Origin of the sequence: Bdellovibrio bacteriovorus str. Tiberius (assembly GCF_000317895.1) — a bacterium.
Taxonomy (GTDB): domain Bacteria; phylum Bdellovibrionota; class Bdellovibrionia; order Bdellovibrionales; family Bdellovibrionaceae; genus Bdellovibrio; species Bdellovibrio bacteriovorus_F.
On sequence record NC_019567.1, the window covers coordinates 2,294,770 to 2,410,112 of the forward strand.

General features: G+C 50.3%; 106 protein-coding genes and 2 tRNA genes (1 of these 108 running past the window's edge). 44 read left to right on the forward strand and 64 right to left on the reverse strand.

The window, feature by feature from the left end; genetic code table 11:
- Together tgt and queA are read right to left on the reverse strand one after the other, a co-directional pair.
- A protein-coding gene (tgt, locus tag BDT_RS10995) for a tRNA guanosine(34) transglycosylase Tgt (RefSeq protein ID WP_015091314.1) crosses the window boundary here: on the reverse strand, positions 1-543 show its beginning. It extends 633 nt beyond the left edge of the window; 543 of the gene's 1,176 nt are visible here — the first part of the coding sequence; its start codon is at positions 541-543; the stop codon falls past the left edge of the window.
- 4 nt (positions 544-547) lie between these two features.
- Positions 548-1,588 carry a tRNA preQ1(34) S-adenosylmethionine ribosyltransferase-isomerase QueA gene (gene queA / locus BDT_RS11000; RefSeq protein ID WP_015091315.1) on the reverse strand — a complete coding sequence of 347 codons (1,041 nt, stop codon included), beginning with the start codon at positions 1,586-1,588 and terminating at the stop codon, positions 548-550.
- A gap of 84 nt (positions 1,589-1,672) precedes the next feature.
- On the opposite strand from queA, the gene BDT_RS11005 reads away from it, so the two are divergent.
- A complete protein-coding gene (locus BDT_RS11005) occupies positions 1,673-2,521 on the forward strand; it encodes a DMT family transporter (protein WP_015091316.1) in 849 nt (282 codons plus the stop codon).
- Between the two features lie 71 nt (positions 2,522-2,592).
- Positions 2,593-3,015 carry a hypothetical protein gene (locus BDT_RS11010; protein ID WP_015091317.1) on the forward strand — a complete coding sequence of 141 codons (423 nt, stop codon included), beginning with the start codon at positions 2,593-2,595 and terminating at the stop codon, positions 3,013-3,015.
- Positions 3,016-3,544: 529 nt separating this feature from the next.
- On the opposite strand, the gene BDT_RS11015 is transcribed toward BDT_RS11010, so the two are convergent.
- The 4 genes from BDT_RS11015 to BDT_RS11030 all read right to left on the reverse strand — a co-directional run bounded on the left by BDT_RS11015 (position 3,545) and on the right by BDT_RS11030 (position 7,046).
- Positions 3,545-5,041 (reverse strand): FMN-binding glutamate synthase family protein, encoded by a 1,497-nt coding sequence (locus BDT_RS11015; protein WP_015091318.1) that lies wholly within the window; start codon positions 5,039-5,041, stop codon positions 3,545-3,547.
- Between the two features lie 147 nt (positions 5,042-5,188).
- On the reverse strand, positions 5,189-5,779 hold the full coding sequence (locus tag BDT_RS11020; RefSeq protein WP_041577696.1) for an outer membrane beta-barrel protein: 591 nt from the start codon (positions 5,777-5,779) through the stop codon (positions 5,189-5,191).
- Between the two features lie 25 nt (positions 5,780-5,804).
- On the reverse strand, positions 5,805-6,347 hold the full coding sequence (locus BDT_RS11025) for an OmpA family protein (RefSeq protein ID WP_015091320.1): 543 nt from the start codon (positions 6,345-6,347) through the stop codon (positions 5,805-5,807).
- A gap of 153 nt (positions 6,348-6,500) precedes the next feature.
- Positions 6,501-7,046, reverse strand: coding sequence for a hypothetical protein (locus BDT_RS11030; RefSeq protein WP_041577699.1), 546 nt, complete (start codon positions 7,044-7,046; stop codon positions 6,501-6,503).
- 419 nt (positions 7,047-7,465) lie between these two features.
- On the opposite strand from BDT_RS11030, the gene BDT_RS11035 reads away from it, so the two are divergent.
- The 9 genes from BDT_RS11035 (at position 7,466) to BDT_RS11075 (ending at position 14,300) form a co-directional block, all read left to right on the forward strand.
- Positions 7,466-8,320, forward strand: a complete 855-nt coding sequence (locus BDT_RS11035) for a YihY/virulence factor BrkB family protein (RefSeq protein WP_015091322.1) — start codon at positions 7,466-7,468, stop codon at positions 8,318-8,320.
- Complete coding sequence (locus tag BDT_RS11040) at positions 8,298-9,911, forward strand: FAD-dependent oxidoreductase (RefSeq protein ID WP_041577701.1); 1,614 nt, start codon at positions 8,298-8,300, stop codon at positions 9,909-9,911. The genes BDT_RS11035 and BDT_RS11040 overlap by 23 nt, the downstream gene beginning before the upstream one ends.
- The gene (locus BDT_RS11045) at positions 9,871-10,305 is read left to right on the forward strand and encodes a BON domain-containing protein (RefSeq protein WP_015091324.1); all 435 of its coding nucleotides are present in this window, start codon (positions 9,871-9,873) and stop codon (positions 10,303-10,305) included. The genes BDT_RS11040 and BDT_RS11045 overlap by 41 nt, the downstream gene beginning before the upstream one ends.
- A gap of 119 nt (positions 10,306-10,424) precedes the next feature.
- Positions 10,425-10,685 carry a hypothetical protein gene (locus tag BDT_RS11050; protein ID WP_041577703.1) on the forward strand — a complete coding sequence of 87 codons (261 nt, stop codon included), beginning with the start codon at positions 10,425-10,427 and terminating at the stop codon, positions 10,683-10,685.
- 30 nt (positions 10,686-10,715) lie between these two features.
- The gene (locus tag BDT_RS11055) at positions 10,716-11,009 is read left to right on the forward strand and encodes a hypothetical protein (protein WP_015091326.1); all 294 of its coding nucleotides are present in this window, start codon (positions 10,716-10,718) and stop codon (positions 11,007-11,009) included.
- A gap of 153 nt (positions 11,010-11,162) precedes the next feature.
- Positions 11,163-12,149, forward strand: a complete 987-nt coding sequence (locus tag BDT_RS11060) for a BON domain-containing protein (RefSeq protein ID WP_235046094.1) — start codon at positions 11,163-11,165, stop codon at positions 12,147-12,149.
- Between the two features lie 56 nt (positions 12,150-12,205).
- A complete protein-coding gene (locus BDT_RS11065) occupies positions 12,206-12,394 on the forward strand; it encodes a hypothetical protein (protein WP_015091328.1) in 189 nt (62 codons plus the stop codon).
- Between the two features lie 10 nt (positions 12,395-12,404).
- Positions 12,405-12,980, forward strand: coding sequence for a type 1 glutamine amidotransferase domain-containing protein (locus tag BDT_RS11070; RefSeq protein WP_015091329.1), 576 nt, complete (start codon positions 12,405-12,407; stop codon positions 12,978-12,980).
- 201 nt (positions 12,981-13,181) lie between these two features.
- Complete coding sequence (locus BDT_RS11075) at positions 13,182-14,300, forward strand: DegT/DnrJ/EryC1/StrS family aminotransferase (RefSeq protein WP_015091330.1); 1,119 nt, start codon at positions 13,182-13,184, stop codon at positions 14,298-14,300.
- On the opposite strand, the gene ligD is transcribed toward BDT_RS11075, so the two are convergent.
- The 4 genes from ligD to gntA form a co-directional block, all read right to left on the reverse strand.
- Positions 14,284-16,608 (reverse strand): DNA ligase D, encoded by a 2,325-nt coding sequence (ligD, locus tag BDT_RS11080; RefSeq protein ID WP_015091331.1) that lies wholly within the window; start codon positions 16,606-16,608, stop codon positions 14,284-14,286. The genes BDT_RS11075 and ligD overlap by 17 nt on opposite strands.
- Positions 16,609-16,611: 3 nt before the next feature.
- On the reverse strand, positions 16,612-17,442 hold the full coding sequence (gene ku, locus BDT_RS11085) for a non-homologous end joining protein Ku (RefSeq protein ID WP_015091332.1): 831 nt from the start codon (positions 17,440-17,442) through the stop codon (positions 16,612-16,614).
- A gap of 111 nt (positions 17,443-17,553) precedes the next feature.
- Positions 17,554-18,153, reverse strand: coding sequence for a DUF1989 domain-containing protein (locus BDT_RS11090; protein WP_419144686.1), 600 nt, complete (start codon positions 18,151-18,153; stop codon positions 17,554-17,556).
- Entirely contained in the window at positions 18,144-18,827 is a 684-nt protein-coding gene (gene gntA, locus BDT_RS11095) for a guanitoxin biosynthesis heme-dependent pre-guanitoxin N-hydroxylase GntA (protein ID WP_015091334.1), read from the reverse strand. The genes BDT_RS11090 and gntA overlap by 10 nt, the downstream gene beginning before the upstream one ends.
- Before the next feature lie 120 nt (positions 18,828-18,947).
- Between gntA and kdsA the strand changes: the two genes are divergently transcribed.
- The gene (gene kdsA / locus BDT_RS11100; RefSeq protein ID WP_015091335.1) at positions 18,948-19,802 is read left to right on the forward strand and encodes a 3-deoxy-8-phosphooctulonate synthase; all 855 of its coding nucleotides are present in this window, start codon (positions 18,948-18,950) and stop codon (positions 19,800-19,802) included.
- A gap of 84 nt (positions 19,803-19,886) precedes the next feature.
- On the opposite strand, the gene tsaA is transcribed toward kdsA, so the two are convergent.
- Both tsaA and ileS read right to left on the reverse strand, forming a co-directional pair.
- Entirely contained in the window at positions 19,887-20,636 is a 750-nt protein-coding gene (tsaA, locus tag BDT_RS11105) for a tRNA (N6-threonylcarbamoyladenosine(37)-N6)-methyltransferase TrmO (protein ID WP_041577706.1), read from the reverse strand.
- Entirely contained in the window at positions 20,636-23,806 is a 3,171-nt protein-coding gene (ileS, locus tag BDT_RS11110) for an isoleucine--tRNA ligase (RefSeq protein WP_015091337.1), read from the reverse strand. The genes tsaA and ileS overlap by 1 nt, the downstream gene beginning before the upstream one ends.
- A gap of 219 nt (positions 23,807-24,025) precedes the next feature.
- Between ileS and BDT_RS11115 the strand changes: the two genes are divergently transcribed.
- On the forward strand, positions 24,026-24,748 hold the full coding sequence (locus BDT_RS11115; protein ID WP_015091338.1) for a hypothetical protein: 723 nt from the start codon (positions 24,026-24,028) through the stop codon (positions 24,746-24,748).
- Positions 24,749-24,776: 28 nt separating this feature from the next.
- On the opposite strand, the gene BDT_RS11120 is transcribed toward BDT_RS11115, so the two are convergent.
- From BDT_RS11120 to BDT_RS11130, 3 genes are all read right to left on the reverse strand, one after another.
- Positions 24,777-25,466 carry a carbonic anhydrase gene (locus BDT_RS11120; protein ID WP_041577708.1) on the reverse strand — a complete coding sequence of 230 codons (690 nt, stop codon included), beginning with the start codon at positions 25,464-25,466 and terminating at the stop codon, positions 24,777-24,779.
- 111 nt (positions 25,467-25,577) lie between these two features.
- Positions 25,578-25,847, reverse strand: a complete 270-nt coding sequence (locus BDT_RS11125; protein WP_235046095.1) for a hypothetical protein — start codon at positions 25,845-25,847, stop codon at positions 25,578-25,580.
- A 433-nt stretch (positions 25,848-26,280) separates the two neighbouring features.
- Positions 26,281-26,363 (reverse strand) — tRNA-Leu (locus BDT_RS11130).
- Between the two features lie 566 nt (positions 26,364-26,929).
- Between BDT_RS11130 and BDT_RS11135 the strand changes: the two genes are divergently transcribed.
- The 5 genes from BDT_RS11135 (at position 26,930) to BDT_RS11155 (ending at position 33,238) form a co-directional block, all read left to right on the forward strand.
- Positions 26,930-28,066, forward strand: a complete 1,137-nt coding sequence (locus BDT_RS11135) for a carboxylate-amine ligase (protein WP_041577710.1) — start codon at positions 26,930-26,932, stop codon at positions 28,064-28,066.
- Positions 28,067-28,095: 29 nt separating this feature from the next.
- A complete protein-coding gene (locus tag BDT_RS11140; protein ID WP_015091342.1) occupies positions 28,096-29,286 on the forward strand; it encodes a hypothetical protein in 1,191 nt (396 codons plus the stop codon).
- Position 29,287: 1 nt separating this feature from the next.
- Positions 29,288-30,640 (forward strand): hypothetical protein, encoded by a 1,353-nt coding sequence (locus BDT_RS11145; protein ID WP_015091343.1) that lies wholly within the window; start codon positions 29,288-29,290, stop codon positions 30,638-30,640.
- Positions 30,641-30,666: 26 nt separating this feature from the next.
- Positions 30,667-31,773, forward strand: coding sequence for a gamma-glutamyl-gamma-aminobutyrate hydrolase family protein (locus tag BDT_RS11150; RefSeq protein ID WP_015091344.1), 1,107 nt, complete (start codon positions 30,667-30,669; stop codon positions 31,771-31,773).
- Positions 31,774-31,834: 61 nt separating this feature from the next.
- The gene (locus BDT_RS11155; protein ID WP_015091345.1) at positions 31,835-33,238 is read left to right on the forward strand and encodes an aldehyde dehydrogenase family protein; all 1,404 of its coding nucleotides are present in this window, start codon (positions 31,835-31,837) and stop codon (positions 33,236-33,238) included.
- On the opposite strand, the gene BDT_RS11160 is transcribed toward BDT_RS11155, so the two are convergent.
- The 4 genes from BDT_RS11160 to BDT_RS11175 all read right to left on the reverse strand — a co-directional run bounded on the left by BDT_RS11160 (position 33,235) and on the right by BDT_RS11175 (position 40,375).
- Positions 33,235-35,454 (reverse strand): cation:proton antiporter domain-containing protein, encoded by a 2,220-nt coding sequence (locus tag BDT_RS11160; RefSeq protein WP_015091346.1) that lies wholly within the window; start codon positions 35,452-35,454, stop codon positions 33,235-33,237. The two genes, BDT_RS11155 and BDT_RS11160, sit on opposite strands and share 4 nt — an antisense overlap.
- A 151-nt stretch (positions 35,455-35,605) precedes the next feature.
- Positions 35,606-37,225 carry a S8 family serine peptidase gene (locus BDT_RS11165; RefSeq protein WP_235046096.1) on the reverse strand — a complete coding sequence of 540 codons (1,620 nt, stop codon included), beginning with the start codon at positions 37,223-37,225 and terminating at the stop codon, positions 35,606-35,608.
- A 334-nt stretch (positions 37,226-37,559) separates the two neighbouring features.
- Positions 37,560-38,285 (reverse strand): dolichyl-phosphate beta-glucosyltransferase, encoded by a 726-nt coding sequence (locus BDT_RS11170; RefSeq protein ID WP_015091348.1) that lies wholly within the window; start codon positions 38,283-38,285, stop codon positions 37,560-37,562.
- A complete protein-coding gene (locus BDT_RS11175) occupies positions 38,285-40,375 on the reverse strand; it encodes a site-specific recombinase (protein ID WP_015091349.1) in 2,091 nt (696 codons plus the stop codon). Before BDT_RS11175 ends, BDT_RS11170 begins: the two co-directional genes overlap by 1 nt.
- A 117-nt stretch (positions 40,376-40,492) precedes the next feature.
- Between BDT_RS11175 and BDT_RS11180 the strand changes: the two genes are divergently transcribed.
- From BDT_RS11180 to BDT_RS11195, 4 genes are read left to right on the forward strand one after another with little or no spacing between them, the layout of a single operon-like run.
- On the forward strand, positions 40,493-41,050 hold the full coding sequence (locus BDT_RS11180; RefSeq protein WP_015091350.1) for a thioredoxin-like domain-containing protein: 558 nt from the start codon (positions 40,493-40,495) through the stop codon (positions 41,048-41,050).
- Positions 41,047-41,469, forward strand: coding sequence for a FixH family protein (locus BDT_RS11185; RefSeq protein WP_015091351.1), 423 nt, complete (start codon positions 41,047-41,049; stop codon positions 41,467-41,469). Before BDT_RS11180 ends, BDT_RS11185 begins: the two co-directional genes overlap by 4 nt.
- The gene (locus BDT_RS11190) at positions 41,470-42,363 is read left to right on the forward strand and encodes a hypothetical protein (protein ID WP_015091352.1); all 894 of its coding nucleotides are present in this window, start codon (positions 41,470-41,472) and stop codon (positions 42,361-42,363) included.
- An 8-nt stretch (positions 42,364-42,371) separates the two neighbouring features.
- Entirely contained in the window at positions 42,372-42,779 is a 408-nt protein-coding gene (locus tag BDT_RS11195) for a FixH family protein (RefSeq protein WP_015091353.1), read from the forward strand.
- Here the strand turns inward: BDT_RS11195 and BDT_RS11200 are convergent.
- Positions 42,776-43,099 carry a KH domain-containing protein gene (locus tag BDT_RS11200; protein WP_041577713.1) on the reverse strand — a complete coding sequence of 108 codons (324 nt, stop codon included), beginning with the start codon at positions 43,097-43,099 and terminating at the stop codon, positions 42,776-42,778. The genes BDT_RS11195 and BDT_RS11200 overlap by 4 nt on opposite strands.
- Positions 43,100-43,396: 297 nt before the next feature.
- Between BDT_RS11200 and BDT_RS11205 the strand changes: the two genes are divergently transcribed.
- Positions 43,397-43,960 (forward strand): HutD family protein, encoded by a 564-nt coding sequence (locus tag BDT_RS11205; protein ID WP_015091355.1) that lies wholly within the window; start codon positions 43,397-43,399, stop codon positions 43,958-43,960.
- Here BDT_RS11205 and BDT_RS11210 read toward each other — a convergent pair.
- The 7 genes from BDT_RS11210 to mbhE are packed head-to-tail and all read right to left on the reverse strand — an operon-like array spanning position 43,957 to position 50,857.
- Positions 43,957-45,630, reverse strand: a complete 1,674-nt coding sequence (locus BDT_RS11210; protein ID WP_015091356.1) for a glycoside hydrolase family 13 protein — start codon at positions 45,628-45,630, stop codon at positions 43,957-43,959. The two genes, BDT_RS11205 and BDT_RS11210, sit on opposite strands and share 4 nt — an antisense overlap.
- 27 nt (positions 45,631-45,657) lie before the next feature.
- On the reverse strand, positions 45,658-45,987 hold the full coding sequence (locus tag BDT_RS11215; RefSeq protein ID WP_051026302.1) for a cation:proton antiporter: 330 nt from the start codon (positions 45,985-45,987) through the stop codon (positions 45,658-45,660).
- On the reverse strand, positions 45,984-46,241 hold the full coding sequence (locus BDT_RS11220) for a monovalent cation/H+ antiporter complex subunit F (protein ID WP_041577715.1): 258 nt from the start codon (positions 46,239-46,241) through the stop codon (positions 45,984-45,986). The genes BDT_RS11215 and BDT_RS11220 overlap by 4 nt, the downstream gene beginning before the upstream one ends.
- Positions 46,238-46,576, reverse strand: coding sequence for a Na+/H+ antiporter subunit E (locus tag BDT_RS11225; protein WP_015091359.1), 339 nt, complete (start codon positions 46,574-46,576; stop codon positions 46,238-46,240). The genes BDT_RS11220 and BDT_RS11225 overlap by 4 nt, the downstream gene beginning before the upstream one ends.
- Complete coding sequence (locus BDT_RS11230; RefSeq protein ID WP_015091360.1) at positions 46,573-48,033, reverse strand: complex I subunit 5 family protein; 1,461 nt, start codon at positions 48,031-48,033, stop codon at positions 46,573-46,575. Before BDT_RS11230 ends, BDT_RS11225 begins: the two co-directional genes overlap by 4 nt.
- On the reverse strand, positions 48,030-48,326 hold the full coding sequence (locus tag BDT_RS11235) for a sodium:proton antiporter (protein WP_041577717.1): 297 nt from the start codon (positions 48,324-48,326) through the stop codon (positions 48,030-48,032). Before BDT_RS11235 ends, BDT_RS11230 begins: the two co-directional genes overlap by 4 nt.
- Positions 48,323-50,857: a hydrogen gas-evolving membrane-bound hydrogenase subunit E gene (mbhE, locus tag BDT_RS11240; RefSeq protein ID WP_015091362.1), complete on the reverse strand. Its 2,535-nt coding sequence runs from the start codon at positions 50,855-50,857 to the stop codon at positions 48,323-48,325. Before mbhE ends, BDT_RS11235 begins: the two co-directional genes overlap by 4 nt.
- A 280-nt stretch (positions 50,858-51,137) precedes the next feature.
- Between mbhE and BDT_RS11245 the strand changes: the two genes are divergently transcribed.
- Complete coding sequence (locus BDT_RS11245) at positions 51,138-52,217, forward strand: DUF3943 domain-containing protein (protein WP_015091364.1); 1,080 nt, start codon at positions 51,138-51,140, stop codon at positions 52,215-52,217.
- Here BDT_RS11245 and BDT_RS11250 read toward each other — a convergent pair.
- Positions 52,214-52,570: an HAD-IA family hydrolase gene (locus BDT_RS11250; RefSeq protein WP_080602387.1), complete on the reverse strand. Its 357-nt coding sequence runs from the start codon at positions 52,568-52,570 to the stop codon at positions 52,214-52,216. The two genes, BDT_RS11245 and BDT_RS11250, sit on opposite strands and share 4 nt — an antisense overlap.
- Positions 52,571-52,733: 163 nt before the next feature.
- On the opposite strand from BDT_RS11250, the gene BDT_RS11255 reads away from it, so the two are divergent.
- Positions 52,734-53,306 carry a class I SAM-dependent methyltransferase gene (locus BDT_RS11255; RefSeq protein ID WP_015091366.1) on the forward strand — a complete coding sequence of 191 codons (573 nt, stop codon included), beginning with the start codon at positions 52,734-52,736 and terminating at the stop codon, positions 53,304-53,306.
- Here the strand turns inward: BDT_RS11255 and BDT_RS11260 are convergent.
- From BDT_RS11260 to BDT_RS19300, 5 genes are all read right to left on the reverse strand, one after another.
- Positions 53,279-53,896: an isochorismatase family cysteine hydrolase gene (locus BDT_RS11260; protein ID WP_326929567.1), complete on the reverse strand. Its 618-nt coding sequence runs from the start codon at positions 53,894-53,896 to the stop codon at positions 53,279-53,281. The genes BDT_RS11255 and BDT_RS11260 overlap by 28 nt on opposite strands.
- On the reverse strand, positions 53,856-54,395 hold the full coding sequence (locus BDT_RS11265) for a hemerythrin domain-containing protein (RefSeq protein WP_015091368.1): 540 nt from the start codon (positions 54,393-54,395) through the stop codon (positions 53,856-53,858). The genes BDT_RS11260 and BDT_RS11265 overlap by 41 nt, the downstream gene beginning before the upstream one ends.
- 13 nt (positions 54,396-54,408) lie before the next feature.
- Positions 54,409-55,584, reverse strand: coding sequence for a zinc-dependent alcohol dehydrogenase (locus BDT_RS11270; protein WP_041577722.1), 1,176 nt, complete (start codon positions 55,582-55,584; stop codon positions 54,409-54,411).
- 14 nt (positions 55,585-55,598) lie between these two features.
- Entirely contained in the window at positions 55,599-56,192 is a 594-nt protein-coding gene (locus tag BDT_RS11275) for an SRPBCC family protein (RefSeq protein ID WP_015091370.1), read from the reverse strand.
- A 71-nt stretch (positions 56,193-56,263) separates the two neighbouring features.
- Positions 56,264-56,416: a hypothetical protein gene (locus BDT_RS19300; RefSeq protein WP_015091371.1), complete on the reverse strand. Its 153-nt coding sequence runs from the start codon at positions 56,414-56,416 to the stop codon at positions 56,264-56,266.
- Between the two features lie 221 nt (positions 56,417-56,637).
- Between BDT_RS19300 and BDT_RS11280 the strand changes: the two genes are divergently transcribed.
- From BDT_RS11280 to BDT_RS19090, 4 genes are all read left to right on the forward strand, one after another.
- Positions 56,638-60,246: a hypothetical protein gene (locus BDT_RS11280; RefSeq protein WP_015091372.1), complete on the forward strand. Its 3,609-nt coding sequence runs from the start codon at positions 56,638-56,640 to the stop codon at positions 60,244-60,246.
- Positions 60,247-60,327: 81 nt separating this feature from the next.
- The gene (locus BDT_RS11285) at positions 60,328-60,753 is read left to right on the forward strand and encodes a hypothetical protein (RefSeq protein ID WP_015091373.1); all 426 of its coding nucleotides are present in this window, start codon (positions 60,328-60,330) and stop codon (positions 60,751-60,753) included.
- A gap of 9 nt (positions 60,754-60,762) precedes the next feature.
- On the forward strand, positions 60,763-61,080 hold the full coding sequence (locus BDT_RS11290) for a hypothetical protein (RefSeq protein ID WP_015091374.1): 318 nt from the start codon (positions 60,763-60,765) through the stop codon (positions 61,078-61,080).
- A 40-nt stretch (positions 61,081-61,120) separates the two neighbouring features.
- The gene (locus tag BDT_RS19090; RefSeq protein ID WP_200859533.1) at positions 61,121-61,405 is read left to right on the forward strand and encodes a hypothetical protein; all 285 of its coding nucleotides are present in this window, start codon (positions 61,121-61,123) and stop codon (positions 61,403-61,405) included.
- A gap of 202 nt (positions 61,406-61,607) precedes the next feature.
- On the opposite strand, the gene BDT_RS11295 is transcribed toward BDT_RS19090, so the two are convergent.
- The 9 genes from BDT_RS11295 to BDT_RS11335 all read right to left on the reverse strand — a co-directional run bounded on the left by BDT_RS11295 (position 61,608) and on the right by BDT_RS11335 (position 69,942).
- Positions 61,608-61,681 (reverse strand) — tRNA-Cys (locus BDT_RS11295).
- Between the two features lie 62 nt (positions 61,682-61,743).
- Positions 61,744-63,195, reverse strand: coding sequence for an ATP-binding protein (locus BDT_RS11300; RefSeq protein ID WP_015091375.1), 1,452 nt, complete (start codon positions 63,193-63,195; stop codon positions 61,744-61,746).
- 82 nt (positions 63,196-63,277) lie between these two features.
- Positions 63,278-64,156 (reverse strand): site-specific tyrosine recombinase, encoded by an 879-nt coding sequence (locus tag BDT_RS11305; protein WP_015091376.1) that lies wholly within the window; start codon positions 64,154-64,156, stop codon positions 63,278-63,280.
- A gap of 93 nt (positions 64,157-64,249) precedes the next feature.
- Positions 64,250-64,873 carry a hypothetical protein gene (locus BDT_RS11310; protein WP_015091377.1) on the reverse strand — a complete coding sequence of 208 codons (624 nt, stop codon included), beginning with the start codon at positions 64,871-64,873 and terminating at the stop codon, positions 64,250-64,252.
- Between the two features lie 107 nt (positions 64,874-64,980).
- Entirely contained in the window at positions 64,981-65,754 is a 774-nt protein-coding gene (locus tag BDT_RS11315) for a hypothetical protein (RefSeq protein WP_015091378.1), read from the reverse strand.
- Positions 65,755-66,131: 377 nt separating this feature from the next.
- Positions 66,132-67,316 (reverse strand): SpoIID/LytB domain-containing protein, encoded by a 1,185-nt coding sequence (locus BDT_RS11320; protein WP_015091379.1) that lies wholly within the window; start codon positions 67,314-67,316, stop codon positions 66,132-66,134.
- A gap of 92 nt (positions 67,317-67,408) precedes the next feature.
- Positions 67,409-68,161 carry a slipin family protein gene (locus BDT_RS11325; protein ID WP_015091380.1) on the reverse strand — a complete coding sequence of 251 codons (753 nt, stop codon included), beginning with the start codon at positions 68,159-68,161 and terminating at the stop codon, positions 67,409-67,411.
- A 12-nt stretch (positions 68,162-68,173) separates the two neighbouring features.
- Positions 68,174-69,448, reverse strand: coding sequence for an NfeD family protein (locus BDT_RS11330; RefSeq protein WP_015091381.1), 1,275 nt, complete (start codon positions 69,446-69,448; stop codon positions 68,174-68,176).
- Complete coding sequence (locus BDT_RS11335; protein WP_015091382.1) at positions 69,445-69,942, reverse strand: hypothetical protein; 498 nt, start codon at positions 69,940-69,942, stop codon at positions 69,445-69,447. The genes BDT_RS11330 and BDT_RS11335 overlap by 4 nt, the downstream gene beginning before the upstream one ends.
- A 149-nt stretch (positions 69,943-70,091) precedes the next feature.
- Here BDT_RS11335 and BDT_RS11340 point away from each other — a divergent pair, with 149 nt between their 5' ends.
- Positions 70,092-70,295 (forward strand): hypothetical protein, encoded by a 204-nt coding sequence (locus BDT_RS11340; RefSeq protein WP_011164733.1) that lies wholly within the window; start codon positions 70,092-70,094, stop codon positions 70,293-70,295.
- On the opposite strand, the gene BDT_RS11345 is transcribed toward BDT_RS11340, so the two are convergent.
- The gene (locus BDT_RS11345; protein WP_015091383.1) at positions 70,292-71,488 is read right to left on the reverse strand and encodes an MFS transporter; all 1,197 of its coding nucleotides are present in this window, start codon (positions 71,486-71,488) and stop codon (positions 70,292-70,294) included. The genes BDT_RS11340 and BDT_RS11345 overlap by 4 nt on opposite strands.
- Before the next feature lie 77 nt (positions 71,489-71,565).
- Between BDT_RS11345 and BDT_RS11350 the strand changes: the two genes are divergently transcribed.
- On the forward strand, positions 71,566-71,970 hold the full coding sequence (locus BDT_RS11350) for a hypothetical protein (protein WP_041577728.1): 405 nt from the start codon (positions 71,566-71,568) through the stop codon (positions 71,968-71,970).
- Here BDT_RS11350 and murJ read toward each other — a convergent pair whose 3' ends face one another.
- From murJ to uvrB, 3 genes are read right to left on the reverse strand one after another with little or no spacing between them, the layout of a single operon-like run.
- Positions 71,971-73,512, reverse strand: coding sequence for a murein biosynthesis integral membrane protein MurJ (gene murJ, locus BDT_RS11355; RefSeq protein ID WP_015091385.1), 1,542 nt, complete (start codon positions 73,510-73,512; stop codon positions 71,971-71,973).
- A gap of 17 nt (positions 73,513-73,529) precedes the next feature.
- Positions 73,530-75,422 carry an excinuclease ABC subunit UvrC gene (gene uvrC / locus BDT_RS11360; RefSeq protein WP_015091386.1) on the reverse strand — a complete coding sequence of 631 codons (1,893 nt, stop codon included), beginning with the start codon at positions 75,420-75,422 and terminating at the stop codon, positions 73,530-73,532.
- Entirely contained in the window at positions 75,409-77,484 is a 2,076-nt protein-coding gene (gene uvrB / locus BDT_RS11365) for an excinuclease ABC subunit UvrB (RefSeq protein ID WP_015091387.1), read from the reverse strand. The genes uvrC and uvrB overlap by 14 nt, the downstream gene beginning before the upstream one ends.
- A 124-nt stretch (positions 77,485-77,608) precedes the next feature.
- Here uvrB and BDT_RS11370 point away from each other — a divergent pair, with 124 nt between their 5' ends.
- The 3 genes from BDT_RS11370 to BDT_RS11380 all read left to right on the forward strand — a co-directional run bounded on the left by BDT_RS11370 (position 77,609) and on the right by BDT_RS11380 (position 81,009).
- Positions 77,609-79,915 carry a penicillin acylase family protein gene (locus BDT_RS11370; RefSeq protein WP_235046097.1) on the forward strand — a complete coding sequence of 769 codons (2,307 nt, stop codon included), beginning with the start codon at positions 77,609-77,611 and terminating at the stop codon, positions 79,913-79,915.
- 11 nt (positions 79,916-79,926) lie between these two features.
- Complete coding sequence (locus tag BDT_RS11375) at positions 79,927-80,442, forward strand: DUF3617 domain-containing protein (protein ID WP_015091389.1); 516 nt, start codon at positions 79,927-79,929, stop codon at positions 80,440-80,442.
- A 75-nt stretch (positions 80,443-80,517) separates the two neighbouring features.
- Complete coding sequence (locus BDT_RS11380; RefSeq protein ID WP_148278808.1) at positions 80,518-81,009, forward strand: DUF333 domain-containing protein; 492 nt, start codon at positions 80,518-80,520, stop codon at positions 81,007-81,009.
- Positions 81,010-81,099: 90 nt separating this feature from the next.
- Here BDT_RS11380 and BDT_RS19485 read toward each other — a convergent pair whose 3' ends face one another.
- From BDT_RS19485 to recG, 8 genes are all read right to left on the reverse strand, one after another.
- Positions 81,100-81,222 (reverse strand): hypothetical protein, encoded by a 123-nt coding sequence (locus tag BDT_RS19485; protein WP_015091391.1) that lies wholly within the window; start codon positions 81,220-81,222, stop codon positions 81,100-81,102.
- Positions 81,222-82,670, reverse strand: a complete 1,449-nt coding sequence (gene cysS / locus BDT_RS11385; protein WP_015091392.1) for a cysteine--tRNA ligase — start codon at positions 82,668-82,670, stop codon at positions 81,222-81,224. Before cysS ends, BDT_RS19485 begins: the two co-directional genes overlap by 1 nt.
- Positions 82,671-82,681: 11 nt before the next feature.
- Positions 82,682-84,154: a glutamate--tRNA ligase gene (gltX, locus tag BDT_RS11390; RefSeq protein ID WP_015091393.1), complete on the reverse strand. Its 1,473-nt coding sequence runs from the start codon at positions 84,152-84,154 to the stop codon at positions 82,682-82,684.
- Between the two features lie 120 nt (positions 84,155-84,274).
- Positions 84,275-84,769 carry a CarD family transcriptional regulator gene (locus BDT_RS11395; RefSeq protein WP_011164744.1) on the reverse strand — a complete coding sequence of 165 codons (495 nt, stop codon included), beginning with the start codon at positions 84,767-84,769 and terminating at the stop codon, positions 84,275-84,277.
- Between the two features lie 213 nt (positions 84,770-84,982).
- On the reverse strand, positions 84,983-87,121 hold the full coding sequence (locus BDT_RS11400) for a S8 family serine peptidase (protein ID WP_015091394.1): 2,139 nt from the start codon (positions 87,119-87,121) through the stop codon (positions 84,983-84,985).
- Positions 87,122-87,206: 85 nt separating this feature from the next.
- Complete coding sequence (locus tag BDT_RS11405; protein WP_015091395.1) at positions 87,207-87,611, reverse strand: hypothetical protein; 405 nt, start codon at positions 87,609-87,611, stop codon at positions 87,207-87,209.
- Positions 87,612-87,692: 81 nt separating this feature from the next.
- On the reverse strand, positions 87,693-90,602 hold the full coding sequence (locus BDT_RS11410; RefSeq protein ID WP_015091396.1) for an RCC1 domain-containing protein: 2,910 nt from the start codon (positions 90,600-90,602) through the stop codon (positions 87,693-87,695).
- A gap of 117 nt (positions 90,603-90,719) precedes the next feature.
- Positions 90,720-92,807, reverse strand: a complete 2,088-nt coding sequence (gene recG, locus BDT_RS11415; protein WP_015091397.1) for an ATP-dependent DNA helicase RecG — start codon at positions 92,805-92,807, stop codon at positions 90,720-90,722.
- A 166-nt stretch (positions 92,808-92,973) separates the two neighbouring features.
- Here recG and BDT_RS11420 point away from each other — a divergent pair, with 166 nt between their 5' ends.
- The 5 genes from BDT_RS11420 to BDT_RS11440 all read left to right on the forward strand — a co-directional run bounded on the left by BDT_RS11420 (position 92,974) and on the right by BDT_RS11440 (position 97,093).
- Entirely contained in the window at positions 92,974-93,720 is a 747-nt protein-coding gene (locus BDT_RS11420) for a class I SAM-dependent methyltransferase (protein ID WP_015091398.1), read from the forward strand.
- Between the two features lie 19 nt (positions 93,721-93,739).
- Positions 93,740-94,804 carry a lactonase family protein gene (locus BDT_RS11425; RefSeq protein ID WP_015091399.1) on the forward strand — a complete coding sequence of 355 codons (1,065 nt, stop codon included), beginning with the start codon at positions 93,740-93,742 and terminating at the stop codon, positions 94,802-94,804.
- A gap of 123 nt (positions 94,805-94,927) precedes the next feature.
- Entirely contained in the window at positions 94,928-95,872 is a 945-nt protein-coding gene (locus tag BDT_RS11430) for an HD-GYP domain-containing protein (RefSeq protein ID WP_015091400.1), read from the forward strand.
- Entirely contained in the window at positions 95,873-96,250 is a 378-nt protein-coding gene (locus BDT_RS11435; RefSeq protein WP_015091401.1) for a hypothetical protein, read from the forward strand.
- A 111-nt stretch (positions 96,251-96,361) separates the two neighbouring features.
- On the forward strand, positions 96,362-97,093 hold the full coding sequence (locus BDT_RS11440; protein ID WP_041577735.1) for a hypothetical protein: 732 nt from the start codon (positions 96,362-96,364) through the stop codon (positions 97,091-97,093).
- Positions 97,094-97,107: 14 nt separating this feature from the next.
- Here the strand turns inward: BDT_RS11440 and BDT_RS11445 are convergent, their stop codons facing one another.
- The 3 genes from BDT_RS11445 to BDT_RS11455 form a co-directional block, all read right to left on the reverse strand.
- Positions 97,108-97,602, reverse strand: coding sequence for a hypothetical protein (locus BDT_RS11445; RefSeq protein ID WP_015091404.1), 495 nt, complete (start codon positions 97,600-97,602; stop codon positions 97,108-97,110).
- Complete coding sequence (locus BDT_RS11450; protein WP_015091405.1) at positions 97,593-98,342, reverse strand: ParA family protein; 750 nt, start codon at positions 98,340-98,342, stop codon at positions 97,593-97,595. The genes BDT_RS11445 and BDT_RS11450 overlap by 10 nt, the downstream gene beginning before the upstream one ends.
- Positions 98,343-98,439: 97 nt before the next feature.
- Complete coding sequence (locus BDT_RS11455) at positions 98,440-99,384, reverse strand: S1 family peptidase (RefSeq protein ID WP_015091406.1); 945 nt, start codon at positions 99,382-99,384, stop codon at positions 98,440-98,442.
- A 70-nt stretch (positions 99,385-99,454) separates the two neighbouring features.
- Here BDT_RS11455 and BDT_RS11460 point away from each other — a divergent pair, with 70 nt between their 5' ends.
- The 3 genes from BDT_RS11460 to BDT_RS11470 are packed head-to-tail and all read left to right on the forward strand — an operon-like array spanning position 99,455 to position 103,018.
- Positions 99,455-99,937, forward strand: a complete 483-nt coding sequence (locus BDT_RS11460) for a DUF3465 domain-containing protein (protein ID WP_235046098.1) — start codon at positions 99,455-99,457, stop codon at positions 99,935-99,937.
- Positions 99,934-100,821 (forward strand): trypsin-like serine peptidase, encoded by an 888-nt coding sequence (locus tag BDT_RS11465; protein ID WP_015091408.1) that lies wholly within the window; start codon positions 99,934-99,936, stop codon positions 100,819-100,821. The genes BDT_RS11460 and BDT_RS11465 overlap by 4 nt, the downstream gene beginning before the upstream one ends.
- A 55-nt stretch (positions 100,822-100,876) precedes the next feature.
- Entirely contained in the window at positions 100,877-103,018 is a 2,142-nt protein-coding gene (locus BDT_RS11470) for an ATP-binding protein (protein WP_015091409.1), read from the forward strand.
- Here the strand turns inward: BDT_RS11470 and BDT_RS11475 are convergent.
- The 4 genes from BDT_RS11475 to BDT_RS11490 are packed head-to-tail and all read right to left on the reverse strand — an operon-like array spanning position 102,952 to position 106,742.
- Positions 102,952-103,404: a YiiD C-terminal domain-containing protein gene (locus BDT_RS11475; RefSeq protein WP_041577737.1), complete on the reverse strand. Its 453-nt coding sequence runs from the start codon at positions 103,402-103,404 to the stop codon at positions 102,952-102,954. The two genes, BDT_RS11470 and BDT_RS11475, sit on opposite strands and share 67 nt — an antisense overlap.
- Positions 103,395-104,240 carry a sulfurtransferase gene (locus tag BDT_RS11480; protein WP_015091411.1) on the reverse strand — a complete coding sequence of 282 codons (846 nt, stop codon included), beginning with the start codon at positions 104,238-104,240 and terminating at the stop codon, positions 103,395-103,397. Before BDT_RS11480 ends, BDT_RS11475 begins: the two co-directional genes overlap by 10 nt.
- Before the next feature lie 48 nt (positions 104,241-104,288).
- Positions 104,289-105,767: a lysine--tRNA ligase gene (gene lysS / locus BDT_RS11485; RefSeq protein ID WP_015091412.1), complete on the reverse strand. Its 1,479-nt coding sequence runs from the start codon at positions 105,765-105,767 to the stop codon at positions 104,289-104,291.
- 51 nt (positions 105,768-105,818) lie between these two features.
- Positions 105,819-106,742, reverse strand: a complete 924-nt coding sequence (locus BDT_RS11490) for a class I fructose-bisphosphate aldolase (protein WP_041577739.1) — start codon at positions 106,740-106,742, stop codon at positions 105,819-105,821.
- Between the two features lie 178 nt (positions 106,743-106,920).
- On the opposite strand from BDT_RS11490, the gene BDT_RS11495 reads away from it, so the two are divergent.
- Together BDT_RS11495 and BDT_RS11500 are read left to right on the forward strand one after the other, a co-directional pair.
- Positions 106,921-107,481 carry a NifU family protein gene (locus BDT_RS11495; protein WP_015091415.1) on the forward strand — a complete coding sequence of 187 codons (561 nt, stop codon included), beginning with the start codon at positions 106,921-106,923 and terminating at the stop codon, positions 107,479-107,481.
- Positions 107,468-108,811 (forward strand): MATE family efflux transporter, encoded by a 1,344-nt coding sequence (locus BDT_RS11500; RefSeq protein ID WP_235046099.1) that lies wholly within the window; start codon positions 107,468-107,470, stop codon positions 108,809-108,811. The genes BDT_RS11495 and BDT_RS11500 overlap by 14 nt, the downstream gene beginning before the upstream one ends.
- Before the next feature lie 7 nt (positions 108,812-108,818).
- Here BDT_RS11500 and BDT_RS11505 read toward each other — a convergent pair whose 3' ends face one another.
- From BDT_RS11505 to BDT_RS11515, 3 genes are all read right to left on the reverse strand, one after another.
- Positions 108,819-111,599 carry a hypothetical protein gene (locus BDT_RS11505; RefSeq protein WP_041577742.1) on the reverse strand — a complete coding sequence of 927 codons (2,781 nt, stop codon included), beginning with the start codon at positions 111,597-111,599 and terminating at the stop codon, positions 108,819-108,821.
- A gap of 61 nt (positions 111,600-111,660) precedes the next feature.
- Positions 111,661-113,025, reverse strand: a complete 1,365-nt coding sequence (locus BDT_RS11510; RefSeq protein ID WP_015091418.1) for an MFS transporter — start codon at positions 113,023-113,025, stop codon at positions 111,661-111,663.
- Positions 113,026-113,136: 111 nt separating this feature from the next.
- Complete coding sequence (locus BDT_RS11515) at positions 113,137-115,224, reverse strand: AarF/ABC1/UbiB kinase family protein (protein WP_080602388.1); 2,088 nt, start codon at positions 115,222-115,224, stop codon at positions 113,137-113,139.
- Positions 115,225-115,343: the final 119 nt, after the last annotated feature.

Consider the following 115,343-nt stretch of genomic DNA (forward strand, 5'->3'; position numbering starts at 1 on the left):
GGACTTTTCGATTTCTTCATCCGTTGCCGGGTATTTCAAACACTCGTCAAAGGCCATGATAATATCAGAACCCAGGTCCATTTGGATTTCCATGGACTTTTCAGGGGAAATAAAGTGCTTCGCTCCATCCAAGTGAGAACGGAACTCCACCCCCTCTTCAGTCATGTTGCGAAGCTGGGACAACGAAAACACCTGGAAACCGCCAGAGTCCGTCAGGATCGGTCCGTGCCAGTTCATGAACTTGTGCAAGCCACCCATGCGCGCGATGGTTTTTTCACCAGGACGCAAATGCAGATGGTACGTATTCCCCAAAACAACCTGGGTGCCGCAGTCTTTCAGTTCTTCCGGAGTCATCGCTTTCACAGTGGCTTTCGTGCCCACCGCCATAAAGACAGGAGTTTGCACCGGACCGTGTGCCGTCATCAAAGTGGCGCGACGGGCATTGCCTTCGGTGGCGTGAACCTTAAATTCACCCAGTTTCATAGTTGCATCTGTTGCTGTGGAATTAGGACCCACGGCTGTGGAATTGTGACCGTCCAACATAACCTCACCCTTCGTGAACTGCCGACTTCGCGGCCGCGACCCAAACTGTCAGATCGCCATAAGAAAAGAGCCGGAACTTTCGCTCAATGGCCCATTGATAGCAAGCTTTTACTCGATTCAAGGAAGAAAATCCGGCGACCAAAGCCACCAAAGTCGACTGCGGCTGATGGAAATTCGTCATCAGACAATCCACCACTTTGTACTGATATCCCGGCTGAATCAGCAGCTTGGTAAAACCACTAAATCCCGTTTCAGACATCACACCCAACAGCCCTTGTGCCGCACTTTCCAGCGAACGACTGGTGGTGGTGCCCAGGGACCAAACGTTACGACCTTCCGCCTTGGCATTTTGCACCGCCGTCCATGTCGCGGCAGAGATTTCAACATACTCTTCGTGCATGTCGTGATCATTCAGATCTTCCGCCGTCACCGGCAGGAAAGTTCCCAAGCCCACGTGCAAAGTGACTTCCAGAACTTTTACTCCGCGGGATTTCAGACCTTCAATGTCATCCGCAGAAAAATGCAGGCTGGCCGTGGGAGCCGCGAAACTGCCAGGACTTTTATTCCAGGCCGTTTGATACCAGGATTCATCAGCATCCACAGTGTGACGCTGTTCCCGGGCTTTTTGAATGTACGGAGGCAATGGCAACTCAGCCACTTTTTGGAAATAGTCTTCGCTGACTTCCTGACTGAGTGAAACTGTTTGCGGGCGGCCTTTTTGCTGCAAGGTCATCTGCACGCCCAAAGGAAGCTCCAACACAGAACCGATTTTGAATTTCTTGGAAGGGAACAAAACCTCCCAGTCCGTGGCATTAATCTGTTTCAGGAAAAGGATTTCAACGTCGCCAGAAAAAACCCGGCGCTTCAAAACGCGGGTGTTATTCACGACCAGCACATCGCCTGCCGGAATACGCGACAACAGATCTTTAAGACTGATTTCCTGAGGCTCCAATTCGCCTTCCACCCACATCACGCGGGACGGCCGCACAGGGGACGTGGCAATAAGCTCTTCAGGGTAGGAAAAGTCCAAATCGGTCAGTTTCATAGGTGGGGTTCTGATATCATAAAACCCCAATACGAGGCAGTTTTTTGTGGCTTGGGCCCATGGAAAGGGTTTAAAACAACAGACATGACTTTAGGACCCCTGTTACTTTTACTCTCTGCCCTGCTTCACGCTGCCTGGAATGCCCTTGCCAAGGCCTCTAAAGACAAGGAAAGCTTCCTTTTTCTGACCATTTTACTAAGCGGTCTGATTACGGCCGCCAGCCTGCCGATCAGTGGAACGGGGTTGGTTTTTCCGGACAACCGCGCCTTTGCGATTGCCGTTCTTTCCGGCGTTTTTGAGGGGTTCTATTTCCTGACTTTGTCCAAAGCTTTGCGGGCTTCAAGCCTTGGAAAATCCTACGCCATCATGCGCGGAGGCGCGATGGTTCTGGTATGGATCTATTCCACCGTATTTTTGGGCGAGCGCGCTCACGGCTTGCAATTCCTGGGGGCCCTCTTTGTGCTATTGGGAATTCTAGCGATGAATTTCCAGGATCTGCTGAAAGGAAAAAGACAGAGCCTGAAAAACGACCTCTGGGCCTATATCAGCGCCGTCTTTATCGCCGGATATCATCTGGCCTATCACGAAGCCCTGACCGAAAACACCGACCCCAAGCCTTTATTCATGGTGGCGATGATCGTGTCTTTGCCGTTTTTACTTTACGGCATCCGCAGCGCCCCTTGGCTGCGCCTGAAAGCCACGATGACCTCGCACCCGGTGCGTGTTGTGCTGTGCGGAAGCTTCGCCACGGCTTCGTTCCTGATCTTTTTGTATGGCTTAAAGGTTTCAGCCCCGGGCTTTGCGATTTCACTTAGAAACTCTTCCATCTTTTTTGCGGTTATATTCTCGGTATTCCTAAAAGAGTCCCTGACCCGGACACAAATTCTGGGTGCGGCCACTATCGGACTTGGCGCTTTGTTGCTAAGCCTTTAAAAAAATCTGGACTGTTTGCATAGTTCAGCGTCTCCTATCATTGTTATTTCACAACAAAAGGAATGCTTAACATGAACAAGGTTTCTCTTCGCTTAGGTTTGATCACAGCCGCCACTCTTTTCACCGCAGCGTGCGCCCACCACCCGGATGTTCGCGCCGGAGCTGACGGCGTTCACCGCGTCGTTATCGCCAGCGAAGACACCGACCAAGGTTCCCGCGAAGCCATCCGCCAAGCCAACAGCTTCTGCAAAGAGCGCAACCAAACAGCAGCTTTCATCAACGAGTCCTCCAACTACAAAGGTGACTACGACGAAAAAACCTATAAAAACGCAAAAAAAGCCAGCAAAGCAGCCCAAGTCCTTGGCAGCGCTACGTACGTTTTGGGCGGCCAAACTGAATCCACGGCTGGCGGCATCGTAGGCTTAGGCGGCGCAGTAGCCGACGGAGTCCTAGGAAACGGCTACAACGTAGAAATGAAATTCAAATGCATGTAAGAATATGGGCGGGTTGTTGATCCGCCTTAGACACGACGATTTGGGGCCCGAGCAAGGCCCCTGTCGGCCCGCCGTTCGGCACGGCATCCTGCCTCGTCGCTTCCGCCTTCGGCGGAGGGCCATCCAGGCCCCGCGAAGGCCTCTCTCTGGCCGCCAGGGCCCTTCCTCGCTCCCCAAATTTTGCTATTTACGATTGATCAACGACCCTAATTTTCAGCGCCACAAACAAAGTTCAGTACAAAAACAAAAATATAAAACCGAGAGTCACGCGCGGGGGCACGTTTAAAAAAACGAAAGCCAAGCTGTATCTAGCAATGAGGGCCTTGAGCAGAGGCCTTTAAGCCTGCCCGAAAGCGGGCCTTCGGTGGCGCATGGGGGAGGTGGGCCCTCCTGTGGAGGGTGCCGACCTCGAACCGGGACGCAGTCCCGGCACCGACTGAGCACGGAGGCGTGCCCGCTGTAGCGGCGGGCTTCAAGGCCTCTGCTCAAGGCCCGCCCCCGCTCGATTTTTTTTGGCTGTCGATTTCTTTTAAACGCCTGGATGGATTTCGGCGTAGGTTTTGATGGTGTCGTCTTCGACACGTTTGTAAAGGTGGCTGCGGTTCAAATCCTGGTGACGAGCCACGCCCATAGCACCAATAACGTGGGCTACGGATTCCAAGGTTTCCTGATGGAAGTTCTTCACACGCACACGTTTAGTTGGGATGTGCAAACCGCGAACCAGGTTCGGATCCTGAGTTGCCACGCCGGTCGGGCATTTGTTGTTGTTACAACGAAGCGCCTGGATACAACCCAGCGCCAGCAGCATGGATCTTGCCGCGTAAGTCGCATCAGCGCCCAAGCACAACAACTTGATGATATCAAAAGCTGTGGTGATCTTGCCTGTGGCGATGACTTTGATTTTGTCTTTCAAACCGGCTTTTTTGAGTGTGTCGACCACAATCACCAAAGCATCCATTCCTGGCATACCGATGTAATTGGTAAACTCTAATGGAGCCGCCCCGGTCCCGCCTTCAGCGCCGTCCACGACGATAAAGTCCGGATAAACTTTTTCAACGGTCATCAGGCTGACCAGTTCTTCAAACTCATTGCGGTGACCCAGGCACAGTTTAATACCGATAGGCTTTCCGCCGGAAAGTTCACGCAGTTTGGTGATGAATGCCAGCATGCCGCGGCTGTCGCCGAATGCTTTATGCCCGGGAGGCGAAATCACATCCTTACCCATTGGCACGTTACGGATGTTGGCGATTTCCTGGGTGACCTTTTTCCCGGACAGCATACCACCGTGACCCGGTTTTGCCCCTTGGGAAAGCTTGATCTCAATCATCTTCACTTGCGGATGAGCCGCGTTTTTCTTGAACAATTCCGGATCGAAATCACCGTCATGAGTGCGGCAACCGAAATAGCCAGTACCGATTTGCCAGATCAGATCGCCACCTGGCTCCAGATGATAAGGGGAAATACCGCCCTCACCGGTGTTGTGCGCAAACCCACCGTCCTTAGCGCCACCATTCAAAGAAAGGATGCTGGCTGTGGATAAAGAACCAAAGCTCATCGCAGAAATATTCAAAAGTGACATGGAATAAGGCTGTTTACACAGATCCGTCCCGATCGTGACACGCAGATCTTTGCGATCAACATGTTTCGGGTACATGGAATGAGTCACGAACTCATACCCTTGCGCATACACGTTGTGCTGGGTTCCAAATGGAACAGTGTCCAACACTTTCTTCGCGCGCTGATAAACCACGGAACGCTGTTCACGATTGAACGGCTTTCCATCGGTGTTGGATTCGATAAAGTATTGATTTATTTCAGGTCGGATGGATTCCAGAATATAACGGAAGTGACCGAACACCGGAAAATTCGCCTTGATCGCGTGGCGATTTTGATGAATGTCGCGGAATCCCAGCAGGAAGAAAGGCACAAACAGAATCAGAGAATACAGTCCTGGCGTCCAATAAAGATAGAACAACACATTCAGACCCAATGCCACCGCAAACGCGATATAAAACTCTCTTCTCATTTCAGCCTCAAGACCCTCTCGCCTTAGAATAAACTGCGCTTTCCGACAAAGTATCGGACACAAAGCACAGCCAATCTAGTCCAACTGGACTGAAAAGGCAAAAGGGAAAGACCCGGTCAAAACCGGGCCTTTCTTTCGTCTTAAAACCTAGAATGTCAGAGGAAAGCTCACACTCAACAGGCCGACCTTGTTCTTGAACTTGCCAAGCTCCCCGGTCACCGGACCGGCTTCTTCCAGCTTGGAAGTGCCGTATTCAAGGTCCATATACTCAAGATTCACGCTGACGATCAGGATTTTGATACCAACGCCCACTTTGGGCCCCTTGGCACCTTCAAACTTTACATCAACGCCACCGTCTTCTTCGGGATCCAGATCACCACCAAAGATGTATCCGCCCCAGATACGAAGCCCCGCCACCGGCATCTGCGCCCCGATCACCGCACCGTAAAGTGTCGATGTCGCTTCGGCAGAATAATCCGTGGCCGCCGAGCTTTCAAATTTCGGTTTGGAATAAGACCCATCCAGACCGATAAAGAAGATGTCATTGGCGTGGTAACCCAGCTTCAGATTAAAACCCAGCCCTTGCCCCGTTCCGGTGGAGTTGCTCAAGGGTGCGGGCCATTCCAGCTCGTTGTCACCTTTTTCATAGGTGATTCCGGGCTCAATATAAAATCCTGCATAGGCCGGCACTGCTGCCATCAAGGCCCATCCCAGAAGTATCGTGCTGATTGCTTTCATAAAGCCTCCGTTGTGAGTCAATTGCTTACTTCATGTAAACCATGATGACGGCTTTGGATGATTTGGCTTTTTGATTGAAGAAGCCGGTTTCATCCTGAGTGCGTGGAGCCGCGCCACTGTCTTCCATCGCAGTTTTGGTTTTCGCGGTGTCGGTGTGCATGAACTTCTGAAGTGCATTCGGACGCTCGGTCATGTTGTAAGTGTTCACCGAACCCACTTTCAGTTCATCCTTGATGAAATTCTTCACCACACGAGCGCGGTCGTTGGCCAGATTCACATCCTGCTTGGAGGCTTTTGCACCTTCCGTCGGATATTCACGGTCCGCCCATACCGCGACCTTCAGCTCATCGATTTTGCCTTTTTGTTTGGCTTCGTTCACCATTTTGCGAATGTCGTCTTTGGCTGAATCCGTCAAAGAGGATTTCCCCTCGTCGAAGGAAATTTCTGAAACCATCTTCGCGCCCAGGGTTTTCCCGGCGGACTCGGTTGTATTATCCAGAGCAAAAGATGTGCTTGCAGACAAAGCCACTGCCAAAATCAAAGAGCCGATCACAGATTGAATGTTCATTTCATTCTCCTTAGTTGTTGTTAATATTGCGACTGTCAGCATTCACGGGTATTGCATCAACCGGACCGGGTCTGGGATCTCAATTATTTGCAGTTCACAGGCGCACGGTCCCGAAATGCCCGTCCCCCATGCGGAGTTTTGCCCCGCGGGGATTTATTGCATAATCACCATCACAATAGACTTGGAAGCTTTTGAAGGTGCCTTTGCCGTGGTATCCGTGTGAGGGATGCCGGCCGTTTCCAAATTCTTCTTGATACGGGCATCTGAAGTGTTCAGCATGTCCTGCAACAGATTTGGTCTTTCCGCCATGCTGTACAAATCCACATCCGGTGATCTGTCATAGGACTTAATATAGTTTTCGATGGCTTTGTTGCGCTCTTTGACCAGCTTCACTTCAGCCGAAGACAGCTTTTTGGTTTCCGTGGAAGGATAGTCCTTGTCACCCCAGGTGATCACTTTGATTTCTTTAATGGTGCCGGTCTTTTTTGCCTCATCAATCAGACGCTGCAAATCACCCTTCGCATCGCTGGTCAGGGCGCTGGAGCCTTTCTTAAAACCAAATTCGGTCACATGGGTCGCCTCTTCCTGAACCGCCACCGTTTTTGCTTCGGTGCTTGGAGTTGCCTCAACGGTCTTTTCTTTGTGCGAGCAAGACACCGTGGCGGCTGCGAACAATGCGATAACGAAATATGTTTTCATGGCTGATCCTTTCTTAAGGTTGTTGAACACCTGAACTATGATCTTTTTTTTTCACAAGGCCTATATCTTCGCGCATGTATATGAACAGACCTTCCTATATGTAATTAAAAATTCTTTGCCCGCATTTTCAGAATTCCGCCTAATGAAACAAAAACAGGAGGCCTGCATGACACCACCCCGACCCAATGAAATTCCCATCCCGCAAGATCCACCTTCCACACAACCGCGCCCGTCACCTGTGAAAGAACCGCCACGTCCCAAAGTCGTGCCCGAAATTGATCCAGGCATGCCACGGGAAAACCCTTCAAAAGATCCAGGCACACCTCCCCCTACCGAGGGATAATTTTGTGTGTATATTTGCAAAGACTTTTACCTTCCTCCCACCCCTTAAGGGTCCGATAATCGAGGGGTGAGGTTGCATGACGAAAGTGAAGAATTTCGTATTCACATTCGCAGACAGATTCAGTGACTGCCACACCATGACCTGGGCAGCCTCGGTGGCTTTTTATACCTGCTTTTCCTTGGCACCGCTGGTGATGATCTCGCTGGCGGTGGTGGCCAACCTGGGACTGGAACTGCAGCAGACGTTCATGAGCGAGGTTTCATCTCTGGTCGGCCCGACAGCCGCTGAAGCCGTGCAAGCCGTGGTGAAAAATGCCAACGACCGCGTGGACCTGATGTCCCTTGCCGGAATTCTGGGGGCCTGCACACTGGTCTTGTCTGCCGGCTTGATTTTCGGCGAAATGCGCGCGGCGCTGACCGAAATTCTGGGACACAAAGTGGAAGAAGAAGACCTGAGCATCCTGCATGCTTCCATCGCCTATGTGAAAAGCCGCCTGTTACAGATTGGTCTCGCCTTTGGGTTCATATTCGCGATGATGGTTTCGCTGATAGTTTCCACGGCTTTAAACACCATCATTCGCGTGGGCCTGCTGGACAACGGCGAAGGCGCTTTCGTAATAAATATTATTTTTTCTTTGCTGCTTTACGTTCTGCTTTTCACCGGCATCTTTCACTTTCTGCCTGTGCCCCGACTGGTCCTGCGGGATGCATTTCATGCAGGCATCATCACCGCCCTGCTTTTTGTGATCGGGAAGGAATTGGTGGGTTTGTATCTTGGCGGCAGCCCGATCACCTCGTCATACGGAGCTGCCGGGTCCATCGTTGTTTTGCTGGCCTGGGTTTACTATTCGACTTTGATTGTTTTTTTAGGTGCACATTCGATTTATGCCTGGAGAAAGGAGTTTTCCCATGCAGCCACATCAACAGAATAACGCCTCTTTCTGGCAGGATACTCATGTTCCCGAGTTTCCGCCACTTCACGAAGACGCCTCAACGGACATTTGCGTGGTCGGAGCCGGCATTGCCGGGCTTTTAAATACCTATGTTCTGTTGAAAAATGGTTTTCAGGTAACGGTGCTTGAACGGGACACGCTAGGACACAATGAAACCAGCCGCACCAGTGCGCATTTGTCGAATGTTCTGGACGAGGGCCTGGCACGACTGCTCGACAATCTGGGCGAAGACAATGCAAAAAAAGCCATTGCCAGCCACAGTGATGCCATTGATCTTATTGAAAAAATTGTGGCCGAGGAAAACATCGACTGCGACTTCCGTCGCCTGGATGGATATCTTTACCTCAGTCCCGAAACCAACAAGGACTTTCTGAAAGAAGAAGCCCAGGCTGCAGCGAAACTGGGATTCAAGGATGTTGAACTGCTGGCCTCCCCCCCGCATTTTGCCGAGTTTGGTCCGGCGCTGCGCTTTCCAAGACAAGCGCGCATTCACAGTCAGAAATTCATCAACGGACTGCTGAAGGCCATCGTGGGAATGGGCGGAAAAATCCACAGCAAGTCCCCCGCGGTGGATTTCAAGGACGGCGCCCTGCCTTCGGTAAAAACCGACAATGGTCATTATGTGTATGCCAAACACGTCGTCGTCTGCTCGAACGTGCCGGTGAATGACCGCGTGATGATTCACACAATGGAAGCGGCCTATCGCAGCTATATTATCGGAATTGAAGTGCCTCATGACGCCTTTCCCGACATTCTGATGTGGGACACGTCACATCCGTATCACTATGTGCGAAAAATTGAAAATCACGCTGAAGGAAAAGATCTGATGCTCATCGGCGGTGAAGATCACCGCGTGGGTCAGGAAGATCACCCCGAAAGCAAATTTGAAACTTTGCATGACTGGGCGCTGTTCAATCTGGGCATATCAGGACCGATTGCGTATCAATGGTCCGGACAGATCATCGAACCTGTAGACGGCCTGGCCCATATCGGGCGAAACCCCGGCAATCGCAACACCTATATTGTCAGTGGTGATTCAGGTCATGGACTGACTCATGCTGCGGTCGGGGCCATGGTCATTCGCGATTTGATCCAGCAACAACCCAATGAGTGGACTCACATCTATTCACCTTCACGCTTTAGAGTGAAGAATCTGGGAAAAGTCATTTCTGCCAACATGAACGCCCTGACCCAATACCGTGACCGCATTATGTTACGGGATGAATTAAAAAATGTTTCGGCCCACCCGGGTGAAGGACAGCTGGTGCATCAGGGGGCAAAAACTTTTGCCGTCTATACCAGTGAACAAAACGAAACAGTCACACTGAATGCCGTCTGCCCGCATCTGGGCGGCATCGTACACTGGAATGCTGCTGAAAAAACCTGGGATTGCCCCTGCCATGGATCGCGTTTTGCCTGCACCGGCGAAGTGATCAACGGACCGGCCATCTCCGGATTAAAACAAGCCGTCATGAAAAAACCACAGGATAAGGCAGACACCATCGCCATGCCTGATGAAAGGACTGAATATGAAAAAGCAAAACCACGCGACACCTCAGCGGAAAGATAAACGCCCCGCCCATGATGCCAGCGTTCACTGCTATCATGACCTGGATTCACAGAAAGAACTGCAATCCAGCAGACCTGATATCAACCGGCAGCGCCGGGGCACCACCGGCTGCACCCAAAGTTTCCGACCAGCCTTCGATGATGCCCGCTTTGGCTCCACCTCCAGCAAGGACATGGAACTTAGTGACAGCAACATCAGTGATGAAGTGGAACACACCCTGGCGCTGGAAGTGGACATTGACGTCGCCGACGTAGAGGTCATCGTCACTCAAGGGGAAGTCACTTTGCGCGGCATAGTTGCGGACCGCAAGATGAAAAGATTCGTGGAAGAGCAGGTTTCCCGCTGCTCAGGAGTGAAAGACATTCACAACGATCTGCACTTCAAACGAAAGTAGGTATCCGGGGACCCACCAAGGTCCCTGGTCCTGCATGGTCTCTGACAGAAACTGCGATGTTCTGTACTCTGCCCGCCCGCCCCGCGCGACAATAAAGAAAACCGAACAAGGAGGCCTTTATGGCAGCTCATCAACATGCAGGACACAATTCCACGCGTTATGGCAGCCCCAAGCAAAGAAAACCCACTTCGCCAACACACAAACCAACTGTGACCAATTCTTCACCGGTGAATTTCAACAGCCTTTATCAGCAGGCCGGTGAAATTTTGGAAAGCGGTCGCAAATACGCAGTGAAACACCCTTACCAGATTATTCTGGGAGCGGTGAGCGTCGCAGGTGTGGGTGCACTGGCTGCATACCTTTTAAAAAGAAGACACTGAACACTACAACTCATCATCAGGAGGCACTCTATGAAACTCGCAGCTCTCGTTATCCTGTCCCTGCTGCTGCCATCGGTTTACGCCCAGGCACAGTCCCGAACTTCCGAAACCCAGTATCAGTCACGCCCCATTCCAACCGGGCCTCAGGACAGACGTCCGCAACCCAATCCCCGCACGTCCCAGAACACTCTGGATCAAGACTGGGACCGACGTCAGGATGAGATGATCCGTCGTCAGGAACAACTGGATCGAAACATGCGGGATCGTCAGCTTCGCGACATCGATTCACAGAATCTGATGCCGGATGGAAGAAGCTGGGACTGAGTTCAATAATTTCAACATCACAAGAAAGGTCTTCATAACGAAGGCCTTTCTGTTTTCATGACAAATTTGTTTTATAAAACATTACATAAAGGAAGGTGGTCATCACCGGGGGATCGACTCACTATCAACGCTCCAACAACAAAGGAGTAAGATATGAGACATGACCAACGTGACCCCCGCAACATGCGCGGCGACAGATCTTCATCTTCAGAAAGCAATTTCCGCAGAGACGAACAGCGTCCATACCGTCGCGAAGCTTCCGAGCGCAGAGACTGGTATGAGCGTGATGAAATGGATGAACGTTCCGGCTATCGTGATGAGGAATATCGTCCATCATCAGATTATCGTGATGCTTCTGATTATCGTCGCGACTTTAATTACTCCAATCAGGATTATGGTCGTACTCAAGGGTCCCGTGAATTGTCCCGTGGCAGCCGTTCCATCGACGGCAACCGCTCGGGGTCTTCTTATGAATCCAACGCCAGCGGTCGTCAGGATCGCTATGGTTCTTCCAGCGAACAGTCGTATGGCCGTTCCGATGATCGCAACGAACGCTCCTGGGATCGTTCCAACAGATCCGAACGCGGCTCCGGCTATGAAGCCGGCCGTTTTGATTCCCGCTGCGGGCTTTACGGCACCAGCGACCTGACACGTCAGGGTTCCGACCAATACCGTTCCAGCTCCTCGTTCGATACGGATCGTGAACGTTCGTCTGAACGCGGTTCAGAGCGCGGGTCTGAACGCTCTGAAGGACGTTCCCAGTTCTTCGGCCGCGGCCCAAAATCTTACAAACGATCTGATGAACGCATCAAGGAAGATGTGTGTGAAATGCTGACTCGTGACAACAACATCGATGCGGAGGGTATTGACGTTGAAGTGAAAGAAGGCGAAGTCACATTGACCGGCACAGTCCCCGACCGCCGCATGAAACATCAGGCGGAAGACTGCGCAGAAGGCTGCTATGGCGTGAAAGATGTCACCAACAACATCCGCGTCAGCCGCGAGTCTTCATCCACTGAGCGCGATAGTTCGTCTTCCCAAAGTGGCGAGCGTTCATCCAGTTCATTGGGCGCTGCGGGAACAACCGGAACGAAGAAATCCTCTTCCTCCACCACTTCTACAAACGCACCTAATCACTAACATGTGAAGGGAGGCCATGACGGCCTCCCTTTCCTTTTTTTTAAAAGGAGCATTCCATGCCCCGCGGAAGCAAAGAAAGTTATTCCAGCAAACAAAAACGCATGGCTCAGCATATTGAAGAGGGCTACAAGAAAAAAGGCGCCTCCAGCAAAAAAGCCGAACGCATTGCCTGGGCCACGGTGAACAAAGAAACCGGCGGAGCCGCCAAAAAAAAGAAATCCAGCCGTAAGAAAACCACCCACTAGGGAGCACGCCATGACACAATCACTTTCCGGTAAAAAAATTGCCATCATCGCCACTGACGGATTTGAAGAATCCGAACTGGTTGAACCCCGCAATTATCTGGATAAGGCAGGGGCACAGACAGTGCTTGTGTCACTAAAACCAGGTCACATCAAAGCCTGGAAGAAAGGTGAATGGGGTGATTTCCTGGCTGTTGATAAATCCCTGGATGAAGTCGATCCGTCAGAATTCGACGCTTTGATGATTCCCGGCGGTGTTATTAATCCCGACAAACTGAGGATGGATAAAAAGGCTGTCAAGTTTGTGCAGGCCTTCGTCGACTCGCACAAGCCCATTGCCGCTATCTGCCACGGACCTCAGCTGTTGATCGAAACCGGAATTGTTTCCGGCCGAAAAATCACCTCCTGGCCCAGTCTGCGCACCGACCTGATCAATGCCGGCGGCGACTGGTTTGACACCCAAGTCATGGTGGATCAGGGCCTGGTGACCAGCCGTAAGCCTGAAGACATCTCTGCCTTCAGCGAAAAAATGATCGAGGTCTTTTCAATGGGTGATCAACAAATGAAAGACACCTTACCCCCTTTGTGAGCCTGCCTTGGGAATAGGCTGCATTTTAAGCTGGCAAGGTCGGCGTGTGTTGCGAGAAAGCACCACCGAGTCCGTAAAGATACAGTTTCCTTCGCTTTTTCTTAAAACCGCGCGGTCCGTAAACGGTCCCGCGGGTTGCAAGTTGCCAGGACTTATTGGATAATTCTCTCATCCAGTTAACATTTTCCCAGAGAGAAAACTATGAGCATTCAACAAGTTCCATTTATCACCCTGAATCGTTTTGAACCTGGTTTCCGTGATGAGTTCCTGAATGGCGTTGCAAATCTTTTCGATAAAACGCAATTCGTGGGCGGTCCTATTGTTGGCGAAATGGAAGCCAACCTTGCAGCTTACACAAAATCCAAACACGCTATCGGTTGTGCCAATGGTACTGACGCTATCCAAATCGCCTTGCGCGCTGTGGGCGTTAACAAGAACGACAAGGTCCTTGTTCCTGACATGACTTTCTGGGCTACTTTTGAAGCCGTTGTCAACGTCGGCGCAAACCCTGTGACTGTGGACGTGAACCGTGAAACATGCCACTGGGATCTTGCCACTTTCAAACAAGCTGTAGAACAATTCAAACCAAAAGCAGCCGTGATGGTTCACCTTTACGGTTGGGCTTCTGCTGACACTTTGGAAATCCGCAAATTCGCCAAAGAAGCAGGCGTTCTTCTGATCGAGGACGGCGCACAGTGCTTCGGCACTGAAATCGACGGTCAGTCCATCCTGGGCACGGCTTTGATTTCAACTACAAGCTTCTACCCGGCAAAAGTTCTGGGTGCCTCCGGCGATGCGGGTGCAATCTTCACGACCAGTGATGAATACGCTAAAAACTGCCGCACTTTGATCAACCACGGCAGAACAGATCACTATTCTCACGGTATGATCGGCTGGAATTCCCGTATCGGAGCTTATGAGTCTTTGTTCCTGAATATGTCCTTGAAACACATCGATGCGCGCATTCAAAGCCGCATGAACGCAGTGAAATTCTATGAAGAGTCCTTGAAAGGACTTCCACTGAAACCAGTGCGTGCGACTTCGAAAGTAAAAGAAAACGGTTACTGTGCGGTTGCGATGATCGAACCTTCTTTGCGCGCTTCATTGATTGATTCATTGAAGAAAGCCAACGTTGGTTACGGTACTATTTACCCAGGCGCGATGAGCCTTCAATCCGGTTCTGCAGGTCACTTGGCTGGCAAAATCGACAACGGCAATGCTCACCATATCTCTCAAGCGGTGTTGAATCTTCCTTGTTATGCTTACATCACTCAGGAAGAGCTTCAGTACGTTTGCGACACAGTTAAGAAGCACTTCTAGTTTTCTTAATTGGCAAGACCGGGGCCCGGGCGAAGTAATTCGCCCACGGGTCTTGACCGCTCTTCAGAATCTGCAAAGCCTTCTTCAGGCTGACCGCATCCCCGCTTTCATATTTTTTCAAATGATTCCACGCCACCGGCAACGCTACTGAACTTTTATCCCTCGCCCGCAGTGAATAAGGCAGAACACTGGTCGACCCTTTTGAGTTTCTAAGATAATCAATAAATATTTTCCCGTGACGAATCTTCTTGGACATTTTACTGACGAAACGATCCGGATAACGATCCTCCCAGGCTTGGGCCAGAGCATGGGTAAAACGCTTCACCTCATCCCAGGAAGGTCCCGGCTTAAACGGCACGTGAATATGCAGCCCCTTGCCCCCGCTAAGCTTCACAAAGCTGCGAAGCCCCAGAGCTTCCAGATCTTTTTTAAATAGCAAAGCTGCGGCAACAACTTCCTCCCAAGGCACTCCCGACCCCGGATCCAGATCCAGAACGAACTGATCCGGTTTCGCCGGGGCTTCCGATCGACTGTTCCGGCCATGAATCTCATAACCACCCATCTGCACCAGCTCCAAAAGTCCGCGCACATCCTTTACGTACAAGGCATCATCTTTTTCAAAGATCGCAATAGCCTCCGCCTTCGCATTCAAATGCTTTTGAAAAAAACATTTCCCCGCAGATCCTTCCGGACAGCGCACCAGGGCCAGCAGCCGGTTTTCCAGATAAGGCCGCATGCGCTCTGCGATGGCGATGTAGTATTCAGCCACTTCAAGTTTGGTGATTCCCTCGGCTCCGTATAAAACTTTATCCGGGCTGGTCAGCATGAGCGCATCGGATGTGACGTCCGGCGCAGGCTTGTCTTCGCGAAGCTCTACAAATACCGGAGCCCGCAAATGCATGCCGTGGGTCCAATTGGCAAAGCGCACCTCTGCCAGCAACTGCGGCTTTACCCAGATGGCGTCTTTTTGGGGCGGATCACCGGCCGTAAAAGGTTTTTTTGCAACTTTGATTTTGTCCAATTGGCGCTTTAAAGAGCTGATGTTTTTCTGATTGAAACCAGTCCCCACTTTGCCGACGAAGCGCAGACGGCCTTTTTCATAGACCCCCAACAGCAACGCCCCAAAATCGCTGCGACTGCCTTTACCCGGGACATACCCGCCAATGACGAATTCCTGCCGGTTTAAAAACTTGCTCTTCACCCATTCGCCTTTTCGTCCTGAAATATAAAGACTGTCGGTCTTCTTGGAAATCACCCCTTCCAGCCCCTGCTTTTGCAATTTCCCCCACGAACCTTTGCTAAGCTTGATTTCCTGGCTGAGCCGCAGACGGCCTCGGCGTTTTCCTTTTAATATTTCCTTAAGCTTCTTACGCCGCTCTTTCAGCGGACGATCGCGCAGATCCTCTCCGTTAAGCATCAGTAAATCAAAAACGATGTAAGTCAGCTTTTGATCCGGATCGGATTCAAAGTAATTTTGCAGCTTTTGGAAATGACTCAGACCCTTACTGTCCAGGACCACGACCTCGCCGTCCAGCACTGCGGACTGAACATTCAATCCGCTCACATCATGCGCGACAGAGGTCATTTTTCCGGACCAGTCATGCCCGGCGCGGGTGTAAAGCTTCGCGCTGGTGCCATGAACGTGGGCCTGAATGCGATAGCCGTCCCATTTGACTTCGTGGATCCATTCTTTGCTGTGTGGGGGTTCATCCACCAGCAGCGCCAGCATGGGCTTCACAAAGTGAAAGGCTTCTTTGGAATGAATACGCCGGGACGTGGTTTTCGCCCCAATCAGCGGAGCTTCATAGCCTGCTTTTGCATAAGCGTCCTCACGCTTGACCAAAAGCCACTGAGTTTGCCGTCCCTGCAGTCGCGTGCGAATCAAATCCCAGGTGCCTTTCAGTCTTTTGCCTTTCAGTTCGAACTCAAGATGGCCTTTCTTGAAGCCTGCCGCCGCACTGCCTTTCGGTATCCAAACACCGGTATCCCAGATATACACCTGACCCGCCCCGTATTGTTTTTCGGGAATCACGCCTTCAAAATTTCCGTATTCCAGGGGATGATCTTCCACTTCGACAGCAAGGCGTTTCAGATGAGGATCCAGGCTGGGACCTTTTGGCACAGCCCAGCTTTTCAATACCCCCTGCCATTCCAGCCGAAAATCATAGTGCAAATGTGAGGCATGATGTTCCTGCACGACAAACATCAACTGATCTTTGCTCTGCTTTTTTGTTTTCGAACGCGTTTGCCCTTTCGGTTCGCGGGTTTTCTTAAAGTCCCTTTTCTGATGATAGTCCTTTAACGGCATACCCTAAGCCCTTGCCCGCACTTTGCGACGGGCGGTTTTCTTTTTGGCCATCAGACTTTTTTGCAACAACGGCATCAAATCGATAACATTATCGGTGGTGGCGATTTTTTCCTCTTTCGGCTCGCTGACTCTGTGCCCCTGGCCCCCTTTAACTTTGCGCTGGATGGTTTTCATCACATCCTGATAATAAGTGTCTTTGTATTGTTCAGGCTTCCACTCGCTGGTCATGCCTTCCACCAGTTCTTCGGCCATTTTCAGTTCCTTTGAACTGTAAGTGGGCTTCTTGGCCGAAGCCGCCAGAAAATGAACCTGCTTTTCGCTTTTCACCTCGTGGGAAAAACGCAGAATCTCCAGCATCAGGTAGGGGCCTCGTGGCATGATCAAAGCCAGATGCTGTTTGATCCGGATGACCAATTTTCCGATGGCCACTTTGTGCGTGCCCTGCAAAGCATCGCGCAGCAAATAATACCCTTTTTCCGCCCCCTTTTGAGGCACCAGATAATAGGGCCGCTCGAAGAACATCGGATCAACTTCATCCAGCAGAACAAAATCTTCGATATCGATAGTTTGGGTGGCTTTGACGTTGGCTTTTTTCAGTTCACCTTCGGTCATGATAACGTATCGACCCGACTGGTATTCATAACCCTTGACGATACGGTCACTGGGAACTTCCTTGCCGGTTTTGGCGTTGACCTTCAGATAGCGAATGCGCGCCAGGTCCTTTTTATCCAGCATCGAAAAGTGGACCTCTTTTTCACTTTGAGCACTTTGCAGGCTCACTGGAATATTCAAAAGTCCAAAACTGATAGAGCCTTTCCAGATACTTCCCGCCATAAAGTTCTCCTTTTAAAAAGGACAAACCATCACAAGGAATTTGAAAAGTCATAAGGACATGTTTTGCCAATAAGCCCCGATTGCACCGTCCAGTCCAGTGGGAAAAGACAATCACTCGATTCGATAGTGAATGGGCTTGCAATGAAAGTGATTCGTTTCCGGATGAGAACACGCAGTCAGCCCCACATGCAGGTCCATCTGCGCCTGCAGTAAAATATAATCCCCGGCCCGCGCCTTGGGTGGCTGAATGGAAATCAAGCCCTGGGAATTCACTTCGACATTCATAAAAAGATTGAACGTGGTGCCCACGGTGTCTTCAGCAATACCCAGGTCTTGAAATGCCTGCACCAGATTTTCATGACAGCTGGGGTGATGATCTGAATTTCCCGCGATGATCTGAAACATCCGCAAACTGCACGGAGTCATCAAAAAATCATGCCGTCCACAACTGTCCTCTAAAACCGACAGCATCACATTGCTGCGATTGGAGTAAAGATCATGTCCTTGAGTCAGATAGATCGTGTCGTTATAGTCAATCGACCGGCCGCTGGACAAAGTTTCCGTTACATCAGAAATCGAATAACAAAACAGATCCGCGACCTGCATGTCCTCCGGACTGACCACCCGAAGCTTCTGCCCGCGACGCAACGTAAACCCTGCCCCCTTCCGGGCAGGAATGCGGCAAAACGGAGAAAGCGTGCTTACTTCCACAACTTGCTCCGTAAAATTCCCAGGCCCTTCGTGAACGGACACTTCCATTCCGGCGGATTGTTCCGGCCCGAAAACTGAATACTTTCCCAGGATTCATTATAAGTTTGGGCCATGGGATTTACAGAGCCCTGAAAGCGCAGATCCCGGTCCCGGTTGACCTTCACCATGGAATCATAAGTGCCTTTTTTCATCAGCTCGGTGAATTGACTGTACAGATTAAACACCAGAGCATTGTAAGGAAGCCTTCGGGACGTGCGGCTGGCTGCCGGATGCAGTCCCACGACAAAGTAAGCGCTCCCATCCAGACTGAAACAAAAATTCTGATCTTCCGGATCGTCGCTGAACTGAGGATCCCAGCTGCCAGCGATTTTTTCATCCTCCCAAAGAGCAGACAGCTCACGCCACATCTTCCGTTCAAACTCTTCCTCGGTATTGGCCCGGTCCTGGGAATAAATGGCAAAGTAACTTAGGTAAGGCACCTGGCTGCGTCGTTGTTCGTGCTTAAAACGAATCAGATTCAGCGCCAGACGGTGCCGGGATTCCCCGGTCCCGAAGTCTTCATAGACATCAAAACTGTAGTCCTGGTGATGCAGGGCTTGAATCGCGGCCACGCACGGATAGTGACGCTGATTTATCAGGGATTTAAGGTCGGCTTCGATTTGAAAGGTTTCCATAAGACATTGTCAGTGCCGGTTCATACCCTAACAAGGTCGGGCTTCGTGTCTTTCTGCAGGCTCTGGCAAAGCAAGAATATTGGATGTCAAAAGCCATTAAAGGGTGCTATGGTATTACCCATGCAAAATAAAGTCGTCAAAATCGGAAATATCGAAGTCGCCAACAACAAACCTTTTGTTTTGTTTGCCGGACTGAATGTCCTTGAGTCCCGTGACATGGCCATGCAGGTGTGTGAACACTTCGTGAAAATCACCGACAAACTGAAAATTCCGTATGTCTTTAAATCCTCTTTTGATAAAGCCAACCGTTCCTCTATCCACTCTTACCGTGGACCGGGCATGGAAGAGGGTTTGAAGATTTTTGCTGAACTAAAAAAAACTTTCGGCGTGAAAGTCATCACCGACGTTCACGAAATCCATCAGGCAAAACCCGTTGCTGAAGTTGTCGACGTAATCCAGCTTCCAGCCTTTCTGGCACGCCAGACGGACTTGGTTGAAGCAATGGCTCGCACCGGTGCGGTTATCAACGTGAAAAAACCCCAGTTCCTGAGCCCCGGCCAAATGGGTAACATCGTCGACAAGTTTGCAGAGTGCGGAAATGACAAAATCATTCTGTGCGACCGTGGTACTAACTTTGGTTATGACAATCTGGTGGTGGATACTCTGGGCTTTAACATCATGAAGAAAGTTTCCAAAGGCAGCCCGGTGATTTTGGATGCGACCCACGCCTTGCAGTGCCGCGATCCATTTGGTGCTGCTTCTGGTGGCCGTCGCGGTCAGGTGGCCGAATTGTCCCGCGCGGGTCTTGCCGTGGGCCTTGCAGGTCTTTTCATCGAAAGCCATCCGAACCCGGATAAAGCCCTTTGCGACGGACCGTCAGCACTGCCACTTTCCAAAGTGGAACCGTTCCTGCAACAAATGAAAGCTCTGGACGATCTGGTAAAATCCTTCCCAGAACTGAACACCGAAAACTAAAAGATACCTCTTGCGGCACCCTCCACAGGAGGGCCCACCGCAATTTTTCCTAAGCAGTGCGTAAAAGCCCCAGTGATGGGGCTTTTACTTTTTTAGATCCTGAATGTCGTAAACGTAAAGACCTGATTCACGCAGTTCGTACTTCACATCATTTCCCAGCACATCGATGCCATAGCGCTGCCCCCAGGATTGAGGGTCTGTAACCGGGTTCTGACGTTTTTGGAAGGCCGGACGAGGATCAAGCTCCATCACATCCACAATCAAAGCGCGCAGGTTCTGCTGACCGTCAGGATCGCGTTTCAGAATTTCATTTTCAGCTTCGTCAGAGAAAATCACCGGATAACGAGGAATCGGCGCGGACGCCCACCCTGCACTGGCCTGAGGGATTGAATCCGCATAAGCGATATAAGGCTTGATATCGAGCACCGGAGTGCCATCCACCAGATCCACACCACCGATGTGAATCTCGGGCCCGCCTTCGGCCTCAAAATCAATTTTTTCAACCAAGACCGCCGAGAGCCCGATAGGATTCGGACGGTGCGGAGAACGCGAAGCCAAAACACCGACTTTACGATTGCCACCCAAGCGTGGCGGGCGAATGCTGGGTTTCCAGCCCTTGCCACCATGATCGTGAAAAACAAAAACAATCCAGATGTGAGTGAACTCTTCCAGTGAACGCAGAGCGGTTTTCAAATCCGGATCGGGGTTGATTTTAATCACCCCTTTGGCCTGCGCCGCAAGCCCTGGCTGGCGCGGGACTCCGAACCTGTCTTTGAACGGAGTTCGCACCACACCTATTGCCGAAAATTCAAAAACCTCTCCAAGCCGTTTCATTATCTTGGCAGGTTGGTGACGCCGATTTTAATCGTCTGACCATCGATGTCTGATGTTTCCGTGTGTTTGCCGTTAGGCTCTGCCGTCAACGCCAGGATGTTCAGATTCTTCGTCAAAGTTTCACCGGTGATCATGTCCTTATGCGCATTCAATGCATCCAGCAAAGCACCGTCACAGGCGATTTCCAAAGTGATCTTGTCATCCATCTGGAAGTCCGCTGTTTTACGAGCGACCTGGATCTTACGCATGATCTCACGAGCCAGACCTTCACGTTCCTGCTCTGGGGTCACTGTCGGATCCACTTCGATGGAAACGATCTGGTGCACGGACAAGTTCGCGTTGTCACCTTTAGGTGCACGACGGATTTCCACATCAGACAGACTGATTTCTTCACCTTCGATGACAACAACACCGCCGCCTTCAAGCTTCAGGATTTTTTCCAAGGACATGGACATGATGCCCGCGCCCACAGCTTTCATCTTAGGTCCCAGACGTTTACCCAATACCGGGAAGTTCGCCTTGGCAGACACCTGAACGAATTGATCTTCATTCGGGTTGTATACAACTTTGCGGAAGTTCAATTCGTCCACGAAGAACGGTTCGAACTTTTTCAAAGTTTCCAGAAGTTCTGCACTTCTATGGATGATCTTGATTTCATTCAGAGGGATTTTTGCTTTCACGCCGATTTTTTCACGGTGATTGCGACCCAGGGTCACCAACGTGTCCATGGCTTTCACGGCTTCTTCCAATTCAGGACGAAGCATGGAAAGGTCTGCCGCCGGGAAGGATTCAAGGTGAACAGAGTCTTTCTTGTCTTTCAGAACCTGTGAAAGATTCTTGTAAGTCACTTCAGACATGAACGGAGCAAACGGCGCCATCAGACGTGACAGGGTCACAAGAACTTCATGCAAAGTCTCGTAGGCATAACGTTTGGTTTCCGGCATGCCGTCTTGCCAGAACAAGCTGCGGTTGAAACGGATGTAGGTGTTTGTCAGGTCTTCAATGAACTGAAGCAAGTGAGGCACAACGTTGTACAGACGATAAGCGTCCATTTCCTTGTGCGTGTTCGCAATCAGACCGTTCAGACGGGACAAAACCCACTGGTCCAGAATGTTTGGAGACTTCTTCGCATCACCCTTTGGAACAAAGCCATCGATATTGGCATAGTTCGCAAAGAACGAATAAGAATTCCACCATCTTAGCAAAATCTTACGAACAATGTCGTAAACGCCTTTTTCAGAGAATTTTAATTCCTGAGCCTTCACCACTGGTGAGTCGATCAAGTACAAACGCAAAGCATCTGCACCATGCTGATTCAACACTTCCATCGGATCCGGATAGTTTTTCAGGGACTTGGACATCTTGCGACCGTCTTCAGCCAGAACCAAACCGTTAACGACCACGTTCTTGAACGGAGCCTGATTGAACAAAGCCGTACCAATGATGGAAAGCGTGTAGAACCAGCCGCGTGTCTGATCCAGACCTTCTGCGATGAAGTCCGCCGGGAAGGCTTTTTTGAAATCCTCCACAGATGTTTCAGGATAACCCCATTGTGCATACGGCATAGAGCCGGATTCAAACCAGCAATCCAATACACCATCCACACGCTTCAACGGCGACTTGCCGGTTGGAGACGGGATCGTGATCTTATCCACAAATTCAATGTGCAAATCGTCGACCTTCTGGCCGGATAGTTTTTCAAGTTCGGCACGGGAACCGATACACATCACTTCGCCTTCGGCATTTCTCCAGATTGGCAGAGGTGTACCCCAGAAACGATTGCGCGAAATCGCCCAGTCACGAGCGCCTTCCAGCCAGTTGCCGAAACGGCCATCACGCAGATGATCCGGAACCCAGGAGGTCTGTTTGTTGTTGGCAATCAGCTCTTCCTTGATTTTTTCAACGGCCACAAACCATGAAGACACCGCACGATAGATCAGTGGCGTGTCGGAACGATAACAGAATGGGTAACTATGCTGAATGGTGTCTTGCTTGAACAGGTTTCCGCGTTTTTTAAGATCCGCGATGATATCCTTGTCAGCTTCCTTTACACGCTTCCCAGCATAGTCAGGAACCTCAGACGTGAACATACCGTCGTCATCCACGGGATTGACCATCGGGATGCCGGCTTTTGCGCAAGCATAGTAATCCTCTTCACCGAATGCTGGCGCCATGTGCACCACACCCGTACCACTTTCAGTGGTCACGTGATCAGAAGAAATAATACGGAACGCACCTTTGTCAGCGCGATCACCAAAGTAAGGGAACAAAGGTTCGTAAGTCAGACCCACAAGCTCTGTGCCCTTCATCATCTGAAGAACTTCAACTTCATCGTCGGCTTTTTTGAAGACCGAAGAAAGCAGCGCCTGCGCCATGATCAACTTGCGACCCGTGGATTTTTCAAGAATCTTGACGTATTCGATGTCATTACCCACAGCCAACGCCAGGTTGGAAGGCAATGTCCAAGGAGTCGTCGTCCAAGCCATGATCGATGTATCCGGCTGATTTACCAGCTTGAACATCACCGTGATTGCCGGATCCTGAACCATTTTGTAGTTCTGATTGGCTTCAAAGTTTGAAAGAGACGTCGAGATCCCTACAGAGTAAGGAACGACTTTGTAACCTTCATAGATCAGACCTTTTTCAAACAGCTGCTGGAACACCCACCACACGGACTGCATGAAAGACACGTCCATCGTAAAGTATGGATTTTCCATATCCACCCAACGACCCACACGGCGAACCGTGGTTTTCCATTCGGTGGAATAACGTTTTACAATCGAACGACAAGCGTCGTTGTAATTGGCAACACCCATTTTGAAAACGTCTTTGCGACTTTCAATTTTATGAGTCTTGTTGATTTCATACTCGACCGGAAGACCATGACAGTCCCAACCGAAACGACGAGGCACAGTGTAGCCTTTCATCGTCCAGTAACGAGGAACCACGTCCTTCAACACACCCGCCAGCAAGTGACCATAGTGCGGAAGACCGGTTGCAAACGGAGGCCCGTCGTAGAAGCTGTAAGTTTTTTTGCCTTCAGGATTCAAAGATTGAGCAAAAATTTTCTCCTGATCCCAGAAGTCCAAAATAGACTCTTCCTGCTTGGCAAGATTCACATCTGGTTTTACGGCTGAATACGGTGTCGAACGTGTGTTTGCATTTGTCATAGGTCCTTAATAACTATCAGGTTTTCAAGGAACTTGCACGTCCAGAAGCCCCCTTTGGCAGGCCCCAACGACGTTTTGGCGTCGCGTCAACATGTGCCTCCTCTTTGCCTCCAGGAAATGACACTTCCCGGAGCTTGTTTAGAGGATAAACAGGTCCGCCCCCATAGGGAACCATTGGGTGGATTTGGCCATGGAACGGATTCTGCTAGTTATCGGCCGATGACTAAGCTGGTTTTCCTGACTCTTATTCTGATTTCCACGGCGGCTTTCGGTAAATCCGAGAAGGCCACCTTCAGTGACTTGCGCCCTCGCCTGCTTTTAAAGGCCACGGCCGACCTGTCCGAAGTGGTCACTCAGCCCGAAATCCTGCAGCCACCAGCTGAGAAAACCGTGAATATGGCTCTGACCGAATACGACCAAAAGCCGATCCGCAAAGATCGCCTGTATCGTGTAAGCTATGTTCATTCATTTAATTCCTATGGCCTGAAAGACCACAAAAAAGTCGACACGGTTTACACCCTGTCACTGGTGGAACTGGGTAAGAACCTGCAACCCACGGGAGTCATCCACTTTGTCGGCACCAAAGCCGATCCAGAATCCGTGATTGGCAATTTTGAAAAGATCCCCGATCAACTTTACCGAAGTCCCACCCTGCAAACCGGGCGCGCGGCCGTGCGTGACCATGTGATCAATTCAGCGTCGGTGATTCTCAATGGCAAGACCATTGCCGCTTACAACAAGTTTGAAGTCGTTGCCATCAGCAAAGAGTATATTCCCTTCACTCTGGCCTTCAAATACACGCTGAAACTGCGTGAGGTCCGAACCAAACACGTCTACACGCTGTCAGCCCCTGAGCGACAGAAGCTTCCATTGTGGGCGCACCTGGTGGCGCCGGGGAACGAACGAGTGATCAAGTTCCCGGGTGGCGAGCTTCACTACTAGTGAAGCCTTCAGATTTTCTTTTGAATAATTAAGGCAACGTCGTGGCGCGAAGTCCATTTAAAGTGACTTCGTCAAACACGTGAGTGGCGTCGTTGTAGTTCCACAGGTGACCGTTTTCCAAGTCGAAGTAAACCCCAAAAAGCTCCAGACCGCGGGACTTGATTGCATCCTCAATGAACGGGAACGAACGCAGATTCTGCAAAGAAGTCACGATGGATTCTTTTTCACAATCACGGCAGTGGGTATCCAAGTCCCCATGCGGATCTTTATCCAGAACTTTCAGCTTGGCTGTTTCCGCGATGGTCATCCACTGCGCCACAAAGCCGCCCTTAAGAACGTTTTCAGGCTGAAACAGGGAACGGATACCACCACATTGACGGTGTCCCAGAACCACGATGTTTTCGACTTTCAGGTTGGCCACGGCAAATTCGATCGCGGCACTGACCCCGTGAAAACCCATATTAGATTCATAGGGCGGCACCAGATTGGCCACGTTGCGAACCACAAACATTTCTCCCGGAGAAGACGAAAACAAAATAGCCGGATCAACACGAGAGTCACTGCAGGCGATCATCAGTGTTTTAGGGCTTTGACCGATGCTGGAAAGGTGCTCATACAGGTGCGAATCCTGGTTGTTAAAGAATCGCTGCTGAAAGCGATGAAAACCAACAACCATCTTCAGAATTTCTTTTTTTAGCGTGCGTTCCTGTAAAGCCATGGGATTTCTGTACCACCGGATTGGACAGGCGAAAAGAATTTTATACATTCTACATTAAAGAAAATCCCACGCACCTAACCAGTTGCGTCGCGTGCGTCCAAGTACCCGAAATCAGGCCATCTCTTTCTTATTGTTTAAGGTCCGACGAACCGCCTGACAAAGGGATCGGATCGCATAGGCCTTAAAGTCATCAGCAGGATCACAGGCATCCTCAAAGACGACCTCGATGCTTTCCAGATAGTTGCAGATCTCTTTCAGCGATGGATCTTCTTCCGCCCGGGACAACAAGGTGTCAGAAATAGACAGAGCATGCCACCAGCGCTCCCAGTTTTCGACCTTGCCGGATTCTGTCGTCAGCACTTCTTCTTTTTTCATATTCATCAAGTTCCCATAATACAAAAGCAACCGCTCTGCTTCAGCCTGATGAAGCAGAACCACATCCATAATTTTTTGCCGATTTGATAAAGAAGCAGAAGAATGGCGAGCCCAGCTCAAACCCTTCTTCGCAAAACTACTCTGAGACAGAAAAACTAAATGCAACCATGAACTGACACTAACACAAAATCCAAAAACTTAAAACCCTTGGCTGCACTCGAGCCCAACTGACATTCGAACAATCAAAGTCCCACGCAGTGAACGGCCCTCTGCGCGCAGCGCTCTTAGGGCTTCTTGCCCGCAAGTGCAAGTTCCGCAGGCCTTTGCAGCAAACTAAAGCACCCAGAAACGCCGACGAACCCAAAAGCGACCTTAACTAGTAAATGAACACAAAGAGCGAGGACTGTCCGAAGCAATTGCGGGCAAGAAGCCCTAAGAGTGGTGCGCGGAGAGGGACTTGAACCCTCACGCTTGCGCATACGCCCCTCAAACGTACGTGTCTACCAATTCCACCATCCGCGCGCACCTATAAGAAATTCTGATAGAGGGAACAACTAATTAACCATTTTGACCCCTCAGAGTCAATAGGATGCCCTTTGAGCCCCGGTCAGTAACTAGACCTTTTTTTTGCCCACAAATTTAGCAAAAAAGATTAACCCCAACCCCACCCCTTCCTGTCATATCAATAAGAGCACGGACGCTCTTACAAACGGAAACAAGGGGACGCTAGGATGGCACCTCAGGAATCCGAGGCCACGGAAGGCCGCAAAAAGTAAAAGGAAGGAGAGAGTACATGACAGACTTACAAGATGTAGCGATGTTCTGCCTCTTCTACTCGGGAGTAGTAATGTACGCTCTCTGGATAACGGTGGTACGAAGCCCCGCCCGAGTTGAAGCAAGAAAAAGACGATACTGAAACTAAAAATTTATTTTGGGCGACTCAGTGAAGGTTTGGTGGTTCCCTTCACACGAGTCCGGGGGGGCCGATGAGGCCCCCCATTTTTTATTTGAGCGCACCAAGTCATATTATTCCTACATTTTCAGCTTTAAAATTTGCCCCGATGGTCATAACTCCCTAAGGTGATTTTATGACTAAGCCTCAACCCATTCCTTTTGGAACATCGGACTTATTCTCGCTGGGTGTAGAAGTTGAGCTTCAAATCATTCACCCGCTAACCAGAAACCTTTTTCCCATATCTCCGGACATCCTGGAAGAATGGTCCTTACAAAGCCCGCATCTGAAACCTGAAATTTTTCAGAGTATGCTGGAAATCGACACCCCGATCTGCAAAAACGTGCAGGAAGTGGAATATGAACTGCTGCTGACCAGCCGCGAGCTTTTGCGCATCTGTAAAAAGCACGGTGCCCGTCTGGCCTCCAATGGAACCCATCCATTCGCCAAATGGCACAATCGCATTTTCTATCCGTCGGACCGCTATGAATATCTGCTGGAGCGCAATCAGCACATCGCGCGCCGTTTGATGATTTACGGTCTGCATGTGCATCTGGGAATGAAAGATGGTGATCACTGCATCGCCATGATGAATGAGTTCCTTTACTATCTGCCGCATATGCTGGCGATGTCGGCAAGCTCCCCGTTCTGGACAGGGCATGACACGGGTCTGGCGTCTTCACGTATCACTGTGTTTGAAGCTCACCCGGCCGGAGGCACCCCGTGCCGAGTGGAAAACTGGGCGCAATTTGAAGACATCGTACAAAAACTAACCCGCAGTAAATCCATCGGAAGCTTCAAGGACATCTGGTGGGACATCCGTCCAAGTCCAAATTATGGCACGCTGGAAATCCGCATCTGTGACGGAGTTCCTGGAATTCGTAAAACCACGCGCCTGGTGGCGTTCATTCACCTGCTGGCTCGTCATCTGCAAAAACGTCTTGATCAGGGCATTCGCCGTCAGACGCCGGATGACTGGATGGTGCGTGAAAACAAATGGCGCGCTTCCCGTCACGGGCTGGATTGCGAAGTGTTGATTGATAACGACGGCATGACGAAAAATCTGCGCGAAGACATCCACGATCTGCTGACCGCAATGAAAGATGATGCCGCTGAGCTGGGCTATACGGAATATCTGAAACAACTGGTGGAAGAGGATCTGGCAAATCCATCCTATGAAATCCAGCGGGCTCTGTTTGAAAAAAACGGAGCACTCGAGGATGTTGTCGACTCACTTTGCGACGTCTTTGAAAAGGATCTCGACGTCGTCTGATGGCAGGCCCCTTGCTTTGTTAAGACTGCATGCAAGGGTGCTTTTCCAAAACCTTTATAAAGCTGCTTAAATCCGTGATTGTCACATCCGTGGTCACCCTGTTGCCGTTCTTCGCTGCCGCCGAGAACTTCGACAGCTGCATGACCCACGCCCTGACAACCTCGTTCCCCCGCATTGCCGTCGGGGAAAAGTCGCGTCTCTTTGTGAGATGCTCCTCTGAAAAAAGCCAGCCCGAAGCCGGCCAACCGCGCCCCCGCTATACCACTTCTGAAATCAAAGCCCTTAGCCAGGCTTTTGAGAACATCACCGACTGTCTGGAGATTGATCCTCAGTGGCTGTTCCCCAAACTGATGATGGAAAGCGGCTTTCACGTGCAAATTCAAAATCCCAATGGTGACGCTGGCATCGGTCAACTGACCGGAAAAGCCATCGCCGACGTGGACCAGGTGCTGCCCGCGTATAAGGATCAGATCTTTAAAAGCAGCAAAAAATCCTGCCAGTGGATCAAATCCCGCACCCAATACCGTGGTGCGAGCTTCTGGCGTCCGCTGCTGAAAGAAAGCAAATGTTCTTTGATGTCAAAGAATTCCAACCCGGTGAAGAACCTGCTTTATGCAGGGATCTTCCACAAAATGAATGAAAGATACGTCGACAACGAATTCGCCAAACGCAACATTCCGGCCCTGCTGCGTGAAGCAGGTTACCCTCGTCAGGACTATGTCCAGATCAAGCGCATTTTAATCACTCTGGGTTACAACACCGGCGGTGCCGTGGCGGTAAAAAACCTGCAGGATTATCTTTTCAGCCGTGTCGATTTCATTCGTCGTAAAAGTCAGGAATTCAACATCCAGCTGCTGGGCAGCCTGACCGAAGAAGACCGCGCCCAGGCGCTGTCCTATGTGCAAGCCAAAGATTTTGATTTTAAAAAAGGCCTTGGCGACTTCCAAAAACACAAAAACAATCTGAAACAGCAACTGCGCGAACAAAACCGCCAACTGACCGAAGACCAAGTCGACGTGGCGGTTTCCCGTGTCCTCAGAAACGTTTCTGCGTCGATGTACAGTTTCCCAGAATGGCTGCAAGTGTGGCAAAGCCACGGCGGCCCAGGGTATGTTTCAAGTCTTGCTCAAACGGCCGTGCACCTGGAAAAGCGCTTTGGCCGCACGTGTTCCAACCCCGACAACTATCGCGTGATTGAATCATCCATGGTGGGCCTATAATATGTTTATCCAACGCTTGCTGCTGATAACGGCGCTGATCACATCCATGGGGGCCACATCCCTGGGTGCCTCTCTTTGCAGTTCCATCTTTGCAACCAGCTCCGCAAAAACCGGACTGCACTCCAGCCAATCCCAGTGGGAACAGCTTTTCCAAGGTGCTCAAACACCCCAGCAATACAAAACCGCGATCCAGCAAATGATTCGCACCATGGAGCAGTCTCCGCTGGGACCGCCGGCGCAGTGGCGCACTCTAAATCAAAATTATCAAACAGAGTTCCTTTTCCTGATGCCTCAAATCAACTTTGTGGAACCGTTGATTAAAATGCGTTCCTCCCTGACAACGGCCCAGAAAAAAGACCTGCTTGAAAGCATTGATGGATTTAAGTCCGCCATTCAAGAATCCAATCGGGTGTCGTTGCACTATTGGCACCTTCAATTTGAAACCATGAAAATGGCCTTGAGCCCGAAACTTGCCGATGCCTACATCAAGAACATTCCCGCGGATACGGCGTTAATCCAGAACACCAATCACTATCTGACCATCAGCCTGCAAAGAGTCCTGGAAACCCTTCCAACCAAGGACGCCGCGCGCCTGACGACTATGCTGACCAAAGGAATTCAGAAAGAATATAAAAACAAAGATCCGGAAATGAAAGACCGCCGTCGCAACTTCGAAGCCCTTCATAGGATCATCAATAGCGCCACCGTTTCCAAATACTATTCCGCCTTACAAGGCAAGTCGTCGCTGAGCAAAGCCGAGGCGTCCCGTATTGTTGAGCAGTTCTGGAATGAGTTCTATCAAACTCCCACACAGAAACGCTGGCGCTCGGAATATTCCTTTAGCCTGGTTCTAAAGACGGCGGCGGCGCTGCCGCAAAGCCCTCTGGCGAAACACCTTTCCCCGGACTCCGTCCTTGAGATTTATGGCAGTTTCCCGAATGGAAAAGCGGATCTGCAAAAATCGGATTTTGACCTGCATCTTAGCAGGGATCTGGCGCGCAAATTCATTCAATCTTTCACTGACCGCAATCGCAACTATGCCGAACCCTTTGCTGATCAATTCAGGGACCAGCCCACGGGCGAGGCTCGGTCCGCTATTTTGGAATTTTCAAATGACCTGGTTGCGACCGAAAAACGTGTCTCTGAGATCATGGGGATCACCCGCTATGAACCTTCAGAGCTTATGACCATTGTGCCGCTGCTGGATTCCAGCTTTCACACGCCCGCAAAGATCAACTATTACAACCCGATCTCGCTTCGCCTGGAAAAGGGCCGGATGTATCTGGAGTTCCATGACGTTATCAAACAGCGTCAGGCGCTGAAAATCGAGCTGACTGACGGTCCTTCGCACTGACTAACAATTTTAGGTGCCGTCTCAGTTTGAAACGTCACGGCACCGGTAAAAACCACCACGATAAAGCTCAGCACCACAAAGCAGGCACTGCTTTTGAATATCCCTTCAGTATGGGTTACAGCATGTGGATTCTATTATTGGTTCTAAGTTTTGCCAGATTTGCCTGGGCCACCGGCGATCTGGTTCGTCTGTATGAATGGAGTCCAGGAAACACCCTGGCGCCAATCATTCTGCCCGTGAAGTCCGGGGAGACCCCGGAACAAGCCGCCACCCGCTATATGCGCGGATTGCAAAGACAGCCCGAACTGATGGAACTGTTTGAAGGCAGAACACCTGATTTGGCCTTGTCCGGTTTTAAACCCTTAAATGAAAACTCCCGTGAATCGCGCGCGCTTTTGATTGCCAATCTTCCGAAGGATTACGGCATGAATTCCCAGCGTGTGATCAACTTCAAAAAAATCTTCGCGCAAAGCCGTCAAAGCTCGTTCATCCTGCCCATGAATGCCAACCTGGGACTGAGCCTTGAAGAAACCCGCGACCTGTTCAAACAAATCTCTGAAAAATTCCCATTCATGGTGGCCATGGGTGGAGATGACGTTGAACCAAACCTTTACAAGAAACAAAACACCCATTCCCGCAACACTATCCCGACCCGCGATCAGTTCGAAATTCAGCTGATCAAGTCTTATGTTGCGCAGGAAAAAGGCTTCCTGCTGGGGGTTTGCCGTGGTTCTCAGATTTCGGCAGTGGCTTTGGGTTATCAGCTGATGCAGGATGTGCCTTTCCATGTCGGCGATAAAGTCAGCCACGCCAACGACTGGCATGAAATTCAGGTTCATAAAACCAAACACAACCTTCTGGGTTCATTGGTTCCAAACGCTGACGGAAAACTGCTGGTGAATTCACTGCACCACCAGGCCGTGATCTATAAAGAAAACGGTCCATTACAACTGGCTGCCCAAGGACACGATGGCGTCACGGAAGCCACCGAGTTTAAAAACGGCCGCGGTCTGCTATTGCAATTCCACCCGGAACTGATGAACAACCAACTGGGCTCCAAGATCCTGTGGCGCATTGTTCAGCAAAAGAATGTCGTGATGCCTTCCCGCTGCTCTAAAATCTTTGCTCTGTAACACGGCCAGACGGCCTCACTAAGTGATTGCCCTTTAAAGACAGTGATCTAACATAAAGGGCATGCTGGAAAAGTTCTTTCTTCATCAAAAGCAGTACAGTTTAAAAATCCGCGGCGAAGGCTTGGCTTCCCGTATTGAAGCTCTGAACGAGCTTGAAAAAGCCATCGAAGCGCACCGCTCAGAAATCATCGATGCCCTGAAAAAAGACTTCCAAAAGCCAGAAGCCGAAACCCTGCTTTCAGAAATCTATCCTGTCCTGAAAGAAATCAAATTCACCAAAAAGCATCTTTCCCAATGGGCGAAAGCCAGAAAGGTTCACACCCCACTGACTTTGTTTGGAAGTAAAAGCTATATCCAACCCGAGGCTCGCGGCGTGTGCCTGCTGATCGGCCCCTGGAACTATCCGTTTCAGCTGTGTATGCTGCCACTGGTCTCGGCGCTTGCGGCGGGCAACTGTGCGATTGTGAAACCTTCAGAACTGACCCGACACACCAGCAGCGTGATCAAAAAAATTCTGACCGGAACCTTTGTTTCAGATCACGTCTTTGTTGCCGAGGGCGGCGTTGAGACAACGCAGGAACTTTTAAAGTTCCCTTTTGATCATATCTTCTTCACTGGCAGCACCCGGGTGGGAAAAATTGTCATGGAAGCTGCCGCCAAGAATCTTACCAGCGTGACCCTGGAACTGGGTGGAAAGTCCCCGACCATCGTGGATGCCACGGCAAATGTTGATGAGGCCGCGCAAAAGATCGCCTGGGCCAAATTCATCAATGCCGGCCAGACTTGCGTGGCTCCGGATTATCTGTTCGTGCACGAAAGCATCTATCATGCCTTTAAAAAACGTCTGATTGCGGCTATTGAAGGCTTCTATGGAAAGTCCCCTGAACTGCGCAAAAGCTCGCCGGACTTTGCACGCATGGTTAGTTTCAATCATGCCCGCCGCCTGAAGGACCTGATCGACGATGCCGTCAGCAAAAATGCCAAGGTCGTTTTCGGTGGCGAGTCTACACCAGAGGAACATTTCTGCGGCCCGACCTTGCTGGAAAATGTGGATCCTCATTCCCTGATCATGCAGGAAGAAATCTTTGGCCCGGTACTGCCCGTGATGACATTCAAAGAAATTTCAGAAGTGGTTCACTATATCAATGAACGGGAAAAGCCTTTGGCCTTGTACTGCTATACCAACAGCCAAATGAACATGGAACGAATTCAATACGAAACCAGCTCTGGTGGACTGGTCTTTAACGATTCAGTGATTCACTTTGTGAACCCGCATCTGCCATTTGGCGGAGTGAACCACAGCGGCCTGGGCAGCTATCATGGGGAACATGGCTTCCGCGCGTTTTCACATGAAAAAGCGGTCTTAAAGCAGTCCTTCTTCGGCAAGCTTTTGCGAATCATGTATCCTCCTTATACGCCTTTCAAAATGACGGCGCTGAAGAATCTGATTCGCTTCCGCCTTTAAGTCAGTTGCAGGATCTTTTCGCGATCGCCCACAATCCACAACAAATCCCCGCGCTTCAGCGTTTCGCTGGAGTCCGGGTTTAAAATACGCCCGCCCTCACGTTCGATACCGACCACCAGTCCGTGGGTGATCTCGCGCAGACCGCATTCACGGATGCTTTTGTTCAGGAATGGCGAACCGTCCGTCAGCAGATACTGCTCAAGACTGTACTCGGCTTCGGCTTCGGTTGAGGCCACTTCCGGGACCTCGGATTGAATGAACCCTTTAAACAGAATCAACTGCTCATCCGTCCCGATCACAAAAACATGATCGTGAGGCATCAGACATTCCACCCGGCCCGGAGCCGTAATACGACGGCGACCTCGTTCAATCAGGGCAATCGTCACCCCGTATTTTTCACGGATCGAAAGCTGATGCAAAGGCACACCGACGTAAGGAGCCTCCGGCGGAATCATAAATTCTGTGATGTGGGCGTCCCAGGGGGCCAAAGAACGGCTGTTCTTTCGGGCATGAACCTTCTGAACATCGTCATGCAGGTTCGTCAGGAACCGTTTTTCAAACCAGCCGTAAATGTCCTGCAACTTCTGAGAAAGCACATACCCAACCACCACGACCATCCACAAAGTGATCGCCACCGCCCACAGCAGCGGCACAAACTGCCCCACCATCGCACCCAACAGTCCCACCGCCAGCATGATCCGGGAAACCAGGAAGACATAGTTATGACTGCCCTTCCCCTGCTCAACCAAAAGGGCTTCGAACTGTTTGGTCCGCCCAAAAGCCAACGCCCACAAGAACGGAGCACTCATCACCAGGGTGGCACTTAAAGTAAGGAACTTGGCAGGACCTTCTTCCATCTGGCGTTCCAAAAGAAACGGCAGGAATACACGGGCCATGGTCAGGAACACCGCCACCACAACCACCGCATTCAAGAGAACCTTTAAGATATAGGCGCGAACCTGTTCACGCCATTCGCGGTTCCCGGACATAGAAAATGAAATCACACTGTAGCTGTCGATGGACTGGATAAACCGGGCTGGCAGGAATCGTTCAAGCCACGCATAAGTCTTTTCCGCGGACCGCGCCATGTACGGAGTCGTAAAGGCTGTCAGCACTGAAACCGCCACCGCGATCGGATAAATCTTTTCACTGATAACCTTAAGACTTAAACCCAAGGTCGCGATAATAAAGGAAAACTCGCCGATCTGAGCAAGACTCATTCCGGACTGCAAGGAAGACTTGAAGGTCTGCCCCGACAACACCGAACCTAAAGTCACACTTAAAGTTTTTCCCACGATAACAACTGCTGACAGCAGCAGCACTTCTTTCCAATAAATAGATATCACATGGGGATCAATCAGCATCCCGACCGAAATAAAGAACACGGCCGAGAACAGATTTTTGATCGGCGCAATCAGATGGTGAATGCGTTCGCCTTCGATGGTTTCAGCCAAAATGGAGCCTGTAATGAACGCTCCCAAAGCGGATGAAAACCCGACGTTGCTGGCAAAAACCACCATCATCAGACACAGCCCCACGGCCACGACCAGGACAGTTTCTTCAGACAGCAGCTTTTGCGTGCGCTTTAAGAAACTTGGCAAAAGGAAGATCCCCGCCACGAACCAGATCGACAGGAAGAAGGAAAGCTTAAGGACCGCCCCCAGCATTTCGGATCCGGAAAAGTCCCGGGTCAAAGCCACCGTGGTCAGCAAGACCATCAAAAGAACGGCCACAAGGTCTTCGATAACCAGAACCCCAAAGACCATCCCCACGAACTTCATGTTCTTCATGCCCAGTTCTTCCACCGTGCGGATGATGATAGAAGTGGATGAAATGGAAAGAATCCCGCCCAGGAACAAGCTGTCCATGGTGCTCCACCCCAGCAGGCGGCCGGTGGTGAATCCAAACAGGATCATCAAAGAAACTTCAAATAGTGCGGTGAAACTGGCGGATCCGCCGACGCGCAAAAGCTTTTTAAAGCTGAACTCCAACCCGAGGGCGAACAAAAGGAAGATAACCCCGATTTCGGCCCACAGGTTGATGCTGGCCACCCCGATCACCGTCGGGAAAATCGAAGTTTTCGGCCCCACCAGAAAGCCGGCGACCAAATATCCAAGAACTATGGGTTGATTGAGTTTTTTAAATAGAAGTGTAACAAGCCCTGCAGTACCAAGAATCAGGGCCAGGTCGTGAATCATCGCCGGTAAATGCTGCATAGATAAATTATGCCCACAATTCAGCCTAAGGCACCAGCTGCGTTTTTACTAAAAGGTAACAGGCGCCTTTTTCCGCAGCAGTGCGCCAGAAAAGCAAAACGGCCTTCCCGAAGGAAAGCCGTCTTTAAAAGATCTGAATTTGAAACGAAAATTACTTCGCGTCGATCGCAGCTTGAACAGCCGCTTCAGCGTTCACGATACCAGCGCCCAACTCGTTAGCAGAGTTTGGAGTCAGTGGAGTCGCAGTGCGCTTCAAGATTTCTTTTACTTGAGCACCAGTCAAAGCTTTGTTCGCAGCTTTCATCAAAGCAACCACACCAGATACGTGAGGAGTCGCCATGGAAGTACCATCGAATGCAGCGTAGTCAGTTGCCATAGTGTGCAATGTTGCAGTTGCCACTTTACCGGAATTGATTACACGAACCAGCTCTTGACCAACAGTTTGTTCGATCATGAACACGCCTACTGGAAGAACAGAACCGTCATCAGTCAAAGCACCTTGGATCAGGCCCGGAGCGTTGTTGTAAACAACCACACCAGCTGCACCCGCTTTGATCGCATTCTTAACTTTGTCACCGAAAGTGATTTCACCGCGAGAGATCAAAGCGTATTTGCCTTTAACGTCTACTTTAGCGAAGTCTTCTGGTTTACCCAGGTTAGCGTGAACAAGCACGTTCGTTTCTGGAGTCAGGATCTCTCTTGCACCCTGGAAGGTGGAAGAAGCAACTTTTACAGTTTTCTGACCGTTGGAAACGGATACTGCAGATTCACGACCAGTACCTTGTGGTACAGCGGAAACAACCGCAACACCTGGAGCAACTACAGCCAATTCCGGACCGTATTGAGAGAAGTCTGCTTTGTGCAGGTTTACGTCAACTGCGCCTACTGCGATAACAGTGGACAAAGCAGCCGGGTAAGAAACGCGGTTGGAACCGTTGTTACCGGAAGCCGCTACAACAGTGATACCAGCTTTATCAGCGGCAGCTACTGCAGTTCTTTCAGCCGGAGTAGACCAAGCGCCACCCAAAGACATGGAGATCACGTCAACTTTTTCCTGAATACCCCAGTTGATACCTTGAGCGATTGCTACGTTGGAGCAACCCTGCTCAGAGCACACACGGCCCGCAAGAACTTTTGCTTTAGGAGCAACACCAGTGAAACCTGTGTTGTCCAAAACGCCAGCGATTGTACCAGCTACGTGAGTTCCGTGACCTACTTTATCAGAGAAGTCAGAACCGTTGCTGTCGCCAGTGAAGTCTTTACCTTTTTCGAAGTTAGCAGCCAAAGATGGGTGAGCTTCGTCGATACCAGTGTCCAACACCAGTACGCGAGCGCCAGCACCGCGGCCGGATTTATTCCAAGCCTGAGTCGCTTTTACTGCATGGATACCCCATGGAGTTTTTTGACCCAATTTAGCCTGAGATTGACGGGATTGACCCAAGAAACCTTTTACTGGAGCTGGAGCATCGTGGAAGATTTCCTTCTCAACGTAAGCTACGGCTGGATTCGCTTTCAATTTTTCAATTTGAGCGTCGTTGTCAGTATTAACAACTAGTGAGTTCAAATTCGCAAGACTGTCTTCAAGTTGACCTACGGCTTGAGATTGAACTCCCAAGTCCAAGCCCTTAGACGCATAAGACCCCTTCATCTTATAAGCCATGTGAGCTTTATTGAAAGACTGTTGGTCTTTCATGATCACTAGAACGCGCTCTGCTTGAGCTGATGTCGCGAAAAGCACTGATACGATGAGTGCAAACACGTTGAATTTCATTAAAATTCCCCCCATATCCATGGACTCCAACAATTGAAGTCCTCATGGAGAGGCACTTCATTTCAGCTTGAAAGATTTATCAAGTACTCTTTTGGAACCACCTAAATATTTTTTTGGCACCAGAAAAGTGAAAAAATCTGTCATGAGGGTGGGGGTTCCAAAGTGGCACCCCAGTTCGATTTTAGGACCAGCGCGGCCTTTATTATTAGATTCTCTTATAGATACCATCATTTATTTGGAATTAGCTGCACAATATTAAATCAAAGTAAATGACCGTTCGCGTCGTCACTTTTTTGTTCATGAGCAGTATTTGAGCAACCGGAAAGCCGCAGTATCAGGCCTTTTTAAGGCGACGGCGCATCTGACGGATGGCAAAAAGCATTTCCAAACTGTCATGGACAATGCGCACACGCGAAGATTCTTTGTGCTGCCAGCGAATCGGGACTTCGCGCACACGCAGACGGAATTTTTCCATGAATAAAATCAATTCCACATCCCAGGCGAAACGTTCAACGGAAAGAAGCGGAAGCACCTTGCTGCGAAACACCTCTTCATTGCGCACAAGTTTAAAACCACACTGAGTGTCTTTATAAGGAAGGCCGATAAAGAAGCGCATGATGCGATTAAAGATCTTCCCCATCGTCTGACGAATCCAGTGCTGCCGAACTTCAATCTGACTGTCCGGCAGGGCCCGTGATCCCATGATCAGATCAAAGCTCTCTGACCAGGTCAGAAGTTTGTTCAGTTCTTCCCACGGCGTTGCCATATCCGCATCCGCCACCAGAATCCAGTCACCGCGGGATTCAATCAGACCTTTTTTGACCGCCGCCCCTTTGCCTTGATTTTCCTGCAGACTGTGCAGACGAAGCACCGGCCAATGCACACGGTCTTTTTCCACCACTTCACGCGTGCGATCGCGGGAACCATCATCAATCACCAGCACTTCACAGATTTCGGCTTTCAACACTCCGGATGAAGAAAGCTCACGCAGCCGCTGCAAGGTGCCCGGCAGACGCTCTTCTTCATTGTAAGCTGGAATGACCACCGAAACTTTCTGCATCAGTGGCCGTGATTTCCATTCGATGATTTCGGCACAGTCGCCCCCACCGGCAGGAAGAAGCTTAAAGGGCTGGAGAAGAATCTTTTCATCACGGCTTTACGAATGGCTTTACGCTGAGGCGGCTTGATGCCGCGGGCTTTGATCGCCACCCACAACGCCATCCCGAAGCTGACCAGCACGTTCAGGGCCCCAATAAAGAAGATCCCGATCACCGCGCGCCAGAATTCCCAGGACTTCATAAAGTCCACACCCAGAACCGGCAAGGCACCGCCCAGAGTTCCGGACGACAAAGTCACATGGCGCACATCCAGATGCAGGCCGATGAATTTCATAATCTCTGGAGTCATCCCCAGCAAAATACCCAGGGAGATATTCCCGACAAGACCCGAGATATTGTTTTCAAAAAACACGGCAATACTGCGTGCCCCGCGTTTGCCAAAGATGGCTTTCAACGTCGGACTGCGCGCCAGAGTCTTACGCAAAGAATTCAGCGCAAACCAGTTGTCTGCCCAACCGGACGTTAAACTGGACAACCACAGCAAAATCCCGGTGAACGCCGCAAAGATCAGCGCCGGCCCAAAGACATCGACGGACTTAAAGGCATAAACCGCCTTTTCATGAGACATCAAATGTCCGCCAAAAAGCATAAAGAACAGGGCATCAATCAAAATCACACACGGAATAACAAACATGACGTTGCCTGAAATGGCCGCCACCTGAGAACGAATGATATGCGTGATGTCCGTCACCAGATCATTCATGCCTTTTTCACTGTCCACATCCTGCATTTTTGCCGCCAACGCCGGCGCGGTCATCGCCGGCTGCTTGGTGCCAAGAGTAAATCCAGCCAGATGAATCGCCACAAAGCTCAGCGCATAGTTGAAAGAGGCAAACACCCCTTCCATAAAGCTTGAAAGCCCCAAGGCCAGAATGCCGATCTTGACGTAAACGGTGATCGCGGTCATCGCGCCGCCACCGCCGGCAGCCTGAAGCATGCGACGGTATTCTTCTTTTGTGCGGGTGATATAGTGCTCGCCGGTTTCAGCAGCCCGTTCAACCACTTTTCGCGCCAGCAAAGAAATGTTCTGGGACAGAAGCGATGAAATACTGCGCAGTTCCTGATTTTCCTCGATCAGCTTTGAAAGGAAGCTGGTGACTTTTTTAGAGTCCACGCGCTCGTTAAGCAAAATCTCAAGCAGGCTGTCAACCCGCTGCAAATAGGTGCGAAGACGAGCCAGCTGGAAAACAAGATCGACACTGACCCCGTATTCGTCCAGATGCTTGTGCACCTGCACCAGTTCACGACGACACTCCCAGATGATCATGCGAAAGCGCGAGGCTTTTTCCAAAGCCAGATTGCGATCCCCGGCATGATAGGCATTCATAAACTCTTCAAGACCGCGCACCATCGCAAAGAACGCGGAATCACGGAAGTTCGGCTTATCCAGACGATAGCGAATCGCCGGTGACAGCCCAATGGCGCGCACCTGAATGACCAGATACACCAGCGCATCTTCCAGATCCATGCCGAAGCGGTTCCAGTCTTTTTCATCAGAGCCGACTTCGTAATTGAAAAGCTCCACCAGACGATCAAAGGTCGACGGATCAATAGAGGCCACCCACAAAGGGTCATCTTTTTCCGGGAACAGAGCCCAAAACAAATACCCCAATTCATGATCCAGCGGCGGAGTCGGCAGCATCTTCATCATCAGACGATCAGAAAGCTCGCTCCAAAGCCCCACTTCCCGGGGAAGGCCGGTTTCGGTGTAAAGCTCAAGCCCGCTGACTTCGTGGACCACGGTTCTAAGAATCACCGCGACAGATTTTTTCCATTGAGGATTGCGCTCCAGAACCATCAGCAGGTAACGCAGACGAGCCACCGGCAGACGACCGGTTTCTTTTTCAATATGCGCGTCTACAGCGCCTTCATAGCGAACCCACTGCAGCAGCCGAACCAGCCACTGGAGCTGATCTTCCAGCTGTTTCTGTTCTGAGGCCGAGCCTAAAAGCACATCCAGGTCACTGTGAACCTTGCTGCTTCTTTTGTACTGAATGAACCGATTTCGGAAGGCTTTGATCTTTGTAAACATATAGAAAGTTTACAGAATCCCATTTCAAAGGCACGCGGGATTCTGCCCAAAGATGCGTTGCGCAACGCAACCATTTGTGGCATTTCTCCCCATCCCTCACCGTGCTAAAAGTTCGCTATGCGAAACGGTCTGATTTTCACCCTTATTTTGATGTTCTCTCAAATCTCTATGGGAGCTGATAAAATCACCAGCCTTTCAGGGCTTGATGTGCTTAACAGCGAAACAAAGACGTTTGCCACCGCCGGACACAAGGCCACGGTCATCGTGTTTCTTTCAGCAAAGTGCCCTTGTTCTGCCAGCCATGAAACTTTGCTAAAGGACCTCAGCCAGCAGTACAAAGAATTCCAGTTCATCGGCATTCACTCCAACTCGGACGAAACTCTTGAAGAAACACAAAATCATTTCCGCGAAGCCAAGCTGCTGTTCCCGGTGATTCAGGATTCTCGCAGCCAGTGGGCCAACAAACTGGGCGCCTTGAAAACCCCTCATGCCTTTGTTTTAAGCCCTGCCGGAGAAATGCTTTATCACGGTGGTGTGACGGACAGTCATGTAGGCCCTACTGCCAAAAAGCAGTTCCTGAAAGAAGTCCTTGAAGACCTGCAGGCCGAAAAGCCTTCTCGCCACAAAGAAGGGCGCGCCCTGGGTTGTTACATCCAAAGAGCGGACGAAGCATGAAGCATCTGATTTTGCTTTTAGCCCTGAGCCTTTGTGCCTGCGCCCGCCCCGATTATCTGCCGGAAACACCCGCGGCGAACAACGAACAGAATGATCCTCAGTCAACCTGCCCGATCTTTTTCAGCAAAGAAAATATCTGTGCTGAGCTGATCTGGAAACAAAACCCCACCAGCACGGATTTTTCTGAATTTGAACTTCGTTTCAACTCTGCGGTGGCGATTGAAAATCTGTCCGTGATTCTGTGGATGCCATCCATGGGGCATGGCTCATCCCCGGTGAAAATCGAATCCCTTGGAGACGGCAGGTTCCGTGTCTTTAAGGTCTTTTTCATCATGCCCGGTGACTGGGAAATTCGCATCGTTCTGAAAGCCACCCAAACAACCCTGGATCAGGTCTTTGTACCTTTGGTGGTGCCTTAGATGAAACTGCTGGCATTGGCTTTGTTTTTCGCAAGCTCTCCGACTATGGCAGCCAGTTGCTGTGGCGGCAGCTTTTCATTTCCCGCTTTGATTCTGGGGGATGACAAGGCTCAGATCACCGGAACCATTAGCCAGTCTGAAATCACCGATGATGTCTTATCCAGCGGCAAATGGATCCGCCGCAAAGATGACAATCGCGCGCAGATGCTAAAACTTGAAGGGGCTGTTCTTTTTAGCGACAGCCTTCAAGGGGGTTTTTCCCTGCCCGTGCATTCCAAAAACAGCCGCACCTCTGACACCAACTCAGGCCTTGGGGATGTGTCGCTGTACCTGGGGCATGAAACTTTCCCCGAGCTGACTTATTCAGCCTGGAAACCCCGCGGGGTCACGTTCCTGCAATGGACCCTGCCGACAAGTCCATCCATTTATGACAGCGCTTTGAATGCTTCGGATATTCGGGGTCGGGGCTTTTATTCTTTGGGGGCGGGACTTGCGCTGATCAAAGCCTGGAAAGTATGGGATTTTAATTTCAGTTCTGAACTTCACAGATCATTTGAAAGAACCGCTTCCGGTGACGCCTACAACGGTGAAGCCACCATCCGTCCGGGCTGGGGCACGACGCAAAGCCTGGGTGTTGGCTGGAATCGCGGGGACTTCCGCTTGGGAAGCTCTTTGGCGTTTCTTTATGAAGAGGCTATTACCATCAGCGGTTCAACAACTTCGCAAGGGCATGCGCAAAAAAACTTCACGCTCAGTCTTGCGGGAAGTTACATGATCAATCTGGAATCGGCCGTGACCGTCAGTTACGCCGATCAAAGCCTGATCGGAAATCCTGTTAATTCAAGCTTATCAAATACCATTAATCTGAGCTACCAACAGCGGTGGCCCCGTTAGGAGACTTTATGTTTAAGAATTTCATGCTTGCTGCCGCACTGATGCTGGCATCTGTAACTGCTGCCGCCGAACAATCCGCAGACTGCCCGCTTTCTTTCCCTGGCAGTGAACTGTGTGCGACTGTTGAATTTGCCCAGGCGCCAAATCAAAATGCAGATTCTCCGTTTGTTCTGAAAGTTTATGATCAGACCAGCACGGCTTCTGTGCCTGCGTTGGTGGATCCGGCTCAGCTGAAAGTGGATTTGTGGATGAACATGGGTCATCACGGCCACGGAACATCACCGGTAAAAATTGAAAAACAGGAAGTGGGAACTTTCCTTATTTCTGAAGCGTACTTTGTGATGCCGGGTAAATGGCTGATCCGCGTTTGGATCAATGGTGAGAAAAGCGAAATGACAGTTGTGGTGAAGCCTTAGGCTTCAACCACAAAGTAAGGAATTTCCACGATGGCCCGGATGCCTTTTCGGGCCAATGTTGCTGAAAGAACCGCGCGAATGCCGCTGATGTTCTTGCCTTTGCAACCGATCACCTGCCCCAGGCACTTCTGATCGCATTCGACTTTATATACAGTCGTCTTGTCGCCCACCATATATGTTACAGAAACCGTGTCAGGATAATCGACCAGACCTCGGATCAAAGTCTCTAGCAGACTTCGTCCATTCTCTCGATCTTGGTCCTGGTTAGGGCTGATCTCAGGTCTTTTACGAATGACTTTGATCTCTTTAAGGCCAGACATTGTTTCACTCCAATTATATCAACAAGAAACATTTCGGTTTTGTAATAATCAAACTAAAGGGTGATTTGCCAAATGTAATTCAAATTCTTCAAGAACCCCACCAAGAGTTAGGCACTTTTTTTAGTTTTCTCAAAGCGACCCGCAGTTACCGAAAAATCCAAGGTTACTTAGTAGCAAATAGAATGGATCACGAAATTATTCTCGAGTTTTTTTCGCACTGTCCGAGCCAATCATTTTGTGTAATTTGAATTGCGAGATTTCTTGGACATCCGGAAAGAAGTTTTCTCTAATGGTATCATGATTCAACTTCTGAAAAGCTCAAGCTATCAACGCATGCCCTGGAAAAACGGCCTTGGCGTCACCGACCAGATTGATCTGGCTGCGTCCGAAATCAAAAGCAGTCAGCCCTATGCGTGGCGACTCAGCTCGGCTCTGGTCGCAGCCTCCAATCCATTTTCAATCTTTGAGGGATACAACCGCCTGCTTAGCGTGGTCGAAGGTGATGGCCTGATCTTGAATCAAAACCCGCTTCTGCCGTTGCAGGTGTGCGAATTTTCCGGTGATGACCATACAGATTGCCAGCTGATCGGTTCGCCAGTCAGGGATCTTGGGTTGATCTTCAATCCCAAAACCCACCGCGCACGCATGCAGTTTCACACTCTGCCAAACGTGAGCGAATCGGTCTTTTCCCTGCGTGAAGAAATTCAGTTTTTTTATGTAGTCCAAGGAAAGATGCGTATGGCGGGGCAAACCGCCGAAGCTCAAGACTGCTTCAAACTGACCCAGGAAACCCAGGTCAAAATCCAAAACACCGGAAGCGAGACCCTGGGGTATTACCAGATCTCGCTGTCCCACATTTAATTGATTTTATAGATTCGACTTTCAAATGGACGAAGCTCTCCGCCTGTAATCTGATGGTGGTCAGCCACAGACTGATTCGCCATCAAAAGATTCGCGGAAGACAGGCTGATTCCCGGAAGATCAAACTTCGCAGGCTTCCCCGTCATGTTGGCCATCACCAGCATTTTCTCTTTTCCGTCATTGCGGGTGTAAGCATAGATCTGATCATGCTTGCCCAGCACTTCTTCATAGATTCCATAAATGAACACCGGATGAGCTTTGCGCAGACTGATCAAATTGCGATAAAAATTCAGAACTGAATTTGGATCCTTGTCCTGAGCCGCCACGTTGATGCTCTTGTAATTCGGATTCACCTTCAACCACGGACGCCCTGTTGTGAAGCCACCTTGATCAGAAGAATCCCACTGCATTGGCGTTCTTGCATTGTCACGGGAAGCACTGGCAAGATCTGCGGTGATTTCCGCATCCGTTGCGCCCTGCTTGCGGCGAATGGTGAAAATATTTTTTGCAGAAACATCGTTAAAGTCCTCAGGCCCTGCAAAGACCGTATTGGTCATGCCGATTTCCTGCCCCTGATAAATGAACGGCGTCCCCTGCATCAGGAAATACATGGTCGCAATGGATGTCGTGCTTTCGCGCCAGAAATTCTGAACATCGCCCCATTTGGAAGTGATACGAGGCACATCGTGATTTTCCACGAACAAGGCATTCCAGCCACGGCCTTCAAGGCCTTTTTGCCAGCGGCCCAGAACTGATTTCAGTTTTGCCAGATCCACGCGACGTTCCGGGTTTGCATCCCACAAGCCCACGTGCTCAAACTGAATGATCATGTTGAATTTCTTTTGAGCCGTGCCCACCCACTCTTCGGCATTTTCGGCGGACACCCCGTTGGCTTCCGCCACGGTCATGATGTCGTACTTGTTGAACGTGTTGGTGCAAAGGTCTTTCAGATATTCCTGAATGCCATTCACGTTCATGTGCTTGTCATAAGAAGGCACGTACTCAAGATTGTTCGGGTTGGGCATATCTGCAAGTCCCGGCTCTTTGCGGGCATGGCTGATGGCATCGACACGGAATCCATCAATGCCCTTGTCCAGCCACCAGTTGATCATGTCATAGACGGCTTTACGCATGTCCAAATTTTCCCAGTTCAGATCCGGCTGTTTGCTGGAAAAAATATGCATGAAGTACTGCTGGGTCAGATCATCAAACTTCCACGCAGATCCGCTGAAAATACTTTCCCAGTTGTTCGGTTCTTTACCATTTTTTCCATCACGCCAGATATACCAGTCGCGTTTGGAATTGTTTTTAGAGCTGCGGGATTCAATAAACCAAGGGTGCTCGTCACTTGTGTGATTCACAACCAGATCGATGATCAATTTCATGCCACGAGCGTGAGCCTGCTGCAAAAGCTGGTCAAAGTCATTCATGGTGCCGAATTCGTGATGAATATCCTGGTAATCGCTGATGTCGTAGCCGTTGTCGTCCTGCGGGGACTTATACATCGGGCAGATCCAGATGACATTGATGCCCAGATCTTTCAGGTAATCCAATTTGGAAATCAATCCCTGCAGATCCCCCATGCCGTCGCCATTGGAGTCCTTAAAACTGCGAGGATAAACCTGATATACGACTGCCTCTTTCCACCAATTCTTCTGAACTTCGGACACGACTCTGACCCCTTGTGAGTCTCGAATTTAAACTGACGGCTCATCGGACTGCAAATCATTTCTCTTCAGCTGCAATGGGATAATCCGGGCATTGCGCACCCGTACACGCCCCATCAGATAAGAAGATACCGGAATGCCCAGGAACAGCACCAAAGCCGCCAGCCCCAACAGCCCTCCCATATAGACATCGCCAAAATGCAAAGCCGCAGCTGCGCACAAAAGCACCACTCCCAGAGTTGACGACTTCGAAACCGCCGCCATTCGCGTCAGGGTGTCCGGAAACTTGACTCCGCCTATCGAGGCCAGCAAAATCAAAAGGCATCCCAACAATAACAACACCTGCACAACGACGCTCATGACAGATCCTTTTTACGTTCCAGCAAGAACACAAAGAATGTATTTGAAAGGAACGATAAAGGCGCCAGAACCAAAATCAAAGAAACTGCCTCTTCACTGTTGCTGAAAACCGCATACAACACGGCCGAGGCAATGGATACGTTGTTTAACAGATCAAACGTCATCACCCGATCCATCCAGTCAGGTCCCTTGATACAGCGATACATGGCCAGGATAGACGACAGCACCAAGGCTGCAATCATCACGTATATCATGACTTCACCTCCCCCAGAATCAAACGCAGCTTGTGTTCAAAGCGGGACTTTAAAATCTGCATGTCCTTATCAGCATCATCGGTGTGCAACAGGTGCACGTACAACAACCCCAAATCCAGGCGCACCCGAACCACCATGGATCCGGGGATCAGAAAGATAATCAACGACAGCCACCAGACGCCCCATTCACTTTTGATATCCAAAGGCAGCCGCACAATTGCCGGCTTCATAGAGCGATTGGGACGAAACACCCAGGAAACAACCTGCAGCACGGCCACACAAAAATCCCAGGCAAACTTCAACAGCACTTCCAGGGTCCAAATTAAACGCATCATCTTAAGCCCCCTTCCATCAGTTCCTGAGCCATTCTTTCTGTCAGACTCATCAAAAACTGAAAGCCCAGACCCACCGCTAAGATAAGCAAAGTCATCGTCAGCAGGGGTACCACCAGCCAGCGCACCCGGCCCTGCCGGTCATTTTCCGGCAGTGAAGAAACTGCCGGTTTCCAGAACACACCATTCCAGATTTTTAACATCGACATCAAAGTCAAAAGGCTGACCGCCAAGGCCATAGCCACGGCCAGCCAGCGTTCCTCCACCAAGGCTGCTTGCAGGGTTAAAACCTTTGCCCAAAAACCCGAAAGTGGTGGCACACCAATGAGCGACAAGGCCGAGAAAGCAAATACCGCTCCTAACACGGGACGGGCCTTCCATAGTCCGCCGGATTCAGAAACGAAACTAGTGCCTGTGACTTTTTCCATCGCTGCGACAGAGAAAAACAAATTCGTCTTCACCAGCATGTGGTGAATCATATAAAACACACATGCCGCAATTCCCGCGGACGTTCCCAATGACAATCCCAAGACCATATAACCAACTTGCGAAGTACTGTGAAAAGCCAAAATACCTTTCATGTTGTCACGGGAAAGAGCCCCCAGCACACCCAGGATCATCGAAATCAAAGCCAGAACATACAAAAGCGGCAGCAGTCTTTCACTGCCTGGCAATGCCGCCACCGGCACCAAAATTCGCAACAGTGAATAGACGCCCACCTTGGTCAGAAAACCTGCGAAAACTCCCGCCACTGCAGTAAGCGTCACAGGGTAAGCCGCCGGCATCCAGAAAAAAAACGGAAACAGCGCGGACTTCACCGAAAAAGCCATCACCAGACAACACAGCCCGACAACGACCCCCAGGTTCTGGCCATAGGTGCGCTGGTACTGAATCAGATCCACGATATCAAGGCTGCCAGCGGTATTATAAATAAAAGCAATGCCGATCAAAAAAGCCACAGATGAAAGAATACTTAAGACAGCGTATTTGTAAGCCCCGGTCACCGAGGTGCGGTAACGACTCATCGCCACCAGGAAAAAAGATGACGCCAGCATCACCTCATACCACACATACAAATTAAAAAGGTCCCCGGTGGAAAAGGCCCCAAAGACCCCCATCATCATGAAATGAAACAGACTGTAATACCCGCGCAGTTCCCACTGCCGATTTAAAAGTGCCTGCATGGACATATTCCCACATAACGCCACCAGTGAACTTCCAACCAGCATCACCCCTGCCAACAAGCCCACAGAAAATGAAATACCAAAAGGAGCCTGCCAGTTACCGATCTGCATTGTTTGAATGCCACCTTCTTCGACCCGCAAGAACAAATGCACTGACGCCGCCAGGGCCGCAACCGATCCCGCCAAAGACACACACCGTAGCAAAATGGAATTCTTGCGACACAGATATGTCAGTATCGCCGTCACAAAACTGATCAGAACCGGAGCCACAATCATTCAGAATCCTCCGGCAAAAAATCCGCATCGCGGGATTTCGAATACTTAAGCCCCTGACTGGCCAGAACCAACAGAACCGCCGTCATGCCAAGACCAATCACGATCGCCGTCAGAATCAGAGCCTGACTTAAGTGATCATCCCCTTGCGATCCGCCACTTTTTAAAATCAGCAAATTCACCGCATGGCCCAATACGCTCAAGCCCAGAATCAAAGTCAGCCAGTCCCTGGAAAGGATCAACCATACCCCTGCCGAAAAAAGCATGGCAATACTGAGTGAGAGGAAATCAATCATACGTCCCTCCTCAAAAAGGCGAAAAACAAACTTGTTCCCATACCCAGCACCAGCAGATAAACGCCCACATCAAACAACAAGGGAGTTCCCAGAAATGCCAAAGATCCGGGCAGCCACACCGCCGTCAAAAAAGGCTTTCCTAAAAACAGCGGCGCCAAGCCCGCAGCAAGGGCCACCAACAGTCCGGCACAGATCCAGCTGACGGGTTTCATCACCAGCACCTTGCGGGCCCACTCCTCGCCAAATACCAGACCATAAAATGTGAACGAGATCGCCAGCACCAGGCCCGCGATAAATCCTCCGCCCGGAGTGTTGTGACCCCGCAAAAGAATAATCAAAGAAATCAGAGTGAATAACGGCGCCATCACCCGCACGGAGGTGTGTAAAATACTGGACGGTCGCAAAGTCAAATTCAGTCTGCGTCGTCGCAACAGCATAAAGTGAACACCCATGCCGACAATTCCCAACACCGTGATTTCACCCAAAGTATCCATCGCCCGGAAGTCGACCAGAATCACATTGACGACATTTTGCCCCTTCCCCAATGGCAGGGCATTATCCCGATAAAAATCCGCCACTCGGGAAGAAAGCTTGCCGTCAGCCATGACACCGCACAAAAGCAAAGCGCCGACAAAAGCCCCTGCCGTCACCACCCCACGCACACTTCGGTACAAAATGCTAAAGCCCGACGGATTCGGCCGTAGAAAAACCAATGACAACGTCAAGACCACAACAGAAAGTGTTTCCACCGCCATCTGAGTCATGGCCAGATCCGTGGCGCCCACGCTGAGGTAAAACAGACTGATCGCAATGCCGACGACTCCCAAACCCACCACTTTCAAAAGTGGCTTCACACTGATCAGTATCGGAATCAAGCCCAGGACGACCAGCACAAACGGAATGATCTGAAAAAGAACCAACTCGTCCGTTTTCAGCGATGGCGCATATTCCTGCAAAGGCAAAACCCATGGCAGTATCAGGCAGGGCACCATCAGCATCCACAGAATATAAAAACTCAAGCGCCCGCTTTGCAGGCGATCCATGATTTTTTTAGCGAGAGTCCCCATATAACCCACGCGTGGTGAAGGTTTGTACAAGCCCTTCAGCCACACGGCGGCCTTGGTGACGACACCGGCATAACGGGCGGCAAGAACTGTTCCCAGTCCAAAAGAAATCAGACTCAGAATCAACGCAAGATTCACCCCGGTCCACATTTCAAGATTCACGTCCACATCACGAAGCACGATGGCTGACACCACGGGGTTTAAAAAATACTTATTGATATCTGCCAGGAAAAACCCGGCCATCCAGCCACCCGTGGCCAACAACAACGGTGGCCCCCACATGCTGACATGGACTTCATGCAGAATCTGACGGTCTTCCTGCCGCGCAAAGATCACCACAATCAGACGATAACCCACGACGATGGACATGATACTGGCCCCAAGTAATGCCAGTACCAGAAACGACCCGGGAAACTTTAAAGCCAGTGCGGATTTGAACAGATATTCTTTACTTAAAAAACCCATGCTGAATGGAAGACCCATCATCGATCCCAGCGCCATCAACAATGCCAACGACGTCAGCGGCATACGACGATAAAGACCCGATACATGATCCAGACTGCGCCCGCCCATTTGTTTGTCGATGTTTCCCACACACATGAACAGACTGGCCTTGTAAAAAGAATGCGCCAGAATGTAAGAAAAGAACGCCTTCCAGGAATAAGCCTCATGCAATCCCACGAGCATGCACATCCCCCCCAGTGAGCTGACAGTGGTCCATGCGAACAATTGTTTCAGGTCGGTCTTGGTCAAGGAAACAATCATACCCCAGATCAGGGTTGCAGCTCCAACAAACCCCAGCGTCATCAGCCAATCCAGATTTTTATCAAATAGAGGGCTGAATCTTGCCAGTAAGAACACGCCGAGCTTTACCATCGTGGCTGAATGCAGATAGCAGCTGGCAGGTGTGGGCGCCACCATGGCTCCGGGCAGCCAAAAGTGAAAGGGAAATTGTGCCGACTTGATCATGGCAGCAATCATGATCATCAGCATGCTCAGCTGACTGTGCTGATATTCGGTGTGGCCATATAAAATTTCAAGCAACGAGTTGCTTCCCGAAGCTTGTGACAGCATCAACAAAGCCAGAAGCAGACAAAGCCCGCCTGCGACATTTAAAACCAGCGCCTGCTTGGCTCCTTTACGAACATCAGGATCGGTGAATTTAAATCCGATCAGCAAAAATGAACACAATCCCGTGGCTTCCCAAAAGCCATAGAATACAAAAATATTATCAGCCCAAAGAACCCCGAGCATGCAGCCGGTGAATGCAAAAAACAGCGGAAAGAATCTGCGCCGTTCCAAGGTCTTAAAATAAGTACCGGCATACACACAGACACACACACCGATCCCCGTCACAATGCAGGCAAAAAAGTCTGACAACCCGTCACGGGGAAAAGGCCAGGACTGTTCGATGAAGGGTTTTAAGCTTTCCCCAAAGGCTCCCAGATACGGCAAGACAAACAGCACTCGCCATATGGCCGCCGGTAGCCGCAAACACAATGAAGCAGTCAGTGCTAAAAGGAAAAACAAAATCACCCAGTACATCAGCATCAGCACCTCTTTTGTTTACCTTCTAAAGTGTTCCTAAGATTGGGGATTCAAACAACTTTGAATGAAATCTTCGGGATAAAATCAAAGGCACTTTCACAGGTCCCCATAGGACCCGATGGCCCTCGTTTTGCTTTGCAGTATTCTTGAACTTTTCCGTCTCTGGAAGTGAGGTCTTATGCACGCTCTAATGCGATATATGGCATTTGGGCTGGCCCTGTTGCAATTGCAAGGCGCCAGCGCCAGCAATTTTCGTAACCCTGCCAGCAATTTAACACCAGAGCCGTTCTATCAATCCGCCCCAGCGGCCAAAGATCCAGTGGCAGAACTCATTGAGAATCCTTATCACAAGTATTTTACCAAAGCCGATATCGAACGAATCAGCCAGCAAATGCGTGAAGAAGAACGTCGCAAACAACGCTTGATCAAAGGGCAGCTGATCATGGTCGACACTCGTGACCAGGACGCTTGCCTGAAAATTCAGGATCAGCTGATCAGCAATAGACAATTTAAAGCCGTGAATGACGTCAAAGGCCTTTGTGTGCAGGACAACACTAAACCAATCGCCAGTGTGATGGTGTTGCGCGAATCCGACGAAATCGAATGGCAGCGTGAAGTGGATATCAGCGGCCTGACTTCAGATCAATCCAACCTTTACACCAGCACACGCAACGTGGCCTTGGGTGCCGTGGGTGTTGCGGGCTTGCTGTACATGATGCCTGAAAGCGTGACTAAATGGGACAAAGAGAAAATGAAAAACCTGGGCAAGAACTGGCAGGAAAATGTCAAAGAAGGCCCGGTGATGGACAAGGATGACTGGGCAATCAATTATATCGGCCACCCCTATTCCGGCGCTATCTACTATCAGGTGGCACGTCATGCGGGCGTGGGTCCGATGGGATCTTTTGGTTATTCCGTGCTGATGTCGACGTTCTTCTGGGAATATGGTGTGGAAGCCTTTGCTGAAAAGCCGTCTCTTCAGGATCTTTTCATCACACCGATCATTGGATCCATCATGGGTGAACTGTTCTATCGTGCAGAAATGAAGATTCAGAGTAATGGCGGGAAAGTCCTGGGCTCCAAGAAGCTGGGCTCGGTGCTGATTGTTCTGATGAACCCGATGGGGGCCTTCAGTGACCAAATGAACAAGCTCTTTGGCAGCAAGGTTATCAAAAGTGCCAGTGCACGTTGGGTCATGCGACGCCACACCAATTCCGGCGGTCACCCCTCCGTTGAGCGCGCGCCCATCTGGGGCTTGGAACTGGAATTTAAATTCTAATTTGAAAACTGCCGCTGAAGGATTTCCAAAGTGGCAGGCACTGAATTTACGGAATGAAATGATCTGAATCCCAATTTTTCCGCAGCATCCACATTAGCCTGACTGTCGTCGATAAAGACAATCTTTGACGGCGACAATCCCACTTCGTCCGCCGCCGCCAGATAAATCTCGGAATCTGGTTTTCGATGTCCCAACTCGAAACTGGTCAGAATCCGGTCAAATCTTTTCAAAACCGGAAACTGCTTCATGATGTACTCATAATGTGGAAGATTGGTGTTGGAAAGAGCGTACAGCGGACAATACCGACCATATTTGGTCTTGTCGGGCTTTATCCAAAATACCGAGCGCTTCAACTGTCTTTCGCCAGTTAATTTCTAATATGATTCCACCAATATCCAAAAAAATCGCCTGTGCCGTCATACAACGACGATACCACATTTTTGTCGAAAATGAATCTTCACAGGGTTTCAGATGACGTTTTGACAGCTTTCCCGAAAACATCTCAGATTAAAAGGTGTGGAACCAAACTTCGAATCCCCTCAGTCAGAACTGCCGCAAAGCCCCCATGAAAACCTGCTTGAAGCGGATGGGGCTGCATTTCCCTCATTCTGGCAGAATCTGCAAAATCAAGATGTACTTTTGGTGGGCTGGGGTCATGGCCGTCTGGCTGAAAGCCTGATTCAGGCAGGCAACACTCTGACCTGCATTGAAACCTCTTTGGATTTAATTTCCAAAGCCCGGGACTTTACAGAGTCCCATCACATGGAAATGATTCATGGGGACTTCCTGAACTTTCCGGATTTCAGTGCTCAGCAATTTTCCGCAGTGGTGACCAGTCTGGTTGCAGAACCAATCAAGGATCTTACCCATTTATGCCAGCAAGCAGTGACGGTACTGAAGAATGACGGAGTATTCTATCTGTCTGAAGTCCATCCCGAATCAGCTCCCCCCGCCAATCACATTCACGACGAAGAAGCCATTACCGTGGCGGCCACGCAGGCAGGCCTTGATCTGCAGCGCACTGAAATCAAATACAGCATGAAAGACTTGAAAGCTCTGATTCAAATGTGGGAGTTTCGCACCTCGTGAGACGCCGAAATACTGACATCCAGAACAGTCTTCATCTGCGTTAAGGCGCCGACGTTTTCTTTTTTGGTATTCGAAGCCACACAGTCCTGCGGAATCCAAACTTTAAAGTCCCGCATGTGGGCATCGTTCGCCGTAAATAAAACACAGATATTGCCCGCGACGCCGGTGATGATCAGTTTCTGCACCCCGAGCTCTTTTAAAAGCACATCCAAATTGGTATTAAAGAACCCGGAATGCCGGGGCTTCAGGATAAAAAAGTCATCATCTGCGGGATGCAGAATTTCTGCAATATCCTTTCCCAGACAGTCCGACTGTGTACATAGATTGAATACCTCTTTCCAGTCCGATCGCCACTGCCCGAAGTTGTCGTTTAAATAGATAACCGGAATTCGATGCTTGCGCAGACGAACTTTCAGCTTCTGAATCTTTTTTGCCACGGGCAAAGCCAGTCGCGCCAGGTCCGCCCCTTGAGGAAAATCAAAGGTGTTAATCATATCGATAATCAAAAGAGCGACCCGGCGACACGAAAGGACCTCATTGGGCTTCATCTCAGTGTTTTGGCTTGTCCAAGTCTGACTCGTGCGCAGCATCCGTCCCGCCTTGTTCGAGCAACTTGGTTTTAAGCATCAAAAACTGCTGACCCATGGCCAATCGCTCCGCGGGCTCGGAATTCTTTTTAAAGTCCGGCAGCAGCTCGGATTCTTCCTCTTCGATGTGGTGCTCGACCAACTCAGCCAGGACTTTCACACGCGCCGACCAAAGGTCCTCATCATCCGTGCGCATGATCTCTTCCAGCAACTGATCTGCGAGCTGATGTTCGACGTCACCCTCAAATCCTTCTTCACGCAGTTCTTCGTTGTTTTTCATATAGGTGTAAAGAACCTGTTCTTCAGGTTTGGCATGAGTCACCAGCAACGGTGCAAATTCGGCAAAAGCCTCTTCCCGTTCGGAAGAATCCTTATCGGTGTTCTTCAAAATTGTGATCAGTTTTTTCAAGGGACGATGATCTTCCAGAATAAGGTTCACGATATCAGCATTAGCCATGCTTTTGGTTTCAGATCTTTGTTGTTGCACGTTGTTTCCAGGCATCTTGTCCCCCTTTTTAGTGCATTTTAATTACGACTTTGCGGTACTCGTCTTTTTTGTCGTTGAAATTCTTGTAAGCCTCCGGTCCCTCTGTAATATCAATCCGATGACTGATGATTTCGGCAGGATCCATCCGGCCTGCCAGAATCAGCTCCAGCAAAGGCTTCATATACTTTTGGGTGTGCGTCTGACCCATGTTAAACTTCAAGCCTTTTCCGAAGGCTGCGCCAAAAGGAATTTTGTCCAGCATTCCTCCGTACACACCGGGAATGGAAACCGTGCCCGCCTTACGGCAGGCCTGTATAGCCTGGCGAAGAGCATCGGGCCTGTCGGTGGCAAGCATCACTGATGTCTTGGCCCGGTCGATCATCGCCGTTACGGTCTGACCATGGGCCTCAAGCCCCACCGCATCGATGCAGGAGTCCGGCCCCACTCCACCGGTCAGATAACGGAGTTCATCCAGTATCCCATCACCAGTTTCATCAAAGTTAATGCACTCTGCCCCAGCTTGCGCTGCCAGCTGCAACCGGCTGTCAAAGTGGTCGATGGCAATGACCCGTTCAGCACCCAGCAAAAAAGCACTGCGAATAGCCAGCTGCCCCACCGGGCCGGCGCCCCAGACAGCAACGGTGTCACCACGTTTGATATTGGCATTTTCTGCCGCCATCCATCCAGTCGGAAGAATGTCACTTAGAAACAGAACCTTTTCATCATCAATGCCCGGAGGAATGACGATGACGTTTGTTTCAGCATAAGGCACGCGCAGGTATTCAGCCTGGCCCCCAGCATAGCCCCCATACATATGAGAATATCCATACAATCCCGCGCCGCTGGTGCCATAGGCCGCATCCGCCAAATGCGCATTGGGATTTGAATTGTCGCAGGCGGAATATTCTTCATGTTCACAGTGATGGCATTTCCCGCAGCCAATATCAAAAGCCACGACCACTTTATCGCCGACCTTCAATCTTTTGATGGCCGGGCCGATTTCCACAATTTCGCCCATGTTTTCATGGCCCAGAATATCGCCCTTCTTCATAGTCGGAATATAGCCATTATATAAATGCAGATCTGAACCACAGATAGCGGCCGTGGTAATTTTGATAATAATGTCATCGGGACGCAGAATCTGCGGGTTTCGCACGTCCCTCACTTTAACACTATGTTTGCCTTCCCAGGTCAATGCTCTCATGACAGATCCTTTCCCTAATGTATCCAGTTGTCGCTTTCATCCTCGTCCCGTCCACTGGGTTGCCCCTGAGTGGTGGGCACATGCCCGGTTTCAATAAATGCCTTCAGGCGGTAAAGATTCTTCTTTGAGGTCATCATGGCGTCTTTGCCAAAAAGCCTTTCGATTTTGCCTCCGACTTCGCCCGCCAAATTGTCATAGGCAACAAGCATCCGGACCATGGTTCCCCTGCTGGCAGAGGCATTTTCTAAAAATATTCCCACCTGATAGTCAAATCCGGCAGATGTTTCGGTTTTCCAAATCAAGGTGAAGGCACCTTCATCGTCTTCAAGCTGCATAGGCACTCGCACGGGCTGATCAATTCCTGCCTCATTAAAATACCAATCAGCTTGATTGGGGCCATTAATCTGAACCCGCCCCAGATGTTCAAAAAACGATGGCAAATTTTCCAGGTTTCTTAAAAGTGCATAAACTTCTGCAGGATTCTTTTTGTTGATGGTCAAAGAAAAAGGCCGGTGTCCCAGACCATCTTCGGGAAAGTATTTTTCAAAAAGGCGAAGCTCCGCTTTCTTGGACCTTACTGGGACACTTTTTTCAAATTCCTTTTCCATAACGGCCTCCGTTAAGTTCTAAATGACAAGCCCGAAACAAGTCCGGGCCTGACACTCGGTAAGTTCATAACCTATTCTTCATCCGTTTCACTCTCATCACGGGAACGAGAGGAACTGGTAGAACTGCGGCCCGTCTGTTTTCCAGAACGGCTGGAGCTTTTACCAGATGACGTGGAAGAACGGCTTTGTTTGCCAGAGCGAGTTGAGCTTTTTGTGCCTTTCATAGCGGCCTCCTTTTTCGTCTGAGTGTAGACGCCAACCCTAGAATGTCTCTAAATTGCGCCTTCATTTCTGAGATTTAAAAAAACGTCTGTACGACATGTTCAGCGCCACTGTCCTTAGTGTGTCTCACCTTGAAACAAAACTGGACCCTGCGGAACACTAATGTTCAGTTTCCCTAAGGATAGTTCTTAAAAATCAGAGCATGGGACCGATAAGAACTAAGATGTTTAAAGGCACGTATTTCCTGAAGAAACTATCATATTTAAGACCGACCTCCCTGCAGGTCGGCTTCTTATTTTTTGCCATGATTCTTTCAGCATGTACGGCCGAACTTGAGATTTCTGACATCCAATCGTCAACGCCGCTTTTCACGCAAAAACCCACGGCATTTTCGTCAGCCACTTCACCGACGTTCCACTTCAAAGCCGCCAACAGTGTGATCAAGTCCTACAAATGCTCTTTGGATCAGAGTGAATGGTACGACTGCACCAGTCCGCACACCCTAAGTGGTTTGGTACACGGTGCACACGAATTCAAAGTGCACTCCTTTGACACAAAAAACGCCCTTGCCGGAGAATCATCCTTCCAATGGATTGTCGACACGGATCTGCCAACTTTGAACGTTACACAAACGCCGGCGCCTCTGAACAATTCAAACACCGGGGTCTTTAACTTCGCAGCCACGGATGCAACCTCCCCGATTGCGGGTTATCAGTGCAAGCACACCAGCGTCAGCCAGCCAAGCGGAAGCTATGAAACCTGCAGTCCGTTGGTACCATTGGTGGGTCTCATTGAAGATGTTCACACTTATGCGATCAAAGCCGTGGATGAAGCCGGCAACCTGTCAGCGGAATACACTTACACGTGGACCGTGGATCTGACCGCACCCGAAGTGCAGATCACTGCGAAACCTGCGACGGCAACAACCAGCCCTTCGGCCACTTTCAATTTTACCAACACAGAAACCGGTGGAGCTGTATTTGATGGCTACGAGTGCAAGATCGACGCTGACGACTATGCTGTCTGCGTAACAGGTCAGACATATGCCTCTTTGTCCCAAGGGGCTCATAGCTTCTCTATCCGCGCCAAAGACACGGCCGGAAATATCAGCACTCCGCTGACTTACAACTGGATCGTGGACTCGGGCACGGTGACCTTGTCATCCTTCACCATTGCCAACAACGCGACGACCATTGGCCTTGCCTATACTACAACACAAATGACCGCGACATCCGCCTTTGCTGCGATCACCAGCATGAGGTTTTCAGAGCTGGCTGACTTCTCGGATACCACGTGGGTACCCTATTCCGCCGCTGGCACCACCACTTTAAAAAATCCCGGCGGCTTTAAAACAATTCATGCCCAGGTCAGAAATGCCGCAGGAACGGTCAGCAACACTTTGACTGACACCGTGACCTTGGATCTGGGAAATCCCCCGTTGGTGTACCTGACGTCCCCGGCGGGTGGTCAAACTTATGCACCAGGTGCGACGATGAACATCGAGTGGTCCTGCAGCCCGGGTGTCGGCCCTGTTCCGCTGGCGACAAACCCGATCAGTTTGATCCAGTACACGGTGGATGACGGCATCAGCTTTCACACCATTTCCACCCATCGTCCAAACAACTTAAGTGCGACTACAGGCAACATCTCATGGGTGGTGCCTTCGCTGACTCCGACCAATCAGACGATCAGCACTACAACGCCATTAAAGATTCTGATCTCGTGTGTATCAGATGCCGGCGTTGTCACCAGTGCAATTTCTAATGCGGTAAATTCACAATGGACTGTCCTGATCGGTGAACCCGGAAACTTAAGCACAGGTGTGCACATGAACGCGGCGGATCTGACTGCCAACGCCACGACGGGGATGTATGGCTTCTTTGCTGATTCCCTGAATCGCATCTATTATACAAAATTCAACAGCATTTCCACTGTCAACTCGGAAACAGGTTTGGTTTCAACCTGGATGGGCGAACCGTTCAATCCGTCCTGTGACCTGGCTAACGGAAAATTCGAAAGCCCGATGATTATAGATATCAACGAAGCTGATGAAATGCTGGTGTTAAGCCTGCCGTGCTCGCAACTGGCGCGTATCCGCATTTCCGATAAAACAGTTCTGTGGAACAAATCACTTCCCGCAATCAATATCATCAGTAACGTTCTGAACAAAGAACAGGCCTCCAGCATAAGATACGTAAAAACAGGTCACCTGTTCTATTTCTCCAATGAAGCCTTCTGGATGGTGGACGTCAATTCTGCCGGAAAAAATCCGGTGCTGGTCATGGGAACACCGGGCACTTGCGGGACAATGGGGGCTGTGGACACGATGGCGGATGCTTCTCCGATTCCGTGTCCAACCTCGGATCTTTACCTGACTCTGGTCAGACCTGATCTGAACAAGATCTGGATTCATATCAACGGAGCCGCTTTCGAACTGCAAAAACAAGCTGCTTACGGAAAATACAAGATCGCTCAGGTAGGCATGACCACAGGCACTTGGGGCACTTTCTATAATCGCTGCACCCAGGTCGCAGGGCTGCCAGGCAAACTTTACTGTCTTCGCGCTCAATATGAAGGCAATAAGCTTGCGTACTTCGATCTCGACACCGAAACCTGGTCCGCCACCTTCAATCTGGACAAACACTACAAAAACATGTCGACCATCTTCTATATGGGATCGGCCAAAGACTTTATTTATGCCTTCTCAACCACCACGAACGAACTTTTCAAAGTCGTGGATGACAATGGGACATTCACCAACTTCGCGGTTGCGGGTGTTCCATTCTTCACCTTCGGAAATGGCACGGATCCGTCCAAAGCGGCGTTTACACAGATTTCAAGCATCGCCTATGAACCAGCTTCGCAGTATCTTTACGTCCGTGGTCCGCGCCACTTAAGACGACTGCACGTCGACACCTCGGTGCCAGGCTCTGAAGCAATTGATCACATTGCTACTGGCTATCATGGCACTGCAGGCAACAGCTCGGCCTATGGTTCATTAACTATTTTAGGAACCGGCATTGCCGCGTTCTCGCAAATTGCGGGCACCCCTGCCAATCTGTGGAGCTCTTACAACATGAGCACCTGGGATGCCAGCACATTGGAATACAACCTGACGGTGGGACCTTCTTACTATCAGGCGACGTCTGCCGCCAGCGCGTACCCGGCCGTGAATGTCGGCGAGTTCAACACCACGAACACCGGCTATAATCTGCATTCTTATCGCAAGATTGCGACGTTCCTTCCGAATAACAAGCTGTATTTCTATGGTTCCTCGGGCTTGCTGGATGATGCCGACCTTTGGATTTTTGAATCCGACAAAGACACCGGAAAAATCAAACCCGTTGTTGGCGGGGCTGGTGCACCCGCCTATGTGGCTACGGATCATGGTCAAAATGCGTGGGGTTCTTACTTAAGTGATATCTCGGGACTGCAAAGCAATGCCGACGGGGATCTACTGATATTTGACGGCTGGAGGCTGCGTAAAGTGACTGTTGCCACTGAATCCGGCAGTCCGAAAATCTATGACATCACGAACTTTGCGGGTTTGCCGAATAAGCCCACGATTGCATCTTGGACCCACGCCGTTCACGACAATGCCACGGGCTGGAGCTATTTCGTTGCGCAAACCGAAGGCTCCACGCAGGGGCAGGTATGGGCCGCTCATCTTGACGTCGGCTTTGTGCAGATCCCTACGGCTGGCTGGGTGTTACCTGCGCGTTTGTCGGTCTTCCGCCCGATCACCCTGCAGATCACTCCGCTGGGATTGCTGCTGCTGGATACCACTAAAAAGCGAATTCTTAAAACGGCGCTGTTCCCGGCACCACTGTAATCCCCGTGTCTCAATTTAATAAGACCGCCAGAAAACATAAAATAATTTAGTAATCATCCGATAAGAACATGCGGAGGATTTATGGAGCAGAAGCGCAAGACACCCACCCTGTTCTGGCCGGAAATCAATGACCGCATCGATGCCGAAGCTCTTGTAAGGCGTGCCGTGGGGATTTGTGTCTTTATCGCCGCCATGAGCATCACCTTAAGCCTGTTATACAAGTACCAGATAATCGACATCCCCATGGCCAAGGACGCCTGGGGCAGCGCTTTGATATACGGGGTGTTGGCGTACTTCATCTCGGAACATTCAAAAACAGCCGGATGGATGGCCCTGATCGTCTATCTGGGAGATCGCATATACACCATCAAGCACACCGGCGTTGGCGGCATCGCCATCGCGGTGATATTCACCTGCAGCTTTATCGCCTGCATCCGCGCGCTGAATTACTTAAAAAAGAATCCGACCAACAAACCCGAGCAAGAAAACATCCCCAAAGCGAGCTAAAGGACATTCATGCAAACCACCGAAGTCACCCTTGAAAGAGCCATTAAAATTCTATGCAGCTGGTCCTGGCGAATGATGGTGCTGATGTTGCCGGTGATGGTCATCACGGGCGTATTGATGTTCTTAATTATGCCCCCCCCAGAACCCGGTGCCACGCCGGAAGAAATCCAAAAGAACATGCCGTTTGTGCCGTTCTTTATCATGTGGTTCCTGATGATGTCCGGCGGAATCCTGGCCCACGCAGTTTCAATTCAGTGGTTGATGAAGACTCGCTGGTCGGATTTTCATTTGGTGGCGGTGGTATCAAACCCAAATGAAAGAAAATAAAATTTTTCTGAGTCCCATGAACCTTATAAATGGAGAAAAAATGCGCTTATTAAAATTAGTCATCCTTTCTGCCACTTTTGTTTCAGCAACAGCATCAGCAGACACTTACGTTAACGGTTACTATCGCAAGAACGGAACTTATGTTCAGCCTCACTATCGATCAGACACCAACAGCACTCGCTCAGACAATTGGTCGACCAAAGGAAACGTAAATCCGTATACCGGGGCGTATGGAACCAAGAATCCTTACGGCTCCGGAAGCTCATATAATAACAACTCGTATGGAAACTCGAATAATTCAAATTCAACTAACTGGAACGATTAGTTAGCACTTCGCCCTTATAATGAGAAACCCCGCTGTAAAGCGGGGCTTCAGCTCTAAGACAGATATGCATCTACCGAAATCACCAAACTCAAAATCTTGGCGGAGTCGGGAACCCAAAGAGCCAGGCTTGTAAGGTTCATGTCGACTTTATTTTCTAAAGAGGCTTAAAACACAAAAACCCGCTGTTAAGCGGGTTTAAAGTTGGAGGTGACGAGCGGATTTGAACCGCTGTAGCAGCTTTTGCAGAGCTGAGCCTAACCCCTCGGCCACATCACCATGTGCATTTTCTTATGCGAAGGAAGGACCAAAATAATCCTTCCCCCCGTTTAAGTCAATATTTATCCCCCAAGTCGTTTTAAAGCTTCAAACGGAAGATGGGTGATTTTCAAGGCTTCCTCAACATGAAGCGGATGAAGCTTTTCAGCCTTCATCAGATCCGCCAAACTCCTTGCGACCCGGAGCGTCGCAAGCTCCCGACGCCTAGAAGACAGCTCTTTAGGGAACAGCTCCCGCATGTAAAACCCGGGCAGATCCTGGGTCAGTTCCTCCCAGCTCCAGCGGGCGGCTACCCTTAAAAACCGAGGATCTTTTCCAGCCATAGCCGCTCTAAAAGCCCGAACCTCTTCCAGCTCTTTTAAAAGACTGATCCCGGTGACGGTCCCACCCTCTTCCCGCTTGCGGGTAAAGAAGGTGATCTGGAACCGGTCGACCAAAGGCCCCGACAGACGCTCCATATAGGAATGACACTTCTTAATCGAGCGCCCACAGATGACTTTGGCCTGAGGCACCCAATCCCCGCAAGGACAAAGGTTCGTGGTCGCCACCACCAGCGTGTCGGCTGGATGTTCTTCGACGTAACGACCGCGGCGAATGCGGATGCGGAAGTCCTCCATGGGTTCCCGCAGGGCCTCTTGGGCGCGGGGGTTAAATTCCAACAATTCATCCAAAACCATCATCCCCTTGTGCGCCCGGGTGATGTCGCCTTTGAACGGCGGCACTCCCCCACCGATCAGTCCCAACGGCGAAGTTGAATGGTGAGGATGCACCATGGGACGCCAGGATAGCGGAGCCTCCGCGCCCCCTTTATTATTCTGACGAATTTCATGCATCTCTTTCTGGGTGGGCGCCGCCAGCAACGCGTGCAGTGCTTTGGCGATCGTGCTTTTACCAGACCCCGCAGGGCCCGCCAGCAACACGGAATGCTCGCCAATGGCAGCAAGTTTTAAAAGCTTTGCCTGGCGATCAGGAAACTCCAGATCAAGGCCAAACGACGGACGTTCAATCGGATATTCGCGCGGAGCATGAGCCACGATCTCAGGTGCCGTGACGGATTTTAATTCCCGCAAACACGAACGTGCAAATGGCGAAGAACGTCCATCACCGTCCCCGGTCCACACGGTCAAGGGAACTTCGGGATCAAAGTCTTCATGCAGATCCCCGGGTTCAAACACTTCTCCGCCCAAAGAAAGTTCACCATACACCAAAGCTTCCCCATCCAAAGGCTTTGGCACTTGTTCGGTTTCCCACAAGATGCCCAAGGCCACCGCAAGCTCCAAGCCCCGCGAAGTTTTCTTTAAATGCGAGGGGCGCAAGTTGACCAGAATCTGCTGCGCTTTCGGGAATTCATACCCTTGATTGCGAATCGCACTTTTGATCCGGTGGATGCTTTCTTTGATCGCCTGATCCGGCAAGCCTAAGAATTGAATTTGCGGCAACCCCGGAACGAAGCTCAGCTCTACCTCTACAGGCACCAGACGGTCGTTATTTCGAATAAGTGATTGGATTTTCATGACAGGGCCCAAAAGCAAGTTCAGGCCCGCGATAGAACAAATAAAAAAGGCCCCTCAGTGAGGAGCCTTTTCGAAAGCCGGACTATTTATCCGCATCAACCATCTGCGAAAGCGGATGGTGTTCTTCGATGGTTTTGGTCATCGTGTTGGTGGTAACGTTCGTGTAAATCTGCGTCGTCTGGATGCTAGCATGTCCCAGCAGCATCTGAATGGAACGAAGATCCGCTCCGCTTTCCAGCAAAGCCGTCGCACAACCATGACGGAATCTGTGCGGATTCACCGGTTCAGCAAAACCAGCGCGAGCCGACCACGCCGCCAGCCATCTCCACACGTCCACGCGGGACGGACGATGACCACGGTCATTGATCAGAATCGACGGGCTGTTTTCTTTCATCAGCGTCGGACGATGTTCTTTCAAATAAACAGTCAGATTTTCTGCCAGCTTTTCAGTCAAAGGCACCAGGCGTTCTTTATTGCCCTTACCCAAAACCTTGATCCAACGGTCCGTCTGATTGAAATCGATCACATTCAAACCGATCAATTCAGACACACGGCAGCCCAAACCATAAAGGAACAACAGCGTCAGCTGATTGCGCGCGGTTTTCACCGCATCCGGAACTTCCGCTGCATCAAAAAGTTGCTGGAACTCTTGTGGAGTCAGAACCTTTGGCAGGCCCACCTTCACTTTTGGTGGACGCAGCTCACGCAGCTCCGGGCATTTCATCCCGCGAGTTTCACAGAATTTAAAGTAAGTGCGCAAAGAAGAAATCACACGGGCCTGAGAGCGTGTGGAGAGATTGTTTTTCTTCATAAACTCATAAAAGCCCGGCACCGTTTTACCGGTTTTACGGTACTCAAGATAGAGTTCCAAATCGCGGCGATATGCCATCACCGTATTCTGGGAGCGTCCTCGTACATTTTGCAGTTCATCAAAGAAGTCGATCCAAAGAGGTAGTTCCATACCCACATTAGACCCAGACTTTCATCTATACGCAAGAAAAAACCCCAGGTTTCCCCGGGGCTTGGTGATTCATTTATTTGGATTTGGTGAAGATTAGTAGAAGGAACCGAAGAATCTGCCAGAGCAAACGTAACCATTCACTCGAGTCACAGAAACTTTTGCGAACAGGCGGGTTCCAGAAGTGAACAACTGACCGTTTTCGATTTTCACTTCGATATTACCCACGTTGCTCAGCATTGCCGGCACATTCACATCGCCGCCTGCCAAGCCCATAGTTCCTGTCGTCAAAGTCTGCAGATTGTAAGTTCCTGCTGGCAAAACACATGGAGTCAACTGAGCCCCAGTGACCGTATCCACATCCATCATCTGTCTGGTTACAACCATCTGACCTTGGATCGCAATCGGACCCTGGTAGTTATTGTAGTTGTTCCCAGAGGCATTTTGCTGAATCAGGTTCGCAGACACGATGATCTGCATATTCTGCAACATGATCTCAGGATTGCTGGTGGATGACTGAGACTGGAAAGTCGTCAGAATCACCGGTGCGGTGATATTGCCACAAGCCTGATTCAGACAGTTCAAACCCACATTGGTGTTTGTACCGCCGCCACCGCCTTTACCGCAGGCTGCCAAAGCCAGAACCATACCCAGCGCTGCAAAAGCTCGTGTGAACATCTTTGCTGGAAAACTTAAAGTTTTGTTGTTAAGTCCTTCCATTTTTTCTCTCCTGGTTAATTACCTTATTAATAAAAATTATATTAAAATTCTAAACTGCTTCAGCTTTCACGCCTGCCGGCGTTCCAGCTCTGCCGGGCCGTGCCCGATTACTTAAACGCTGCGGATTTTGCCAAGCCGGAGAATGTTCCAAGCTTTTTGAATCCGTCTGCTGGGTACAGGCTGGTCTTGTCAATTACTGCAGAAGCGCGGCAGTTGTATGGACCCGAGCGGATGTACCAGCATTTTCTGTATGGAGACTGTTGTACGTAGGACTGTGCGAAGTTCTTGTAGTATACAGAACCTGTTACATATCCGCCGCCTTGACCGTCACCTTGGTTCACTACGTTATCCACGATCAGTACAATGGCACCCTGAGCATCCTGGAAGTAAGCGCTGAAGACTGTCTTGCTGCCATATTTGAACCAGTAGTTGTAGTTGTACTCAAGCATGTTGTTGTCCTGCAGACCGCTCAACTTCTGATTGGTGCCAGAACCGGATTCAAACACACCTTGATACTGATAACCTGTGTCTACATAAGAAATCTTCACAGAACCGGCATAACGGCCGCTCTCAAGCTTTTGCAAATCCACCGTCAACTTATAGTTGGATGGATTGTTCAGCGGGTGAGAAGCCACATAGTTACTGAACTCAGTAAATGATGTCGGTACGAAATCAACCGTGTTGCTGCCAGAAGTGGATCCGGAAGAAGATGAACCAGAACCATCTGGTGAAGTCGGTACGCTTCCATCAACTCCGCCATCAACAACTGTATTCGTGTTGGTGTTGGATCCAGTCTGGAACTGATTGCTCTTACCGCAACCAACGCCCATCAAAGAGAACGCCGCCAGCAGGAAGATCAGTTTAGAGTTGAATGTTTTCATATCAGCCTCACTTAAAAGGTCCGGTTGATTGATGGACCTCTCACCAAGACTCTATTGCGATGCTTGTGCCAACCTTGCCAAAACGGCATAACTCTATGATCTAACGGGGGTTTTGCAGCTAATCTCAGGGTGGTACAAACCCCAGTAATCGTCTAATCCTTGAGGATGGTGCGCAAAAGGGGCACCACTGTCACATCCTGAGCCGCCTAAAACTTCGACGAAAAAAGAAATATTTAAGATTTTCCCTCATCTTACCGAAATGGGATGTATCAATTTAAACAAGGAATTATAGATGACTGTTACAGCAACAAACGCATTGATCCTGGGCGCAGTATTCATGTTCGCAGCCCGCGTATTCATGGGCTTCTAAGCCCTTTTTATTTCTGAACGGCCTCTTGTGCAACGAGCGTTGCACCACTCAAGCCCGCCAATGGATAATAGTGTTTTAAGATCTGCCGGAAGGAATACCCCTTCTGCCCCAAAGCACGACTTCCCCACTGACACAATCCCACGCCATGACCAAAACCACGGCCCTCAAACAGGAATTGATCCCCGTTTTGCTTCATATCAAACAAAGCACTGCGCAGATCCTGAAAACCCAAAGCCTGACGGAAGTCATTGGCTGAAATCACCTTATCCGGCAGCCCATTGAAAGCCACACGCACAGACTTGATTCTTTGATCTGCAGGATTTCGTTCCAACCGCAAATCACTGAAATCTTCAACCTTCAAACGCTTTTGCAGATCCATTTTCGTCAGTGCCAACTTCCAGTGGCCGCGCGGGTTCGTGGGACAAGAGCTGTCCACCACCACTCCGGTGTTCACACCATAGTTCCAGACATTCTTGGACGTCGTGGTTTTGCCACCGCAGTCAGAATGATAGAAGGCCTTCAGCACGCGGTCTTTATTCCCCAAAAGTTTGATCCCTTGGGTGGACTCTACCGCCTGCAAAGCTTTTTGAATCAACGGGCTTTTACGATCTTCCGCCACCACATGACGAAAAACCTGATCCAGCACACTGCTTTCCAGATGATAGGCTTTGTCTTTGCGTTCGCTGATCACCGCCAGCGCATAGGATCTTGCCGCCACCGCCTGAGCCTTCAGGGTTTCCAACGGCCAGGACAAGGGCATTTCACTGGCCAGCACACCCGTGATATATTCATCCAGCGGCATCACGCCGATAACATCAATCTGTCTTTCAGAATTTAAGTTCAGCAAAACCCGGCTTGGCAGCGCCTGGGATCCGGCACGCAGGTTGTGCCCCTGAATCATCAGGTACTTGTCGGTAAAAAGATGCTCAGGGTCTTTGTTATTGATACGAAGGGCCCAGATTTTTTTTGAGCCTTTTGAAAGCACTCGCACTTCGGCAGAAGAGGAATTAGGAATCGCCACCGGGCGGAAATTCTGGGTCAGATTTTGAAACTGCAAACCCGTCCCGTTGAAAGAGATTTTTCCGGCCACGGAACTTAAGCGCACACGAACAATTTCTTTATCCGCGCGGGCCTCTGAGGTGAAACTGACCAAACCAATGCTGAAGATCAACGCTGCAAAAACGAGCTTCACTGTTGTTACTCCATCCGTAGAGCAAAAAAATAGGGATAAAGCGTCTTGCTTTATCCCCTCTATTAAACCAACAGTGGTCCAGCGATGAAAGTCTAGTTTTCCTTTTTCGTCATCTCCATGAACGGTTTAATCATGTCTAGAGGCAACGGGAACAGGATCGTGTTGGATTTATCACCAGCAATTTCCGTCAAAGTCTGCAAATAAGCCAATTGCAGGGCTGATGGAGATCCCGCCAGAGTGTTGGAAGCTTCCTGAAGCTTCTGCGCACGCTGCACTTCCCCTTCCGCGCTGATGACTTTTGCACGACGCTCACGCTCAGCTTCCGCTTCACGGGCCATGGCTCTTTGCATTTCTTTTGGAAGGTCGATTTGTTTCACTTCAACCATCGTCACTTTGATTCCCCAGGATTCAGTCGCCTTATCCAGGATCACCTGCAAAGCGGCATTGATCTTGTCACGATGCTCCAGCACGTCATCAAGATGGTACTGACCCATCACAGAACGCAAAGTGGTCTGCGCCAGCTGACTGGTTGCAAAGTAATAGTCTTCGATTTTTGTGATCGCTTCCATCGGAGAAATCACCTTGAAGTAAACAACCGCATTCACCTGCATGGATACGTTGTCTTTCGTGATAACGTCCTGAGGCTGAACATCCATTGTGATGGTACGAGTGTCGATCTTGATCATGCGCTCTACGAACGGAATCAACAGAATCAAGCCCGGACCACGCACGCCCACAGCTTTACCCAGACGCAAAACCACACCGCGTTCCCAGTCGTTCAGAATCTTGATCATCGAGCTGCCGATGATACCGCCGATGACGATAATACCAATTATAAATTCCATGCTGCTATCTCCTTATTTGTTCTTTTTCACATTCAAAGTCAGACCCTGGCGGCCCGTGATATGCACACGATCGCCGGGAACCAGTGGATCTTCAGAAACGAATTTCCAGATTTCGCCGATAATTTCAACTTGCCCGCTGTGCCCGTTAGCTTCCACGGTCATCACCACGCCGTCACGGCTTTGCATCTGCGCATCCGCATCCTGAGTGCGCAGTCGGATGGTTTTCACCGCCAGATACCCCAAGCCCAGAAAGAAAATCCCCAAAACACCCACGACTGAAACAATCAAAGACATTGGCAATGCATACCCCGTTGTCTGCGCATCAAATAGAAACACACTTCCCACAAACACGGCAATCAGGCCGCCGATACCCAAAGCACCGAAGCTTGGGATGAACATTTCAGCAATCAGGAATGCCACACCCAACAAGATCAAAGCCAACCCGCCCCAGGTGACATCCAGCTTGTGGAAAGCCACCATGGAAAGCACCAGACCGATCCCGCCGATCACCCCGGGCGCGATCAATCCCGGATGTGTCACTTCGACATACAACAAAGCCAAACTTCCCATGAACAGCAAATAGGCAAATTCAGGATCAGCCACAAAACTTAAAACCTTATAGCGAAGATCCGGTGCAAATTCGCGCAAGTCATGAACGGCCACGATGGCAGGCTCTTTTTCTTCACCCAACAGAACCTTGCGGCCTTGAGCTTGTTGCAGGAACTCCAGCTCTGTAGCGGCCAGAATATCCAACGCGCCTTCAGCATGGGCCACTTCGCTGGATAAAGACTTCGCTTCTGTGATGATTTCTTTTGAGAACTTCAGACTGCGACCACGAAGCTTGGTCACGCCTTCCATCCAGCTGACGGTGTCGTTGATAAGTTTTTTGCGCAGATCTTCCGGCGTCTTTTCACCCGTGCCCAGAATCGGCGTCGCCGCGCCGATATTGGTGGCAGTCAATCCGCCGTTCACGTGGCAAGCTTGCAGAATAATAGCCCCAGCACTGCCCGCATGCCCCCCGCGAGGAGCAATCAGACACAGGTAAGGAACCGGTGACGCCAGAATGCGTTCAACAATCAGACGCGTGCTTTGCAGGCTGCCACCCGGTGTGTTGATACGCAGATACAATGAACTGCACTTATCTTCGACGGCGCGTTTTTCAGCGCGTTCCAGATAATCAGAAGTGCTGGCCGAGATGGCCTCGTTGATAGTGATCGCCGTCGTACAGTCCGCTTTGGCAACCACCGACAGCAAAGACACAAACAGGATCAGCATCAAAGACTTCATACTCCGAGCTCCTTCATTACTTTTTGCAGGTCATTCCACACGACTTTTTTAGCGGCCGGGTCTTCCAGCAGATAAGCCGGGCTGTAGGTTTCAAGCCACTTGCCCGGACCTTTGAAAATCAACTCGCCGATGTCTTTCGGGAACGAGCTATAGACAACCACAACTTTGCTTTCACAGATCTTCGCCAGTTCCGACGGAAGCTGTGACCGGTCTTCCACCGTGCAATCCAACTCAAGCACCTGCAGATTACGCAGCTTCATCGCTGCCTTCATCTTGGAGTAAAGGTCATTCACTTCCGGCAGGAACAGACTTTCTTTGCTTTGGGTCAGGATATTTAAAAACACCAATTCATAATGGCGAAGTTCAGAGACCGTGAATGGTCCCTTTGCGGTGAAAAACTGCGTCTTGGCAGCTTCAACCCCGGCTTGTTGGGGACCGAGCATGACATTTTGCAGACCAAGAACGTCTTGAAGATACTGGATGTAGTCTTTCATGGCGCCGATTGTATCTGGACCTTGGTTTGTAGACACCAAAAACCGGGGTTAATGCACTGTTCAAAGGGGGCCAAAACCCGCTTTTTTGTCTCAAGTTGGGACAAACTTTACCGATAAGAAAGATATCACGCACAAACAGGAGGCATCACATGGAAGTATTCAAATTCAATATCATCCCGACTGAAGAATTCATGAAACGCGAAGCCTTCCGCAAAGCCATCAACAACTGTGAAGCCTGCGGCACGGCCCTGGAATTCAGTTACAAACAATTGAATGAATTTGCAGTGCTTTCAGAAGAAGCATCCTGCCCATGCTGTGCTTTGATCAAAGAAGAAAATCACCGAGTGCACTAAGCGCGAGTGAAATCTTTAAGCCCTTTGTAAAATCCAATCAGCCCCAAACCCACGGAAGCCATGACAAGGGCCACACTTGTGGAACCTACACGCGCCACGGCTCCCCAGGAAATCGCCCCCAACGCCATGCCAGCATAGAACACCGCCAAGAACACCCCCAGCATTGTCGCCTTCAATTGCGAAGCTCCGGTGATTTGCCGAGAACTCATGTTCATCAAAGTGGAAAGCACCAGCCAACCCACCCCGCCACAGAACATCGCTGCACACATCAGCATGTAACCGGGTGCAAGACCCAACAACAAAATCCCCACGGCATAAATAATATACGATCCCGCCAAGGATTTTTGAGTGCGATCCGGATGCATGATCTTTCCTGACAAGAAAGCACTGACGCAGGCACCAAGCCCAAGGAATCCCAGAAGTGATCCGTATTGCAGCGAGCTTAGTTGCAGCTCGATACGCCCGCGTGTCGGATAAAGCGCCCACAACGAAGACGCAAAGAAAGTGACCAGGAAAATTTCCACCCACAGTTTCATGTTATGCAATGACAACAACGGCTTCCAGTCACTTTCCTGAATGCGGATTTTTTGCTTTTGGGTTTCCACGGTTTGCGGCACTGGCCACTTCCAGAAAAACAGAATCAATCCCAGGTAAGAAACACTGTTCACCACAAAGGCACTGCTGGGACCAAAACCACTTAAGATACCGCCACCCAGTGTGGGCCCCAGAACTCGCGTGATGTTAATCCCCATGTAGTACACAAGCACCGCCTGCGCCTGCATGGCATTGGGAACAAGATCAGTCAGCACGGACTGAAACGCGGGATTGGAAAGTGCGAATCCCACACCCATGATCAGCGACAACCCCAGCAAACTGACTTCGGTGACTTGTTCTGTCCAAACCAGATACGCCAAAAGACCCGCGGCAAAACACATCAGACCTTGCGCAAATAAAAGCAATTTTCGACGATGCCCCAGATCCGACAAATAGCCGGAAGGGATACTGAAGAACAACACAGGCAAACTGCCCGTGAACGACAGCAAAGAAATAATCAGCGGTGACGTCGATAAATGTGTCATCACCCAGCTGGCCGCCACATCCTGAATCCAGGTTCCCAGATTCGATAAAAAGGCACAGATCCAGAAGGATCGATAGATGGAAATTTTCATCGGAGACCAGACTGATTCGTTCATGACAAGAACAGCATACTCCTGAAAAACTTTGCGACCAATCTCTTCTTGGGAAAAAATAGAAGTGTCAGGAGGTGCTTATGAAGCTTCTACTAAGTATTTTCCTTGCCGCAGGCCTATACCTGCCCTTAACAGCCCAGGCAGCCCCACTGGAAGTCACCGTCACTCCATCCACGATAGAGACGCAGTCGCATCAATACTATTACTACAATTTTGGCAGCGTGCGCGTGAACTGGAGCCAATACGCTGATATCTATTTGCGCAACACAGGATATGAACCTTTGTATGTTCGTGGAGTTTACATCAGCGGTGCCGCGTTCTGGGCCTGGAGCCAATGTCCGAACTATCTGTATCCGGGCCAAAGCTGTTTGACCCGTGTCGAGTTCCGTCCTTGGTATGAAGGCTATTTCAGCGGCGCACTCAGATTCGCCTTCCCGAACGGCAGTATAGTCGTTGAACTCTACGGCTGGGGTGTGCGCTGGTGATTAACGAATTCGGCGCAGAACTTTCTGCAGCAAACTGTGTGCTTGCTCTACTTTCAAGAAATAACCCAATATGAAGTAGAGCAGGCCATAGACCGAAAGTGCCACTGCCGCACGCGCAATGACGTGCATTGAAGCATCGAGCAAACCCTTGGCAACGAGCGCGCCGGCACCCGCCCCAATCAAAGCCATCAGCCACACTTTACCCTGGAATCTTAAAGACAATCCAGTGCGACCGATGCGTTTATTCAAGGCCTTGCGCAAAAGATAGAATTCAATCCAACCCGCCATCCCCGCAGCCGCGGTCAGACCTGCTGTTCCCCACTGAGAATCAAGACCCAACGCCTGGGGCACATAGAACCCCAGCATCGCGCCCAGCAAGGTCGCAAAGATCACACGCACAATTGCAAATTGCAGCGGTGTCTTGGTGTCTTTCAAAGAAAAGAACGTCGAGGAATACAAACGTCCCAGGGTGGAGGCCAATAAGCCCAAGGTGTATCCCACCAGCACCATCCACACATAATGGGTGTTCTGTGCAGTGAATTCACCAGTCTGGAAAACAGCGCCGACAATCAGATCCCCCAAAATCAGGAAACCCGCCACCGACGGAATAATAAAGAACGCGATCTGTTCAAGCCCCTTGTTCAGGCGCCCTTGCAGATAGTGACGGATCTCTTCGTCAGAACCTGTCGCTTGGGACATCGCCGGCAGCTCGGCGGCCGAGACACTCATACCAAAAAGGCTTACTGGCAACAGATACAAGGTCTGCGCATAAGCCAACGCGGATACCGCTCCGGTTGGCAGCAAACTTGCCAGTACGTTATCGATATAGGCACTGACCTGAACCACCCCGCGGGAAAACACCACCGGCACAAAGTTCTTCACCACCGTGCGAACAGAAGTAAGTTTCAAATCCAAAGACGGAGAAATCTTTCTTCCCAAACGCAACGCCGACGGCAACTGCACTGCAAATTGCAGAAAGCTTCCGGCCACAAGGCCCCAAGCCACCGTGACGGCCAGATCAAACTGACCTTGCTTCCCACCCCACATCACAAGCGCTGCGATAATCGCCAAGTTCCAGATCACCGGCGCCACATAAGAAAGGAAGAACTTGCGATGGGAATTTAAAATCCCCAGACACCAGGCCGACATTACCAAGAAACCCGTGCCCGGGAACAGGATCTGGACGATTTGAATGGTCAGATCCCGCTTTTCACCGGTAAACCCCGGCGCAATCACATCAATCAAAAATGGTGTCGCCAGCACACCCAACAGCACCAGACCTGAAGTCATCAGGAACAACAAACTGCCAATGACCGACGCCACTTTGGCAGCGTCTTCATCGTGTTTTTTTGCCAGCAACTGGGCATAGACCGGGATAAAGCTTGCGGACAGCACGCCTTCACCGAAAAGATTTTGCAGGAAATTGGGAATTTTTAAAGCGGCCTTGAAGGCGTCCCCGGCATCAGAATTTCCGAAGTAGTGGGCAAAGACCCTTTCACGGACAAGACCCGCGATACGGCTTAAAAATATCCCCAGTCCCACTAAGAGCGCATGACTCTTCACTCTTCAACCTCAGTTTCTTCTTCTTCGCTTTCGTTCAGTTGCAGTAAAATACGCTCGGCCAGGACCCGGTTAAAGCCCTTCAGTTTTGCGATTTCCTCGGCATCAGCCATTTTGATTTCATCAACAGAGTTGAACTGAGTCAAAAGAACTTTCTTTCTTTTTTCCCCCAAACCCACGACGTAATCCAGCTCACTTTCAAGCGACGTGCCCTCACGCAACTTGCGGTGGTAGGTGATGGCAAAACGATGGGCTTCATCACGGATGCCCGAAAGAATGTACAAGGCCTCGGCATTGTGCTTAAAGATCACCGGATTGGACCGACCCGGCAAGAAGAAGCGCTCTTCCGTGGATTCGACTTCCTGTTTCTGGAAGTCACTTTCAGTGCGCGCCTTGGCCAAGCCCACCACGGGAATGTCCTTGCGGCCGATTTCTTCCAGAATCTTCATGGCCTGGGACAGCTGCCCCTTGCCACCGTCGATCACGATCAAATGTGGATCATCATATTCCGTATGCTTGAAGCGACGACTTAGAACCTCGTACATCGAGGCAAAGTCATTGATGCCCTGAACGGTTTTAATCTTATAACGACGATAATGTTCTTTGGCCGGAACCCCGTCCTCAAACACCACCTGCGAGGCCACGGTTTCAGCCCCCTGGAAGGTAGAGATATCATAACACTCAATACGGCGCGGACGTTCCGGCAGATTGAAGCGTTCTTTGATTTCTTCCAAACCACGCAGCTTTTCTTCGGACTTCGAAACGTATTTCAAGAAATGCGACTTGGCGTTTTCATGGGCCATTTCAACCAGATTGCGGCCGCGCTCATCAGTGGCAAATCTGACAGTAGCCTTGCTGCCCGAGCGTTCTTTTAGAACTTCTTCCATCAGCTTGGTCAGGTCGCTGCCGATATCCAGTGGCAGTAAAACCTCGTCCGGTATGAAGTTGTCTTCATAGTACTGATTCAGGAAGTCCACCAGCCATTCGCGTGGATCTTCAACCGCATCATTCGGATCAAAGTGCGGCAGATAATGCGGCCTTGTTCCTATAACACGTCCGGCACGGATGTGGACGGTTTCAATCAAACAGCCACGTTCATCCCCATAGTACCCCAGAGCATCCTGGTCTTTTTCCGAGGTGTCATTGATGACCGCCTGTTTTTGCAAGATGGCTTTAATGGATTCAATGGAGTCCCGCAGGCGCGCGGCGACTTCGAATCTTTCCTCGTCAGCGGCGCCTCTCATTTTTTCGGTCATGGTTTTAATGACCTTCTTGTTCTGGCCTTTCAGGAACAGCTTCGCCCCTTCGACCTCGTTGCGATAATCTTCCATTGAGATGTACTTCACACAAGGCGCTGTACAACGGCCGATCTGGTAGGTCATGCATGGACGTGTGCGGGATTTAAAGACTGCATCGGTGCAATCGCGGATTTTAAAGGTTCTGTTTAGAAACTTGATCGTGCCATGCACGGCCAGACCTGAGGTGTAGGGACCAAAATAAAGGGACCCGTCTTTTTTCACCTTGCGCGCCAGATACAGCCTTGGCGCCTGATCACCCCAGCTAAAGCGAATGTAAGGATAGGCCTTATCATCGCGCAGACGGATATTGTATTTAGGGCGGTGTTTTTTAATCAGCGAGGCTTCCAGCAAAAACGCCTCGACCTCGGTTTTAGTCAGAATGTATTCAACTTCGCAGATGTTCGAGACCAGCAAACGCGTCTTGGGACTGTGATCCTTGCTGTCGTTAAAGTAGCTGCGCACACGGCTTCTAAGATTCTTCGCTTTACCGATATAGATGATCTTATCGGCGGTGTTTTTCATCAGATAAACACCACTTTGCGTCGGAAACTCTTTTACCTTGTCGCGCACTTCCTCGAACTTACTTGAGGCCATTCTTGACGACCTCCGCACTTTCCTGCTCGATCTCTCCACTTCGCACGTTCAGCTCCACAATCTGCAGACGTTTGATTTCGTCGCGGATCTTGGCCGCTTCCTCAAACTCGAGGTTCGCAGAAAGCTCTTTCATGCGGGCACGAAGTTTGTTGATCTCTTGCTGGATCTTTTCAGGCTGCTGTGCAAATTTGTTTAAAATGGCAGCGGACTTGTTTTCACCACCCAACGGTGTGGAAACCGTTCCGTCAAACATTTCACCCAGACCATCACGGATGCGTTTTTTCACCGACTGCGGGGTAATGCCATTGGCTTCGTTGTATTCACTCTGAATACGACGACGACGGTCGGTTTCATTCATGGCTTTTGCCATGCTTTCAGTGATAATGTCCCCGTAAAGAATCACGCGGCCATTCAAGTTACGGGCCGCACGACCGATGGTCTGCACCAATGATCTTTCCGAACGCAGGAAGCCCTCTTTATCGGCATCGGTGATACCCACAAGGCTGACTTCAGGGATATCCAGGCCTTCTCGCAACAAGTTGATCCCCACCAGAACGTCGAAAACACCCAAACGCAAATCGCGCAGGATTTCCATACGTTCCATGGTGTCGATCTCGCTGTGCAGATACTTTACTTTGATGCCCAGATTTTCATAGTACTCGGTCAGATCTTCAGCCGAACGCTTAGTCAGGGTTGTGATCAAGACACGCTCTTGCTTGGCAACGCGGATGCGGATTTCTTTCAGCAGGTCATCGACCTGATGTTTCACCGGGCGAACTTCCACGACCGGATCAATCAGGCCCGTCGGTCGAATGATCTGCTCGACAATAACCCCTTCGGATTTTTGCAGTTCATAAGTTCCAGGCGTCGCTGAGACATAGACAACCTTGTCCATCATGGTTTCAAATTCCTGGAAGTTCAAAGGACGATTGTCCAATGCCGACGGCAGGCGGAAGCCGTGTTCAACCAGATTCATTTTTCGCGCACGGTCCCCACGATACATCCCTCCGATTTGAGGCACGGTGACGTGGGACTCGTCGATAAAGGTGACAAAGTCTTTGGGGAAGTATTCAAGCAGCGTCGGAGGTGGCTCCCCCGGCCCACGGCCCGTCATGTGGCGGGAATAGTTTTCGATCCCCTGACAGAAACCCATTTGTTCCATCATCTCGATGTCGTAATAGGTTCTTTGTTCCAAACGCTGGGCTTCAAGCAGTTTCATTTCCTGATTCAGCTGCACCAGGCGATCACGCAATTCATCCTGAATGGTCTTAATGGCACGTTTTAAAGAGTCATCACTGGTGACGTGGTGACTTCCCGGATAAATACCGATTTGGTCAATTTCTTCCAGGATCTGCCCGGTCAATGGATCAATCCACGAAAGACGCTCGATATAGTCGCCAAAGAATTCGACACGCACGGCGCGCTCTTCTTCATACGGCGGGAAAATCTCGACATTGTCCCCGCGCACGCGCACCGTTCCGCGCGAGAAGTCCACGTTGTTACGCTGATACTGAATACGGATCAATTCTCGCAGCAAATGATCGCGCTTCATCGAGGTGTTGGACACGATTTGGATCATCATGCCTTCATAGGCCTCTGGCGAACCCAAACCATAAATGCACGATACAGAGCTAACGATGATCACATCACGACGATCAAACAACGAACGCGTCGCCGAGTGGCGCATGCGATCGATTTGTTCGTTGATCGCCGAGTCCTTTTCGATATACGTGTCAGTGGAGGGAATATAAGCTTCAGGCTGATAGTAGTCGTAATAGCTGACAAAGTATTCCACGGCATTATGCGGGAACAGTTCTTTGAATTCAGCATAAAGCTGAGCCGCCAGAGTTTTATTCGGAGCCAACACCAGCGCGGGCTGATTCAAATTAGCAATAGTGTGAGCCATCGTGAAGGTCTTACCCGACCCGGTCACCCCCAGCAGTGTTTGATGCTTCAACCCTGCGGTGAAGTTTTCAGCAATCTGCTCAATTGCTTTCGGCTGATCACCGGAAGGTTTAAACTCGGACACCAATTGAAAGTTCTTTTTATATGCTGAGGCCATCCCTCCAAGAATAGCACGATCATAAAAAAGTACCCGCCCTTTTTTGGCCCTACTCTGCGTTATATGCGAGGTGGCAATTAAAGGTTTTCTTGCCTCCCCACCAGACCCCGCCGACAGTTGAGGAATGAAAACACTCAAACGAAGCCTTCTCGTATTCTTCATCCTGGTTACTGTCTTCTGCTTGGGGGGTTACTTGTTTATGCGCCAGTCCCTGCCGCCTATGGAAGGTTCACTGCCGCTTAAAGGGCTGACTGGGCCCGTGATCGTGATTCGCGATCAATACGGCATTCCTCACATCAAAGCCGCCAGTAAAAAAGACGCCCTGAAAGCACTGGGCTTTGTCATGGCCAGCGAAAGACTTTTCCAAATGGAACTTTCCCGCCGCATGACCCAAGGGGAACTTTCTGAGGTCTTCGGAGAGCTGGCTCTGCCCAGCGACAAGCTGTATCGCAGCCTGATGCTTCGCCGATCTGTCGAGCGCATGCTTGCGAAAGAAAAAGCCGAGGGACGCTTTGATCAAAACATGTGGGACGAGATGGAAGCTTACTTTGAGGGCGTGAATCAATACATCACCACTCAAAAGGCCCCCTATGAAATGACCTTGGTAGGACTAAAACCCCGCCCGTTCTCGCCCTTGGATGCTTATATCATGACCGGCCACATGGCCTACAGCTTTGGAATCGCATTGAAAGCCGATCCTTTAATGACCGAGCTTGCCGGCAAACTTTCTCCAGAATCTTTCCAAGGCCTTCGCAATGTGCCGTTAAAAGCTCCGCTAAAAATCACCAGCCTGCAGGGCGGCTTCACACCGTTCGAGCTGCTGACCGAAAATCTTTTCACCGCTTCCTTTGAAGGCAGCAACGCATGGCTGATTGGACCGGACCGTTCTCAGTCCGGCAAAAGTATCTTCGCCAACGATCCTCACATCGGGTTTTCACACCCGGCAACCTGGGTGGAAGCGCATATACAAACCCCCGAGTTTGAACTTTACGGCCACTATCTGCCCTTGGTGCCGTTTGCCATCCTGGGTCACAGCCGCCAGCACGCCTGGGGCTTCACCATGTCGCTTTCTGACGACATGGATCTTTACGCTGAGACCTTGAACAAAGATAAAAATACCGCCGTCTTTATGGGCAAGGAAGTTCCTTATCAGGAATGGACTGAAACCATCAAAATCAAAGATGCGGATGATCTGGTGCTGAACATGATTGAAACCAATCACGGCCCGATCATGGATGAAACTCTGGAACGCAAAAATCTGGCATTGAAATGGGCGTACCACCGCCCGGAAAACAATCCGATGAAAGCCCTTTTTGAAATGGGCAAAGCGCCGAACATGACAGCCTTTGAAACAGCCCTGCAATATGGAACAGCACCAGGTCTGAATGTCATGTATGCGGATGCCGAAAATATCGCATGGTGGATCTTCGGTGACATTGCCATTAAGAAAAATCCCAACTCGGACATGATTCTGGATGGAGCTTCCGGACTTGAAGAATACGAACGTGTTCTGGCGTGGAAAGACAAACCCCACAAAGTGAATCCTGAAAATGGCATTATCGTAACTGCCAATTCCCGCCCCGAGGGGATTTCTGAAAATATTCGCGGCGACTGGCAGTCTGATGACCGTTACCAAACTTTGCTGCGAGCTTTGGGTGAAAAAGACCTGTGGAGTGCCGATGATGTGCGTGCCCTGCAAACAGACAACTTCAACTATAAAACCCGAGAGCTTTTAGACAAACTGAACGACCATCTGCAACTGGATGAAGTACAGAATCTGAAATATGAAACTGAATTGAACGCGCTGAAAAACTGGAACTTGCGTTCAGACATTCAATCCGTGGAAGCCAGTCTTTACCACCAGTGGAACAACGAGCTGGTATTGCTGCTGCTAAAAGATGTTCCTGAAGAAACGAAGGCCACCTATCTGACCACCCCTTACGCCTGGGCGTTTTACGAGCGCGCCGTTTTGGACGACAGCTCGCCCTGGTGGAAAAACCGCAATCAGGATCAGCTGATCACCCAAGCCTTCGTGACTGCGATTGAAAAAGTGCAGGACATCCCCTGGGGCGAACTGCACACCGTGGAATACAAACATCCACTGGGTCGCAGCTTCCCGCTGGATAAGATCTTCAATCTGGGGCCTTATCCGATGCCGGGCGCTTACAATGAAATCAATAACAACAAGATGCGCGGTCTTGGTGGTGATTTCAAAGTTGTGGCCGGTCCATCCACCCGTCGCGTGATAGATTTTGCCCGTCCACAAACCAGCTGGGGTATCAATCCCATTGGCATTTCCGGACATATCCTGTCACCATTCTACAAAGATCAGGTGCAATTGTTCCTGGATGGAAAATACCGCCCGCAATACATGGCGGCCGAAGACATTGAAAAGAATAAAAAATACGAACTGAAACTGACACCCCAATAACCGGAGGAACCATGAAGTTTCTAATTTTGCTCACCGCACTTTGCACAGCTTCTGCATCATTTGCAGCCTTTGATATCAAGCCCGGCCTGTGGGAAGTAAAAATGCAAATGACCCTGGATGGAAAAGCCTTTGATCCCATGGCGGAAATGAACAAAGCCCTGGAACAACTGCCACCGGAACAAAGAAAAAAGATGGAAGCGATGCTGGCAGGTTCGGACAAGATTCCCGTCACAAAAAATGGCTATCGCATCTGCTATACCGCCGACATGCTGAAGAATCCCAATAAAGTGATGGAAGGAACCAAAGCCTGCACCACCAAGATCACCACGCAAACGGCGAAAAAACTGGCGGGAACTTTTGACTGCCCGAAAGACGATGCCAAGGGTGATTTTGAATGGAATGCCAAATCCAGCAACGAATACGAAGGGCTGATGAACGGCAAAACCAGCAAGGGTAACAACACTCAAATCCGCTATCAGGGTAAGTTTATTTCTGCTGATTGCGGTAAAGTGAAGCCTGTACTTTAGCACCCGATCCGGTCTTGGACTTTCAGCCTTCTTCTTTGGATGCCATATTAGTGGCATTCCATGGAAGGAGGCTTTATGTTTACCAAATCTTTACTGACTGCTTTCACAGCTCTGTTTGCCACGACCGCCTTGGCCTATCCCAATGTCGGCGACAAAGTATCCTGGACAGGCACGATGAGCACCATCAATGGCGAAACCAACGCCGTGAAAATCACTAAAGAAGTCATCGGCCACGACGAAAAAAAGAACATCTGGAAAATCAAAATAGAAGCGGTCGTAGGCACCGACAAAACCAGTGAAACGATGGAGATCTCTGACCTCTATTCACCAGCAAAATACAAAACCCTGATCGCCGACTGCGAGAAAAACGGTGGCACTCTGGAAAAACTGAGCGCCCCGGCGGGAACTTATGACACCTGTAAAATGAGCATGACCATGGCCGATGGCACCATGGTCGAACGCTGGTGGGGCGACATCCCGTTTGGCGTCGTCAGCAAAAACACCCGCGACAGCGGCAAAATGCCGATCTCCAAACCGGATTTAAATTCAATCATCGCGGGATTATAAATGAATGACATCATCCGCCATCGTAGCGGCGGCGGGCCGTATCAAAGTTTGGAAAAATAGAATTTAGTTTCAGGATTTAATTTTCAGAATTCAAATTTCAAAAGTCATGATGGTCACACCGGGCTGATCGGTCCAGAACGCCTGATAGATCCAGTCACCCACCTCCGAAAGCAGTTCCGGATTTTCATATAGATGGCGGATGACCAAGGACACTATTTCGTCACTTCCCAGAAGCTTCCTTCCGGAGTGTCGCTGACAGATATACCCAATGCGGTGATTTTCGCGCGCAATTCATCAGACTTCGCAAAGTCCTTCGCCGCACGGGCCTCACCACGTTCTGCCACCAATGTGTCGACAGCGGATCTTTCAAGATTCATTTTCTTCAGCAACATATCATCAAGCTTGATCAGGAACGCGTGAGCCGGTTCCTGGAACAAACTCATCGTTGAACCCATTTTACGAACGAAGTTATGGAAGGCCAGCGCTTTCCCCTGAATCGCTGGGTTCACTTTCATGCCTCGGCGAACCTGGGCATTGAACTGGCGAACCACTTCAAACATCGCCGCAAACGCATCCGGTGTTCCGAAGTCATGATTCATGGCTTCTTCCACTTTCTTCCAGGCGTCCTGCGTGATTTTCGCAAAAGCAGCATCTTCCTGAGTCACTTCCGGAGTCAGATAACTTTCCGCCATGGAAAGCGCCGAATACACGCGCGACAACCCGCCCACGGCGCGCTCGACGGCTTCATCACCAAAGTCACTCAACGTGCGATAGTGCGCAGACAGAATCATCCATTTGTAGATCTCGGCGTTGTACATCTCCAGGAATTCTCGCATGGTCACGATGTTCCCCAAAGACTTGGACATCTTCTGTCCACCGAAGTTCAGCATGTTGTTGTGCATCCAGTATTTTACGAATGCTTTGCCAGTGCAGCCTTCACTTTGCGCGATTTCGTTTTCGTGGTGTGGGAAGATCAAGTCCATACCGCCACCGTGAATGTCAATTTGATCGCCGAAAAGATTTTTAATCATCGCCGAGCACTCAATGTGCCAGCCCGGACGACCTGGCCCCCAAGGAGACGGCCAGGACACTTCACCCGGCTTTGCCGCTTTCCAAAGGGCAAAGTCCATTGGGTTGCGTTTCTTTTCATCAACTTCCACTCGCGCACCCGCCAGCAAGTCGTCGGTGTTACGACCACTCAGCTTGCCATAGTCCTTGAAGGATTCGATGGAATAAAGAACGTCGCCTTGAGCTTCATAAGCCTTCTTCTGACTGACCAGATTTTCCACCATGGAGCGAATGTCATCCATGTGTTCAGTCACTTTTGGATTCATGTCATGCGGGCGCAGGCCCAGCATTGCGAAATCTTTTTTGTATTCTGCGATGTATTTTTCAGACAATTCAGTCGGGGTCATACCCAGCTCGTTCGCACGATTGATGATCTTGTCATCAACGTCCGTGAAATTCAGAGCGTAGGTTACTTTATAACCAAGATTTTCAAGCCAGTTGCGAACCATGTTAAAGACCACCGGCCCGCGGAAGTTACCCACGTGCAGGAAGTTATAAACAGTCGGACCGCACACATACATTTTCACCTGTCCCGGTGTCAGTGGTGTGAAATCTTCAAGCTGCTTGCTTTGCGAATTGTGAATCTTCAACATAGTTTTTAAACCTACACTTTTGCCAGGGCCTGCTCTGCGCGGGCCACCAACGAGGATTTTTTCATCAAAGGAACCAGAGTCTTCAATTCAGCTCCGTGAGGCTTCCCGATCACCGCCACACGAATTGGCATGAACAGGTGTTTGCCTTTGGAACCCGTCTGGTTTTTCACTTCGTCCTGCATTTTCAGGAACTCTTCTTCTGTCATGAAATCAGAAGGATGGGCCTGAAGCAGGTTTTTCCAGGAAGTCAGAACCGCTTTGGTGGATTCCCACTTCATGGTTTCATCCGCTTCCGGCAGGATCACATAAGATTTGTCATTCAATGGGCGATACAGTTCGATCGCATCGGCCAGAATTTCCATGTACGGCTTGAACAAATCCAGGGACTTGCTTTGCCACGCAGGATCCGCTGGCAGATCCATGTTTTCACGAGCCAAAAACGGCGCTACCGCCTGCCACAACTCTGCATTTGGAAGCGCACGCAAGTGCTGCGCATTCATCCATTTGAATTTCACACGGTCAAAGATCGCGCCGGATGGATTCAAACGGGAAATATCAAACACTTCCAGCATGTCTTTCACCGACAGGATTTCGCGACCCTGAGGATCAGACCAACCCAACAATGCGATGAAGTTCAATACGGCACTTGCCAGGTAACCTTCGTCTTTCAACTGACCGCAAGCCACGGCACCTTTACGCTTGGAAAGTTTTTGGCGGTCTTCATCCAGAATCAAAGCCATGTGGCCGAACTCCGGCGCCTGCCAGTTCATCGCCTCATAGATCATAAGCTGTCTTAGAGTGTTTGGCAGATGCTCTTCCGCACGGAAGACATGGGTCATCTTCATCAGATGGTCATCGACCACGCAGCAGAAGTTGTAAACCGGCATGCCGTCAGAACGAAGCAGAACAAAGTCCCCCACCATGTCAGATGGGAATTTCACTTCGCCACGAACAAGATCGGTGAAGATATAATCTTTCACCAGGTTTTTGGTTTTGAAACGAACCACGGCTTTGTCGCCGGTTTTCAGACGTTCCAAAGCCTGATCCAAAGACCAATCCTGATACGGAGACTGCAAGTGCGCGAAATTTCCAGCTGCGGCTTTTTGCTTTTCAATTTCCTCTTCGGTCATAAAGCAATAGTACGCTTTGCCTTCTTTCAAAAGCTGATCAGCGATTTCTTTGTAGATATGCAGGCGCTCACTTTGACGGTAAGGACCGTTGGGGCCCACGTCTTTCAACGTCACCGGATCCACACCCTCGTCCCATTTCAAACCCAGCCAAACCAGGTCATCAACAACCCCACGCAGGGATTCTTGAGTGGAACGGGCTTCATCCGTGTCTTCGATACGCAGGATGAACTCACCGCCATTTTTCTTGGCAAAAAGATAGTTATAAAGCGCGGTTCTTGCGCCACCCACGTGCAGGTAACCCGTTGGGGACGGAGCAAAACGAACACGAACATGCGGAGAGATTTTCGAGGACATGCGGAACTCCAAAGCTGGGAAAGGCCTTAAAAAACAAAAAGGGCCTGGTCATTAAACCAAGCCCCGAATTTATTATGTTTTTTGAAAGTCGTCCAGCCTTTCTCGGCTGGTTAAAAAAGCCTAACCCGTGATACCGAAGATGGCTTTAACTTCTTCCTCTTTGAACAGCTCTTCCTGGCTGGTCGCCAAAGTCAGCTCTTTCAAAAGCAGGCTGCGCGCAGAATCAAGCATCTTGCGCTCACCGAAGGAAAGCTCTTTGTCCGCTTTCAAAAGGAACAAATCGCGTAAAACTTCAGCAATCTCGAATACGGAACCCGTTTTGATCTTCTCCATGTACTCGCGATAACGGCGATTCCATGTCTGGTTGTCGATCTTGATGTCTTTTTCTTTAAGGATTCCAACAACTCGGGATGCTTCGGATTTGGAGATGATAGGACGCAGACCCGCGGACTTCACGTTCGTGGTAGGGATCATGATCTTCAGACCCGTGTCCACCAACTGCATGTTGTAGAACGTAGTCTTAGTACCAAGCATCTCTTTGGTTTCAATAGAAACCACTTTAACAACGCCGTATCCAGGATAAACTGCATTATCACCGACATCAAACGTCTGCATTCACGAACCTCCCCAAGGGTAAAGGGACACATCCTTAGGCCTAGACCTTTGGACAGACTTGCAACCTCGACAGTTCTATCAAATTTGACACGAGTTATCAAACGGGAGCAGCGCATTGGAAATTATTTCAGAGCCCTTTGAAAAGCAAAAAAGGCCCGGGGTCACCCGAGCCTTTTAATAGTATTTTCAATTACTTACAATGCCTAATGTGACCTATTTAGCCGTATAGACTAGAGCATAAGCTTGAGCCCCGTTCTTACCTTGCGGAACTTTAAAGCCTTTTACAGTCAGCTTGTAAGTACCCGCCGGCAGGCCGGACTTTTCGATCATCTCAAGGTTGTTGATGTGATCGTTCATGCTCAGGGTCTGACCATTTGGCAAAGTCAGAACCAGATCCAAGTCATTCACCAACGCTTGGGCCGCATTCGCCGAACCCGGCGCATCCGTCCAAACAAGGTTCGCATACAGGCTGCCTGGCGCATTCAAAGTAAATTCGTAGGAAACCTCAGCTCCTTGAGCCACACCCTGACGGTTGTCGACGAACTGTGTAGCACCACCCAAGTTGGCGATGTTAGCCACATCCACGCGACCGTATCCTTCATCAGAGTTCGGACGACGAGTCAGGATCTCTTGACCACGAGCCGCACCGATTTCACCGAACTGACCTGGGTACATATCAACCGCAGTGTGAAGCATAGTTGCCTTCATCAAAGCAGCCGATGGGTTTTTGATGCCCAATTTTTCAACAAGAACCTGACGAGCAATCGCCGCAGCACCCGCCGTCAACGGAGTCGCCATGGACGTACCACCAGACCATACATAGTCTTTGTTGTAAGCGCCCCAAAGTGGAGAAGCGTCTTTTTCCTGAGAGAACACACTCAGGATATTAGTCCCCGGAGCCACGATATCAGGCTTCGTACGACCATCTGTCGTTGGACCACGGGACGAGAACATCGCCAAACCGTTGCCATTGTCAGAAATGTAAGAGCTGTAGATTGGTTCAGCCGGCCACTCGTCTTTTGCAGAACGAAGTTTGTTAATTGGAACCTGAATACCACCGGATTTGGTGACGTTTTCAGAAGCGCCCACAGTCAAAACGTTCTTCGCTGTGCCCGGAGAAGCCATGGAGTTGGAATCAATACGGCCGTCTTTGTTTTTGTCGGTACCGCTGTTACCAGCCGCAAACAGAATCAACATGTCCGGATTCGCGTAAGACCATTCGTCCACTTGAACTGCGAAGTTATCATAAGCACCGAAGGTACGAGCACCACCCCAAGAGTTGGTATGAATGCGGGCGCCATCAGCGAACGCTTTTTCAAACAAATCCCCTAGTTTGGATGGAACACTCAAGTTCTTCATCATCGGGGACCACATGCCTTCAGCGACCATGTTAGCTTCATAAGCGCCGCCTTTCAGCAAGCCTTTGGAAGCAGTACCACGACCCATCACAGATCCGGCAACGTGAGTGCCGTGACCCATTGGATCAGACCATGATTTAGACCACAAACCGAACGGATAACCAGAGATCACGCCCCCTGCGAAATCCTGGTGGATCGCGCCGGTGTTACCGGAATCAAGACCTGTATCCGCCATGGAAACAGTCTGACCTTTACCTGCATAACCCAAAGCCCAAGCTGCATCGAAATTCATCAAACGAGTGCCGGACTCATCACCCGTCAGGTCTGAATAATCACCCGCTGCAGTTGCAGAAACCTGATCTGCCAGGTCTTCATCCATCGCGAAGTGCAAGGATTCAATCACTGGAGCCGGTTGAACGTGCTCAACACCCGTCAAAGCAGCCACCGCCGGAACAAGCCCGCGAGGAATCAAAGCAGTGATGTGCTTTCCATCAACAACTTGAACCGCTACTTTAACATCCATTTTTTCAATTTTAGAGGCGATCACTTCCACTTCATGGGATTTGAAAGTGTTCACAAGAACTGCAACCATGTTGTCTTTAGTAAAGACGCTGGCTGGAGCAAAAGAAGTGCTCACTTTATATTGAGCGGAGTATTTCACCACGGCCTGAACACCAGGGTGAGTCGTTTTGAAAGTCACAAGATCAGAGTAGATCCCGCGAACAACCAAAGCATCATCAGGAAGATAGCCGAACACTTCAAACTGAGCTGCCTTCAGGGCTGCTTTGTCTTTTTCAGTCACCGCTTTTTTGAACTGAACGATGTATTCAGTTTCTTTGGCTTCCATCATCCAGGAAGCAGCGTAGTTGCTGGTAAGTTTGTTGGTGTCGATAGCGCCCGCATTGAATTTCAATACCGTGCCTGCTTGTGCTGCGCAGACAGAAAGAACTGCCGCGACCGTAGAGACCGTGATGCCCTTCACAAGATGATTCATAATACCCCCTCTGAGTACAAAATCAGATCACGACCGAAGTCCAGTCGCAAGGGGTACTTAGTATATTGATGCGCTGAGTGATTTTTTAAAGCTGATGAGCCATCACTGCCAGAGAAAGATTCCCTGCCGTGCGACCTTTGGAATTCATGCCAAATTCCATCTCTTGATTGTCAGGAGCAAAAATCTGAGCGCGTTCCGCGAGTTTCTTTTGCCCACGCACACGTTTTGTCACGGTCACATCCATATAAAGACCGTCTTTTTTATTCACTTGGGATTTGCGAGCAAACACTTCCACCAGTGTTTCGCTTTGTCCATCGTCAGAGATTTCACTGACGAAGCTTTTCTTGCCGGATTTTGCAACCGTATTGATAGAAATAGGAGAAGCCCCCTTCAAACCGACGCGCATATTCACCTTGTAAGAAGGTGCCGCCGCCAATGACTGAAGAGAGAATAAAACTGTTGCCGTAACTACGCTGAAGATCAATTTCATAAGAGCACATCCTTGTGATCTAAGAAAAGGATGACAAACAAAATTCGCGGATGCAACAGCAAAATGTTCCGCTATTTTTTCTTAGAAACCAGTGATCAGCGTTGGCGTTGTCGGATCAGCTGCGCCCGGTGTCGGCGGAAGTGCTGATTGGCCGTTATTATTGCCGCCCCAGCAGAAGAGTTTCCCTGCATTCACCGCGCACACATTTCTTTCACCGATTGAAACTTTTTGCCAATTGGCGGAAGTTCCCAGCTGAATCGGAACAACTTCTGCGCCCGTGAAGGCCGAGCCATTCCCCTGCTGCCCCCAGCCATCAGAACCCCAGCAGAACAGTTTGCCGCCATCAATGCCACAGACAGCACTATTTTCAAAGCCCGAGGCAATCTCAGTCCAAGATGACGAGACGCCCACACGCTGCGGAGTCGATGCATCAACCATGCTTCCGGTCCCCAAAGCCCCCTGATAGGATCCACCCCAACAGTAAAGCTGACCTGAGCGAATACCACACGTATGCAGGTTGCCTGCCACAACGGCGGTCCAATCAGAATCAGAGCCCACTCGGACCGGCGTGTGGGAAGAAGTGTTATTACCGTCACCCAATTCCCCGTCATCGCCGTAGCCCCAGCAATACAGTTTGCCGTCATCGATACCGCAGGAATGATAGGAGCTGATCCCCACGGCATGCCATTTATCAGAAGTGCTAACTTGAGTAGGCTCTTCCACCAAAGGCACCGTGGCCGGATCAGCCGCCATCTGCCCGTCAGAGTTCTGCCCCCAACAATACATTTTTCCACCGTTGATTCCGCACAACTGCCCGGAACCCGCGGCAATGGCCGTCCACGCCTTGGAAGACCCCACGCGCGCTGGAATTTGCGACAAAGGCGAAACACTCATCGGCATAAAGCCACCGCCGCCCGGAGGAGGTGGTGGTGGAGGTGGGCCTCCCCCACCAAAATCAAATCCGACATTCAAGCCCCAGCAGTACAATTCACCCTCTTTAATGCCGCAGGTATGCGGCCCACCACTGGCGATTTTCTGCCAGGCTTTGGAATTTCCAACTTGCTGAGGAACAATAGTGGACGTCAAAGATCCATTGTCATTTTGCCCCAACTGGAATGTTGAGTTATCACCCCAGCAGTACAGGCGACCCGCATTGATCGCACATGAATGACCATATCCCGCACTTGGCAAAGACCAAGTTGAAGACAACCCCACGCGGTGAGGTTTGTGGGCAATCTCAGCCCGATCCTCGCCCAATCCAATATAGTTAATAGTGTTTTCTTCATGCGCCCAACACAACACAGAGCCGTTGTTAATCCCGCAGGTCATATAATAGCTTGTGCTGATTTTATTCCAGGTGCTGTCCGAACCGATGCGAGTAGGCTCCCAAACTTCGTCCTGATAACTGACAGCGCCCCAACAATAAAGATCGCCACCGTTACGAATACCGCATGTGTGATTGCCTCCACCAGTCAGACTTTCCCAGTCACCGAAAGAGCCCACTTGTGAAATCGCGCCGATGATATTCCCAGCTTCGGCCTCGCCCAAGCCCAGCTCGCCGTCCGAGTTGTCACCCCAGCAGTAAAGTTTGCCATCGTTGATACCACACGTGTGATCCGAACCGCCGACAACATCTTCCCATGTAGTGGAAACACCCACCTGCAGAATGGTCTGCTGGCGGGTCGTGCTGGCATTATTACCCAATTGTTTGCGGGCCCCGCCTCCCCAACAATACAACTTCCCGGAATCGATACCGCACACATGCGATGCCCCGGCAGAAATCTTCTGCCAGGTTGTGCTAGCGCCAATTCTTGTGGGACTGTATTTTGTCAGAATATCTCCGGTGGCGAGCTGACCAAACTGGTTATAACCCCAGCAATAAAGCTCACCGGATCTGATACCGCACGAGAAATGCGCCCCGCCTGTCAAATCCTGCCAGTCCGAGTTGCCTCCCACTTGAGTGGGCTCTGTGACTTCCGCTGGCAGTGTTGATCCCGTCGCAGAACGACCGGAATCGTTACGTCCCCAACAATAGAGTTTGCCATCGTTGATGCCGCAAGTTCCCTCATCACTCAAAGCCACCTTTTGCCACGTTGTGGAGCTTCCCACACGGACAGGCTTTGTGCGATTGTCCTGATCGCCGGCCCCCAAGCCCAGGCGGTATTTATCGTTGTTACCCCAACAATAAAGTTTACCTGACGTGATCGCGCAGACGTGAGTATCACCGGCATCGATTTCCTGAAAGACTTGCGCCGGAGCACCGGCGCCAAGTTCCAACGGAATGGCCAATTCAATTTTTGGTTTAAGCCCACTCATACCACTGTTAAGCTGAATGGTTTGATGTTCGGCGGATGACAAAGAAAGCCCCGCTTGCAAAGTCAGGGGAATACTGACCGAAGTAGCACCGGCAGGAACCAGAATCTTCCCGGTGTTCAAACCGTTAAACAGCGCAGATTCGGAGTTGGCTGAATATATAGAGTAATCAAGATAAGTTGCAAAGGGCGCCGGAGCTGACAGGTTCAACACTGTCGTTTGTGTTGGCGCACCGGAATCAAAGCTGAAGTTTTCCTGGGAAAGAGTCAGCTGCAGGCTGTTTTGCACTCCCAGACTGACAACGCCGGAAACCGCAGAGTAAGAACCTTGAATCACCTTGACTTTAAAATCACAGGTCTCGCCCGAGACTTTGTCGATCACACCGGAAATCCAGCCTTCATCGCTGATCGCCAGCCCCGCGCAAGTGCTGTCTTCCAAAGAAAGTGTCATCGTGCTGAATACGGACATGGCACTGGAAATACCACTGACCTGAACTTGTCCATAATAGGGGAATGATTCCGGAACATCCGTCGGCAAATCGGAAAGTTTAAAGCTGACGTCGGAAGAACCACTGTCCGTGGACTTCATCCGTTCGAAAAATTCTGCATCCAGCGAACACGCGGTGAGCAGCAGAAAACTGATTGCAATGAGCAGATTGCGGATATAGTTCGTGGTCATTCCAATTCCTTAAGACGTTCAGTTAGGATCCAAATATTGATCGGTCCTTAACAACACGCACTTAAGTCATTTTCTCAGAGTGACACACGAATATTTCAAACAGGAAAGGTGTTCATATTAGGCGATACCCGCAAGCGCTGCGGGCCCGTGCTCACGCAACAGCTCGGCCTTCAACCCTTGATTCTCTAAATATGAGAGTTTTGGATCTTTGCGCAAAACTTCAAAGGCCGCTTCACGCGCCTCTTGCAAGATGGCCATATCACGCACCAGATTTGCCAGCTTAAAGCCGGAAAGGCCCGACTGCCTGGTCCCCATGAATTCACCAGGCCCGCGCATTTCAAGATCGAACTCGGCGATCTTAAATCCGTCTGATGTCTTTTCCATCATCTCGGTGCGGGCTTTGCCTTCTTCAGAAACCGCATAGCCCATGATCAGAATACAGAAGCTTTTGTATTCTCCCCGGCCTACGCGACCGCGCAACTGGTGCAGCTGCGACAGACCAAAGCGCTCAGCGTGTTCGATGATCATGATATTGGCATTCGGCACGTCGACACCGACTTCAATGACGGTGGTTGAAACCAGCACTTGAATTTCATTTCTGCGAAACTGATCCATGACCTGATCTTTTTCGTCAGGTTTCATCTTCCCGTGCAAAAGACCAATTTTCAGCTGCGGATAAAGCTCTTTCAGTTTTTCGTATTCTGAAACCGCATCTTTCAAGTCGATCTTTTCGCTTTCCTCCACCAGAGGATACACGATATAGGCCTGTCGGCCTTTTTGCACTTGTTCCAACATGAACTGCAGGGCTTGAGGGCGTTTGCTTTCAAATGTGGCGCGCGTTTGGATAGGGCTTCGACCTGCCGGCATTTCATCGATAATGGAAACATCCAAGTCCCCGTACACTGTCATCGCCAGTGTCCTTGGGATCGGAGTTGCCGTCATCACCAGGAAGTGCGGCGAGTTGCCTTTGTTTTTCAAAACCCCGCGCTGTTCAACCCCGAATCTATGTTGTTCATCGATGATCACAAGCCCCAGATTTGAGAATTGCACTTCATCTTCGATCAAAGCATGGGTGCCGATAATCAAGTCAATCTCTCCGGCTGCCAAAGCGGCCAGCAAAGTTTTTCTTTCAGAGGCTTTGGATTTACCCACCAGCAGCCCCAGCCGGATACCCAAGGGCTCAAGCACCTTGCGCGCATTTTTAAAGTGCTGTTCAGCCAGGATTTCTGTCGGCGCCATCAAACAGGATTGATAACCGCTTTCTGCGGCATAGATGGCAGCCATAAAGCTTACAAGAGTCTTTCCGCTTCCCACGTCCCCTTGAACCATTCGATGCATAGGGTGACCTTTTTCCAGATCGGCTTTGATTTCAGTAAAGACGCGCTTTTGTGCGCCCGTCATTTCAAATGGCAACGATTGAAGCAATGCCCGCATCTTTTCGCCCGAGTTTCTGATTTGCGGAGCGCCTTCTTTCTGGAAGCCTGCTTTTTTTGAAGCCAGGTAAAGCTCCAACCAGAAGAACTCATCAAAGATGATGCGTTTTTGAGCATTGGTTTTAAATTCGGAATATTCCTTGGCCTTGTTCGGATCCGGAAAATGGATGTCCTTCAAAGCGTCTTTGCGCGGAATCAGATTGTACTTTTCGCGCATCCATTTGGGGAAGGCCTCTTCCGGCCACTCTTCAATTTGCGCAAACGCGGAACGAACAAGCTTCATGATCTTGGCCGTGGCAAGGCCTTCGATTTCCGTATACAGCGGAATCAGCGCATCCTGGGTTTCTTCATCAGGCTCCACATCCTTGATATCAGGATGATGGAATTCCAAACGACCGCGGTACTCGGTGACTTTTCCCACCACGCGAACTTCGGTGAAGGGCTTAAAGCGTTCAAAGTAGCCTTTGTAAGGCACACGGAAATATTTGCAGTGAATCTGACCTGAGGCATCCCTGACCAGAACGTCATACATCTTACGCGCCGAACGCCCCATGTTCACACTGTGAACGGCAACGACCGTGGCCTTGATGCTGACAATGTCATCCGGGCGCAGGCTTGAAATGTTTCTGGCTGCGCGCTGGTCTTCGTAGGCTCGGGGATAGAACTCAAAAAGGTCCCCCAAGGTCTTTAGACCTTTACGGGAAAACAGATCCCCTAATTTGGGACCTACACCTTTAAGAAATTGTATTTGCGTATCCAGACGAAGAGGCATGCAGGGATTATGACCCATTCACCGGGATTTCGGCAACTGCCGAACCCCCGGCAACGCAGCCTGCCGGGAACCCGGCGGGGGCTGTTTCAGCTCGAAATTAAGCCCTTTACAGAGCGAAATCCGCTGGCACCGCCTGTGCTTTATAGGTTGGCATAAAGGAGATCTTATGAAAGCTCAATACCAACAATTCATCCGCACTCACAATCACAAAACTGCCATCAACGGTGAAAACCTGGTGGCCCTGAACGGCCTGACTGAACGCAATCACGTCGAGTACCTGCAAGATGTCTGCGCTGATCTGTTCCCGAACCCACAAGGATTGAAGGCTTTGGATATGGGGGCAGCTCATGGAGTTTGCGCCATGGCTCTGGCCGAACTGGGCATGCAAGTGGCGGCTTACGACATGTACCGTTCTTCTGTGGCGATTGTTCACAAAATGGCGATGGAGCAGCACTTGAATATTTCCTTCCGCGTGGGCGGCAGCCTGCAAATCGAGCAGCTGCAGGAAAAATTCGATCTGATCCACGATCGTGACTGCCTGACTCACATTCCACTGCCACTGGATCGTGCGCGCTTCCTGCAAAGCCTTCGTAAAATGCTGGCTGAAGATGGCAAACTGGTGATTCGCACCTGCATCCTAAGCCCGCAGTTCGATCCGGATGACAGCTTCGAGTCCATTTGCCTGGATGCCGACTATATCTTGTGGAGACAAACTCCAGAATCAGATGCTCCGGGTGTGGTTGCCATGAATGGCCGTCACTGGACAGCACAAAAAAGACTGCCACCCGCTGAAGTGATTCGTCAGGAACTGTGCCGCGCTGGCTTCATGATTCTGGACGAAGAAATCGAGCTGGTTCCCGGTAACAACCCATCCATCCTTCGACTTGTCGTCACTAGCGCCCCTGGGCGCTAGTTTTTTTACGGAGAACCCCATGAAAACCCTGCGCCTTGGTTTGACTTTGCTTTGGACACTGACTCTTGCTGCCTGTGCCGGCAGTTCTGGCTCTGACCCCTCCCCATCACCCACGCCTGCTCCGGCCAGGTTTTCTTATGTGCTGAATTCTTCCGATGACAGCGTCAGTGTTTTTTCCATTGCCCTGGATGGTTCACTGGCACCCTTGGAGGTCGCGTCCGTCGGTGGTTATGCAAAGTCACTTTTGATGGATCAAAACCAAGAGCACCTTTATGTGGTGAACGCCAGTGATGACACGATTTCGCAGTTTCAGATTGGCAGTGATGGAAAACTGCAATCACTGGGCATCGTCGCCACGGAAGAATTCCCGCAGTCTGTGCAGATTTCTCCGGATGGGCGCTTTGTTTATTCGCTGAACTTGCGCAGCGAATCCATCACTCAGTACAGCAAAGGCAGCGATGGTCGCTTGACCGCGCTTGCGACCACTCCCCACACTGCGGGGCCATTGAGCATGCTTTTTTCCAGTCAGGGTCAGTACGCCTATGTGGTGAACATTCTTGACGCCAGCATTTCCCAATATGCGGTGGCCAGCAATGGCGCACTGACGCCGCTAGTGCCGGACCGGGTGACTTCGCAAGGCTGTCCTTCAGGCCCGATCACTTCACATAAGACCTCACAAGGTGAATTCATCTATGTGCTTAGCTGCAGCACCGACGAAGTCGAAGTGTTTGCCATTGGTTCAGATGGCACTTTGCAATCTCGCCAAGTGATGACGACGGAATCAAGCCCGCAAGGCATGACCATCAGTGGCGACCACTTGTATGTAGCCAACGCGTTTTCATCCACCGTCAGTGTTTATGAAACTCAAACCAGTGGAACACTGGCGCTTAAGTCCACGGTGGCTGCGGGGACTTCACCTGAAACCGTGACTGTGGATGCTGCCGGAAAATCCGCATACGTGCTTGACTATATTGAAAACCAAATATTGCAGTATCACTTAGGCACCGACGGGTCGATGACTCGAACCAGTGCGGCTCCTTTTAGCACGGGAATGACTCCAGTGCAGATGCTGCTGAAACGCTAAATCCCGTCCCGCATTGAAACGTTGTGAGGGGCACTCGCCCCTTTGCTTCTAGACCAAGGACCGAGCTGTTTGTTTATTGCGGATTTAGTTCCTTCAAGTCCCCTTCCGTGGCAGAATTTTCCTATGGATTCCACGACTTACTTCCGCATCCGCCTCAGCACAATTCGCCCCGACAAAGTCACCAGTTTTGACATTTACATCCTTGTGGATGGTAAACATATTTTGTATCTGCGAGCGGGTGATAAGCTGGCTTCCGGTAAAATCAAAACATTGCACGGACGTGACACGGGCGATTCTTTCTTCGTGCGCATGGAAGACAAGCAGACTTATCGCGACTGGGTGAAAGAAGAAATGAACTCGGACCTGCTGAACCCGTTTGATAAAGCCAAGATCCTGCGTGAATCCTCGGTCGCTTTGATGGAAGATCTTTTTGAAAATCCGGATGTGAACAAGGCCCTGGATGAGTCCCGCCCGATCATCACGGATTTCATTGATCTGATGGAAAATGCTCCGGAAGCCATGGGCTTTATGATTTCTTTGTCCGGGCATGATTTCTATACTTACAATCACTCTTTGGACGTCAGCATCTATTCGTTGGGTTTGGGTAAAGCCCTAGGGTATGATGCAAAAACTTTGGAAGAGCTGGGCGTGGGCGCTCTTTTCCACGACATCGGTAAGCGCAACGTCAGCCTGGACATCCTTTGTAAAAAAGGCGGTCTGTCGGATGCTGAGTGGGAGCAAATGAAAATGCACCCGCAATATGGCTTGGTGATTTTGAACAACCACCCGAACATCAGTGATGCCATCAAAGCCGCGTGCTTTGAGCACCACGAATCCTGGGCTGGTAACGGCTATCCTCAACAATTGGTCGCGGAAGAAATCCACCCGTTTGCAAGAATTGTTGCCATCACTGACACCTATGACGCCATGACCACGCAAAGATCTTACAACGTGCCGATGACGCCGATTGATGCTGTCACCATGATGAAGGAAAAGCTGGCAGGTCGCTATGATCCCGACATGCTAAAGGCCATGTATTCAGTACTTTTCAAAATAAAGGTCGCTTAGATGAAGCTCGTTTTGCATTCTTTGGTTCTTATTGCCTGTGTCCCGCTGATTGCCATTGCGCTAGAGCCCACCAACCCTGCCGGTTTCTGCGAACGCTTCATCGGCGAAAAAGAAATCACCGAATGCCAAGAACGCACCAAAACCGAAAACGTCGACTGGTATGCCGCCACGGTCTGCCACCTGCAACAAGACGACAAGGCCTTCTGGGCATGCTGGAACAGCATTCAGGGACAAAGCTACAACCCGGCCGAGCTATCCAAATGCGGAGAAAATACCGAGGCCAGCGATACCCAGCGGCAAAGCTGTATTGATGCCGCCCGCGGCGGTCGTAAGCCGGCTTCTGTGGCTCCGTTTCAGCCTTTAAAACTTAAAAAATAGGCTTTATCCACTCGGGGGCTGTCGAAAAAGCTGACAGTCCCTTGTATTTTATTCTTCGGCACTGAATCAAATCCCCCGACTTCACCAAAATTTGATAGAACCTTTGCCACTATGAAAAAGCACTTCGTTTTCTTGGCGGTTTTGGGACTAACACTTATGGGCTGCAGCTACCCAATGGAAGAATTGGGTCTGTTTAAAACCGGTGGTCTTGAGATCAAAGGTTTCAGTAAATTCCAAAACGAAAAAGTAAGCTTCGATGTGGTAAAATCCACAGCGCTGAGCACCTGCCTTGAGTGTCACACCTCCGGTGGTCGCAGCATGAACACGGCCGAAAAAGTATTGGCACAAAAAGACGCCATTCTTGGCGCGATCAACAAAGGTTCCATGCCGCCTCGTTCTGCGGGCTATCAGCCTTTGAATGCCTGCGAAAAACAAATCCTTGAAACCTGGATCGACGATCAGGTGCGCAGCCGTTCTGATGTTCAGAAGGTCGGCGAACTTTCCAACTGTGGCGATGCCGAAGCCCCGGTTCAGAAACCGGAAACAGATCTGGCGACGCTGGAATTAAGTTTTGAAAATCTGAAAAAAGAAATCCTGGATCCAAAGTGCATGGTCTGCCATAGCACGGAAACGGCCCGTCGCACGATCCTTGAAACGGTGGCGGACCTTCAAAAACACAACCTGCTCGCTGCCACTGCGGAAGAAAGCGTCTTGTACCAAGTGACAGTGCCGGGAATGAATAAACGCTTCATGCCCCCACAAAGAGGCAACACGATGCTGGCTCCTCTAACCGAGGCTGAGCTAAGCTACATGAAACGCTGGATCGAGGCTGGGGCGAAGTAATCGCTTCTGAAAGGCTATTCCAACTCACCCAGCAGGAACTTCATCTGCTGATAGTCTTGAGCGGTGCCTAGAAGGCCTTGGGACTTGATAGAAGCGGTTTTCTTGATTTCAGAGGACTTGGGTGCTTTGGGATTTGCCTTCTTCGCCTTGGGCGCGGCCGAGGCCTTTACAGTCGTGGCAGGATCCCACTTTTCAGAGATTGCGCCGACAGCAAGGGCGGTCTTCTCTGGGGTCGATAGCAGCTCGGCTCCGGCAGAGATCAGAATGAATCTGTACTTGATCTGCTCGTTTTGATTCAACCAAAGCTCGGCACTGTGGCGCACGGACTTTTTCGTCGCCACAGTCTTAAGAGCGAACTTCTGCTGCACCCCGAAACTGTCAGTCACCTCAAGATACAACGATTCCCCTGGCGCCAGACTCGCATCCAATAGCTCCACGTTGGTGATCAATTTGTCACCAACGGGCTGGGTTGAATCTAAAAACAAGGGGTTGTGCTTTTTCAATTCCACATTTCCTGAGCCAGGCTTGCCAAAGCAAGGCCCGCCGGATTTTTCGGAGAAAAGTCATTCACCGGCAGATGCTTGTGGTGAGCTTCCTCGACCGCGATGGATTCAGGAATAAAGTTGTTAAACACCGGGATGGAATAGTTCGTGCGAAGATCCTGGATGACCTTTTCCACGATACGGCGGTTGCGGTACTTGGAGATGATGATCCCACGCACGTTGATGGTGTGGCCAAGACCGTTTTTGATGCTTTTCAAAGTCTCTAGAATCAGATCAATACCCATCAAAGAGAAGTACTCTGGACAGATCGGAATCACGATGTCCTTGGAGGCAATCAGCGCATTCACAGTCAAAAGCCCCAAAGACGGAGAACAGTCGATCACTACGATGTCGTATTCTTCCTTGATTTCCGCCAGGGCTCTTTTCAAGATGCTTTCACGGCCAAACTTGGTGGACATGGAGATCTCAATACCACTCAGCATGATTTCCGACGGGATCACGTCGATGCCGAAGGCTTCAGAGAAAACCACCGCGTCCTGCGCCTGCACTTCACCGGTAATAACGTCATAGATTGTGTCTTCAAAGTCCTCGTCGCCAAAGATCGCGCGAGTTGCGGAAGACTGAGGGTCAAGGTCAACCAGAAGAACCTTTTTGCCTTCTTTTGCCCACTGAGATGCCACGTTGATTGCGGTGGTGGTTTTAGCCACGCCACCTTTTTGATTGATGAACGATACGATGCTGCCCATACACGATTCCCTTCGTGGTAGATAAACTTCAACACCTAAGTCTAGCTGTTTTGTTTGGGCAATGTGAAGCGCGTTTTCGATTTCACGACGCGGCTGCTTAACGATCCTTCAACAACAATGCGGAAGTCTTTTTGATCCAAGGAAGGTAAGCATCGACCCGCGAGTAAATGGAAAACTGAAAACACTTCGGCGTCAGCGGTGTCGCCAGCGAATCACCCCGGCTGGTCACACCCATCAGATACAAGTCACCGTTCTTTTCGATGTAGGCCGGGCCGCCCGAGTCGCCACTGCACACCCCTTTTTTAACCGACTGATCGATCAGAATCTCGTTTTGTCCATGGCGGGCATTACCCACTTTCAACTTCGTGGTGCGAAGAGTTCCAGAACCCTTTTTCACGCCCCACGCCCAGCTCAGTCCATATCCTGCGACCACCACTTCGGAACCTTTTTTCAGGCTTTGAAAGTCCGCAAAGATCGGTGCCGGAGCATAACCCACCGGAATATATTCGCCCCGGATTCGGACCAGCGCGATGTCGGCAGTGTCATATTTGCGGCCACGGTTTCGTTCATAGTCCTCATGGCGCAAAGATTTGATGGCATATCGGGAATTATAAGCATTCATGTTTTTAATATCATCCGTAAAGAACACCAACTGATGCGTGGAACCCGGGGTCACACAATGTGCGGCCGTCAACACCAGTTCTTTGGAAATCAAAGTTCCCGTACACAACGTACCAGAGCCTTCATCATACAGCCCTACGGTGGAACGCATGATTCGACTGCCCACTTCGACTTTTTCACCCCCAATGACCGCGGATTGCGAGTCTTCCGACAGAATTTCTGCGGTGTTTTGCTGCCCACAGGCCGCAAGCATCGTCACCGATAATAAAGTCAAAGAAAGTTTCTTAAGCATCATACACCTCGCGGTTTTGGAACCCTGTTTTACCAGATTTTCAGAGGGAAAAGTGCAGAAATCCACCGAGTGACGTTTATTGTCTTTCGCCCAAAAGTTCACCAGCAAAAACGGCCAAATTTTAGACACCACCTGAAAGCTTTTCCAGAGGGGAAATGATCATCAGAACCTCCCCAAAATCCTGTTATATTCAGCACCTATGAAACCGCTTATTTTCTTTCTTGTTATGATCTCGTGTTCGGCATTTGCCAGCGATCGCATTCCTCAATGTTTCGATCGCAAAGACCGTATGGAATTCAACGAAAGTCAGGTGCTGACCTGGCGCGAGTTTATGGAAAACAAATTCACCGCCCGCGCTTTTGTGGACGGCACCCTGGTGCGCCTGATGGAAGACCGTCAGGGACATGTGCACTTTGAAGTGGATCTGGATGAAAACCTGAACACCGACGACGACCGTGTTGAAGTGATCTATAACGTGAAATACGGCAAGCTTCCTGAATACCAACCCGGCGATCGCGTCATCGCCTGCGGTGACTTTGTGGTGGACAGGTATTCTCCCCACAAGGCCGTGATCCATTGGCTGCACATCAATCCGAAAAAAGGCGGTCCTCATGAAGACGGCTTTATTGCCCTCAATGGACAAGTGGCCGGACTGACTGATTCTAAAGGATCTAAAAAATGAGATCCCTTGTCTGCGCCCTTCTGCCGCTGACCTTGGCCGCCTGCACGGGCTCGGCCCCTGAATCTTTATCCAAGATAGAGGCTCCCGGTGCCATCTATAACGGCGACACCCGTGAAGATGTCAGCACCTCGTCGTCAGCGGAAAAAGAACTGGTCAAGGCCACGGCCGTCTTGGTTCATTCTTATCGCCTGGCGCAGGCGCAAAATTCAGCCATCAAACTGAACTCAACACCACTGGAACAGCTTTACCCGCTTTGCCCGGATGAAAAATTTCTGACCCAACCGACGTTGGGGTTTTGTTCCGGGACTTTGATTGGCCCCAATCTGGTACTGACGGCGGGCCACTGCGTGGAAAATCAAAAAGAATGCGACGACAGTCAGTTTATTTTCGGATGGACCGAAGAAAAATCCCGTCAAGCGATGTTGCCCTCCTCTGAAATCTACAGCTGCAAAAGCATCGTGAAGTTTGAATTAAACATCAGAAAAAATATCGACTACGCAATTCTGGAACTGGATCGTCCCGTTCCCGGAGTTCGCCCGGCAAAGATTGCCAAAGAAGTTCTGCTGAAACCCAATCAAACTCTTTTAAGTCTGTCACACCCGCTGGGGCTGCCGGTAAAAAAAGATTACGCACACGTGCTTTCTGACAGTTCTGAGATGCACACTTTCAAAGTCCAGGTGGACACGTTCTCTGGCAGTTCGGGATCTCCGCTGTACAATGCTCAAGGTGAAATTGTCGGGATTCTTTCTCGCGGTATGGACGACATTCTTGAAGATGACATTTATCGTGTGCAAAAAGAAGGCGGCTGCATCAACTTTAATGCCTGCGCCGTGGGCCTGTGCTTTGGCCAGACTTACTACAAAGCTCCCCGTATTGACCTTTAGCATATTCATAGCTTCTCGTTTAGTTGCCAAGGTTCTTTCACTCTAAACTAAAGGCATGAACCAAAAGCAACTGCCATGGTGGACCTGGGTCCTTCCTTTCTTCATTTTACTTGGAGGCACATTCCTAAGCCTCGCCTTCAAGGTTTCCCAGGGGATCTATTGGATCTATTTCCCAATCAACTTTGGCGTGATCATGGCCCTGTGGTGGGGACCGCGGGTTTTTGCGGCCGTTTTCCTGAATGCTCTGGTTGCGATTTCGCTTTTTGGTCTGCCACGTCCGGGACTTTATCCCCTGTTTGCCCTGCCTGAAACCTTGGAAGTGATTTTCTCGTGGTTCCTGGTGCGTGAACGCTTCAAAGACGTCCATGCCTGGAAGCCCAGTCCAAAAAATATCAGTCTTTATTTTGTGTACGGCCTGCTGATTCCTTCAGTGATTTGCTCCATTGCGATTCAATCCCTGTTTGTTTTAACCGGCATTCAGGACAGGGCCCTCTTCGGCTGGAGCACGTTGATCACAACGGTCGGCGACCTGACGGGCGCGATCTTTATGAGCATACCGGCATTGATTCTGATTTCGCCTTGGCTGCGCAAACGCAATCTTTCATTATTTGCCGTCAAACCCCTTCCCCCGATGCACTGGGAAACCCTGACTCGAAAAGAAAAGGCCTTGTTTGCGGTCGTGTTGATCGGAATGCTGGCTTTAGCCGTGTCCGTGCACTTACCGCAGACGTGGTACGTCTATGGCATTTTGATGCTGCTATCAGCGGCCTGGTATGGCATGTACGCCGCGTTGGCCGTGAATACCTGGGTGGTTTTCCTGACCATCATACTGCCTAAGATGACGAATCTGCCCTGGTCCAATGCCTTCATTGAAGTGCAAACTCCGGCAACACTGCTGACTTTGTGTTTCTGCTCGCTAATCACGGGATCCGCCGTGACATCTTTAACCGGAAAAATCCGCGAGCTGAGCGAAACCGAAGGCCAACTGAAGGCCGCCAAAGAACAGGCCGAAGAAGCTTCCCGAGCAAAATCGGAGTTCCTGGCCCGCATGAGCCATGAAATCAGAACACCGCTGAATTCCGTCCTGGGAATGCTGGAGCTTCTGCGTGAAACCCAACTTTCAAAAGATCAGGAAAGATATTTAACTTTATTCAGCCACGCCGGGGAAAACCTCAAGGCCCTGATCAACGACCTTTTGGATTTCTCAAAGATTGAAGCCAAAGCCCTCACGGTGGAAAACGTCAGCTACAACATTCACAGCACCATTCGCAGTGTTTTTGAAATCCTGCAAATCAAAGCCGAAGAACAAGGCCTGCACTTTGAGCTGCAGGTATCCAACGATGTCCCAGCCTTGCAATGGGGTGACCCCACCCGCCTTCGTCAGGTTTTATTCAACCTGATTGGTAACGCCCTGAAATTCACCACCGAAGGTCACGTCAAAGTGAAAGTCGATCTGACCAAAGAATCCCCCGAACAGCTGCTGATCGAGGTGCAGGACACCGGCATTGGTATTCCGCGCGACAAACAATCCAAACTGTTTTCGCCGTTCTTCCAAGGGGACCCGACGATCAACCGAAAATATGGCGGCACAGGCCTGGGCCTTGTGATTTCCAAAAACCTGGTTGAAATCATGGGTGGCACCCTGGAAATGAAAAGCCTTGCGGGTCGCGGCACTACTTTCAAAATTTTACTTCCGCACCGTCCGGACTTTAGCAGCAACATCGAGAAAAAGACCAAGCCCGCCATGGTTTGGAACCAGCTTCCGGCCGACAAACGCTTCCGTCTGCTTTTGGTGGATGATTCTGAAGACAACCGCGTCCTGATGATTCATTATCTTAAAAGCCTGCCCTTTGACTGTGACGAAGCCGTCAATGGTCAGGAGGCCTTTGAAAAATTCAAAGAACGTAAATACGACCTGGTCTTTATGGACATGCAAATGCCCATCATGACCGGATACAAGTCCACGGAACTGATCAGATATTACGAGAAAATGAACAAACTTCCACACACACCGATCATCGCCCTGACAGCGACTGCGGTGGTGGAAGACCTGCAACGCGCCGTCAGCAGTGGATGTGATTCCTATGCGGTGAAGCCAGTCAAAAAGGCTGAAATTTTAGAGATTCTGGCTCACAACTTGACGACAAAATCGCCGACCAAGGAAGCCTTTAAAGAACCGCCGTCACCCAGTATCTGAGAGCGGATTTTGCCGCGAACGCGTTTTTTGGAAAGCAGCTCCTGATAGAACGCCTCTTCATCATCATCTGTCGGAAACTCACTGACGATATCGAAATCAGTTTCGACCGGGCGCAGATACTGGATCTCGCCCTTGGCTATAACGATGTTTTCGGTATCAAGATGACGTTGTTTAAGCCCTGCCAAAGCCAATGCATAGGCCGCCAGAACCGCCGAAGCATACAGACTGCCGCCAAAGGCTGTGCCTTTGTGGTTTTTACTTTTATCCAGAGACACCCGAAAATGCACACGCGAGGAACTGATTTCTTTTACTTCGATGCCAAGATGCTCGTACAGAGTGATCTTGTCCTTCAGAATCTGAATCAGTTCCTGCGGGTTTACTTCCATTGTTCATAGCCCCCGGCAAAGTTTGTGGCATTTTTATAGCCCAGGAAATTCAAAGCATACACCACCGCACCGGAACGCACACCGTGATTGCTGACAACCAGTATACGGCTGTCTTTAGAAATGTTCTTTTCATAAAGCGCGCGCTCGATCTTTTTAGACGGAAGACCTTTGTCGTCAAAGAACTCACGCCACTCAAAGTTCACCACCGGCGCTTTCACGGATTTTTCCGTGGAAAGATTGCGCAATGCGAACTCCTGACCGGAGCGCACATCCAGCACGATCACCGGCTTTTCATTTTGTGTAACGTCCGCCTTGAACACTTTCCAAGTTGTATCAAGGTTTTCTGCCACTTCGGGTTTCCAGTAAGGCTTGTTCCGAACCAGAGGCGCTTCACGGTTGGGATTCGTATTCATTTCACGGTAAGAAGTGTGAACCAAAGTATAGACGTTTTTCACGCCCAGCACTTTCAACGTCCACGCCACACGGCCTTCTTCACCGGCCCCTTGTGCCCCTTTACCCAGCACCACGACAGGAGTTGACGGATCTACACCCACAAGGGCCAGCCTGCGAGCAATCGCAAACAGATCATTTTGCAACAGACCACGGGATTTGGGATTGGCTTGAGAAAAGTCCTCCCAACGAACATTGATAGAGCCCGGCACATGCGCCAAGTTAAACTCAAACGCCGGACGAGCATCCAAAATTGCCGTCTTACCTTTGATCAACTGTTCAGCCGTGACATTTTCACCCATCACCGGTTCCTGCACAGTCACCTTCGTCGGCTTCATCTGACACGCACTCAAAACCACCAGCGCCGCAATCAAAACAAACTTCATAACAAACCCCTGAAAAACAAAAGGGAGCTTGCGCTCCCCTTTTAGACACTATTTTGTGATTCTCATCGTCGGGAAGAAGATGATATCGCGGATACTTGGACGATCTGTCAGCAGCATCACGATACGCTCGATACCGATTCCCACGCCCCCTGTCGGCGGCATACCAGCGTCGATCGCCAGCAGGAAGTCTTCGTCCATCGGGTGAGCTTCTTCGTCCTTCGCACGGTTGGCTTCCTGGTCTTTCAGGCGCGCCAACTGGTCTTCCGGATCATTCAGCTCAGAGTAAGCGTTCCCGATTTCCATGCAGGCTGCGAACGGCTCGAAACGCTCAACCAGTCGGCTGTCGCGACGGTGAATCTTCGTCAGCGGAGAAATCTCCACCGGGTGATCCATCACGAATGTCGGCTGCACCAGGTGCTGTTCGGCCGTCAGTTCAAACAGTTCCATGATCATTTCGCCGCGTTTACCCGGCTCATCGATATCGCCACCGTTTTTGCGGATGGCCTGGAAGATCTCTTGATCTGTTGCCTTGTCCGGATCAATGCCCGCGTATTCTTTAACACCGTCATGAACCGTCAGACGTCTCCACGGAGGAGTGAAATCAAGCTCTTTACCCTGATAAGTCACCTTCATGCTGCCGGTGATTTTCAAAGCCAAAGAAGAGATCAGTTCTTCGAACTGTTTCATCTGATAGTTGTAGTCCGTGTAGGCCTCGTAGAACTCAAGCAACGCGAATTCCGGGTTGTGAGTGCGGTCGATACCTTCGTTACGGAAGTTTTTGCTGATTTCGTAAACTTTCTCAAAACCACCCACGATCAGGCGTTTCAGATAAAGTTCCGGCGAGATACGCATGTAAAGTTTCATGTCCAAAGCTTTGTGGTGCGTGGTGAACGGAGTCGCCGCAGCACCGCCGTAAACCGGCTGCAAAGTTGGAGTTTCCACTTCCATAAAACCACGGTCATCAAGGAAGCGACGAACTTCTTTGATGATCTTGGAGCGTGTTTCAAACACCTTGCGGGAATCCGCATCGGTCATCAAATCCAAATGTCTGTGACGATACTTGATTTCGATATCCTGAACGCCGTGGAATTTTTCCGGCAAAGGTTCGATGGTTTTCGTCAGAATCTGGAAAGATTTTGCGTAAATGGAGAATTCACCTTTTTGGGATTTGAAGACGAAACCGTCGATACCGACGATGTCACCCAGATCCACCAGTTCAAAAGCCGCGCGGTCCTGTTCAGAAAGCTCTTCCACTTTCACGTACACTTGCACTGTGCCGGTCTGATCCTGAATATTGAAGAAAGAAGCCTTACCCATCATACGAAGGGTCATCAGGCGACCTGCAATACGGTAAGAGAATTCCGGCTTCTTTTCACCCGCCTGCAAAGTGGCAGAATGTTCAGCCACCACTTCAGAGATCTTCGCCTTGTTTTCAAAGACGTAGGGATACGGGTTGATGCCTTTCTCGCGAAGGGCATGAAGTTTTTTACGTTTCTCCGCTCTTAGCGGATTTTCATTGATGCTCATATCTACTCCAGTTACGGGCCCTTTGGGCCCTGCACTCTGTGCGCGCAGCGCCTATAGTTTTTTACCTGCGAAGGCTTCCATTACTTTGTGCAAAAGTTCCAGAGCTTCTTTTTTCGGACGCTGGAAGGCATTGCGGCCCATGATGGAACCGAATGCGCCACCTTGTGCCAGCTCGCCCACTTCCTTCAACAGATCTTCTGTGCTTTTCGCTTCGCCACCAGAGAAGATCACGATGCGTTTGCCGTTGAAGCAGGACTGAACGATGTGACGAGTGCGGTCCACTTGAGAGGACACTTTGATGCCCTGTTCTTCGTAAACTTTTTTCGCTGCTGCCTGTTCAAGGTGTGCAGAGGAAGGTTTAACTTTGATGATGTGCGCGCCCAGCTGAGCCGCGATATGAGCCGCGTATGCGATCACATCGATGCCAGTTTCGCCTTCTTTGGAAAGCTGCTCACCACGAGGGTAAGACCAGATGATCACCGCAAGACCGGCTTCTTTAGCCGCGCGTGCCGCCTGAGCGATTTCTTCATACTGATGTTTGCGTTCTGCAGAACCTGGATAGATTGTGAAACCAATACCCACGCAACCCAGTCTCAAAGCGTCGTCGATATAAGACGTCATCGCAGAGATCGGAGCCTTGTTGGCATAAAGAGAATCCGAGTTGTTGATTTTCAGAATCAACGGAATTTCACCCGCATAGTCACGGGCGATAGCTTCGATCGCGCCCAGTGGAGCCGCGTAAGCACTGCAACCGGATTCGATAGCCAGCTCTACGTGGTAAGCCGGGTCATAGCCATCTGGATTTTTCGCGAAAGAGCGAGCAGGTCCATGTTCGAAGCCCTGATCCACAGGCAGAATCACCAATTTACCGGTGCCAGCCAATTTACCGTGGTTCAACATACGAGCCAGGTTCGTCAATACCCCTGGATTGTCAGCTCCGTACCAGCTCAAAATCTCTCTAACTCTTGGCGTCATCTAGATCTCCTATAACCTATGAAGAAAACTCAAATTCGCGAGCCACTTGTCTTCTGGGCTCACATTAGCGGGGTAAATTTATTGAGTTTTCCGGATATAATCAAGCGCGTCTCGCGGATTAACACGCTTGGCAGAAAACATGCTGTGGTATAATGTTCGTTGTCCCTGTGAGGTCTGTATGAATACCAGTGAAAAAATGCCTGTCAGCTTCGAACCAACCCCGAATCCAGCCACGATGAAGTTTTTGCTTCACAAAAAGGTCACGGATCAGGGCTTTGACTGCCCTACCGTTCAGGATGCTGAACGTTCGCCATTGGCTGCCAAAATCTTCGGCTTCCCTTGGACCAGCTCTGTTTACGTGGGCCCGGACTTCATCACCGTGACCAAGCAGGACTGGGTGGACTGGGAGCTTTTGGCTCACCCGCTGACCGGCCTGATCCAGGAACACATGGATCGCGATGAACCGGTGGTTGTGACTTTCGTTGAAGCTGAAGAGGACAACGAAAACGACAGCCCGATGGCTCGCAATATCAAATCGGTTCTGAACCGCGAAATCCGCCCGGTGGTGGCGCTTGATGGCGGCGACATTGTCTTCCATAAATACGAAAACAACGTGCTTTACATTCACATGAAAGGCGCGTGCTCCGGTTGCCCAAGTTCCACGGTCACCCTGAAAGAGGGTATCGAGGTTCGCATGAAGGAACTGTTCCCGGAGATCATCGAAGTTGTCTCAGTCTAAATTTATCCACGAAAGCAAAATGCTGGCCCGCTTGTCCGGACCTATCGTCGTTGGTCAAGTCGGTCAGAATCTGATCACTTTGGCTGACACGATCATGGTAGGCGCCTTGGGGTCAGTGGCCTTGGGAGCTTCCGCATTTGCCGGCAGTGTCTTTATCGTGTTTCTGATTTTCGGTCTGGGGATGCTGGCTCCGGTGACGGCGCTGTTTGCGCGCATGCAGGGACAGGAAAATTATCCTTATGGCGGGGTTTTGCTTCGCCATAGTGTGGTGGTGGCCCTGGCTATCAGTGCCTTTGTTATCGGTTTGCTGTATTTGCTACTGCCCCGTTTGAGTGTCTTTGGCCAGACTTCCGAAGTTCTGGAAATGGGCTCGGGCTTCTTTGAAATCACCATCTGGTCGGTTCTGCCAAGCTTGCTTTATCAGTCCTACAAACAGTTCACCGACGGTATCGGCAAAACCAAAGTAGCCATGTACGTGATGATCTTTGGCGTTGTCTTTAACATTACCGGAAACTGGGTTCTGATCCACGGTCTGTATGGTCTCCCAAAACTGGGACTAAACGGAGCCGCATGGGCCACTTTGATCGCCCGCTGCCTGATGGCAATGATGATGATCACTTATGTTCACGTTCATCCGCACTTTAAAAAGTACCTGGTCGAACGCTGGGTTCATCGCTTTGACCATCACCTGCTGAAAAATATGATTCGCCTGGGAATTCCCAACGGCCTTACCTATTTGTTTGAAGTCGGCGCGTTTTCCGCAGCGGCGGTAATGATGGGCTGGTTTGGCGCAACACCTTTGGCTGCGCACCAGATCACCATCAGTCTTGCCAGCACAAGCTTCCTGATCACTTTGGGTATCGGCATTGCTGCCAGCATTCGCGTAGGCTATGAACTGGGCCGTGGGGATTATTCACTGGCCCGTTTTGCAGGGTTCACCGCGATCAAGCTGGGGGCTGCCTACATGACCCTTTGTGCTCTGGGCTTTTTCTTTCTGCGTGAATGGTTCCCGACGTTCTACGTGACCGACCAGGACGTGATCGCGTGGGCGGCAAAATTCTTTATCGTGGTTGCGATCTTTGAAATCTTTGACGGTATTCAGGCCGTTGCCATCGGTGCTTTGCGTGGCATGAGCGACACCCAATGGCCCAGCATCATCGCATTCTTTGCGTACTGGGTGATGGGTCTTCCGGGTGGATACCTGCTGGCATTCCATTTGGGCGTGGGTCCGGTGGGAATCTGGATTGGCCTATTGGTGGGATTGATCTTTGCTTCAATTCTGCTGACGTGGAGATTCCACATCCTGAGCAAACGCTTTCTGAAGAATTAGATTTTAATTAAGGATGATAAACGCAGCGATATCCGCTGTTGGTCAGAACCGCTGTCACATCCGCCGCACGCTTGGCGCTAAAGATCCCGGCGGAATTGCCATCCCCAGTTCCGCCACCACGCCAGACACCCGTCACCGCCGAATTGCTGAAATCAATCTTACCAAAACCACAGTACTCTGGTCCACCGACTCCACTGCAAGTCACGGCCGTTGTACCAAATGCCAGATTCAGGGCATCACCAGTGTTCTGGGCTGGATACACATAGGCCGGGCTGTAGATGACACTATTGGTGTCTTTGATCGCTTCCATGGCATTACCCGCGAAATCCCAGATAGTCTGACCGTAAGGAAGCGTGTGAGTTCTTCTTAAAGCATTGCTCGCACAAATAGCCGTATTCGGCGCGCAGACGTCCCCACCCGTGGCAGACACTGGAGACCCGGTCTGATTGTTCCCGCGATGCAAAAGTCCTGAGCCATAAATCCCGCTGGCCCAGTTTCCTGCCTGCTTCGCAATCAGATCGGCCACCGCACGCCATTCGGCATTGGTGACCAGATCATAGCCTGCCCCCAATGAAGTACAGCGCGAAACGGAACCCATATTGCTTAGACTTTCAGGTACAAGATCAGCAATAAAGCGCGGGCGCGCGGAACCGTCGTTCTTAGCTTCATACTGACCGATACAGAACGGATTCGCTACAATACCGGCATTATGAACATAGACAAATTCCGCCGGGCACGAGAAAGCCACAAAGCTATTTGTCAAAGTGCTGCTATAGTTCCCCATTGGGTCTTTCAGACGCAGACTCATGGAATAAGTCAGACCGGGCTGCAAAGCTGTCGACAATGAAGAGAATTTCACCGGACTTGTCACCTCAACCCAGTCGCGAATGACGGCCCCGTTGGACTGCTGCTGCAGGCGAAGTTCCGCCGTCAACACATCCGGATCCGAGGGGAAGGTGAAATTCACAAGGGGTGATTCCGTGTACAGCGGAGCAACAGCCCCCAATGTAAACGACGGAGCAACGTCCGGCCCCTGGGCGTCGACTTTCACGTTGGATGCTTTAAGGCCGTTGGCACCCGTATCAGCCGGCAACGTCATAGAAGCCTGCACAACTGGGTTGGCATTGTCGACAAGACACCCTGCACAGTTACTAAGGCTCGTGGATGTCACCCCCAGAGGGTAAGCATAGTTTCCGGCAAACACCACATAGTTGAATTGCAGTGTTCGCTGGTCCCCCTGCAGCGAAGCCGCCATCACAAGGACTCCGGTATTCAGAACCATGCTGGGCAGGTTCCCACCAATGACCTTCAGTTCACGATCATACTCGACACGAAGACTGATCGTGGTGGAGTTGCCGTAATGAGCCCCGGGAACTGTCGCATAGACCCGGGTGATTTGCGGAACCGGGAAATCCGTTGTGAATGCAAATCCGGTATTTGACGCCGCCGTCTTGTTACCATTGGCATCAACCGCAAAGACATAAATCTTATAAGTTGAGTTCTGCTGAAGCACGCAGGCAGAGAAATCAATAGCCGAAGCCGCCACAGTTTTATCACACAACGTGGTGGCACCACTGCTGTCTTTAATATAGGCCTCGAACTGATTGAAATCTGATGGCATCGTCAGATCGACCACAGCACCCTTGTCGCGAAGGAATGCATCTGCTGTCACATCAGCACCCGCCGTCGTGCGAACACCGGTGATTGTGAAGGCGCCAGGACCAACAAGGTCCACGATAACATTCACCAGATTAGACATCCCCTGATTGCCTGCCCGATCGAACTGGGAAGCACGGATCGTTGGGAATCCATTGCCAGCCAGGAAATCAACTGTAAAAGTTCTCACCGCCGAACAGGTCACTTCGCGTACAACTGAATCCAGCTGCACCGAAACCGGCATTAAATCTTCAGAACATGTTCCTTGCACCGTGATAGTGTTGTCAGCGTTGATAGTTGATTGGGTGAACTTGGTGTTATTGACTGGTGACGTGATCTCCACCTCCGGAGCCGTCAAATCAACCAAAACCTCTTTCTGCTCGAAACCAAAAACCCGGTAAGCGCCCGTGGACATGTGGTTGACCGAAATATTGGTCACACCATCACCCAAATTACTTTTCAGAGTCACCGCTGCAGAAAAAACACCGCCAGAACAATTCGCACTTTGTGGTCCGCCATCGAAGGGTCCGGTCAAATTCACCACGCCACCGTCGATTTCACAGGTGCCGCTGATTTCGTAATTTTGATTGCCCAGCTTCAATGTGTTAATACTTTCCGCGGTCAAACTGACACCCGGAGCAAAAATTATCAGTGAAAGGGTCTTGTTGAAAACAAACGTCTCCCCTTCAAGATTCTTCACATACCAGCGGATCTGGAAATCGTGAGCGGCATCCCCGGCAACGGTGGGTGTTTCATAAGGGAAGATATGTTCTAACGGCAGTTTGAAAGTGGCTTTACCGGCATTGGCACAGTCGACCTTTGCCCCTGTCGCAAGCTCCGTGACATCACGCCACACCTTGGTTTGTGGATTTTCGGCTTCGATCTTTTCAATGGAGCGGTCACAGGTGATGCTAAGATCCACCCCGTCGGCTGAAGCTCCCAACTCGAAAGATCCCGTTCCCGTAAGATTGTCGATCGTGAACTCGCCCTTGCCGTTGATGGCTTTGTTTAAGAAGTCCATTTGCAGCGTGCGTTCGGTACAGCCCAAAATCAAAATAGACAAAAGCAGCAGACTGGCTGCTGCTTTGGTTTTCTTTAGAATTTCGGTCACTTCCCGCCTACCAACGTGCATGTTTATCTTATCGGAGATTGTGGAAAGCGACCTGAGTATCAAATTGAGAATCTGCGTCCAGTTAGTGCCAACGAACGTTCCGGTCTTCTTTGATAAAGATCATACCAATGGCGAAAGTCATCAGCGCAATGGATATCGGATATATTAAGCCGGCGAAGTGGTTCCCGGTAGAAGCCACAATCGCCGTTCCGATGAACGGAACCAAGCCTCCGAACACCCCATTCCCGATATGATATGGAAGAGACATCGAAGTATAGCGAATTTGTGTCGGGAAAAGTTCGACCAGGAAGGCGGCGATCGGTCCATACACCATCGTCACATAGATGACCTGAATAAATACCAACAGAGTCAACATCACGACGTTGGGATTCACTGCCGTCGCCAATGGATCTGCCGGGTTCCAGCCAGAATAACGTTCCATCGCCTGATAGATCGGATAGTACGTCAGCGCCGCGATCAGACACCCCGCCATCATGATATTCTTGCGCCCGATTTTATCAGACAGCCCGCCGAACACCACAAAGAACGGAGTTGCAAACAACAACGCCACCGCGATGATCTGATTGGCCACGACGAAATCGACCTTCAAAACTGTCTGCAAATAATAAAGAGCATAGAACTGACCGGTGTACCAGACAACTCCCTGCCCGGCCGTGGCCCCCAGCAATGCCAAAATAACCAGACGGCGATTTTCAGGATGCAGAAAACTGTCCCGCAATGGACTTTTCGAGGATTTGCCTTCGGCCTTCATCTGAATGAACACCGGGGATTCCTGCATCTTTCGGCGTATTAAATAAGACACCAAAACCAGAACCACCGACAGCAGGAATGGAATCCGCCAGCCCCATTCCTTAAAGGCGTCCTCACCCATCGTCAGACGGGTCAGCAGAATCACGCCCAGGGAAACAAACAGTCCCAGGGTCGCGGTGGTCTGAATAAAGGATGTATAAAAGCCCCGCTTGCCATCAGGGCTGTGTTCAGCCACGTAGGTGGCCGCCCCACCGTATTCGCCTCCTAATGCCAAGCCTTGCAGCAAGCGCAGAACCAATAACAGAATCGGCGCCAGAATCCCAATTGTTTCATAGCCCGGCAAAAGACCAATTGCCGTGGTCGCAAGACCCATAATCAGCAACGTGACCATAAAGGCGTACTTACGTCCGACCACGTCTCCCACCCGGCCAAACACTAACGCACCAAAAGGACGAACAATAAAGCCCGTGGCGAACGTTGCCAACGTACTTAGCAACGCCACTGTTTCATGACCTTTAGGGAAAAATTGAGCAGAGATAATGGTGGCAAGACTTCCGAAGATATAAAAGTCATACCACTCAATCAGAGTTCCGGCGCTGGACGCCCCAATGACTTTCCAAATTTTACTTTTATCGAAGACGGCTTTGCCCGCATCTTTGACAATAGCTGTAGCCATGAACGTTCCCCTCCTGATTTTTCCTCATTTTGATCAGGAGCGGGGAACAACAACAAACAAATTCAATGACGATTTCAAAGTATTAATTAAGGGACTGTCGAAGCGCAGTCCCTAGTTGAACACCATTTCACAGCGAATAACCGCCGCCGGTGTCGCCGCTTTTGCCGGGATCACCTTTGGCGAAAGACCCAGCATGTCTTTCATTTCAATCCATCCAAGCTTCACAAGCTCTTTGTGAGAGATCTTGCCCTCAATCGCCAAAGCCTTGTAAACGCGTGCCGGGTTTTTAACGGCCATACTCTTCATCAAAGAGCTGATGGACATCGTGCTGCCAGCATCCGTCAGCAGTTTATTCACGATCACGATACCGCGGTTCAGACTGACGAACTCATACGGCAGACGAAGCCCCAGATCCATCACCCAGGCAGTCCACATTTCCATTGTCAGTGGCTGTTCATACCCGTGGCGGATGTTGTGCATCTTGGCCTCGATCATGAACTGAAGACGGCTTTGCGTGATTGTGCTTTTCTGCTTGTCAGCGATATTCCAGAAAGCACGAGCCATGGTTTCAGAGTTTAACAATTCAGTCCCTGCGCCCAACAGCATGACTTGCGTCTGCATATCACGGCTGATCACTCCGCCCATTCCGTAATCCAGAATGTTGACGATGATTTTAGGCTCGGTCACCTGGATCATGAAGTTCCCCTGGTGCAGATCCGAATGATAGAATCCGCCGCCAAACATCACTTCCTGAGCCCAGACGCGGGCCATTTGTTCGATGATCACACGTTTCATGTCAGGCGCAATGTCCTTGTAAATCGCGACTTCTTTATCCAGCTTTTTTCCGATGACCAGTTCTTGCACCATGAACTTAGAGCCTTTTTTACCGTCATAAATCTTCGGCACATGGAACTGGATTTCGTTTTTATAGTCTGGCGTGTTCATGAACGCCATTTTTTCATAGCGAGTCGCTGCAAGCTTTTGGCGAGCCACTGTATCTTCCTGACTTAGTTCTGCCAAAACAGTGTCGGTGATATCCTGCACCACCGGAGTCAGTTTCGGAGCACCCGTTTTACGGAATTCTGGGTTGGAATCCAGAATTTCAGCCACATCCATCAGGATGCGTTTGTCTTCTTCCACACGGTCTGCGATGCCGGGCTTGATGAAACGAACAACCACGTCGCGGCGCTCGCCATCAATAACAACCTTCGCACGGTGAACCTGAGCCATCGTTCCGACACCCAGGGGTTTTCTTTCAAAATAGTTGAACTTGTAATTGCCGTTTTCAGAATTCAAAAGCTTTTCCACCTGAGACCACGGTACCGGGCGCACCGAGTTTTCAAGGCCGCGGAAGACCTCAACCATGTCTGGCCCCAGATCCGCCTGACGAGCCACCACCTGAAGCAGCTTTTGCAGTTGCGGACCGCTGTTTTGAACCATCAGTTCAAACTTTTTCATTTCCGGCATATTCAGATCACTGCCCAAATAAGAAGACACGATCAGCTTTTTTGAAGCCGGGCTTAGACGTCTGAAATATTCGCTGAACATCGTCTGCAGGAAGATCTTCATCGTCGCATCCTGCTGCTGACCCAGCTTGGATTCTGCGATCTTTTCACCCACGCGATCCAGTTCTTTCATCTTTTCAGTTAACAGAGCATCACTTTCAGCCAAAACCCAGCCTTCAGCCAGCTTCTGGCCTTCCGGGTTTTGCGCCAGAGCCATCACCTGGGCCGCCAGGGCTTCCATCGGCATCTTTTGTTCAAGCTGGTCCTGAGGAACCATGTCCTTCAGTTTTTGCTGCTGCCATTCAAGATAGGTTTCAATCTGCTTTTGCACGCGCGCGCTGTCGGAAGTATAGGTGCGCATGGCTTTGGCACCACGGGCTTCGATCATTTCCAGATCCAAAGACACGCTATGGGTGTTGGGCCATTCGCCTTTATGAAGTTTCAGGAATTCATCGAAATTGCGCACTTTAACGGTTTCAACTTCTGCCTGATAAACGGAAGAGAAATAGTTTTTGGCTCTTTCCAGAATCTGTTCTTTGTTGTCGGCCGTTTCCCCTTGGGCCATCAGGGCATAGGTCAGCGCCAGTCTTTCTTCAAAAGACAGATGCAAGCCGACTTTCTCAGGCGTCACCGCCCAGGCAAAGCGACCAAGGATCAGTATGAATAATATCAAGAAACGCAACTGTCTCAACATGATACACCCTTAAATTAGATAATTCAGGGATCTAGCTGCACAGTTTGGACCCGGCGGGTTTTGTGTTTTATAAGATCTGATATGGTTAAGAAATTGGCAGTGCCCCAGAAGTGTCACGT

Excerpts from the sequence above, each read along its gene's own strand:
- BDT_RS11185 (WP_015091351.1), top strand. The coding sequence starts at position 41,047 with ATGAAGCATCTGATTTTGCTTTTAGCCCTGAGCCTTTGTGCCTGCGCC.
- BDT_RS19300 (WP_015091371.1), bottom strand. The coding sequence starts at position 56,416 with ATGAAAGGCACAAAAAGCTCAACTCGCTCTGGCAAACAAAGCCGTTCT.
- cysS (WP_015091392.1), bottom strand. The coding sequence starts at position 82,670 with ATGTTGAAGATTCACAATTCGCAAAGCAAGCAGCTTGAAGATTTCACA.
- gltX (WP_015091393.1), bottom strand. The coding sequence starts at position 84,154 with ATGTCCTCGAAAATCTCTCCGCATGTTCGTGTTCGTTTTGCTCCGTCC.
- BDT_RS11115 (WP_015091338.1), top strand. The coding sequence starts at position 24,026 with ATGACTAAGCTGGTTTTCCTGACTCTTATTCTGATTTCCACGGCGGCT.
- BDT_RS11030 (WP_041577699.1), bottom strand. The coding sequence starts at position 7,046 with ATGAAAACATATTTCGTTATCGCATTGTTCGCAGCCGCCACGGTGTCT.
- BDT_RS11350 (WP_041577728.1), top strand. The coding sequence starts at position 71,566 with ATGAAGCTTCTACTAAGTATTTTCCTTGCCGCAGGCCTATACCTGCCC.
- BDT_RS11260 (WP_326929567.1), bottom strand. The coding sequence starts at position 53,896 with ATGCTGCGCACGAGTCAGACTTGGACAAGCCAAAACACTGAGATGAAG.
- BDT_RS11015 (WP_015091318.1), bottom strand. The coding sequence starts at position 5,041 with ATGAGAAGAGAGTTTTATATCGCGTTTGCGGTGGCATTGGGTCTGAAT.
- BDT_RS11425 (WP_015091399.1), top strand. The coding sequence starts at position 93,740 with ATGAAAACCCTGCGCCTTGGTTTGACTTTGCTTTGGACACTGACTCTT.
- BDT_RS11495 (WP_015091415.1), top strand. The coding sequence starts at position 106,921 with ATGAATACCAGTGAAAAAATGCCTGTCAGCTTCGAACCAACCCCGAAT.
- BDT_RS11270 (WP_041577722.1), bottom strand. The coding sequence starts at position 55,584 with ATGAGAGCATTGACCTGGGAAGGCAAACATAGTGTTAAAGTGAGGGAC.
- tsaA (WP_041577706.1), bottom strand. The coding sequence starts at position 20,636 with ATGAAACGGCTTGGAGAGGTTTTTGAATTTTCGGCAATAGGTGTGGTG.
- BDT_RS11205 (WP_015091355.1), top strand. The coding sequence starts at position 43,397 with ATGATTCAACTTCTGAAAAGCTCAAGCTATCAACGCATGCCCTGGAAA.
- BDT_RS11345 (WP_015091383.1), bottom strand. The coding sequence starts at position 71,488 with ATGAACGAATCAGTCTGGTCTCCGATGAAAATTTCCATCTATCGATCC.
- BDT_RS11490 (WP_041577739.1), bottom strand. The coding sequence starts at position 106,742 with ATGACGCCAAGAGTTAGAGAGATTTTGAGCTGGTACGGAGCTGACAAT.
- BDT_RS11515 (WP_080602388.1), bottom strand. The coding sequence starts at position 115,224 with ATGTTGAGACAGTTGCGTTTCTTGATATTATTCATACTGATCCTTGGT.
- BDT_RS11060 (WP_235046094.1), top strand. The coding sequence starts at position 11,163 with ATGAGACATGACCAACGTGACCCCCGCAACATGCGCGGCGACAGATCT.
- BDT_RS11050 (WP_041577703.1), top strand. The coding sequence starts at position 10,425 with ATGGCAGCTCATCAACATGCAGGACACAATTCCACGCGTTATGGCAGC.
- BDT_RS11025 (WP_015091320.1), bottom strand. The coding sequence starts at position 6,347 with ATGAACATTCAATCTGTGATCGGCTCTTTGATTTTGGCAGTGGCTTTG.
- BDT_RS11245 (WP_015091364.1), top strand. The coding sequence starts at position 51,138 with ATGGCATTTGGGCTGGCCCTGTTGCAATTGCAAGGCGCCAGCGCCAGC.
- BDT_RS11020 (WP_041577696.1), bottom strand. The coding sequence starts at position 5,779 with ATGAAAGCAATCAGCACGATACTTCTGGGATGGGCCTTGATGGCAGCA.
- BDT_RS11200 (WP_041577713.1), bottom strand. The coding sequence starts at position 43,099 with ATGTCTGGCCTTAAAGAGATCAAAGTCATTCGTAAAAGACCTGAGATC.
- BDT_RS11010 (WP_015091317.1), top strand. The coding sequence starts at position 2,593 with ATGAACAAGGTTTCTCTTCGCTTAGGTTTGATCACAGCCGCCACTCTT.
- BDT_RS11470 (WP_015091409.1), top strand. The coding sequence starts at position 100,877 with ATGAACCAAAAGCAACTGCCATGGTGGACCTGGGTCCTTCCTTTCTTC.
- BDT_RS11215 (WP_051026302.1), bottom strand. The coding sequence starts at position 45,987 with ATGAGCGTCGTTGTGCAGGTGTTGTTATTGTTGGGATGCCTTTTGATT.
- uvrC (WP_015091386.1), bottom strand. The coding sequence starts at position 75,422 with ATGGCCTCAAGTAAGTTCGAGGAAGTGCGCGACAAGGTAAAAGAGTTT.
- BDT_RS11465 (WP_015091408.1), top strand. The coding sequence starts at position 99,934 with ATGAGATCCCTTGTCTGCGCCCTTCTGCCGCTGACCTTGGCCGCCTGC.
- BDT_RS11190 (WP_015091352.1), top strand. The coding sequence starts at position 41,470 with ATGAAACTGCTGGCATTGGCTTTGTTTTTCGCAAGCTCTCCGACTATG.
- BDT_RS11145 (WP_015091343.1), top strand. The coding sequence starts at position 29,288 with ATGTTTATCCAACGCTTGCTGCTGATAACGGCGCTGATCACATCCATG.
- ligD (WP_015091331.1), bottom strand. The coding sequence starts at position 16,608 with ATGCCGTTAAAGGACTATCATCAGAAAAGGGACTTTAAGAAAACCCGC.
- BDT_RS11435 (WP_015091401.1), top strand. The coding sequence starts at position 95,873 with ATGAAGCTCGTTTTGCATTCTTTGGTTCTTATTGCCTGTGTCCCGCTG.
- BDT_RS11405 (WP_015091395.1), bottom strand. The coding sequence starts at position 87,611 with ATGAAATTGATCTTCAGCGTAGTTACGGCAACAGTTTTATTCTCTCTT.
- BDT_RS11160 (WP_015091346.1), bottom strand. The coding sequence starts at position 35,454 with ATGCAGCATTTACCGGCGATGATTCACGACCTGGCCCTGATTCTTGGT.
- BDT_RS11285 (WP_015091373.1), top strand. The coding sequence starts at position 60,328 with ATGGAGCAGAAGCGCAAGACACCCACCCTGTTCTGGCCGGAAATCAAT.
- uvrB (WP_015091387.1), bottom strand. The coding sequence starts at position 77,484 with ATGGCCTCAGCATATAAAAAGAACTTTCAATTGGTGTCCGAGTTTAAA.
- BDT_RS19090 (WP_200859533.1), top strand. The coding sequence starts at position 61,121 with ATGCGCTTATTAAAATTAGTCATCCTTTCTGCCACTTTTGTTTCAGCA.
- BDT_RS11180 (WP_015091350.1), top strand. The coding sequence starts at position 40,493 with ATGCGAAACGGTCTGATTTTCACCCTTATTTTGATGTTCTCTCAAATC.
- ileS (WP_015091337.1), bottom strand. The coding sequence starts at position 23,806 with ATGACAAATGCAAACACACGTTCGACACCGTATTCAGCCGTAAAACCA.
- BDT_RS11340 (WP_011164733.1), top strand. The coding sequence starts at position 70,092 with ATGGAAGTATTCAAATTCAATATCATCCCGACTGAAGAATTCATGAAA.
- BDT_RS11055 (WP_015091326.1), top strand. The coding sequence starts at position 10,716 with ATGAAACTCGCAGCTCTCGTTATCCTGTCCCTGCTGCTGCCATCGGTT.
- BDT_RS11225 (WP_015091359.1), bottom strand. The coding sequence starts at position 46,576 with ATGATGCGTTTAATTTGGACCCTGGAAGTGCTGTTGAAGTTTGCCTGG.
- BDT_RS11420 (WP_015091398.1), top strand. The coding sequence starts at position 92,974 with ATGAAAGCTCAATACCAACAATTCATCCGCACTCACAATCACAAAACT.
- BDT_RS11430 (WP_015091400.1), top strand. The coding sequence starts at position 94,928 with ATGGATTCCACGACTTACTTCCGCATCCGCCTCAGCACAATTCGCCCC.
- BDT_RS11330 (WP_015091381.1), bottom strand. The coding sequence starts at position 69,448 with ATGAAGTCTTTGATGCTGATCCTGTTTGTGTCTTTGCTGTCGGTGGTT.
- BDT_RS11265 (WP_015091368.1), bottom strand. The coding sequence starts at position 54,395 with ATGCCTGGAAACAACGTGCAACAACAAAGATCTGAAACCAAAAGCATG.
- queA (WP_015091315.1), bottom strand. The coding sequence starts at position 1,588 with ATGAAACTGACCGATTTGGACTTTTCCTACCCTGAAGAGCTTATTGCC.
- BDT_RS11045 (WP_015091324.1), top strand. The coding sequence starts at position 9,871 with ATGAAAAAGCAAAACCACGCGACACCTCAGCGGAAAGATAAACGCCCC.
- BDT_RS11220 (WP_041577715.1), bottom strand. The coding sequence starts at position 46,241 with ATGATATACGTGATGATTGCAGCCTTGGTGCTGTCGTCTATCCTGGCC.
- BDT_RS11305 (WP_015091376.1), bottom strand. The coding sequence starts at position 64,156 with ATGGAACTACCTCTTTGGATCGACTTCTTTGATGAACTGCAAAATGTA.
- gntA (WP_015091334.1), bottom strand. The coding sequence starts at position 18,827 with ATGGAAACCTTTCAAATCGAAGCCGACCTTAAATCCCTGATAAATCAG.
- BDT_RS11175 (WP_015091349.1), bottom strand. The coding sequence starts at position 40,375 with ATGTTTACAAAGATCAAAGCCTTCCGAAATCGGTTCATTCAGTACAAA.
- BDT_RS11400 (WP_015091394.1), bottom strand. The coding sequence starts at position 87,121 with ATGAATCATCTTGTGAAGGGCATCACGGTCTCTACGGTCGCGGCAGTT.
- BDT_RS11120 (WP_041577708.1), bottom strand. The coding sequence starts at position 25,466 with ATGGCTTTACAGGAACGCACGCTAAAAAAAGAAATTCTGAAGATGGTT.
- BDT_RS11450 (WP_015091405.1), bottom strand. The coding sequence starts at position 98,342 with ATGGGCAGCATCGTATCGTTCATCAATCAAAAAGGTGGCGTGGCTAAA.
- BDT_RS11310 (WP_015091377.1), bottom strand. The coding sequence starts at position 64,873 with ATGGAAGGACTTAACAACAAAACTTTAAGTTTTCCAGCAAAGATGTTC.
- BDT_RS11170 (WP_015091348.1), bottom strand. The coding sequence starts at position 38,285 with ATGCAGAAAGTTTCGGTGGTCATTCCAGCTTACAATGAAGAAGAGCGT.
- BDT_RS11070 (WP_015091329.1), top strand. The coding sequence starts at position 12,405 with ATGACACAATCACTTTCCGGTAAAAAAATTGCCATCATCGCCACTGAC.
- BDT_RS11300 (WP_015091375.1), bottom strand. The coding sequence starts at position 63,195 with ATGAAAATCCAATCACTTATTCGAAATAACGACCGTCTGGTGCCTGTA.
- BDT_RS11510 (WP_015091418.1), bottom strand. The coding sequence starts at position 113,025 with ATGGCTACAGCTATTGTCAAAGATGCGGGCAAAGCCGTCTTCGATAAA.
- BDT_RS11040 (WP_041577701.1), top strand. The coding sequence starts at position 8,298 with ATGCAGCCACATCAACAGAATAACGCCTCTTTCTGGCAGGATACTCAT.
- BDT_RS11440 (WP_041577735.1), top strand. The coding sequence starts at position 96,362 with ATGAAAAAGCACTTCGTTTTCTTGGCGGTTTTGGGACTAACACTTATG.
- recG (WP_015091397.1), bottom strand. The coding sequence starts at position 92,807 with ATGCCTCTTCGTCTGGATACGCAAATACAATTTCTTAAAGGTGTAGGT.
- lysS (WP_015091412.1), bottom strand. The coding sequence starts at position 105,767 with ATGAGCATCAATGAAAATCCGCTAAGAGCGGAGAAACGTAAAAAACTT.
- BDT_RS11335 (WP_015091382.1), bottom strand. The coding sequence starts at position 69,942 with ATGAAAGACTACATCCAGTATCTTCAAGACGTTCTTGGTCTGCAAAAT.
- BDT_RS11140 (WP_015091342.1), top strand. The coding sequence starts at position 28,096 with ATGCAAGGGTGCTTTTCCAAAACCTTTATAAAGCTGCTTAAATCCGTG.
- BDT_RS11325 (WP_015091380.1), bottom strand. The coding sequence starts at position 68,161 with ATGGAATTTATAATTGGTATTATCGTCATCGGCGGTATCATCGGCAGC.
- BDT_RS11005 (WP_015091316.1), top strand. The coding sequence starts at position 1,673 with ATGACTTTAGGACCCCTGTTACTTTTACTCTCTGCCCTGCTTCACGCT.
- BDT_RS11065 (WP_015091328.1), top strand. The coding sequence starts at position 12,206 with ATGCCCCGCGGAAGCAAAGAAAGTTATTCCAGCAAACAAAAACGCATG.
- BDT_RS11280 (WP_015091372.1), top strand. The coding sequence starts at position 56,638 with ATGTTTAAAGGCACGTATTTCCTGAAGAAACTATCATATTTAAGACCG.
- BDT_RS11195 (WP_015091353.1), top strand. The coding sequence starts at position 42,372 with ATGTTTAAGAATTTCATGCTTGCTGCCGCACTGATGCTGGCATCTGTA.
- BDT_RS11290 (WP_015091374.1), top strand. The coding sequence starts at position 60,763 with ATGCAAACCACCGAAGTCACCCTTGAAAGAGCCATTAAAATTCTATGC.
- BDT_RS11505 (WP_041577742.1), bottom strand. The coding sequence starts at position 111,599 with ATGCACGTTGGTAGGCGGGAAGTGACCGAAATTCTAAAGAAAACCAAA.
- BDT_RS11370 (WP_235046097.1), top strand. The coding sequence starts at position 77,609 with ATGAAAACACTCAAACGAAGCCTTCTCGTATTCTTCATCCTGGTTACT.
- BDT_RS11125 (WP_235046095.1), bottom strand. The coding sequence starts at position 25,847 with ATGAATATGAAAAAAGAAGAAGTGCTGACGACAGAATCCGGCAAGGTC.
- BDT_RS11480 (WP_015091411.1), bottom strand. The coding sequence starts at position 104,240 with ATGAAGTTTGTTTTGATTGCGGCGCTGGTGGTTTTGAGTGCGTGTCAG.
- BDT_RS11315 (WP_015091378.1), bottom strand. The coding sequence starts at position 65,754 with ATGAAAACATTCAACTCTAAACTGATCTTCCTGCTGGCGGCGTTCTCT.
- BDT_RS11235 (WP_041577717.1), bottom strand. The coding sequence starts at position 48,326 with ATGATTGATTTCCTCTCACTCAGTATTGCCATGCTTTTTTCGGCAGGG.
- BDT_RS11460 (WP_235046098.1), top strand. The coding sequence starts at position 99,455 with ATGAAACCGCTTATTTTCTTTCTTGTTATGATCTCGTGTTCGGCATTT.
- BDT_RS11035 (WP_015091322.1), top strand. The coding sequence starts at position 7,466 with ATGACGAAAGTGAAGAATTTCGTATTCACATTCGCAGACAGATTCAGT.
- BDT_RS11410 (WP_015091396.1), bottom strand. The coding sequence starts at position 90,602 with ATGACCACGAACTATATCCGCAATCTGCTCATTGCAATCAGTTTTCTG.
- BDT_RS11165 (WP_235046096.1), bottom strand. The coding sequence starts at position 37,225 with ATGAAATTCAACGTGTTTGCACTCATCGTATCAGTGCTTTTCGCGACA.
- BDT_RS11380 (WP_148278808.1), top strand. The coding sequence starts at position 80,518 with ATGTTTACCAAATCTTTACTGACTGCTTTCACAGCTCTGTTTGCCACG.
- BDT_RS11075 (WP_015091330.1), top strand. The coding sequence starts at position 13,182 with ATGAGCATTCAACAAGTTCCATTTATCACCCTGAATCGTTTTGAACCT.
- ku (WP_015091332.1), bottom strand. The coding sequence starts at position 17,442 with ATGGCGGGAAGTATCTGGAAAGGCTCTATCAGTTTTGGACTTTTGAAT.
- BDT_RS11155 (WP_015091345.1), top strand. The coding sequence starts at position 31,835 with ATGCTGGAAAAGTTCTTTCTTCATCAAAAGCAGTACAGTTTAAAAATC.
- BDT_RS11230 (WP_015091360.1), bottom strand. The coding sequence starts at position 48,033 with ATGATTGTGGCTCCGGTTCTGATCAGTTTTGTGACGGCGATACTGACA.
- kdsA (WP_015091335.1), top strand. The coding sequence starts at position 18,948 with ATGCAAAATAAAGTCGTCAAAATCGGAAATATCGAAGTCGCCAACAAC.
- BDT_RS11275 (WP_015091370.1), bottom strand. The coding sequence starts at position 56,192 with ATGGAAAAGGAATTTGAAAAAAGTGTCCCAGTAAGGTCCAAGAAAGCG.
- BDT_RS11395 (WP_011164744.1), bottom strand. The coding sequence starts at position 84,769 with ATGCAGACGTTTGATGTCGGTGATAATGCAGTTTATCCTGGATACGGC.
- BDT_RS11135 (WP_041577710.1), top strand. The coding sequence starts at position 26,930 with ATGACTAAGCCTCAACCCATTCCTTTTGGAACATCGGACTTATTCTCG.
- BDT_RS11375 (WP_015091389.1), top strand. The coding sequence starts at position 79,927 with ATGAAGTTTCTAATTTTGCTCACCGCACTTTGCACAGCTTCTGCATCA.
- BDT_RS11475 (WP_041577737.1), bottom strand. The coding sequence starts at position 103,404 with ATGGAAGTAAACCCGCAGGAACTGATTCAGATTCTGAAGGACAAGATC.